The following is a 113,552-nucleotide window of genomic DNA, read 5'->3' on the forward strand; positions in this document are numbered from 1 at the left end:
ACCCGGCGACGCTCGCCAAGGAGCTCGACCCGACGTCGTCGGACGACTCCGGCCTCGGCGTCCCGCGCGACTTCGTGTCGTCGCTCAGCGGGCGCGTCGTCCTCACCCCGACCGACGGCGGCCCCGCGCTGCGCGTGCCCGTCCAGGCCTCGCCCCGGCTCGTGAGCGACCTCTCCGCCAAGCCGGTCGCGTTCCCCGGCGATGCCACGTCGGCGGAGCTCGACCACGACGGTCGCGGCGTCGACCAGGGCGGCTGGACCTCGCTCGTCGCACCGTTCGAGCTCAAGGCCACCAGCCCGCGGCTCGAGGCGGACGCCTCCGACGGCGTCTCGGCGACGGCCATCGCGTCCGCCGACGTGCGCGCCGTCGGGTTCACGTCCACGGCTCCCCAGGAGGCCGCGGCCGGCAACGACCCGGCGGACGGCGTCATCGGCGTCGGCATCGCGGTCGACGGGGAGTGGGCGAGCCTCGGCTCCGCCTCCATCCCCGCGGTCGAGGTGGACGTCGACTCCGACGGCTCGGCCGACTTCGAGGTCGCGGTGATCAAGTACAACGCCGAGACCGACCTGACGCTGGCCGCGACCTTCACCCTCAGGGACTGGACGGCACCCGACGGCACCGAGTACGAGGCCGGCGACAACGTCGACCTCCAGCCGGTGAACTCGCTCTGGGGAGACGTCGACACCTCGGTGTTCGACAACAACGTCGTCGTCGTCCCGGTGGGCATCGGGTCGCTCGGCATCGAGGAGGGCGACGTGCCGACCTTCCAGGTCCTCACCTACTCGCCGTACTCGCAGGCCGCCGACCAGCTCGTCGACGCGACCGAGGCGTTCACCGGCGACCCGTACGACCCCGCCTACTGGTTCGACGGCGGCGGCCAGCTCCTGTACGTCGGGGCGGACGACGCGCCGATCACCGTGAACCGCTCCGAGGCGGCCGTCGAGGCGGGCAGCGGCAAGCTCCTCGTGCTGCAGCTGCACGACCCGACACCCGGGAAGCGTTGGCAGACCGTGGACGTCACCACGTCCGCCGTCGTCGACGCGACGGTCACCGCCGAGGCACGCTGCCTCGGCGGCAAGGCCCACGTCGCGGTGCGCGTGCTCAACGAGTCGGGTGCGCAGGCCGACGTCGTGGTCACCACCCCGTACGGCGAGAAGACGTTCCCGAACGTCAAGGACGGCAAGAACGCCTACCAGTCGTTCTCCTCGCGCGACGCGGCGTTCGACGCCGGCTCCGTGACCGCCGAGGTCACCGCCGAGATCGACGGCGAGGAGGTCACCACGACCTACGACGCCGACTACGAGGCGCTGAGCTGCTCGTAGCCGCAACGCCCGAGAACGAGGGCCGCCACCCGACGAGGGTGGCGGCCCTCGTCGCGTCGTGCGGCCCCCGTCCGACGACTCGTGTGGAGTGGCCCCCGGCGCCGCCCGGCGCAACCATGGGAGGACGGGTCCGAGGCGCGGTGTGCAGGCGGTGTGCCGCCGGGAGCCCGATCGACGACGACGACGGGGGCACCACCATGTGTACAGGAATCAGGTTCTCGGACGCTCAGGGCAGCGTCTATCTCGCGCGGAACCTCGACTGGACGAGCGGCTACGGCCAGCGGGTGGTGCTCACACCCACGGGGTACGCACCGAGGTCGCCGTTCGGCGCCGTGCGCGACATCGGGCACGCGACCATCGGCATGGGCATCGTGGAGGAGGACACCCCGCTCTACTTCGACTGCGGCAACGACGCGGGCCTGGCCGTCGCCGGGCTCAACTTCCCCGGGTACGCGGACTACGCGCCCGGCCCGGTCGACGGCGCGGTGAACGTCGCCGCGTACGAGTTCCCCCTGTGGGTGTGCGCGCAGTTCGCGAGCGTCGACGAGGTCGAGGCGGCGCTCCAGGAGGTGGTGATCGTCGACAAGCCGATCAACGACAAGTACCCGAGCTCGCTGCTCCACTGGATCGTCGCCGACGCGACGCGCGCCGTCGTGGTGGAGCACACGAGCGACGGCATGCACGTCTTCGACGACGACGTCGACGTCCTCACCAACCAGCCGGGGTTCGCCTGGCACCACGAGAACCTGCGCAACTACCTCAACACGTCGCCCGAGTTCCCCGAGGACACCGTGCTGGGCAGGGCCCACCTCACCCCCTTCGGCTCGGGCTCGCACATGCGCGGGATCCCCGGGGACTACTACTCCCCGTCCCGGTTCGTCCGCGCCGCGTACGTCAACGCCCACTACCCGGCCAAGGAGAGCGAGGAGGAGAACGTCAGCCGCGCCTTCCACACGCTGCAGCAGGTCGCGATGGTCGACGGCTGCGCGGCGATGGGCTCGGGCGAGTTCGAGATCACGATCTACACGGGGCTCTTCTCGTCCAGGACGACGACGTACTACTGGAACACGTACGAGGACCCGACGATCCGGAGCGTCGCGATGGCCGACCTCGCCGCGGACGGCACGGAGCTCGTCCGCGCATAGTCGCAGGCCGTCTCACAGGAGGCCGGCCCCGCCGCACCTCGCCGGGGGACGTCTGCCGTTCCGTCAGACGCGGACGCCGAGGCCCTGAAGCTCGAGGACGAGGTTCTTGATCGCGGCGGCGGGCACCTGACCGCCGTCGCTCTCGACCAGCCCCGCGACCGACGCCGGCACCTCGGCGTCGGAGCACAGCACGAGCGGGGTGTCCGCGGACGAGTCCGGGAGCCGGCCGTGCGAGCCCTTCACGTACGACGCGTCGAGCGGGACGGTGCTCATCGCGTAGCGCAGGCCCACCTTCTTCTTCACGAGGTTGAGCCCCGCCTTGGCCTTGGCGAGCTTGTCCGCCGGGTCGAAGAACAGCTCGGCGGGGTCGTAGCCGGGCTTGCGGTGGATGTCGACGCCGCGCGCGTACTCGGGCGCGCGGTCGTCGTCGAGCCAGAAGTAGTACGTGAACCACGCGCCCGGTTCCGCGACGACGACGAGGTCGCCGGACCGCTCGTGGTCGAGGCCGTAGCGCGCCTGCGCCGCGCGGTCGAGCACCTCGTCGACGCCTGGCACGCTCCGCAGCAGGTCGGTGACGCGGCGCTGCAGCGCGGGGTCGTGCTGGTCCCCGAGGTAGACGTGCGCGACCTGGTGGTCGGCGACGGCGAACGCGCGCGACGTCCACGGGTCGAGCTGCTCCTTGCCGTCCTGGACGTAGACCTCCAGCAGGCCCTCGCGGCGCAGGATGCGGTTGAGGTGCACGGGCCGGTCGGCGTCGGCGATGCCGTACTCCGAGACGACGAGCACGGTCACGCCCTGGTTGGCGGCGTCGTCGAGCAGCGGCGCGAGCACCGCGTCGAGCTCCGCCGCAGCGGCGTCCGCCTGCGGCGACGTGGGCCCGAACCGCTGGAGGTCGTAGTCGAGGTGCGGGACGTACGCCATCGTCAGGTCCGGGGCGTGCGTGCGCAGCACGTGCCGGGTGGCGTCGACGATCCAGCGCGAGGAGGCGATCGACGCCGTCGGGCCCCAGTACGTGAACAGCGGGAACTCGCCGAGGCGGCCCACGAGGTCGTCGTGCAGCGCCGGCGGGCGCACGTACGCGTCCGGGGACTTGCGCCCGTCGGCGTGGTAGATCGGGCGCGGCGTGACGGTGACGTCCGTCGTCATGCCCATCGCGTACCACCAGCAGACGTTCGCCGAGGAGTACTCCTTGCGGGCGCGACGCGCGGCCTCCCACAGCTTCTCGCCCTCGACGAGCCTGTTGTGCTGGCGCCACAGGTAGACGTCGCCGAGCTCGCGGAAGTACCAGCCGTTGCCGACGATCCCGTGCTCGGCGGGGCTCAGCCCGGTGAGCATCGTCGACTGCACGCTGCACGTCACCGCGGGCAGCACGGTCGCCAGCTCCGACTGCCAGCCGCTCGCGGCGAGCTGGCGCAGCCGGGGCATGTGGGCGAGCGCGGTCGACGTGAGCCCGACGACGTCGAGCAGCAGCACGGGCTTCATGCGGTCCTCCTGATGGTGGTGAGCGTGTCGGCGCCCAGGTGGGTCGTCGCCCAGCGGAGCTCGGCGGCGATGCCGGCGACGAGCGAGTCGGTCGCGGCGCCCTCGGGCAGCACGGCCCACGTGTACGTCTCGACGTCGAGGTGGGCCTCGTCGCCGTGCGGTGCCGCGCGCACGGCCTCGACCGCGTCGCGCAGGACGTCGGTCGTCGCGGCGAGCGGCGTGGCGGGCTCGTGGTGCAGCGGCACGTGGAAGTGCACGCGCCACGGCCCCTCCCCGGGCAGGCCGTGCCCGACGACGTCGCCCGGCTCCGGGGTGGACGCCTCGCCCAAGGCGTCGGGCAGGTCGTCCGCGGCGAGCACGTCGCCCGAGGCGGTGAGCTCGCGCACCTGGTGGATGTAGCGCTTCTCGGCGAACGCACCGACGGCCGCGCGGGCCGCCGGGTCGGACGGGTCGGCCACGTGCAGCGCCGCCGACGCCTGGACCTTCACGACGCGCAGCCCCGCATCGGTGATGCGCCGCACGGTCGCGGCGGTCCCGGCTCGACGGTCCGCGAACGACACGGCGAGGTGGCACGTGTCGAGGCAGACGCCCACGTGCTCGGGGTCGATGCGGCGCTCCACGGGCACGTCGGGACCGGTGCGGGCCGCGAGCCAGCCCACGACGTCGTCCACCGTGTCCAGCACGCAGCCCGGCTCGGGCTCGACGGCGACCCGCACGACCTTCCCCGTCCGCTCGCGCAGGTCCCGCAGCCCGTCGCCCAGCGCGACGAACGCGCGCGTGGCGGCGTCGTCGTCCGCATCGGACCACGGCTCGCGCCACGCGAGCGGGAGGGTCGAGATCGAGCCCGCGACGTCGTCGGGCAGCAGCTCGGCCAGGACCTCGGCGCACTCGAGCGTGTACGCGAGCCGCTCGGGCTGCGCCCACGTCGGCGTGTAGACGTCGAGCTTGACGACGTCGGCGTGGAACCCGCCGTACGGGAACGCGTTGAGCGTGTGGACCTGGAGGCCCTGCCCGTCGAGGGCCGCGCGCAGCCAGGCCCGGTCCGCGGGGGACGCGGCGAGCCGGTGCGCGAGCGTCGCGGGCATCCAGAGCCCGACGCCGAGGACGTCGAGCCCCGCGGCCTCGCGCACGGGACCCGCGTACGTGACGAGCTGGTCGACCACCCCGTCGAGGTCCTCGGCGGGGTGGACGTTCGTGCAGTACGACAACAGCATGGTGGTGCCCTTCCGGTTCCCTGCCGCTACGGCCGCGCGCCGCGGAGCACGGAAGAGCCCTCGAACTCGACGCCCGGGGTGGGCAGCTCGCCGGCCGTGAACCCCGGGACCGGGTCGAGCACGAGGTTGCCCGACTGCCCGTAGAACGCGACGGGGTTGCGCCAGAGGACCTGGTCGACGTCGTCCGCGGTGAATCCCGCCGCGAGCATCGCCTGCCCGGTCTTGAGCGTCTTGAGCGGGTCGGACCGGCCCCAGTCCGCCGCCGAGTTGACGATCATCCGCTCGGTGCCGTGCTCCTGCAGGATCGCGACCATGCGGTCCTCGTCCATCTTGGTGTCCGGGTAGATGGAGAACCCGGCCCACGCTCCGGCGTCGAGCACGAGCGCCACGTTCGTCTCGTTGAGGTGGTCCACGAGCACGTGCTCGGACGGCACCCCGGACTCGCGCACGACGTCGAGCGTGCGACGCGTGCCGGCGAGCTTGTCGCGGTGCGGCGTGTGCACGAGGACGGGCAGGTCGACGTCGCGCGCCATCTGGAGCTGCCGCGCGAAGACCTCGTCCTCCTCGGGCGTCATCGAGTCATAGCCGACCTCGCCGACCGCCACGACGCCGTCCTTGAGGAGGTAGCGCGGGATCTCGTCGAGCACCTCGCGGCAGCGCGCGTCGTTCGCCTCCTTGGGGTTGAGGGCGATGGTCGCGTGGTGGCGGATGCCGAACTGGGCGGCCCGGAACCGCTCCCAGCCGAGCAGGGCGTCGAAGTAGTCGAGGAACGACCCCACGTTCGTGCGCGGCTGGCCGAGCCAGAACGCGGGCTCGACGAGCGCGCGCACGCCGGCGGCGTACAAGGCCTCGTAGTCGTCCGTCGTGCGGCTCGTCATGTGGATGTGGGGGTCGAAGATGCGCATCAGGCGTCCCTCTCGGTACTGGTCTGGAGAACGTCCGGCGCGAGGCGCGCGACGTCGTCGGGCACGACGCGGCCGGCCGCGCGGCGCTCGGCGGCGAAGTCGCGGGCCATGCGCGCGAGCTCGTCGTCGGCGCGCTCGTCGAGACCGGCGACGGCGTCGAGGCTCACGCCCATGAACACGAGCTTGAGCACGGCGTGACGCCACGCGTGCTGCTCGAGGTGCGCGGCCGCGAACGGCCCCACGGCAGCGGCGACGAGGCTCTGGTCGTTGGTGCGCAGCGCGTCGGCCGCGAGCTCGACGCCCACCCCGACGACCTCGGGCGCGAGGTTCACGCCCCGTCCGGCGAGCGCGTCGAGCCCCCTCAGGACCCCTCGGCGCTCTGCCGTGTCGCCGTGCTGGTAGAGGTCCGCGAGCCGCGCGGCGAACGACGCGCCGCCGTCGGGCGAGCCGTCACGCTGCGTCGCGTCCGCGAGCGCCACGACGAGCGCGGCACGCGCCGCGTCGTCGATCGTCCCGTGCACGATCCCTGCGGGGTCGACGTCCGGGCGGCGCGGCGAGCGGCCGACCTTGCGGCCCGCGAGCGCGAACGCACGCGCCACAGCGGCGGGGTCCTGCCCGACGGCGGTGCGCGCCTCGTCGAGCCAGCGCTCGCCGTCGGGCGTCGGGCCGCCGGGGGCGGGGCTGGTCGTCCCGGGGCTGATGGACTCGGTCATGGCACCTCCTGGGGGTGGTGGGGGCGGTTCTCCCAGGCCTCGCACAGCGCTGTCATGCTGCGGTGCGCGAGGCCCGGGGCGTCGTACGAGTGGCGCGGGAGCTCGACGGCGGCGACTCCGGTGTAGCCGACGTCGGCGAGCGTGCCGAGGACGAGCGGCAGGTCGATCTCGCCCTCGCCGAACGGCCGGTGCTCGTGGTGCGTGCGGGGCATGTCGTCGAGCTGGACGTTGGCGAGGTACGGCGCCGCGGCGCGCAGCGCGCCGACCACGCCGTCGGGCTCGACGACGAGGCAGTGCCCGACGTCGACCGTGATGCCGAGATCCGCCAGGTACCCGGCGTCGCCACCGACCTCGTCGCGCAGCCGCAGGGCGTCGGCGACGGTCTCGACGAGCATGCCGGGCTCGGGCTCGAGCGAGAGCCGGACGCCGAGCGCGCGGGCCTCCTCGACGAGCTCGGGGAGACGGTCGCGCAGGCGCGCCCACCCGTCGGCCGGGGACGCGCCGTCGGGCAGGACGCCCGAGAAGAACGACACGCACTCGGCGTCGAGTGCGGCGGCGATCTCGACCGCGCGGCGCAGGAAGCGCATCCGCGGCTCGGCCTCGACGTCGACGAGCGTGGGCCGGTGCTTGCGGTACGGGTCGAGCAGGAAGCGCGTGCCCGTCTCGACGACGACCCGCATCCCGGCCCCGCCGTTCAGCCGGGCGAGCCGCGCGCGCAGCGCGTCGACGTGCCCGCCCCAGCCGTCGGTGAACGGGTCGAGGTGCGGGAACCCGAGCGTGAGCGCGACGGCGCCGTAGCCCTCGTGGTCGAGCACGTCGAGCGCGACGTCGAGCGGGTGGTCCGTGAAGCCGTTCGTGCCGTAGCCGAGGGTGAAGGGCGGGGCGGTCACGTCTCGCTCATCTCGGTGCGACCCGGTCGGCGACCCGCGCGGCGCAGCAACCGGCCCGCGACCTCGACGCCCGCGAGGACCGCGACCGACGCCAGGCTCCCGTGCCGCGCCGCCCACGCGGCCTGCAGCGGGAGCATCGCGCGGATGCCGGCCTTGGTCGCGGCGAACGCGTTGCCCGCCGACGGCGTGATGGCCGTGTCGACCTGGCGGGGAAGGCACGTCGCGAGGTAGGCGGCGCTCGCCGCGACGGCGGCGACCCGGGCGGCGCGCCCCGTCCCCGGGCGCCCGTCGCGGGCAGCGCCCGCGACGACCGTCCCGGCCACGGCGAGCGTCCCGGCCGCGACGCCGGCGGCGAGCGACGACGTCGTGCCGTGGACCTCGCCGCGCGACACGAGCGTGACCCCGGCGGTGTGCACGGCGAGGCCGGCCGCGGCCGGGAGGGCGGCGCGCAGGTGCCCGACCCCGGCGCCCAGGAGGACGTCGAGCCCGCGGCACGCGGCCATCACGACCGGCCCGACGGGCCGCTCCTTGGCGACGGTGTCGTACGTCCACACGCTCGCGGCGAGCGGCAGCGCGACGGCGAGCGCCCGGCGTCCGCCACCCGCCGCCGCGAGCCCGACCCCCGCGGCGGTCAGCCCGACGGCGACCTGCAGCGCCCGCTGCTCCGTGACCCGTCCCGAGGGGATGGGTCGCTCGGGACGCTCGAGCGCGTCGAGGTGCCGGTCCGCGTAGTCGTTGAGGGCCATGCCGCCGGCGTACAGGCACGCGGAGGCGAGCGGCATCAGCGCGCGGCGCGGCGTGAACGGGTGACCGGCCGCGGCCGCCCCCGCGAGCGTGTCGCCGACGACGGACAGGACGGCGGGCGCGCGGACGAGGTCCAGGTGGTCGCGCAGCGAGCCGGTCACGGCCGGTGGTCCGCGTCGTGACCGACGCGAGCACCCGCCTCGCGGACCCAGTCCGCGAGCGCCACGGTCTGCGCGGCGAAGTCGTGCACGGCACTGCCCCACGGGTCCTTGAAGAAGAACCCGAGCTCCGGCACGGGGCCCGCGTACCCGGCGGCGTCGGCGAGCGCGAGCAGGCGCGCGAGGTCGAGGACGAGCGGGGCGGCGAGCATGGAGTCGTACGCCGACCACGTCGTCTGGAGCGTGAGGCGCGACCCGAGGAACCCCTCGACGTGCACGTGGTCCCACGCGACCTTGATGTCGCCGAGGTCGGGCACGTTGTCGATGTGCAGCGGCGTGACGTCGCTGCCGGTGAGGTCCTGCAGGCCGCGCGACTTCGACGCGAGCTTGCTCTGCACCGCCTGCGGGTCGGCGAGCGTGGCGCCGTCGCCGCCCCCGAGCAGGTTGGCACCGGCCCAGGACAGGACGCGCAGCCCGCGCGCCGCGAACGCGGGCGCGAGGATCGTGCGCAGCCACGTCTGGCCGGTCTTGCCGTCCTGCCCCGCGACGGGCACACCACGCTCGGCGGCGAGCTCGAGCAGGACGGGCAGGTACATGCTGGCCGACGGCGTGAACTCGGCGAACGGCGCACCCGCGAGCACCGCCGCGTAGGCGGTCACCGAGCTCGCCGGGAGGACCGCGCGGTCCGGGTCCTCGAGCGCGGCGCGCAGCAGGTCGCGATCGGAGAACTCGGGGACGGGCTCGGGCAGCGGCTCCGTCGAGGAGAGGTCCACCACGACGACGCGCGCCAGGCCGTGCCGCTCGCGGAAGTCGACGATGTCCGCGGCGAGACGCTCCGCGGCGGACTGCTGCGACTCGCGCTGCGCCGTCGCCCCGTGGTGGCGCGCGTCGTAGCCGCGCCGCACCTCGGCGTCGGCCCGCTCGAGCGCGGTGTGCGCGGCCACGAGCAGGCGCGGCGCGATCATCCCCGCCTCGACGAGGAGCTCCGCGCGCTTGACCATCGACACGTCGGTGACGTCGTGCCCGCCCACCACGATGTCTCCGAAGGCCGGCAGGGGTGCCGACGCGAACGGCTCCTGGACCGTGACGCAGCCGGTCGCCGCGGCGCGGCCGTCGCTGATCGCGGCGAGCCCGAGGGTCGCGGTCGTGGCGACCGACCCCCGCGCTCCCACGAGCCACAGCCCGGTACGTGCGGCCGGGTCGGGACGGTCGGTCGATCCGTCAGGCGCGAAGTGGTGCATCGTTGCTCCTGGTCATCGACGAGACGCGGACGTCTCGCGTGGTGCGACGGCGATGGCCTCCCTGCCACCGTCGAGACCGTACGCTCGGACGCAGGGCGTTGTGAACGCTCTCGCGACCCGGTGGCGCCCGGTCTGCAGCGACCCTAGTTCCACTTTTGTCGATGGTCAATCAAAAGCAGAGCGACTTCCGCGCGGTCCCCTGCGTCGCTGACGCAAAAGCGGCACGAGCCCGGGGCGACGAGGCCGGTGAGGCCGCGGGAGGGACGACGGCGCCGGGTCGTGGCGGGCCTGGCGGGAGGCGCCGAGGAACGAGGCGGCGGATGGTAGACCCGGCGCCGTCGTCCCTCCCGCCGCCGGTCTCGGAACGCGACCCCTCAGCCGGCCGGCGCGAAGTCGAGCTGGTCGTCCGCGACCGCGACGACGGACCAGACGTTGCCGTCCGCGTCGCTCAGCTCGTAGGCGGGGAGCAGCACCGCGGCGCCGTCGGGCTGGTGCTGCACGGCGAGCCCCAGGCGCGCGTCAGTGATGGTCACGTCCGTCACCGGCCAGGCGAACCGGGCGCCCGCACCGACGGTCGGCGGCACGGTCGGCGTCTCGGGCTCGACGGGAGCGACGCCGATCTCCGGCGCAGACGCGTCGAGGGTCTCCGCGCGGGCCCACAGGACCGGCCCGCCCGCCCCGAACCGCGGGTCGCCGAGGCGCTCCACGGCCTCGACCGGGCTCACGACGTCGTACGTGCCGAGCGGGACGCGCGGCGCGAGGCTCCCGTAGAGCGACGCGAGGCCAGCACCCGAGTAGGTCGCGTTCCACGACGTCCCGGTGCGCTGCCCCTCCACGACCTCGTACGCGGTCACCGTCGTCGCGCGCGGCGCCTCCTGCTCGGCGACCTGCTCGTCGGCCACGATCTCGTACCCGGCCGCGTCCAGCCCCAGCGCCGCGAGCACGCCGCCGAGCTGGTCGACGGCAGCGTCGCGGCCGGGCGGGACGCCGTGGTCGGCCTCGGCGCACGCACCCGGCTCGACCGGCATCACGTCGGGGCTCGCGGCGCCCTCCGAGCCCTCGGACCCGGAGCCGCCCTCCGCCGGCATCGGCGTGACGACGACGCAGCCCCACGGGTCCTTGGACGGGTCGTGGAAGCTCACGCTCGCGAGCCCGTCCGGCTGGAGCGAGACCGACGGGCCCGAGCCGTCGCGCGGGCCGACGACGTACGACCCCCACTCCTCGCTCACGTCCCCGGAGACCCCGAGCACGTCGGCGACGCGCCGCGCCGTCTCCCCCGAGAAGACGCCCGCGGCGTCGTACCCCCACGCGTCCGCGCTTCCGCCCTGCGTCGACAGGCCGTCCTGGTGGAACACCGTCCGCCCGCCCCACGACCCCGGGTAGGCCATGTCCGCCGCGGCGCGCGAGGTCGCGCTGAAGCCCTGGCTCTCCGCAGCCTCCTCGGCGACGGCGAGGTTCGGAGCGGACTCCTGCGCGGACCCCGCCGCGCCGAGCTGGATGGGTGCGAGCGCCGACGACTCGGCGGTGTCGCCCGCCGACCCCGTCCCGCCGCCCGCCCCGAGCGCGTACCCGCCGACCCCCACGACGAGCACGCCGGCGACGGCCGCCGCGACCTGCAGCGGCACGCGGCGCCGAGCCCGGCGCTCGCGGCGCTCGGCCAGCTCGTCCGCGACGGTGCCGCCCGGCTCGCTCGGCCCCGCCAGGGCCTCGGGGACCTGGGCGCGGACGGCCGCCTCGAGGGTGCGCGGGTCCGGCGCGACGTCGGCCGCGGGGTCGGCGGCGCGCAGTCGTGCGAGGGCCTCGTCAGGACCGTCGGGGGTGTTCGTGCTCATGTCGACTCCTGCTGCTGCGGGGCGAGGTCGCGCACGACCCCGGATCGTCCACGGACGCGGTGCCGTCCGTCTACGCGGGATGTGTCGTCAGGACCCGGTCTCTTGCGCGACGGACTGCTCCGACCACGCGGCGCGCAGTCGCGCCCGGGCCCGAGAGAGCGCGGCGTCGGCACCGCCGCGCGAGGTCCCGAGCACCGCGGCCAGGTCCTCGCCACCGAGACCTTCCCAGGCGTGCAGGAGGAGGATCCGCCGGTCGCGGACGGACAGCGCCGCCAGCGCGCGGCGCACCTCGTCGTCCTGCACCACGACGTGCTCGACGTCGGCGCCCGAGTCCGGGCGCTCCGGCACCTCGGCGACGGGGACCGCACGGGCCTTGCGCCGGTGGTTGGCGAGCACGAACCCGGCGGTGCGGTACAGCCACGGCAGCTCGGCGCCGTCGGGCACGTCCGCGCGACGGCGCCACGCGGTCGTGAGGACCTCGGCCGTGAGGTCGTCCGCGTCGGGTCCGACCCCGCCGGCGGCGCTCGGCAGCCGCCGCCGGAAGTAGCGGTAGACCGCGGTCGCGTGCGCCGCGAAGAGCGTGGCGAACCACTCGGCGTCGTGCGGCGGGTCGTGCGGCGGGTCGGCGGTCGTCTCGTCGGGCGACGCGTCGGTCGTCACGGCGGCTCCTCGGCTGCGGGCAGGGCTGTCAACCGCTCTGTGTCGCGAGACGGTGCGTCCTTGCACCGCGCCCGGTTCACCCGGATGTCACCCGCGACAGCACCGATCCTCCCACCCCGCAGCACCTACGCTGTGGGCATGTCGACGACGGCGCAGGCAGACGCGGCCCCGGGCCCGCCCCGCCACCCGCGCCGCCGTCGTCGCTGGGGCCGGTGGGCGGGGTGGGGCCTGCTCCTGGCCGTCGTGCTCGTCCTCGTGGCGGCCGGCCTGCTCGTGCGCGACGCGCTCGCGGCACGCACCGCGCTCCTGAGCGCGATGGACGAGGTCCCGGCCGCGGAGGAGGCGCTGCGCGCGGGCGACGTCGCGACGGCAGAGGCCGTCCTCGCAGACGTGCAGCCCCTCACGGCCGAGGCCCGGGCGAGCACGGACGGCCCGCTGTGGTCAGTCGCCGCGTACCTGCCGCTCGTCGGCCAGGACGTCCGCGCCTTCTCGGCGGCCGCCGCGACGGTGGACGACCTTGCCGCCACGGTGCTCCCGTCGCTGACGCAGGCGCTCGCCGCCGTCGAGGGCGACGCGCTGACCGTCACCGGCGAGGGCGTCGACCTGGCGCCCCTCGTCGAGGCCGCCCCCGGGGTCGCGGACGCGGCGCGGGCGTTCGACGACATCGACGCGCGGCTCGCCACGGTCGACGCCGACGCGCTCCACGCCGAGGTCGCCGACCCGTACGGCCAGCTCGTCGCACGCACCGACGACCTGCGGCCGGTCGTGCGCACCGCCGACCGGCTGACCGCCCTCGGCCCGGCGATGCTCGGCGCCGACGGGCCCCGCCGCTACCTGCTGCTCGCCCTCAACAACGCCGAGCTGCGCGCGGGCGGAGGCATCCCCGGCTCGCTCGCCCTCCTCACGGTCGACGGCGGCCGGGTCACGCTCGAGCGGCAGGCGTCGACGACCGACGTCCCGCCGTTCGACGCACCGGTGCTGCCGCTCGAGCCGGGTGTCGAGGAGGTGTTCACCGACCGGGTCGGCCGCTTCGTCCAGGACACACCACTCACCCCCGACTTCCCGACGACCGCCGCGCTCACGGCCGCGATGTGGGAGCAGTCCCAGGGCGAGACCCTCGACGGCGTCGTCGCGACGGACCCGGTCGTGCTGTCGTACCTGCTCGGCGCGACGGGTCCCCTCGACGTGGACTTCGCCGGGACGACGGTGCCGATCGAGGCGGGCGACGTCGTGTCGACCCTCCTGTCGGACGCGTATGCCCAGCTCGAGGCCGGGCCGCAGACCGACGCGTTCTTCGGGGCGGTCGCGGAGCGCGTCCTGTCCGCGTTCCTCGGAGGCGAGGCGGACCCGGGCCTCGCGCGCGAAGCGCTCGTGCGGGGCGCCGAGGAGCACCGCGTGCTCGTGTGGTCGGCGCACCCCGAAGAGCAGGAGCGCCTCTCCGGGACGATCGTCGCGGGCGACATCGACACGGCAGAGCGTGCCGAGAGCTCCGTGGGCGTGTTCCTCAACGACGCCACGGGCGGCAAGATGAGCTATTACCTCGACACCGGCGTCGAGCTCACCGGGAGCGCGTGCACGGCCGACGGGCGAGTCGACACCTTCCGCGCGACGTTCAGCTCGACCGCTCCTCCCGACGCCGCGACGAGCCTGCCGTGGTACGTCACGGGCGGCGGCATCTCGGGAGTCGAGCCCGGCCGCGTGCGCACGATCGTGGTGCTCTACCCACCGCGCGGCGGGCAGGTGGACGCGGTACGGGTCGGCGGCAGCCCCGCCGGCGCGCTCGTGGCGGAGATCGCCGGCAGACGCGTCTCGTCGCTGCCCGTCGAGCTCGGACCCGGCGAGAGCACGACCGTGACGTTCACCGTCCCGACGGCGGTCGACGATGCACCGTCCGCATCCGGCAGCGGCGAGACCGTGGACGTCTGGACGACGCCGACCGTCTCGGACCCTGGCCTGGGCGTTTTTCCCGTCGCGACGTGCGACTGAAAGCAGGCACCGGTGATCACGGCGGGATAACGATGGTCCCGCCCGTAAACAATTCACCCGGACGACCGTCCAACTCCGAGGTCGATCATCGCTAGCCTGGCGGCAGTCGTTCTTTCCCGTGCCACCGGCTCTTCCGCGCATCACCTGCACCGGTGCATCACGGACCGCCCCTCGGGGCTCTCTGAGTACCGGAACTCCATGATCGGCCCCCACGACCCCTGAACCAGGACGGGTGAAGAAGCCATGCGTACGTCGAAGCGACTTCGCAGCCGAGGACGGGCGGTGCTCGTCGGAGCGCTCACGGCCGCGGCCGCCCTCGTGACCGTACCGCTCGTCGCGTCGTCCGCGAGCGCCGACACGGAGCCGGAGACCTACGTCCCGGAGATCACCGTCGCGTCGCCGGTGTGCGACGGCGACGTTCCCTATCTCGAGTACGTCTTCGAGCTGCCCGAGAACTACGAGGGCGACCCGGCGGCCCCGCTGACCATCACGTGGGTGAACCCCGACGGCGACGACGTCGTCCAGGGGGACCTGCCGCTCTCGGGCCGCGTCCTGTGGCCCGGTGCCGAGGTGGACGGGTCCGGGAACCCGGTCGACTGGCCGGGCTGGAGCCTCGTGGACGGCGAGTGGGTCGTCGGCGACGAGTTCGACTGGGTCCGCGAGGGCGTGACCGTGGTCTTCGAGGTCAACCCGACCGCCGAGACGGTCGTGGCCTACCCGCCGTCGACGCCCGACTGCGCGACCAACCCGCCGGGGACCCCGACCATCGAGGTCGACGTCCTCACGCCGGTGTGCGTCGACGGCGTGTCCTACCTCGACTACGGGGTGTCCGTCACCGGCACGCCCAGCACGACGGCCACGCTCACGTGGCACAACCCCGAGGGTGACGACGAGGTCATGACCGACCTGCCGCTCACGGGACGTGTCCTGTGGCCCGGGGCGTACCCCGAACGCTTCGTCGACCTGCCCGAGGACGAGGGGTGGGAGCTCGTGAACAACATGTGGCTCAACACCGCCACGCACGGCTGGGCCGCGGGCACGGTGGACCTGACGTTCGCCGTGAACCCCGAGGTCACCGTGCCCGTGACGTACCCGCAGGACACGAGCAACTGCTTCCCGGGCACGACCACGGTCGACAACCCCGTCGCGAGCAGCCAGAACCCGACGCTCGCCGCGACCGGGGCGACCGTCGGCCTGTACGCGGCGATCGCGGCCGGGCTGGCCGTCGTCGGCGCGGCGGTGGTCCTGCTGACGCGCCGCGCCCGCAAGAGCTGACCGCCCGCCGGCCCCTGACGGCCGGAAGGACGGACGGCGAAGGCCTCGCACCCTCGGGTGCGAGGCCTTCGCGCTGTGCGGCGGAGGGCTCAGGCAGCCGCCCAGCCGCCGGCCGCGAGACGCGACTCGAGGCCCTCGAAGGCCCAGCGGTCGACGACGAGGACCGGACCGGCCGGCCCGTCGGGCACGTACCACTGGAGCTGCTCGACCGTGCGGACCTCGGTCCCGGCGCCGTCGACGCACGAGAGCGTCCAGCGGGCGAGGGAGGCCGCCGAGCCGGCGACCTCGACGTCGGCCTCGGACGCCATGGCGACCGGTCGCGCGGCGAGCGCGTCCGCCCCGGGGCAGGTCGCGCCGTCGGGCACGTGCGCCGCGGCGGGGTCGACGCCCTCGAGGGCGCCGCCCGAGAGGATCTCGAAGCTCGGGCACGCGGCGTCCTCGGGGCAGCCGCCCGCCCGGACCTGGGTGAGGCCCTCGGCCGGCTGGAGGACCGACCAGTACTCGGCGGCGGGAAGCTCGAGGGGCCCGACGGCGACCTGGCTGCCGTGGTCCGCGTGGTCACCGTGTTCCCCGTGCTCGTCGGCCGCGGCCGGGCCCGAGCCACCCTCGGCGGCGGCGTCTGCGGAGGGGTCGTCCGTCGATCCCAGGTCGGCCGTGCAGGCTGTGAGGAACCCTGTGAGGAGCCCTGTGAGGAGCCCGACGGCGACGACGGCGCTCCACGGCGGTCGCCGGGAGCGACGAGAGGGCTGCGCGGTGGTCGGGAGGCGCAGGAGGCTGCGGTGCTGGTGCACGGTGTCATGCCCTTTCAGGATCGGAGTACCCCCGTCGCCCACTGGGGAGGGCGACGGGGACACCTCGTCCGTGCTGTCACGCTAGCGAGCGCGAGGGCCGGCCGAGATGCGGGAGAACCACACGATGACGGCCCGCGGGTACGGGTTTCCCCGTACCCGCGGGCCACCGGTCGGGGCGGTGCGAGAAGCGGGGGTCAGCCCACCGTCGTCCGGACGGCCCCAGGTCGGGCGGGTGTCGAGCGGGGCCCGCCGCGACGTCGCGACGAGGAGGGTGCACGGGGCGGGTGCACAGGGCGTCGTCACGGACGAGCCCCGCTCGACGGCGCCGGCCGACGTGGCCGGCCGGCGCCGTCTTCGGGTGGGACGTCAGCAGGCGCCCAAGGACTCCCAGGGTCCGTACTGCTCCGCGCCGGGGACGTTGTTCTGCGTCCACCACTTCGCGCGGTAGCTCTCGCCCTCGTGGGAGACCGTCGCGCCGCCGGTGTAGACGGCGGTCGCCGACCAGGCGGGTGCCGTGCAGGTATCCGGGTCCGTCGGGTCCGTGGGGTCCGTCGGGTCGGTCGGGTCGGTCGGGTCGCCGCCGCAGTCGCCGACGACCTCCCACGGGCCGCCCGCCGACGGGTTCTCGCCCTGCGTCCACCACTTGGCGCGGTAGTTCTTCGCCTGGTACGACACCGTCGCACCACCGGTGTAGACGGCGCTCGCGGACCAGGCCGCGTCGCAGTCACCGGGGTCGGTGGGGTCGGTCGGGTCGGTCGGATCCGTGGGGTCCGTCGGATCCGTGGGGTCCGTCGGGCCGTCGGTCCCCTCGACCGGTCCGGCGGGCGCGGCGCGCAGCCTGTCCGTGAACCCGCCGAGGAGGGTGCCGTCGTGGTTGCCGGAGAGGTCCCACCACATGCCACCACCCAGCTTCTTGTCCGCGACGTAGTCCGCCTTCGCGGCCACCGACTGCGGGTTGTCGTAGCTCCACCACTGGTCGCCGTCGTACCGCCAGGCCGAGACCGTCTCGGGGTCGTAGTAGTCCTGGCCGCGGTTGCGGAGCTTGTCGTAGTCCTCGTTGCCGGCCTCCCACGTGCCGGGTGCTGCGCCGGTGGCGGCGGACCACGGCTCGGCCGAGCCGACGCCCTTCCAGCCGCGCCCGTACATCGCGAGGCCCACGCCGAGCTGAGACGGGTCGATTCCGGTGCGCAGGTACTCGTTCACGGCCTTCTCGACGCTGAACTGCCGGTTGGCAGCCCGCGGGTCGGCGGGGTCGTCGTACAGGTTGCCCTGGTGCCCGGCGAGCGCCGGGTCCCACGCGCCGTGCAGGTCGTAGCCCTGCACGTTCCCGTAGTCGAGGTACTCGAAGATCTCCGGGTCGTTCCACCCGCCCGCGGCGATGTCGTCCGGGTTCGCCGGGAGGAACGCGGACAGCAGGTAGTGCTTGCCGGTCTGCGCGCCGTACGCGTCGAGCTGGGTGCGGAACTCCTGGAGCAGGAGCTTGAAGTTGCGCGCGTCGTTGACGACGTCGACGTGGTTGCCCACCTCGCCGTTGAGCGATCCGGGCCACTCCCAGTCGATGTCGATGCCGTCGAACACGCCCGCCGCGGCACCTGCGCCGCCGCGGCCGTCGATCACGGGCAGGTTGCCCTTGATGTAGAGGTCGATGCACGACGACACGAGCTTCTTGCGCGAGGCGTCGGTCGCTGCGGCCTTCGAGAAGTTCTTGGACCAGGTCCAGCCGCCCAGCGAGATCATGGGGCGCAGGTGGGGATTCTTCGCCTTGAGCTGCTTGAGCTGGTTGAACGAGCCGGCGAGCGGCTGGTCCCAGGCGTCGGCGACACCCGCGACGGAGTTCGCCGCGGTGTAGCCCATGCCGAAGTCCGCCCAGGCGTCGCCCGCTCCGTCGGAGCCGTTCGGGCCGGTCCCCTGCGCCTTGTTGGCGATGAAGCACGTGAGCGTCTGGTGGTGGATGTTGCCGAACGAGTAGTTGATGTGCGTGAGGTCCTGGGCGGCGCCCGAGTCCTGGACCTTCTTGAGCTGGAAGTTACGGCCGTACACGCCCCACTGCGTGAAGTAGCCGACGTTGCGGTAGCCGTTGACGTCGCTGTCGCCGGGGTGGGCGACCGCCGCCGGGGCCGCCTCGACGGCCTGCGCCGGGGCGACGGCGGTGAGCAGCCCGCCGACGAGGGCGGTGGCGGTCGCCAGAGCGGCGAGGCGGGCACCGCGCCGTCGTCCGGGTCGGGGTGGTCTGCTGGGGAGGGACGCGTCCATGGGTCCTGCCTCGTGCTCGTGCGGTGGACGACGACGGCACCCGCCGGGGAGCGCCGTCGTCGCCCTGGGTCACCCTGAACGTAACGATCCGGACAGCGCCGCGTGATCCGCGCTTCCCACATTGTTCCCGATCTGAACTTACCCGGGCCGTAAGGGAAACCCCGTAGGACGAATCGGGGCGCAGCAGGGCGAACCGGCGGGAAGTCCCCTGGGCATCGGGTTCCGCGTCAGCGGCCGACGCGATGCGCGAGCACGGTGAGCTCCACGCGCGAGCGCACGCCGAGCTTGCGGAACACGCGGCCGAGATGCACCTCGACGGTGCGCACCGAGAGGAAGAGCTGGTCCGCCGCCTCCCGGTTCGAGGCGCCCTGCACGACGAGCAGCGCGACGTCGAGCTCGCGTTCCGTGAGCTCGTCCGACCACCGCCCGCGCAGCTCGGCGAGCGCCTCGTCCGAGACGTCGCTCTCGCGCGCCGCGAGCCGGCACGCGTCCGGCGGCGCGGGGGGCCGGTCGCGCCCTGCCGTCGCGCCGCCCGGCAGCGCCCACAGCGGCGCCCCGGACGACACCACGAGCGGCACCCCCGGCGGGACCGCCGACGACAGCACGGGCGGGACCACCGGCGTCCGCGTGCCGCCGTCGCCGTCGACGACGGCGCCCCCGAGCTGCCGCACCACCTCCGCGTGCTCGTCGCGTGCGACGGTCGTCCACGCGTCGGCCCCGGCGTCCCCGAACAGCTCGATCGCCGACAGGAACAGCCCGTGCGAGCGCTGGAGCTCGCCCGCGCGCACGAGCGCCCGCGCCGCGCACAGGTCGGTGCGGGCGTGCTCGTAGGGGGAAGCGGTCGTCCGGTTGACGCGCGTCGCACGGTCGAGCGGCGCGGCGAGGTCCTCGTGGGCGGCGAGAGCCACCTCGGCCCTCGCGATCGTCGCGGCGCGCAGCGACGGTGGCAGCTCCTTCGCCTCGACCCGGCGGCGCGAGAGGGCGCGCTGCGCCGCGTCGTGGCGACCCGCGACGACCCACGCCTCGACGTCGTCCAGGCCGGGCAGCGGGAGCATGCGTGCACTGTCGGGCCGCTCGCGCTCGGCCGCGAGCTCGAGCAGCGTCGCCGCCTGTGTCACGTGGTGGGCGAACGCCGCGCCCATCGCGCGGTCGACGAGCAGCCCGAGGCGCACGGGCCGCGAGGTCGGGCTCGCGCACGTCTCCTCGAGCGCCGTCGCCACCGGGCCGACCACGCCGCGGGTCATCATGTCGACCCTGCGCGCGGCCGCGACGCCGAGGCTGGCGAGCGGCAGCCCCATGGGGAGCCGGTACGCCGCCTCGGCGATCTCGTCGGCAGCCCGCGTGAGCGTGCCGCGCCACACGTGGACGAGTGCCTGTGCGAGGCGCACGTGCGCCTCCGCGAGCGGCGTGAGCGCGGCGTCGGGTCCGTCGAACCAGCGCCCGCCGTCGCGCACGGGCGCGAGCGAGGCGACGGCGCTCGCCAGGGTCTGCACGGCGTCCTCCGTCCGGTCGTCGGCGGCGAGCGCGAGCGCGCGGCAGACCTGGAGCGCCGCCTCGTGGTCGGGGCCGAGGTCGGCGTCGGGCACGACGTCGCGCTCGCCGACGCCGAAGACCGCCGCCCACGACCGGGCGAGCGCGAGCTCGGCCCGGGTCTCGGCGTCGTCGCACCACGAGGCCAGGTAGGCAGCGGTGTCCAGCAGCTGTGTCGCGCTCATGCCGTCCCCACGCTCGGCGTGCAGGCGCGCGGCGGCGAGCACGCCCGCCACGACGCCGGGCACCGCGTCGAGCGGGAGGTCGTCCGGTCGTCCGGCGCGCAGGTACGGGGCGAGCACGTCGTCGGGGACCTGGCCCTCGGCGAGCGTGAGCGCCTCGACGAGCGGGCCGAGCGAGCGCGCGCGCAGCGCGTCGTCGCCGCTGCGCGACGCCTTGCGGAGCCAGTCGGCCGCGTCCTGGACGTGCCCCGAGCGCAGCGCCGCGACCCCGGCGAGCGCGAACGCCTCCGCGCGGTGCTCCCCCGCGGCCTGGCTCGCGGCCTCGCGCGCGACCTCGTGCGCCCAGACGACGTCACCGCGGTCGAGGTGCCGGCGCGCGACGCGCAGGAGGCCGGGGACGAGCTCCGGGCTTCCCGCGAGGGTCGCGAGCGCCGTGTGCCACACCGCCATGTCGGGCTCGCCCGCCCGACGGTGCGCGTCGGCGAGCGCAGCGTGCGCCGCCGTGCGTCCCGCGAGCCGAGCCTCGGTGTGGACGAGGGAGCGCATGCGCGGGTCGACGAACGCGAAGCGCCCGCCGACGAGCGCGAGGTGCTCGGCGAGCGGGCCGTCGAGCACCTGCGAGATCTCGAGCCCCGCGGCCGAGAGCAGCAGCTCGGTGCGGTCGACGACCGCGACGGCCGCGCAGAGCAGCACGTGCCGCTCGTCGTCGCGGAGAGCGGTCAGGCGGTCGCCCAGCAAGGACCGCACCGCGGGCACCGCCGGCAGCGGGTCCGGGAGGATCGAGCCGCCCGAGAGCTGCTCGGGCGTGAGGAGCGCGGCGGTCTGCGTGATCGCGGCGGCGTTCCCGCCGAGGAGCCGCGCCAGGTGCGCGGCGACGTGGGGCGCGACGGCGAGGCGTCGCTCCACGAGCAGGACGTGCAGCGCGTCCGCGGGCGCGAGGGGCGGGACGCTGCGGAGCTCGAACGGACCGGACGCCCGGTCGAGGGCTCCCGCGGTCGCCGTGGCGAGGAGGACGACGGGCGCGCGCCGCTGCGCGACGAGGCTCGCGAGGACCGACCGGCTGAGGTCGTCGACGACGTGCAGGTCGTCTGCCACGACGACCGTCGTCGCGCCGTCGAACGCCGCGACGAAGAGCTCCGCGAGCGCGACGGCGGCGACCTCGGGCACCAGACCGTAGGCGGGGTCCGCGACGTCGAGCGCGCGGGCGAGGCCGCTCGGCACCGTGACGCCCGCGAGCTGCGCTGCCTGGGAGACGAGCGCGGCGAGCGTCGACCCCGGTGCCGTCGAACCGGCGGGCGGGCGGCACCGGAGCACGACCGTGGGCCGCCCGAACGGGTGCGTCGCGACGGCCTCGCACACGAGCTCCAGGGTCGCGCTCGCGCCCATGCCGGGCTCCGCCGTCCAGACGAGCGCACCCTTGCCCTCGGCGACGGCCGCCACCGCGAGATCGACCTCCTGGGCGCGCGACGACAGCCGTTCGAGTCGGCGCGCCGACCGGGCGTCGGCACGACGGACCGGGTCGGGCACCACGTAGTCCTGCTGTTCTGCCATGCGTCGGGACCCTCCGTCCGGGGGCTTCGTCGCCCGTCGACAGATGAAATGTTAACAACCCTCCGTAAACGGGGCGCTACCCCACCGTTTCCCAGGAGTGACGCACCCGCCACCAGGACGGCGCCGCCCGCGCCGTGCTTGCTCCGGTGCGGGGCGGGGTCTACCCTGGCCCGGTCCCCCTGCCGCGGCCACGGTCCCCGTGCGCCCGGCTGAGGTGCGGTGCCCCGGAGCGCCGCCGCCACGAGAGCGAGGTGAGCCCGTGCCTGACGGCAGCAGTCATAGAACCGTGCACTGTGCGCTCACCCCCCGTGGCCCCCGACCGGCCAGCTGACGACACCGGCCCGCTCCTCGAGCGGCAGCTCGTCGCCCGGCACGTCAGCCGTCGATCCGGTCGTCCCTCGCGGGGAGGTCGCCAGTGCGCTCCGCGTGCTCGCGTCTCGCCGGGCACGCCAACGCCGGACCTCCCTCGTGGGCACCCGCATGCCGTCGTACACCGTGCGACCGCCGGGCGCCTGCGCCCGCCGGAAAGGACGACCGCCATGACCCTCCGTACGACCGTGCGCCCGCAGTCGCCGCGCACGCACCCCCTGCGCACGTCGATCTCGCGCACCCCGCCCACGCGGACCACGCGCTCCCGCCGCCGTGCTCGTCCTGACCTCGAGCGTCAGTCGATCTCGTTCACGGTCGGCCTCTACCTGTTCATCTGCGTCGCGCTCCTGCTCGCGCACGTCACCGCCGGAGGTGCCTGATGACGACGACCCTGCCCGACGCCCCGACCGCCACCACCACCCACGACCCGCACGGCCGCGCGCCGGGCACCGGGACGGGGGCCTGGAAGCCGGCGCGCTTCGACACGCGCGAGCTGCGTTCGCGGTGGGTCCAGGTCGCCGCGGGCGACCCCGATGCCGCGGCGCGTGCCGCCGAGCACGGCGTCGACTTCGCCGCCGCGGGCGGGCGCGTGTGGGAGACGGACGCGCACGTCTACCTGCCGGTCGTCGCGACGCGCCGTCACGGCGAGCATGTCCTGCACGAGCGGATCGTGCTCGCACTCTCCCCCGACGTCGTCGTGACGGCGCAGCCCGAGCGGCACTACCCCGTCTTCGACAAGGCCATCGCGCGCATGCGCCGTACGCCGTGGCTGACCGGCTCGTCGTACGGCGTCGCGTACGCGCTGCTGTACGCGCTCAACGAGGCGGCGGACCGCGTCGTCGCGCACGCGAGCGACCTGCTCGAGGACATGTCCGACGAGATCGACGAGGCGACGCGCGGGGTCGACGCGCGCGGCCGCGAGATCGGCGTGAGCGACATGCAGGAGACGATCACGCGCATGAACCGCACCGAGGAGATCGTCTCGCGCGCGCAGGAGTCGCAGCTCTCTCTCGCACGCGCCGCGCGGCACCTGCGCAGCGAGATCGCCGACACCGACCCGGTGCTCGCGGGTCTCGTCGAGACGCTCGTCGCCGACATCGACGGCGTCAAGCAGCACGCCGGCTTCGAGCACGACAAGGTGCGCTACCTCCAGCAGGCGATCATGACCTCGCTCGACGTCAAGCAGGCGCAGATCGTCAAGGTGTTCACGATCATCACGGCCGTCTTCCTCCCGCCGACGCTCATCGCGTCGTTCTACGGCATGAACTTCACGCACATGCCGGAGCTCGACCGCCCGTACGGGTTCACGCTGACGATCCTGCTCACGCTGGTGGCGGCGGTCATCCCTCTCGCCTACATCAAGCGCCGGGGCTGGCTGCGCTGACGCCCCGCCCGTCGAGGTAGAACCCCGGTCCGCCGAAGTAGAACCGTGGTCGCCGAAGTAGAACCCTGGTCCGCGACGGCGGGAACCGGGTCGCGCGGCGACGCGGCACGGGGCAGGCAGCGCCCGGGCCGACCATGCGGTCCCGGCCGGTCGAGCATGCGGTTGTCGCCCGTCAGGTGCTCAGGACGAGCCGCAACGACATGTTCGGCGCAGCACCGAGCTAGGCCCGGGTGCGCACGGACCAGGGCGAGACGACGCCGGGAGGGGTGGGTGGGGGCGCCGCGTCGTGGTCGGGCCTGGCGGGAGCCGCGAGGAACGAGCGGCGGATGGTAGACGCGGCGCCCCCACCCACCCCGACACCCAGGGCAACCACGCGCCGTCGGACATGACCACGGTTCTACCTCGGCAGACCACGGTTCTACCTCGGCCGACCAGCGTTCTACCTCGCGCAGCCACGGTTCTACCTCGGCGGTCCCACTCGCACCGGCAGCGGGCGCGCTCGGGAGCCCGTCAGACGTCGATGATCAGCGTGACGGGGCCGTCGTTGACCAGCTCGACCTCCATGTGCGCGCCGAACTCGCCCGTCGCGACCTCGACGCCGCGAGCGCGCAGCGCCTCGACGACGGCGTCGACCAGCGGCCGCGCGACGTCGCCGGGCGCCGCGCCGTTCCACGACGGCCGACGGCCCTTGCGCACGTCGGCGTAGAGCGTGAACTGGCTGACGACGAGCACGGGTGCGCCCGTGTCGAGCACCGAGAGCTCGCCGTCGAGGATCCTCAGCTCCGCGATCTTGCGTGCCACGGTCTCGACCTGGGCGGGCCCGTCGTCGTGCGTGGCCCCGACGAGCGCGACGATCCCCGGGCGGTCGATCGCGCCGACGACGTCGCGCGTCCCGTCCTCGCGCACGACCGTGACGCTCGCGCGCGACGCCCGCTGGAGCACGGCTCTCACGGAACGTCCTCGAGACCGACGGTGCGGACGCGCCCGACAGGACGCCCGCCGCCGAGCACGGGGGCGTCGACGAGCGCGGCGAGCGCGGCGTCGTCAGCGCCGAGCCGGCCCAGCGCCGTGGCGAGCACGGCGGGCCGGGGACGGGAGGCGCCGTCGAGCACCTTGAACGCGAGCGCGCTCCCGTCGGGCAGTCCGGCGCCGTAGACGCCGTCGGCTCCGTCCTTCGCGACGAGCCCCGGGACGGCGCGCATCGCCGTCGTCGCGTCCCGCCCGGTCCCACCGACCATCTCCGGGAACGCCGACATCGCTCGGGCGACCTCCGCCTCCGGCGAGCGCGGGTCACGCGTCGGCGCCGCCGCGACCCGGGCGAACCCGCGTGCGAGGCCCCGCACCGTCGTCGAGAACAGCGGCGCGCCGCACCCGTCGACCGTCGCGTGCTCGACCGGCACCCCGGTGAGCTCCGCGACCGTCTCGCGGACCGCGACCTGCAGCGGGTGGTCGGGGTCGAGGTAGGTGGCGGTGTCCCAGCCCGCGGCGACGCACGTCGCGAGCATCGCCGCGTGCTTGCCCGAGCAGTTCTGGGTGATCGACGACGGCCCGTGCCCGTCGAGCTGCCACGCGAACGCCGCCGGGGCGTGCAGCGGCATGTCGGGGGTGTTCCGCAGGGCAGTCTCGTCGAGACCGGCACCGGTGAGGATCTCGCGAGCTCCCGCGAGGTGCTCCGGCTCGCCGTTGTGGCTCGCCGCGGCGAGGGCGAGCAGCCGCCGCGGGAGCACGAGCCCGTGCCTGAGCATCGCGACGGCCTGGAACGGCTTGACGCTGGACCGCGGCCAGATCACGGCGTCAGCGTCGCCACGGGCGAGCACGACGTCGCCCGCCGGGCCGAGCAGGACGAGGTGACCGAGATGGACGGACTCCACGAGGTCGCCGCGGACCACTTCGGCGAGCGGGACGGCGTCGCGCGCGATCCCCGCCGACGTGCCGACGCCCACCGGCGCGCTCACCAGCCGCCCGGGCGGCCGCCCGACCCGTTGCTCCGCCCGTTGCCGTACGGCTGGAGCCGCGGGCGCACGTCGACGAGGTAGACGATCGCCGCGACGACGGCGATGAGGCCGATGAACCCGAGGTTCGGGCCACCGATCGGCAGGGAGAGGAACCCGAGCGCCGCCGCGACGCCCAGGATCGCGAGCCAGATCGGCTTGGTGAGCTTGCCCTCCGCGGTGAAGGCGCTCGCCGGGCGGCGGATCGCATCGATCAGCGCGAAGAGCTGGACCCCGAACACGACGAGCGTGAGCGCGAGGTAGACGATCCACTGCAGCGACCCGATGATTCCCACGGGGACGAGCCTACGGTCTGGGGACCGGCCACGGGACCACCCGCAGCCCGGCGCCGCGCGCGGCCGTCGCGACGTGCGGGTCCCACGCCGCGACGAGCGTGTCGTCGTGCGCGACGGCGAGCGCGCTCGCCACGTGGACCGCCTCGTTGCTGCGCATGGCGCCGCCCGCGACGAGCGACGCCGCCCGGCGCGCGACGTCGCCGGAGACCTCGACGAGGTGCAGCGCCGGGCCGAGCACGTCCCAGGTGCCGAGCGCGGTCGCGTGCGCGGCACGGTCGATCACGCCGGAACGAACCCCCGCGCCGAGCGCGGCGCGGAGCTCGACGTCCGCGAGGCGGCTCGTCACGACGACGTCCGCACGGTTCCAGAGCCGGCTCACCAGGGCCGAGCCGGCCTCGGGCACGCAGAGCTTCACGAGCGCGCTCGTGTCGAAGTAGACCAGGGCCACCGCGCGCCCCTCAGCGCCGGATCCGCCGCACGAGGGCGGCGACGCCCGTCGCGCGCGCGGAGGAGACCCCGTCGGGTGCCGGCACCGCGTGGGCCGGACGCTCGGTCGTCGGGGGCACGAGCACGCCGTCGCGCACGAGTTCGGTGACGAGGTCCGCCGTCGCGACGCCCGTCAGCCGGGCCACGGGGACGCCGCGTTCGGTGATCACGACCTCCTCGCCCTCCCTGGCCCGCTCGATCCACGACTTGAGCTCGGCGCGCAGGGCGCTGACAGGGACCTCCATCCCCCGACCGTACCGGTCCGGAGCCCGCGGGTGCAGGGTGAAGAACGTCCGGTTTCGCACCCCGGCTGCCGGGCTGTCGGTTCAGAGCTCCGGGAGCGCGTCGCGCGCCTCCTCGGGCGTCGCGCCCGCCGCCTCGAGGACGTCGACGAGCGGCGAGCGCAGCAGCATGACGAGCGACTGCACCTGCCAGTCCCCCTCGCCCACGGCGTGCGGGTCGGCGCCGTGCGCGACCTCGGCGAGCACCTCGCGCGCGACGGCGGGGTCGCGGCCCGCGCCGACCGCCTCCGCGAGCACGCGGACGCCCGCGGCGAACCGGGCGACGAGGTCGGCCACCGGGGCGAGCTGTCGCTCGTCCGGGCCGGACGCGACGGGCAGCGCGCGGCGGGCCAGGACCCGCACGCTGCGCATCGCCCGGTCCAGGAGCACCGCCTGCCGCTCGAGCCCACCGAGCTCGTCGCGGTGCCGCAGCCCCGCGGCACTGACCCGCGCGAGCTCGCGCGCCGACGACGCAGAGGACTGCCACTCCTCGAGCGCGCCCTCCGACGCGCGCCCCTTGACCAGCGCCGCCTCGAGGTCGGAACGCTCCCGCGTCCGCAGGCCGCGCGCCAGGACCTCGAGGACGCCCGCGAGCTCGCTGGTCGCCTCCGCGCCGAGCAGCCGGGGCCGACGGCGCGGGTCGCCCGGGGTGAGCGCGGCGACGGCGAGGGCCACGGCACCGCCGACGAGCGCGTCGGTCCACCGCCCGAGCGGGCCGCCGGCCTGTGCGGCGGGCAGCCCGACGATGACGATCGCCTGCACGCCCGCCTGCGTCGTGAGCATCGCCCCGCGGTCGATGAAGCGAGCCGCGAGCGCGGAGACCGCGAGCACGACGGAGACCTGCCACCAGCCGGAGCCGATCGCGTGGACGACGAGGTCCCCCAGCCCCACCCCGATCGCCACGCCGACGGCGAGCTCGAGCACGCGGCGCAGCTGGCGGTCCTGGCTGAACCCCAGGCAGATCCACGCCGACACGGGGGCGAAGAAGGGGGCGACGTGGCCGAGGCCGTACCGCGCGATGCCGAACGCGATGCCCGCGGCGGCGGCCGCCTGGAGGATCGGCCAGAGCGAGACCCGCACGCGCGAGGCGCCCTGGCGCATCCGTGCGCGCAGCAGCAGCCGGCGCCACGCCGTCCGCGCGACGTCCGCCGCCTGTGCTGCGCGGCCGTCGCCCGCGTCCCTGCCCTCGGCGTCCCCGCCGGGCGCCGTCGTGCTCACCTCAGAGCATGCTCGTGGGAGCGCCCTCGCCCCGCGGGGTCAGGCCACGTGCGACCTCACCCCGGGGCGCCGGCCGGTCCGCGGAGACGCCCTCGCCCGGGACCACGGTCTCCTGGGCCGCGGAGATCGCGCCGCCGTCGCAGTCGACGAGGAGCTCGGCGTCCTCGGGCACGCTCCGCTTGAGCACCGCGAGCGCGATCGGGCCCAGCTCGTGGTGGCGGGCGACCGTGGTCACCGTGCCGACCGTCCGACCGTCGAGCGTGACGTCGGCCCCGAGCGCGGGCAGCAGGTGACCCGACCCGTCGAGGTGCAGCATGACGATCCGTCGCGGCGGGCGGCCGAGGTTGTGGACGCGCGCGATCGTCTCCTGGCCGCGGTAGCAGCCCTTGTGCAGGTGGACGGCGGTGCGCAGCCAGTCGGTCTCGTGCGGGATCGAGCGGTGGTCGACCTCGGTCGCGAGGCGAGGGCGCCACGCCTCGACGCGCGCCGCCTCCGTCGCCCAGGTGCCGACGAGCCGCCACCCGGCCGCCTCGCGCGCCGCGACGGCGTCCGCCAGGTCGGCGCGCGGCACCAGAACGAGGCGCCACGGACGCTCCGCGCCCGGGTGCTCGCCCTCGGGAACGCCGTAGCGCGTGCCCCCGCCCGTGACGCGCGGCCACGGGTCGCGCCAGGTGACCGGCTCGCCCTCGGCACCCTCCGCGTCGACGGGCTCCCCGAGCGCCGCCCACTCGTCCGTCGCGTCGGCGATCTCGACGCGCAGCATGAACTTCATGCGGTCGAGCCACGCGGCGAGGTCGGGCGCGTGCGAGCGCTCGGTGAGGAGCCATGTCGTCGTGCCGTCGTCCACGACGGACGCGGCGTGCTCGACGTGCCCCTGCGGGGACAGCACGAGCAGCTCGGTCGACGTGCGCGGCGCGAGGGCCGTCAGGTCCTGCGAGGTGATCGAGTGCAGCCAGCTCAGGCGGTCGGGCCCGGTCACGGTGACGACGCCGAGGTGCGACTGGTCGACGACGGCGCCGCCCGTGCGCAGCGCGCGCTGCTCACCGGTCGGGTCTCCGTAGTGCCAGGCGACGCCCTCGTCCGGGCCGGACGCGGGCACGGCACCGTGGCGGGCCAGGAGCGGGCTGGTGTAGCCGGTGGTCACAGGAGGTCCTCCTTCGTCGTCGCGCCGGGTGCTCACGGGGCCCACCGAGGGCCACGGGTCCCGCGCGCGTCAGACCGACGTGCGCCGGGTCAGCTTCGCGGACGCGTACGACTGCAACGGCTCACCGAAGGCCGCCAATTCCCACACCCACAGGAGATGGCCCTCGACCAGCCCGAACAGGCGCTTCGACGCCGCGACGTCGGACGCGGTCGACGTCCGCGCGATGAGGTCGCTCGCGAGGTCGACGCGGCCGTTGCCCACCGCACCGAGGTACACCGAGACACGGCCCGACGGGTCCGCGAGCAGCACCTCGAGCGGGTGGCGGTCGTCCTCGAGCCCCTCGGGGCGGTCGGTCGACACGCGCCAGTACCCGGTCTCGGTGGACCACACCGGGGCGTCGGTGGCCGCCGCGTCGAGGACGGCGGCGTCGCGCTCGGGCCACTCCCCCTCGTCGGGGACGGTCTCGGGGACGTCGGGCTCGAGCACGCGCAGCGTCGACTCGTAGCGCAGGTACGGGCCGCCGTCGTGGTCGAAGACGACGTCGGCGACGAAGGGCGTCTCGTCGATGCCCGGGTACTTGACGACGCCCTCGCCGCGCCAGCTCCCGACGAGCCAGGCGAGCGGGTAGACCTCGGGCGCGAGGCCCTCGGGGAACTCGAACGGCATCAGCGACCACCTCTCGGAGTCGGGTGCGGCGACGCGGACGTGCGGCGCACGCGGCGCGGCACGGCGGGATCGGTCAGCGCTGGCCCCGGTAGAGCTTGTAGACGACGTACCCCGCGAACCACGTGATGGTCACCGTCGCCGCGATGAGCAGGCCGAGGAAGATCAGCTCGAGAGTGTGCGGACTCATGCGGCCGATCCTACCGGCCGCGCGACGGGCCCACGCCGTGGCCTGGAGCGGGGCACGTGGAGGGGCACGGGGAGCGCACGGCGACGGGTCTACGCTCGGCCGGGTGACCGATCTCGCGAACCCCGGAGCGACCCGCCGCTCGCTCGTCGTCAAGACCACGTCCGGCCTCGACCGTCCCGAGGCGGCGAACCAGGCCTTCACCGTCGCCGCCGCCGCGGTCGCCGCCGGGGTGGAGGTCAGCGTGTGGCTCACGGGCGAGGCCGCGTGGTTCGCGCTGCCGGGCCGCGCGGCGGAGCTCGAGCTCGAGCACGCGGCGCCCCTGCCCGACCTCCTCGACGCGGTCCTCGCCGCGGGCACGCTCACCCTCTGCACGCAGTGCGCCGCGCGGCGCGGCATCACCGGCGACGACGTGCTCCCCGGCGTGCGGATCGCCGGCGCGGCGGTCTTCGTCGAGGAGGCGCTGCGCGACGGCGCGCAGGCCCTCGTGTACTGACGCGGACGGGCACTGCCTCAGCGGGCCGGCACGACCCGCCGGAGCAGCAGGTACAGCTCGCAGCCCAGGCACAGCCCGAACGCGGCGTTGAGGAGCGCGGCGACGAGCGCCAGCGCCGCGGCGACGGGAACCGCCGCCATGACTCCCAGGAGCCCAAGCACGACCCCGGCGCCCGTGATCACGAGCCCGACCGCCTGCGCGAACCGCGGCGGCCTCGGGTCCTCGCGCTCCGCCGTCGGGCCGATGGCGGGCAGGATCAGCACCCGGTAGACCCACGCCTGCCACGTGCCCTGCGCGCCGCGCACGGCACCCAGCAGGAAGCTCGCAGCCACCACCGCGAGCAGGACCAGGGCCGCCGTCGACGTCCACAGCAGGATCGTCACGGCGAGGAGCAGCGCCGTCATGCCGGCCCCCGCGCGCGGGCCGCGCGGGTCGATGCCGGCAGGCTGCGACTCGGCGGCACCTCGCCCTGGCTGGTCGCTCATGCGGGGTCTCCTCGGTCGGGCGGTCGGTCTCGGGCGTCGGTCTCGGGCGGTCGGTGTCGGGCGGGTGGCGGTCAGGCGGGCCGCGCCCGCGGTGCGACGGCGCCGGTGTCGTCGTTCCCGGCGACCAGGGCCGCGAGCGCCTGCGTCCTCGTCATCCCTCCGCTCGCGCGCGCGACCTCGCGGCCCCGGGCGTCGAGCACGAGGACGGTCGGCGTGCGCAGCACGGCGAATGCTCGCACCAGGTCGAGGTGGTCGTCGACGTCCATCTCACGATGTGTCACGTCGTCGTGCTCGGCCGCGACCTCGGCGAGGACGCGCGCGGTCGAGCGGCACGCCGCGCAGAGCTCCGCGGAGAGCTGGACGAACGTGCGCCGGCTGCCCAGCGCGACGCCGTGGGCGGCCCAGTCGACCACGACCTCCTCGGTGGTCGCCCGGCTCGCGCCCTCCGTGCTGCGAGCGGGGCGTGCGCGCCCGCGCGTCCGCACGACGCCCTGCCGTCGTCGCCACCACATGCCGAGCACGACGGTCACGAGGAGCGTGCCCACGAGCACGAGCGCGGCGGTCCCGAGCGGGAGCGTCATCCCACGATCACGCGGCCCACGACGAAGATCAGCGTCCCGCCAACGGCGACCGGGAGCGCCGTCGCCGAGAAGGCTCCCAGCCGCCCGCGCAGCTCGGGCAGCTGGTCGAACAGCGCGTGCAGCGACGCGACGAGCAGTCCCGCGACGACCCCCGACCACACGCCGCTGAGCAGGTCGAGGTCGGGCATGACGTACCCCACCGCACCGCCCGCGACGACCGCGAGGGCGACCGTCAGCAGCGCGTTGGTCCACCCGCCGAACGGCAGCGCCGAGACCGCCGACGCGACCGCGAGCGCGACCGCGCACGTCACCACGAGCGACTCGCCCGCGTCCGTGCGACCCGTGGCGATCCAGCCCGCGCACGACGTCGCCACGACGATCCCGCTCACCGTGCCGATGAGCGACTCCACGAGGCGCGGACGCCCGTCCCGGCGCAGGAGCTCCGCGACGAACGCCAGCACGACGGCGAGCGCGAGGACCACCGGCAGGTGCCGCAGGGCGGGCTCGCCGCGCGTCGCGGCCGTGGCGGCGACGGCGCCCAGGCCGGCGATCGCGATGACCACGCGCGTGCCCCCGTGGACCGGTGCGTCGAGCAGGCGCGGCCAGCCGATCGCGACGATCAGGGCCAGCGCGCCCGCAGCACCGGCGAGCGGGAGGGGGCCGAAGAAGGCGGCGACGGCGACGCCCGCCGCGAGGCACGCCGTGACGACGGCGCGGGTCGAGAGGTCCACGAGCGGTCAGCGCCCCGCTCGGGGGCCGGAGAAGGGCGTCGAGTCGTGCAGCACGCCTCAGAGTGTCGCAGAGTCTCGCGGAGCGTCGCTCCCGGAGGCTGCGGCCGGCGCGACCCGGCGCCGGACGTGAGACACCGCCGTGGTACCGCTCCCCACGCGATACGGTAACCATCCACGGACCGAGAACGTGGCGCCGCACCCTGCGAGACGTCAGGTCCGGTCGCCACGCGACGACGCCCGGGGCGCCGCCCGCGCCCTGCGACCCGGAAGGAGGTGCCGGATGGCAGACCTGCTCATCCTCACCCCCGCGACAGGCGGGTCCGTCGAGGTCCTGCCCGCGCTCGGCCTGCTGTCCCACCGGATCCGGGTCCTGCCCATGGAGCCGTCGGCGCTCGTGGACGCCCCGGACTCCGACGTCGTGCTGCTCGACGCGCGGCGCGACCTCGTCGCGGCCCGCACGACGTGCCGGCTCCTGCACGCGACCGGCCTCACCGTGCCGCTCGTCCTCGTGCTCACCGAGGGCGGTCTCACGGTCGTCACCGCCGAGTGGGGTGCCGACGACCTCCTCCTCGAGGCCGCCGGGCCGGCGGAGGTCGAGGCGAGGCTCCGCCTCGTCATCGAGCGCTCGGCGCGCGGGCCCGTCGAGGACGGGCCGCAGGAGATCTCCGCGGGCGAGCTCGCCATCGACGCGAGCGGCTACACCGCCCGCCTGCGCGGACGCCCCATCGACCTCACGTACAAGGAGTTCGAGCTGCTCAAGTACCTCGTGCAGCACCCGGGCCGTGTCTTCACGCGCGCCCAGCTGCTGCAGGAGGTCTGGGGCTACGACTACTACGGCGGCACCCGCACGGTCGACGTGCACGTGCGCCGGCTCCGCGCGAAGCTCGGGCCCGAGCACGAACAGCTCATCGGCACGGTCCGCAACGTCGGCTACCGGTTCGACCCGCCGAAGGACCGCCGCCCGGCCGCCGAGGCGTCGTCGGCGGACGTGCCGACAGAGACGGGAGCAGGCGCGACCGGCTCGTCGGCCGAGAGCGGACCGGGGAGCCCGGTAAGTTCGTCCGGGTGACGGCCGACCCCTCCGACTTCACCTCCGCCCTGCCCGACGGACCGTGGCGCCACGAGTTCGTCCCCGCCAACGGCGCGCGCTTCCACGTCGCGCTCGCCGGTCCCGAGGACCGCGGCGTGCGCGACCCCGGCCCACCGCTCGTCGTCCTGCTCCACTCGTTCCCCCAGTTCTGGTGGGCGTGGCGACACCAGATGGAGCCGCTCGCCGCGGCTGGCTACCGCGTCGCGGCGATGGACGTGCGTGGCGTCGGCGCGTCCGACAAGCCACCGATCGGCTACGACGCGCCGACCCGCACCCGCGACGTCGCCGGGGTGATCCGCTCGCTCGGGGCGGGGAACGCCGTCGTCGTGGGGCACGGCACGGGAGGCAGCCTGGCGTGGGCGATGGCGGCGCTGCAGCCCGCGGTGACCGCCGGGGTCGCCGCCTTCTCCGCACCGCACCCGGCACGGCTGCACACCTCGGCGCACCGCCTGCTCACCGCCGCCGCGGTGCGCCAGCTCGCCTTCTACCAGGTCCCGACCCTGCCGGAACGCGCCCTCGTCCGTGGCACCCTCGTCGACGAGGTGCTCGCCACCGGCGCGGCACGGCCCTTCCCGGCCGACGTCGTCGAGACCTACCGGACCGTCATGCGCATCCCCTTCGCCGCGCACACCGCGATGGAGTCGCTGCGGTGGGCGGTGCGCTCCACACCACGCCCGGACGGACGGCGCTACCTCGCGGCCCTGCGTCGCCCCGTCGGCGTCCCCGCGCTCCAGGTCCACGCCGAGGAGGACGGGCTGCTGCGCCGCGAGCTCGCCGACGCGGACGGCGCCGCGCTCGCACGCGACTACCGGTTCGAGGTCGTCCCCGACGCAGGGCACTTCCTGCCGGAGGAGGCGCCCGACGCCGTCACCGATCTTCTGCTCGACTGGCTGCCGCGCACCTCCGGGGTCAGCTCGTCTTGACGAGCTTCGCCGCCTTCACCGGGTCGGTCTCCCCCACGCCGAACGACGGGCACCACTGCGCGATGCTGCACGCCCCGCACGCGGGCTTGCGGGCGAAGCACACGCGCCGGCCGTGGAAGATCAGCCGGTGCGACAGCATCGTCCACTCCGACTTCTCGACCAGCCCGCCGACCACCTGCTCGACCTTGACCGGGTCCTCCTCGGTGGTCCATCCCAGGCGGCGCACGAGCCGCCCGAAGTGCGTGTCGACCGTCAGCCCCGGGACCCCGAACGCATTGCCGAGCACGACGTTCGCCGTCTTGCGCCCGACCCCCGGCAGGGTCACGAGGTCCGCCAGCCGGGCCGGCACCTCGCCGTCGAACCGCTCCACGAGAGCCTGGCCGATGCCGATCACCGACTGCGCTTTCGCCCGGAAGAACCCGGTGGGCCGCAGGATCTCCTCCAGCTCGCCGCGGTCCGCCCCCGCGTACGCCGCGGCATCGGGATACTTCGCGAACAGCGCCGGCGTGGTGAGGTTCACGCGCTTGTCCGTCGTCTGCGCCGACAGCACCGTCGCGACCAGCAGCTCGAGCGGCGTCGTGAAGTCCAGCTCGCAGTGCGCGTCCGGGTACGTGACGGCGAGCTCCCGGTTGATGCGCCGCGCCCGCCGGACCAGCGCGAGGTGCGACTCGGGCCTCGTCGGGCCCCTGCGAGCAGTCTCCGTGGTGGTCACGAGCCCACCGTAACGGCCACGTCCGACACCCGAGTTGCAGCGGTAGGGCAGAATTGCCCTGGAACATCACGAGGACGAGACGATAGGACACCCCGCGTGGACGACGACGTTGTGCTCTCCGCCCCCCTGTTCGCGACCATGGACGCGGACGAGACGCGCACCCTCTTCGAGTCGATGCAGCAGATCGAGCTCTCGCGCGGCGACGTGCTCTTTCGCGAAGGTGAGCCGGGCGACCGCCTGTACGTGATCGCCGTCGGGAAGATCAAGCTCGGCCGGCGCTCCAACGACGGCCGCGAGAACCTCCTGTCGATCCTCGGCCCCGGCGAGATGTTCGGCGAGCTCTCCCTCTTCGACCCCGGCCCCCGCACCGCCACTGCCAGCTCCGTCGCCGACTCCGTCATCTACGAGCTCGGCCACGACCAGCTCGTCGAGTGGATCGAGAAGCACCCGAGCGTCGCCAAGCACCTGCTCAACGCCCTGGCCCGTCGCCTGCGCCGCACCAACGAGACGCTCGCCGACCTCGTCTTCTCCGACGTCCCCGGCCGCGTCGCCAAGGCTCTCCTCGACCTGTCCACGCGCTTCGGCGAGGAGACCGACGAGGGCGTCCGCGTCGCGCACGACCTCACGCAGGAAGAGCTCGCCCAGCTCGTCGGAGCGTCGCGCGAGACCGTCAACAAGGCGCTCGCCGACTTCGCGACGCGCGGCTGGGTCCGCCGCGAGGGCCGCGCCGTCGTCCTGCTCGACCTCGACCGCCTGGAGCGCCGCGCCCGCTGAGGTGTCGCCCCCACGGTGTCGTGATCACCTGGGTGAGGTTGCGGGTGGGGGCGTCGCGAGCCTGTCGGGGGCCTCGCGTCGGCCTGCCCGACGGCCGATGGGCGGGCCGACAGCCCTCCGATGCCGACGCCCGCGGTCGTGCGTCGAACTCGGGGTTTCGCGCTACTCACGCACAGCCATGCCTCACAACCCCGGGCTCGGCGTCGAACCCCGGCTCACGCGCCACCCGAGCACCGCTTGCCTCACTAGCCAGGGCTCGGCGTCGAACCCGGGGTCGCGCGTCACCGACGCGTCACCTTGGCATCCAACCCCGGGCTCGACGCGAGGGTCCGGCCGCGAGGTTAGGCGACCGCCGAGCGGGGTGGACGGGTGGCGGCGGCGGGTCGTGGTGGGTCTGGCGGGAGCGGCGCGAGGACCGAGCGTCGCGGATGGTAGACCCGCCGCCGCCACCCCCGGGAACCCCGTGGTGGTGACCGGCCCGGGAGCGGCCTGAACTACTCCGCGAGCTCGACGACGATCTCGACCTCGACCGGGGCGTCGAGCGGGAGGACCGCGACACCGACGGCGCTGCGCGCGTGGATGCCTGCGTCGCCGAAGATCTCGCCGAGGACGTTGCTCGCGCCGTTGACCACGCCGGGTTGGCCGGTGAACGACGGGTCGCTCGCGACGAAGCCGACGACCTTGACGACGCGGGCGACCCGGTCGAGGCTCCCGACGACGTCGTGCACGGCGGCGAGGGCGTTGAGCGCGCAGACGCGGGCAAGGGCCGCGGCGTCGGCGGGCGGGACGAGGCCTTCGCCGTCACCCACCTTGCCGGTCGCGGCCAGCGCGCCGTCGACGAACGGGAGCTGGCCGGAGGTGTGGACGTAGCTGCCGGAGCGGACCGCCGGCACGTACGCCGCGACGGGCGCGGCGACCTCGGGGAGCGTGATGCCGAGCTCGGTGAGGCGCGCGGCGATCGTGCCGGCGGGGAAGCCGCTCACTACTTCTCGCCGGTCGGGCGCTTGAGGTAGGCGACGAGGCCGTTGCCGTCAGGGCCGGTGACGACCTGCACGAGCTCCCAGCCGTCGGCGCCCCACTGGTCGAGGACCGCCTTGGTGTTGTGGATGATCAGGGGGATGGTCGCGTACTCCCAGGTGGTTGCCATGGGGCGAGCGTAGTCGGACGCTCCGTGGCGCGCTGCCGGCTCGGCCGTGAGTCTCGCCGCGCGGGATGCTCACACAACCCGCACACCCGGGAGCCCTGGCTTTCCAGGGCTCGCGCAGGGTCGCTCCCGTAGGGTTGTCACCATGGCTTCCCCTGTGCGTCCTCGCGGTCGGCAGATCAACGCGTACCAGCTGATCGCCCTTCTTCTGGCGTTCGTCCTGGTCTCCGGCGTCGGTGGCGTGCTCGCCGCCGGACTGCTGGTCCCGCTCGCCGCGGGCGCGAACACCGCGACCGACACGGCGGTGGAGGTCTTCGACGAGCTGCCCGAGGACCTCGAGCCGGGCCCGCTCGCCGAGCAGTCGCGCATCTACGCCAACGACGGCACGACGAAGCTCGCGACGTTCTACACCGAGAACCGCATCGTGGTCCCGCTCGACCAGGTGTCGGACTACATGAAGAACGCGGTCATCGCGATCGAGGACAAGCGCTTCTGGGAGCACGGCGGGGTCGACGTCGAGGGCATCCCGCGCGCCGTCGTGAACAACGTGACGGGCGGGTCGACGCAGGGCGCCTCGACGCTCACGCAGCAGTACGTGAAGAACGTGCTCATCGAGAAGGCGGTCCGCGAGGACGACACCATGGCGCTCTACGAGGCCAAGGAGGACTCGCTCGGCCGCAAGGCGCGCGAGGCCAAGCTGGCCATCTCGCTCGAGAAGCGGATGACCAAGGAGGAGATCCTCCAGGGCTACCTCAACATCGCGCAGTTCGGGCGGTCGGTGTACGGCGTCGAGACCGCCGCGCAGCACTACTTCGGCGTGAGCGCCAAGGACCTGACGGCCGTCCAGGCGGCGACGATCGCGGGCATCACCAAGGCGCCGTCGACGTACGACCCGACGACCAACGCGGAGGAGTCGCAGAAGCGCCGCAACATCGTGCTCAACCAGATGTACCAGCAGGGGTTCATCACCAAGGACGAGTACGAGACGGGTTGGAAGACGCCGCTCGCCGACACGCTCAACATCCAGCCCGTCTCCGTGGGGTGCCAGGGAGCGGGCGGGTCGGCCTTCTTCTGCGACTACGTGACCAAGATCATCACCTCGGACCCTGCCTTCGGGGAGACCGAGGCGGACCGGCAGGCGCTGCTCTACCGCGGCGGTCTCGACATCTTCACGACGCTCAACCCGGCGATGCAGGCGGCCGCCGAGCAGCACGCGGCGGCGGCAGTGCCTGCCGAGGACCCGAGCCAGCTCGAGGACTCGATCGTCAGCATCGAGCCGGGCACAGGCAAGATTCTCGCCATGGCGCAGAACCGCGCGTACGACGTCACGCAGGAGCCCGCGCCCAACACGACCGCGGTGAACTACAGCGTCGACCAGGCGCACGGATCGTCGAACGGCTTCTCCCCCGGCTCGACGTGGAAGCCGTTCGTCCTCGCGCAATGGCTCAAGGAGGGTCACTCGCTCTACGAGACGGTGAGCGCGAACAAGCGCACGTGGACCCTCAACCGCGACTTCCACGCGAGCTGCGCGCGGTTCGGGACCGAGAAGTGGACGCCGGCCAACTCGGACGGTCCCGGGAGCGGGTCGATGTCGGTGCTCAAGGCGACGTACAACTCCGTGAACACCGCTTACACGACGATGGCGAGCCAGCTCGACCTGTGCGGCGTCGCGGACACGGCCAAGGCGGCAGGCTTCCAGCCCTCCATGCTGGACGACGAGGGTGAGGTCAAGGTCCGCCCGTCGATGATCCTCGGCACCCAGAACTCGTCGCCGCTGCAGATGGCTGCGGCGTACGCGACGTTCGCCGCCGGCGGCACCTACTGCTCGCCGATCGCGATCACCCGGGTGGTCGGCACCAACGGCGAGGAGCTCCCGGTCCCGTCGGCGAACTGCCAGCCGAACGCGATCGACCCCGCCATCGCCAACACCGTCACCTACGCCCTGCAGCAGGTGCTGACGCAAGGCTCGGGCCGCGGGAACGCGCTCGCCGACGGCCGTCCCGCCGCGGGCAAGACCGGTACGGCGAACAACAACACGCACACCTGGTTCATCGGCTACACGCCGCAGGTCACGACCGCCGTCTGGATCGGCAACGCGGAGAGCGACGTCCAGATGAACGGCCGCTTCACCATCAACGGCCGGACGCTCTCGTACTGGTACGGATCGAGCCTGGCCGCGCCGACGTGGCGCGACTACATGAACCAGGTCCTCGCCGGCCAGCCGGCACCCGGCTTCGCCAGCCCGGACTGGGGAAGGGTCAACGCGCCGGCCCCGCCGCCGACCGCCCCGCCCACCGCTCCCGAGGGCGGGACTCCTCCGCCCGCTGCGGGCACGCCTGCTCCGCCGGCCGACGCCGACGGTGGCGACCGCGGCGACCGGGGTGACCGCGGGAACGGCGGCGGCCGGGACGAGAACGCGATCGGCGACTGGCTCGAGAACCTCGGCGACGGCGGAGGGAACGGCTGAGCGCCGTCGGACGGCGTCGTGCGCTGCGCGGGGTCGGCGCACTCGCAGCGGTGGGCGCGGCAGGGGTCGCGTACGCGCACGTCGAGACGAAGCTCTTCACGCTCCGTGAGGTGACGGTCCCGGTCCTGCCCCCGGGTGCGCGCGACCTGCGCGTGCTGCACGTCTCGGACCTGCACCTGACCCCGACGCAGCAGCGCAAGATCGAGTGGGTCCGGTCGCTCGCCGCGCTGGAGCCGGACCTCGTCGTCGACACCGGCGACAACCTCGCGCACGTCGACGCGCTCGAGCCGCTGCTGCACGCGCTGGAACCGCTCCTCTCCTCGACCCCGGGCGCGTTCGTCATGGGGTCGAACGACTACTACGCACCGGTCCCCAAGAACCCGGCGCGCTACCTCCTGCCCGATGCCCGCCTGCCGTTCGCCGGCGAGGCGCGCCTGCTGCCCGCGGGGGAGCTCGCGGCGGCCTTCCGCGGCGCCGGCTGGACGGACCTCACGAACAGGCGCGACGTCGTCGAGGTGGGCGACCTGCGCATCGATCTTGCCGGGGTCGACGACCCGCACCTCGACCGTGACGCGTTCCCTGCACGCACCGACGCCGACGCCTCGGCAGCCCGGGACGGTGCCGGCCTGCGGCTCGGCGTCACGCACGCGCCGTACCGTCGCGTCCTCGACGACATGCACGACGACGGCGCGGACCTGATCCTCGCGGGGCACACGCATGGGGGTCAGCTGTGCGTGCCCGGGTTCGGCGCGCTCGTGACGAACTGCGACATCGACCGCAAGCGCGCCAAGGGGCTGCACGGCTGGCCGGGGCAGCGCCCCGACGAGGCGGGTGGCGACGGGTCGACGTGGCTGCACGTCTCCGCCGGTGCGGGGACGTCTCCGTACGCGCAGGTGCGGTTCGCGTGCCGGCCCGAGGCGACGCTGCTCACGCTCACGTCACGCTGACGGCGGAGCCGGTCGTCGGGTGCTGACGGCGTCCGGCCGGCCTGCCGTCGTCGCCCCGGGGCGGGTGTCGCCGGGGTCACGGGAATCGCGTTTCGTCGCACGGCACTTCGTCGGCTATTCTGGGCAGGCTTCCCGCGCGGAAGGGTGGATCTTCCGCCGACGCCGCGTGGACGAGCAAACCGGGGTGTGGCGCAGCTTGGTAGCGCGCTTCGTTCGGGACGAAGAGGTCGCAGGTTCAAATCCTGTCACCCCGACCGGTTGAGAGAGGCCCTCTGGCCAGCGGAAACGCTGGCCAGAGGGCCTTTCGCATGGGGGCCGTCGCCCCGCTTCCCTCCGTGCCGCGCGACAGACCGCCGCCGCCGTACCGGACGTCGCAGGGCTCAGGACCGGTCGGTGACGGTCTCGGCCGCCGTGCCCGAGGCGTCGCACGGGATCTCGACCTCGAGGCCCGCTGCTCTCGCCTCCTCGTCGAGGAGGACGAGGGTGCGTTCCATCGCCGTCGGGCGCAGCTTGCCGACCTCGTGCCCGTGCGGCTGGTCGAAGAACGCGAGGAGGCAGAGCAGCAGCGTGATGACGAGCGCCACGCTGCCCATGAGGAGGCCTTGCGTCGGCGCGCTCTCCCCCGGGTCCGCGAAGAAGAGCAGGAAGACGAAGACCGTCGCGGAGACGACGAAGAGGACAAGCCACAGCGGGAGCGGGATGAGGCCCTCCGCACCGTGCACGCGGGACTGGCGGGCGTCCTCGCGCGCGGCCGTCTGGTCCATCCACCGGTCGTAGGCGGACTGCTGGGTGTCCGTCGCCGGCACGACGTCGCGGACGGTCCGGTAGAGCTCGACGCCCCACGGGTTGACCGCGTCCCCGAGGTCGCCGTCCGCCATCTGCTCCCACTCGCTCGAGACGACGGACCTCGCGTAGCAGACGAGCTGCCCCGAGAGCCGTGCGGCGTCGGCGGGCGCGAAGAACTGCGCGGTCTCGAGCTGTTGCACGACGACCCGTGCCTCCTCCTCGGCGCCGCTCCTCGCCTCGTCGTACGCCTCGAACGCGAGGAAGACGATGAACCCCAGGAGCACCGAGAAGCCGGTCGCGACCACGCCGAAGACGCCGGACGCACGGTCGCCGTCGCTGAACCGGCTCCCGACGGGTGAGCGACGGCGGACGAGCAGCATCGCCGTGACGGACAGAGCGACCACGACGGCCGTCACGAGCGCACCGACGACGATGCTCACGTCGCGTACCCGCCGCTGTCGTCGCCCGGTCGGCCAACGCTCTGCGTCATGCCGCCCCCTCCTTCTCCCGCGGTCGCGAGCCGAGAGCGGCTCCGAGGCCAGCCTGGACCAGGACGCGCGCCGGGTCGTCACGTAGAACGTGTGACGCCGCCACGACGGGTGTCGACGCGGCCGGCGTCGGGCAGGCCGACCGCGCGGAGGGTCGGCGTACGACCCGGCACCGCGCACCTCGCACCTGATCGCGCGAGACTGGGGCCGTCCGTCCGAGTCCCGGGCATCGAGTCACCGTGGAGGTAGTCATGAGCGCTGGACGTCATGTCGTCGTCGGAGGAGGGCTCGCGGCGGCGAAGGCGGTCGAGACGCTGCGCGGCGAGGGCTACGACGGCGGCCTGACCGTCGTCGCACGCGAGCCGCACCGGCCGTACGAGCGCCCGCCGCTGTCCAAGGACTACCTGCGCGGCGAGGCGGAGCGCGACGCAGTGTTCCCGCTCGCGGCCGACTGGTACACCGAGCACGACGTCGAGCTCCTCACCGAGACCGAGGCGACCGCCGTCGACCTCGCCGGGCGGAGCGTGTCCCTCGCCGACGGCCGGACGCTGCCGTACGAGAAGCTGCTCCTCGCGACCGGCTCGGACCCGCGCCGCATCCCGCTGCCCGGCCTCGACCTGGACGGCGTCCACGAGCTGCGCACGCTCGACGACAGCGACTCTCTCGCCGCCGCGCTACGTGCCGCCCACGACGGCGGCGCGCGGCGGCTCGCGATCGTCGGCGACGGCTGGATCGGGCTCGAGGTCGCGGCCTCCGCCCGCTCGCTCGGCCTCGACGTCACGGTGATCGGGCTCGGCACGCACCCCCTCGAGCGCGTCCTCGGCCCGGAGATGGGCGAGCTGTACGGGCAGGTCCACACCGACCACGGCGTCCACCTCCACCGCCGCGCCCAGGTCACGGGTATCTCGGGCGAGGGCGGCCGCGTGTCGGGCGTCGACATCGCCGACGGGACCCACGTCGAGGCCGACCTCGTGCTCGTCGCAGTGGGCGCGGTCCCGAACGTCGCGCTCGCCCGGGACGCGGGCCTCGCGCTCGACTCCGCGACCGGCGGCGTCGTCGCCTCCGCGACGCTCCAGACCACGGATCCCGACGTCTTCGTCGCCGGCGACATCGCGAGCGTGCCGACCGCGCGCTACGGGCGGTCGGTCCGCGTCGAGCACTGGGCGACCGCGCTCAACCAGGGCCCGCACGCCGCACGGGCGATGCTCGGCGCCACCGACCCCTACCCCGAGCTCCCCTACTTCTTCTCCGACCAGTACGACGTCGGCATGGAGTACCTCGGCTTCGTCGCCGGCCCCGACGCGTACGACGAGGTCGTCGTCTCCGGCTCCCTCCCCGACCGCGAGCTCGTCGCGTTCTGGGTCAAGGACGGCCGCGTCGAGGCCGGCATGGCTGTCAACGTCTGGGAGCAGATGGACCGGATCAAGGAGCTGATACACCGCGAAGGCCCCGTCGACCGTGCCGAGCTGGAGGGCTTCGTCTCGTGACGGTGCCCTAGTTGCTCGGGCGGTTCATGGTCGGGTCCGCGTGCGGGACGGCGTCGGTGCTCGGGCTGTCCGCGCCGTCACCCTGGTCTGTCGGGCGTGGGTCTGAGGAGCGCGGCCTTGACGCCCTTCGCGTCCGACGCCGCCCCACCCGCTCAGCCACCACCTCACCACCGGCAGTTTCCCGGTCCCGGCGAGGTAGAACCGTGGTCGCGCGAGGTAGAACCGTGGTCCGGGTCGAGCCGACGGTCGGTCGGACCGTCGTCACGTGCCGAGACCGGCCATCCGGGTCGTGGGCCCGGGCGAGCGCGGACCAGGTGGGTCGGAGCCGGGAGGGGTGGGTGGGGGCGCCGCGTCGTGGTCGGGCCTGGCGGGAGCCGCGAGGAACGAGCGGCGGATGGAAGACGCGGCGCCCCCACCCACCCCGACACCCAAGCCGCACGCGCCGTCGGACACGACCACGGTTCTACCTCGCGCGACCACCGTTCTACCTCGACCGACCGGGTTCTCCCTCGGCGTCAGGGGAGCTCGCGTTGGTCCGCGCCGACGTACTGGCTGAGCGGGCGGATCAGGGCGTTGGCGGCGCGCTGCTCCATGACGTGCGCGGTCCACCCGACGACGCGCGACGCGACGAAGAGCGGCGTGAACATCGGGGTGTCGAAACCCATGAGGTGGTAGGCGGGGCCGGCCGGGTAGTCGAGGTTGGGGAGGATGTTCTTGCGCTCGGTCATCGCGGTCTCGAGCGCGGTGTACAGGTCGAGGAGGTCCTGGCGGCCGTAGTGGGCGACGAGGTCGTCGAGCGTCGCGCGCATGGTGGGGACGCGGGAGTCGCCGTGCTTGTAGACGCGGTGCCCGAAGCCCATGATCTTGCGCTTCTGGGCGAGCGCGTCGTCGAGCCAGGCCTCGGCGCGGTCGGCGGTCCCGATCTCGGCGAAGGTCGCCATGACGGCCTCGTTCGCGCCGCCGTGCAACGGGCCCTTGAGCGCCCCGACGGCGCCGGTCACGGCGGAGTGCAGGTCGGAGAGCGTCGACGTGATGACGCGCGCGGTGAAGGTGGACGCGTTGAAGGAGTGCTCCGCGTACAGCACCATCGACACCTCGAACGCGCGGACGACGGCGGGCTCGGGCTCCTCGCCGAACGTCATCCACAGGAAGTTCTCCGCGTAGGTGAGGTCGTCGCGCGGCTCGACGATCTGCTGACCCCGGCGTCGTCGCTGGTCGAGCGCGACGGCGGCGGGCAGCACGGCCCACAGGCGCAGCGCCTTGGCCTGCTCGGCCTCGGGCGAGGAGTCCTCGGCCTCGGGGTCGTGCGCGCCGAGCTGGGAGATCGCGGTGCGGCACACGTCCATGGGGTGGCACGTCGTCGGGAGCTCGAGGATCGCGTTCCGCACGTTCCCGGGCAGGGCGCGGTGCGCGCGCTCGACGGCGGTCTGCTCGGCGAGCTGCTCGGGCGTCGGCAGCTCGCCGTGCCACAAGAGGTACGCGACCTCCTCGAAGCTGCGGCGGGCGGCGAGGTCCTGCACCGGGTAGCCCCGGTAGAGGAGCGAGTTGGTGTCGGGGTTGACCTTGGAGATCGCCGTGACGTCGACGACGACGCCCGCGAGGCCCTTGCGGATCTCGGGGTCCTCGGTGGTCGGTGCGGTGGGGATGGTCATGCGGTCACTCCTTCGTGCAGCACGGGTCGCGCGGGTCGTCAGGGCCGGTAGGTGAAGATGCCCTCGTCGAACGTGTTGTAGGCGGCGTAGTCGAGGAGCTCGTAGAGCCGGGCGCGCGTCTGCATGCCCGCCACCTGTCCCTCCTGCGTTCCGGTCTCGGCGATCTCGTCGAGCGCGCGTTCGGCCGCGCCCATCGCGACCCGCAGGAGCGTCACGGGGTAGATGATCAACCGCACGCCGGCGTCGCCGAGCTGGCGGCGAGTGAAGAGCTCGGACTTGCCGAACTCGGTCATGTTGGCGAGCACGGGCACGTCGACGGCGGACGCGACGGCGTCGAACTCCGACAGGTCCTTCATGGCCTCGGGGAAGATCGCGTCCGCACCGGCGTCGACGAGCGCCTTGGCGCGGTCGATCGCGGCCCGCAGACCGGCGTCGCCCGGGATCGTGCCGCGCACGTCGGTGCGCGCCATGATGAGGAAGCCCGGGTCGCGCCGCGCGTCGGCGGCCGCGCGGATCCGCTTCGCCGCCTCGTCGAGCCCGACGACCTCCTTGCCGTCGAGGTGGCCGCACCGCTTGGGGTTGACCTGGTCCTCGACGTGCGCGCCCGCGACTCCCGCGTCCTCGAGCGCCTGGACGGTGCGCGCGACGTTCATCGGCTCGCCGAACCCCGTGTCGGCGTCGACGAGCGCCGGGAGGTCCGTGACGCGCGCGATCTGCTGCGAGCGCGCCGCGACCTCGGTGAGCGTCGTGAGGCCGATGTCGGGCAGCCCGAGGTCCGCCGACAGCACCGCCCCCGACACGTACACGCCCTCGAAGCCCTTGTCCTGGACGAGTCGCGCGGACAGCGGGTTGAACGCACCGGGGAGCCGCAGCGGCTCCCCCGTCGTCGCCGCGGCGTCGAGCGCCGCGCGGAACGCGCGACGCTTGTCCGACGGCGTCACCTGGCTGTACAGCATCACTCGCCTCCCGCGTCCGTCGTGGTGCCCGACGACGTCGCGTCGCCCGGTCCGGCCGTCTCGCCCGCGGCGTCGGGCGCCTCGTGCATGGTGAAGCCCTCGCCCTCGAACTCGGTCTGCGCCGCCCCGGCGGCCTCGTCGCGGCCGAGCTCGAAGAGCCCGGTCGGCGTGGGCACGGAATCCAGGAGCCCGGGACGCCCGACGATCGTCAGCTCGCGCAACTCGTCGGCGGTGAGCGACGGGAGCCGCTGCGCGAGGTCGAGGAAGCGCTCGATCTCGGCGTCCTCCAGGACGCCCGCCGCGAGCGTGCGGAACTTCTTGACGTACTGCTCGCGGCCGAACGGCCGCGCGCCGAGCGGGTGCGCGTCGGCGACGGCGATCTCCCGGACGAGCCGGCCGCCGTCGGACAGCTCGATCTCCACGCGCCCGCCGAACGCCTTCTCGGCCGGGTCGGTCGAGTGGTAGCGGCGCGTCCACTCGGAGTCCTCGGCCGTGGTGACCTTGGCCCACAGCGCGACGGTGTCCGGGCGCCCCGCACGCTCGGGGGCGTACGAGTCGACGTGGTGCCAGCCGCCGTCCTGGAGCGCCACGGCGAAGATGTACGGGATCGAGTGGTCGAGCGTCTCGCGCGACGCGGTCGGGTCGTACTTCTGCGGGTCGTTCGCGCCCGAGCCGATGACGTAGTGCGTGTGGTGGCTCGTGTGGATGACGATGCTCGCGACGTTGTCCGGGTCCGCGAGCCACGGGTGCTCGTCGTGCAGCGCGCGGGCGAGGTCGATGAGCGCCTGCGACTGGTACTCCGCGGAGTGCTCCTTGGTGTACGTGTCCAGGATCGCGGTCTTGGGCTCGCCGGGGGCCGGCAGCACGACGTCGTACGCGGCGTCCGGGCCGTCGAGCAGCCACGCGACGACGCCGTCCTCGCCCTCGTAGATCGGCTCGGGCGACGTCTGGCCGCGCATGGCCCGGTCGACGGCCTCGACCGCGACCTTGCCCGCGAACGCCGGGGCGTGCGCCTTCCACGTGGAGATCTGGCCCTTGCGGGACTGGCGCGTGGCGGTCGTCGTGTGCAGGGCCTGGCCGATCGCCTGGAACACCGTCTCGGTGTCGAGGCCGAGCAGCGTCCCGATGCCCGCGGCGGCCGACGGGCCGAGGTGCGCGACGTGGTCGATCTTGTGCTGGTGGAGGCTGATCGCGCGCACGAGGTCCACCTGGATCTCGTAGCCCGTCGCGATCGCCCGCACGACTGCGGCACCGTCGGAGCCGGCGTGCTGCGCGACGGCGAGGATCGGCGGGATGTTGTCGCCCGGGTGGGAGTACTCGGCAGCGAGGAACGTGTCGTGGAAGTCGAGCTCGCGCACCGCGACGCCGTTCGCCCACGCGGCCCACTCGGGACTCGTGCGCGTCGCGAGGTCGCAGCCGAACACCGTCGCGCCTGGGGTGTAGGGGTGCGCGAGCGCCTGGCCGCGCGCCGCCACCGCCGGGCCGCGCGTGAGGCTCGCGGCCGCGACGGCCGCGTTGTCGATGACGCGGTTGATCACCATGTCGACGACCTCGGGCGTGACCTCGACGGGGTCGGTCGCGAGCTCGGCGAGCTTCCACGCCAGCTGGTCGGCGCGGTCGAGCGGCTCGGCGCTCGGGTAGACGCGCAGGTGGTGGGTGTACGGCATCGGGACTGCTCCGCTCGTGGTCTTCCGGTGGTGGCCTGGGCTCGGTGGGTCGGTCAGTTCGGTTCGTCGGCGCGCAGCGACTGCTCGGCGAGAGCGGCGCTGCGCTCGATGTGGGCGCGCATCGCCGCCTCGGCGGCGTCGGGGTCGCGGCTCGCGACGGCGTCCGCGACGGCGCGGTGCTCGTCGACGTGGTCGGTGGTGCCGACACGGCGGCGGGCGGCGAGCGCGCGGTAGCGGTCGACGTGGCCGCGGATCTGGCGCAGGAGCGCCGACGCCCAGCGGTTGTCGGCGAGCGCCTCGATCTCGCCGTGGAACTGGGCTCCGACGCGCAGCACCTCGTCCTCGTGGTCCCGCACGGCGTCCATGACGGCGACGAGACGGGAGAGGCGCTCGACGTCGTCGGGCCGGGCGCGCTCGCACGCGTCCCGCGCGAGCAGCCCTTCGAGGCGCGCGCGGACGTCGTACACGCGGCGTGCGTCGGCGACGTCGAGCGGCGCGACGCGCACTCCCCCGGTCGGCAGCTCGACGACGAGCGCCTCGGCCTGGAGCAGGCGCAACGCCTCGCGCACGGGGGTCCGGGAGACGGCGAGCTCGGCGGACAGCACCGGCTCGGTGAGCCGCGCGTCGGGCGCGAGCGTGCCGTCGATGATGCGGCCGCGCAGGAGGTCGTAGACCGCGCGCGCACCGGACTGGCGGCGCGCGAGCCCGGCGTCGCCGGGAGCGGTCGTGGCCTGCCCGACGGCGGCGCGCAGGTCCGGCGTCGTCGTCACCCGGCCATCGTGGCACAGCATTGCGCACTTGTATACAGGTGCAGGTGCGCGACAAGCGACGAGAACGAGCCGATCCAGGTTCCTGTGCGACCGGGGCCGGCGAGGCCCTCAGGGGTCGAGCTACGGGAGCGTGCTGCCCGTCGGCCAGTCGCCGTAGCCGTCGAGGTGCTCGTCGCTGTCGCGGACGTAGTCGTCGACGGGCGTCATGCGCTCGGCCATCTCGAAGTGCCAGTTCACGAGCTCGGCGAGCGGGACGGTGGTGCGCGACGACCGGGCCACGTCGCTCCCCTCCTCGGACCACAGGGGCGGGTAGATGCTCAGCCCCGCGTCGAGGGGCACGGCGAGGGTCTCGTCGTACCAGCCGGGCCAGCGCACGGGTGCGTAGAACTCGGCGGTACCTCCGCTCACGGCCCACTCGAGGAAGGCGGCCTGGCCGAAGCCGAGGTCGATCCACGCGAGCGAGTCGGGCGCGAAGTAGTGCACGTTGCCCAGAGGCCCGTCGAGGCCCCCGCCGTTGATCGCGAACGTGCCGCCGAGGACGTCGTACGCGACGACGAGCACCGACGGTGCGACGCTGTCGTCGCCCGGCTCCCCGAGCCCGTTGACCGTCGCGAGGTCCGGCAGCCCCGCACCACCGCCGCCGATGAGGCGCAACCAGCCGCCGTCGACGAGGACGCCGCCCGTGTGCAGCGCGAGGGCACCCAGCGTCGACCGCACGGTGACCTGCAGCCGGAAGAGGACCTCGAGGGACCACTCGGGGGCCGGCACGACCTCCACGCCGGCGCGCCCGAGCATGCGGGCCAGCGTCGGCCACGCGGGATCCTCGACCGCCGCGAGCTCGGCGGCCGTCCTCACTGTCATGGCCGGATCATGCCAGATGTTGCCGGGTGCGGGGAATCCTGGTATGAAGCGCGGCGGCAGGTTGCCCGGGAGGTCCCCCGGTGGCCGGAAAGACCGCTTTGGCAGCGCTCCCAACCCACGCCACGACGAGGTCGTGAAGAGTCGGCGCGCACGGTGCGCAGACCCCTCGCCAGCCGCACCGGACCACCCGGCCCCGCGATAGCGTCACCGCCGTGGACGACGAGCGCGAAGCGGCACCCCCACCCACCCCGACGCCCGAGCCGGCCACGCCACGCGCCGCGGTACTGGTCCCGGTGCTCGCCGCGGTCGTCGGCGTCGCCCTGGCGACCACCGCGGCGCTCGTCGCACCCGCGCTCCTCCGCGACGCAGGGGCAGCGGACGCCTCCCGCTCCTCGTCCCCCACCGCGAGCCCCGACGACGCTGTCACCTCCCACGCCGGTCCGGGCTCGTCACCCGTCGGTCACCAGGAGATCGCGGCACGGTTGCGCGCGCTGCCCGGCGTCGCCGACGCGGAGGCACTGGGCACGTCCGGCGAGGCAGGGCGCCTCACGCTCGTCACGCCGCTCCCCTCGCCGGAGGAGGCTCAGCGCACCGCGGACGAGGCGCGCGCGATCCTCCAGGGCGCTCCCGACGGGGCGACGTGGTCCCTGCGGGTCGAGGGAACCACCGCGGCCGGGGCGACGCTCGCGGTCGACGACGGGTTCCACGCGCGTGCGAACCGAGGCGTCGACCCGTCGACCGGGCAGCCGCGCCCAGATCTTCTCGGCACGGACGCCGTCGCAGACGCGGTGCGCCTCGTCGGCCACGACCCGGTGCGGACCGTGTCCCTCGCGCCGGACTCCGCCTCGGTCGGCGTGCGTGCGGCGACGGATCTCGTCCCGGTCGCCGGGCTCGTGCGCGCGGAAGGTCGCGGGCTGACGAGCCTGGGCCTCGAGGGCTACGGCGTCGGCACCTACGACGGCGACGGACTGACCGTCCCGGACGACGCCCTGCTCACCCTCGTCGCCGACGCCGCCGCGCAGCCGTCCGTCACGCAGGTCGCCTACGAGGCCGTCCGCGACACGATCCCGGACGACCCCCTGCTGACCGTCATCACCTCGGGGGACGCGACCCCCGTCGTCCGCTGGCTCGACGGCGTCGCGTGGGACGGGCCGGCGCTCGCGTACCAGGTGCACGGCTCGACGGACCGCGGAGACGCCCCGACCCGGTCGGGTCACGTGGGCGGCGCCGTGCCCGGCCACGCTGACGCGCCACCCGCCGGCGCGTGCTCCCCCGGTGACCTCGCGCTCGGCGCGACCGGGTTCGACGCCGCGGCGGGTCGCCGCTTCCTCACCCTCACTGCCCGCAACGACGGCGCGGCCGCGTGTGTGCTGGCCGGCGCCCCGGCGGTGCGGTTCCTCGCGGACGACGGCACCGAGACGGACGTGCTCCTGGAACCGGAGACCGATGCTCTCTCACCGCTCACGCTCGACCCGGGCGCGACGGCGTGGGCGCAGCTGTCCTGGCGCGGCGGCTCGACCGCCGACGACCCGCCGCGCGTCACGACCCTGCTCGTCGCCCCGCACCCCAGCGGCCCGGACGGGGTCGTCCCGCTCGCGGGCATCGACGGCGTGGCGGACGGCCTCGACCTGCTCGACGGCGGCACCGCGACGATCGGCCCGTGGGTCGCCGCGGGCTGACGCCCCCGCGCGACCGGACGGGTCGCGCGGCGGCGCCGCGGTCAGAGCCCGCGGCGGGCGCGGACCGCTCCGGCGAGCTCGCGCAGCAGGTCCGCCGTCGTGTCCCAGTCGATGCACGCGTCGGTGACCGACTGCCCGTACACGAGCCCGCTCGGCGCGGGCTTCTGCGCACCGGCGACGAGGAAGCTCTCCATCATGAGCCCGGTGATGCCCTGCTCGCCGTCCGCGAGGCGCGCGGAGACCTCGCGGACGACCTCCGCCTGGCGCACGTGGCTCTTGCCGGAGTTGCCGTGCGACGCGTCGACGACGAGCCCGTGCTCCGTGACCCCGCCGAGGCCCGAGGTGCGCGCGACCGCGAGCGCCGCGGCGACGTCGTCGGCCCCGTAGTTGGGGCCCGAGCGCCCGCCACGCAGGATGACGTGGCAGTCGGGGTTGCCCGCGGTCTCGACCGCGGCGGCACGCCCGAGCGAGTCCATGCCGAAGAACGTGTGCTCGCTCGCCGCGGTGATGCAGCCGTCGACGGCGATCCGCACGTCGCCGTCGGTCGCGTTCTTGAACCCGATCGGCATCGACAGGCCGGACGCGAGCTGGCGGTGCACCTGCGACTCGGCGTTGCGCGCGCCGATCGCACCCCACGACACGGCGTCGGCGATGTACTGCGGGCTCGTCGGCTCGAGGAACTCGCACGCCGCGGGCACGCCCGCGTCGAGGACGCCGAGCAGCACCTCGCGCGCGAGGCGCAGGCCGTGGTGCACGTCGTGCGACCCGTCGAGGTGCGGGTCGTTGATGAGGCCCTTCCACCCCACCGTCGTGCGGGGCTTCTCGAAGTACACGCGCATGACGATCATCAGGTCGTCGGCGAGCTCGCGCGCGACGGCGGCGAGGCGGCCCGCGTAGTCGAGGGCGGCCTCGGGGTCGTGCACCGAGCAGGGGCCGACGATGACGAGAAGGCGGTCGTCGTCGCCCGCGAGGACGTCGCGGACCTCGCGGCGCGATGTCGTGACGAGGTCGCTGCGCGTCGCGCCGAGCGGCAGGTCGGCGAGCATCGCGCGCGGGGCGGGCAGCGCGTCGAGCGCGCGCACCCGCAGGTCGCTCGTGCGCGCCTGCAGCTCGGGGCTGTCCACGGGGTCGACGGTACTCGTCACCTGGTCGGACGTCGCGGGTTCGGGCGGGGTGGTCGTGCTGGTCACGGGAGGCTCCTGGTTCGTGCGGCGGGGTTCTCGGGCCGTCGTCCGACGGAAGCCCTCACCGGCCTGCTGCCGCCCGTGGTCCCCGGAGCGGCCCGTCTCACGACGAAGGGCCCGGACGCGGTCGCGTCCAAGGCCCTGTGCTGGCTCCGGGTGGAAGTGGTCAGGCGAGCGCCCGCACGGCTCCACCGGGAGCCTGCGTAAAGCGCCAATACCACTGAGAAGTCACGAGGGGACCGTAGCACAGGCGCCCGCCGCGCAGGCGGTACGTCTCGCGCGCCGGTCGCCCTAGGCTCGACCCATGCCGATCCCCGAGTTCGTCGCCGCCCTCCGGTCCCGGGTCGGGACCGACCTGCTGTGGATGCCGGGGGTCTCGGCCGTCGTGGTGGACGACGACGGGCGGCTGCTGCTCGGGCAGCGCGCCGACACCGGGCAGTGGGCCGTGATCAGCGGGATCCTCGAGCCGGGCGAGGACCCGGCGGTCGGGCTCGCGCGGGAGGTGCTCGAGGAGACGGGCGTCGAGGTGGTCGTGGACACGCTCGTCGCGGTCACCGTCACGGAGCCGGTGGAGTACCCCAACGGCGACCGCTCGCAGTACCTCGACCTCGCGTTCCTGTGCCGTCCGGTCTCCGCGCAGGCGGCCGCGCAGGCACGCGTCGCCGACGACGAGTCGCTCGCCGTCGCGTGGTTCACCGCGGACGCGCTCCCCGACGACCTCGCACGCTCGACCGTCGAGCGGCTCGGGCACGCGCGCGCCTGGCTCGCCGAACCCTCAGCCGGACCGTTCTTCGTCCGCTGACCCCGGGCCGAGCCACCGCACCGCGAGGACGCACGCGTCGTCGTGCGACACCGCCCGGTCGACGAGCGCGCCCAGGACCTCGTCGACGGGTACACGCGCCGCGAACGCGTTCGCGACGACCTCCGCGAGCTCGTCGAGGCCCGCCGTGAGGGACCGGTCGCGGCGCTCGACGATCCCGTCGGTGTACAGGAGGAGCGTGTCGCCCGGGGCGAGCACGACGTCGTCCGCGGCCCGCGCGGCCGCCCCCCGAACCCCGAGCGGGGTGGAGCGCGCGTGCCAGAGGAAGGCCGCGTCGCCGGCGGCGCGGACCAGCAGCGGCGGGAGGTGGCCCGCGCACGAGTACCGCAGCGCCCCCTCCACGAGGTCGAGCTCCCCGTACACGAGGCTCGCCATGAAGCCCGTCCCGGTGCGCTCGACGAACCGGTCGAGCCGGTCGACGACGCGCTCGGGGCCGAGCCCGGCGTCGGCGCCGGCACGTGCGGCGGTGCGGAGCTGTCCCATCGCGGTCGCCGCACCGAGTCCGCGCCCGACGACGTCCCCCACCGACACCGCGAGGGTGTCGGGCGCGACGAGGAAGGTGTCGTACCAGTCCCCGCCCACGTGGAGGTCGTGCACGCCGGGGCGGTAACGCGCCGCGACGCGCACGCGCGGGTCGTTGACGATCCCGTCGGCGAGCATCGCGTGCTGCAGCTCGGAGGCGACCGACATGCTCTGCTCGTGGGTCTGCGCGCGCGCGAGCGCGAGCGCCGCGAGCTGCCCGGCGGCAGTGACGGTACCCAGGTCGAGCGCGTCCGCTCCCGGCGCCCGGCGCGGTCGGAGGACGAGCACGCCGAGCAACGTGCCGCCCGTCCGCAACGGCACGACGACGTCGCCGCCCGCGCGCGCCGCCGTCGCCGCGAGCTCGTCGGTCGTCGGCGGGTCGACGACCCACTCCTCGGCCGCCGGAGCGCTGCGCGCTACCCCGCCGACGACCCCGACCCAACGACGCAGCCGGTGCCCGTCCTGCGTCACCCACAGCGCCGCCTCCTGCGCGCCGAGGACCGTCACGGCGGCCCGCAGGAGCACGCTCGCCACACCGTCGAGCCCCGCCGCGCTCGCCAGGTCGGCAGCCGTCCCGTGGAGCGTCCGCACGCGCCGCTCCGCCGCCTCGGCCGCGCGACGAGCGGCGACGAGCTCGTGCTCGAAGCGCGCGCGCTCGCGGGAACCGAGCATCGCCACCTCGACGAGCCGCTCCCCGCGCACGTCCCGCTCGATCGCCGTGAGCAGCATCGGCTCGCGCCCCCCGGGCGTGCGCAGCTCGACGGCGACCTCGTCGACGCGGCCCGCCTCGTGCAGGCGGGGACCGAGGTGGGTCTCCCAGTAGATCCGGCCACCCACCGTCAGCAGGTCGGCGAGCCGCCGTCCCGCGATCGCCTCCACGTCCGGGACGTCGAGCAGGCGCAGGAACTCGTCGTTCGCGTCCAGGACACGCGCCTCCGCGTCGAGGAGCAGGAGGGCGACCGGGGCGAGCCGCCAGCGCTCCGCGCGCGACGTCGGCATCAGCCCGTCCGGAGCCAGTCGCGCATCGCACCGATCAGCAGATCGGGGTGCGAGAGGTTCGGGCAGTGACCGACGGAGTCGATGACGACGAGGTCGCTGCCGGGGACGTGCTCGTGGACGTAGCGCCCGACCTCGGGCGGAGCGATCACGTCCTCGCGACTCTGCACGACGAGGCTCGGGGTGCGCACCCGGGCGAGGTCGGCCCGGTTGTCCCCGAGGAACGTCACGCGCGCGAACTGGCGGGCGATCTCCGGGTCGTTGCGGCGGAAGACCTCGACGAGCTCGTCGCCCAGCGCGGGGCGGTCCGGGTTGCCGACGATCACCGGCGCCATCGCCTGGGTCCAGTCGAGGTAGTTCACGTCCATCGTCTCGAGCAGCTCGTCGATCTCGACCGCGCTGAACCCGCCGCGGTAGCCGTCGTCGTCGATGTACCGCGGGCTCGGGCAGACCAGCACGAGCCGGTCGACGAGGTCGGGCCGTTCGACCGCCACGAGCATCGAGATGATCGCGCTCACCGAGTGGCCGACGAGGACCACCGGCTCGTCCGCCACCTCCTCGACGACCTCGATCACGTCCGCGACGTAACCCGTCAGGTCGGCGTGGCGGGCGGGCTCCCACGACGTGGGGTGGGACGCGCCGCACCCCGAGTGGTCGAAGAGGACGACGCGGTGGTCGACCGCGAACGCCGGCGTGACGAAGCGCCACATCGACTGGTCGCAGCCGAACCCGTGCGCGAGCACCATCGTCGGTCGGCCAGCCGCCCCGACGACCCGCACGTTGTTGCGTTCGCGCACGTCCACGCGTCACAGCGTAGGGCTTGGGAGCAGGACCTGAGCATGCGCTGCCGGGTGAGAACGCGCGCGCGTTCCACGGCACAATGTCCTCATGCGTGTCTCGGCGAAGGCTGACTATGCCGTGCGGGCGTGCGCCGAGCTCGCGGCGTCCCCCCACGGCGACCCGGTGCGCGCCGAGGACCTCGCCGCCGGCCAAGGTCTGCCGGTGAGCTTCCTCGAGCGGATCCTCGGCGACCTGCGGCGCGCGGGCATCGTCGCGAGCGTCCGGGGCCGTTCCGGAGGGCACCGCCTCGCCCGACCGGCCTCCGAGGTCACCCTCGCCGACGTCTTCCGCGCCGTCGACGGCCCGCTCGTCACCGTGCGCGACGAGCGCCCGCCGAGCCTCGAGTACGACGGCTCCGCCGCAGGACTGCTGGACGTCTGGGTCGCGCTCCGGGCGAGCGTCCGCGACGTCCTCGACCGCGTGAGCATCGCCGACGTCGTCGCCCGCGACCTGCCTCCCGAGGTCCAGGCCCTCGCCGCACGAGCCGACGCCTGGGAGAACCCCTGACCCGTGGGCTCGGGTCGAGCGGGGTCGGGTCGAGCGGGGCGGCGTGGTTGCGTCCGCGCCGGGGTGGGGCCGTGTGCTCGGACTGCCCGTCACCGCCGAACCAGACCGACCAACGTGCGCTGACAGCACCACGCCGACGCCGTTAACACTCGCCCACCATGTGGTCGGCGCTTCACATACTGGACTCGTTCGGTCAACCTTGTCGGGACACGCCGGGACCCCCGGCGACCCGAGCTCGGAGGACTGCGGTGCGGACGCTCATCCTGCTGGCCCTCGTGGGCCTCGGCGCGCAGCTCGTCGACGGCAGCCTCGGCATGGCGTACGGCGTCACGTCGACGACGCTGCTGCTGGCGATCGGGACGAATCCCGCCGCGGCGTCGGCGACGATCCACCTCGCGGAGATCGGCACGACCCTCGCGTCGGGTGCGGCGCACTGGCGGTTCGGGAACGTCGACTGGAAGGTCGTGCTGCGCATCGGCGTGCCGGGCGCGGTCGGGGCGTTCGCGGGCGCGACGTTCCTGTCGAGCCTGTCGACCGAGCTCGCCGCGCCGGTCATGTCGCTCCTGCTGCTCGCGCTCGGTGTCTACGTGCTGTCGCGCTTCACGTTCGTCGGGCTGCCGAAGGGCCGCCTCGGCCTGCCGCTGCGCAAGCGGTTCCTCACCCCGCTCGGCCTGGTCGCCGGCTTCGTGGACGCGACCGGAGGCGGCGGCTGGGGCCCGGTGGGGACTCCCGCGCTGCTCGCGTCGGGCCGCATCGAGCCGCGCAAGGTGATCGGGTCGATCGACACGAGCGAGTTCCTCGTCGCGATCGCGGCGTCGCTCGGGTTCCTCGTCTCGCTCGGGTCGCAGGGCATCGAGCCGCTCTGGGTCGTGGCGCTCCTCCTCGGCGGCCTGGTCGCCGCGCCGATCGCGGCGTGGCTCGTGCGGCTCCTGCCGCCGCGCATCCTCGGGTCCGCCGTCGGTGGCGTCATCGTCCTGACCAACGTCCGCACGCTCCTGCGCTCGGACTGGGTCGACGCCAGCGGGACCGTCCAGGGGGTCGTGCTCGGGTTCGTCGCGGTGGTCTGGGCTGCGGCCGTCGCGTGGTCCGTCCGGGCCCACCGCCGCGCCGTCGCGCTCGACGCCGCCGCAGCCGAGGTGCCGCAGACGGCCGAGGTCGAGACGCCGTCGGGCGCGACCCCGGAGCCCGCCACCCGCTGACGACTCGTCGAGCGCCTGCTCGGCAGGGTGCGCGTCGTCAGTCGCGCGCGTAGCGGCGGACGAACGCCGCGAGGATCCGGTGCGGTGCCCACACGGAGCCGCGCCGCACGACCTCCTCGACCTCGCTCGCCGCCTCGGGCGGGAAGTACCCGTAGCCCCGGTAGACGCCGATCCGGGTGAGGATCCCGTCGAGGTCGAGCTCGGGGTGGAACTGCGTCGCGTAGAGGTTCTCCTTGACCCGGAACATCTGGACCGGGCACGTGTCCGACGACGCGAGCAGCACCGCGTGCGGCGGCAGCTCGCGCACGGCCTCCTTGTGACCCACGTACGCCTCGAACTCGTCGGGCACGTCGACGAGCAACGGGTCGGCCCGGCCCTCGGTGGTGAGCCGGATCGTGACCGGCGAGATCGGCTCGGCGAAGGTGTGGTCGAGCACGGCGCCCTGGTGCAGGCCGAGCGTCCCGACGCCGTAGCACGCCCCGAGGAACGGGAAGTCCCGCTCGACCATCTCGTCGAGCAGCGGCGCGAGCTCGCGCTCGACGCGGCGCTGGGTCGAGGACTTGCGCGCCTCCGGGAGCGTCGAGTCGAACGGGCTGCCGCCGACGATGACCCCCGAGTAGTCGTCGAGGTCGATCGTCGGCAGCGGCCCGGCCTCCATCCGCACCCGGTGCAGCTCGTGCGGCCGGAGGCCCGCGTGACGGCACATCGCGTCGTGCTCGCCGTCGGCCGCCGGGTCCTCCGCGCGCGACGCGAGCAGCAGGAACGGCCTCATGCCGGTCAGGCTAGGTGCGTGTCCCGCCCCTCGCCCGTCGGCGCTCCGCCCGGCGGCTCCTCCGCCTCGCCGCCCGACGACGCTCCGACGTCGCGCCAGGGCAGCGCGCGTCGCCGGACGCGCACGCGCAGGAGCCGGACGGTCACCACTCCGCGCGCGGCGAAGAGCGTCGTCCGGCGGGTGAGCGCACGCACGGCAGGGTGGTCACCCACGGTCGTAGGTGAGGACGGCGTTCCCGCCGTCGAACGTCGTGACGTCCGTCAGGTCGAACGTCGTGGGGCGGAACCCGAGCGACCCGAACGCGGTCCGGCCGGCGCCTGCGACCACGGGGTACAGCTTGACGACCAGCCGGTCGATCTCGCCGAGGAGCGATCCGGCGAGGACGCCGCCGCCCGCGAGGTAGATGTCGAGCGGCGAGTCCTCGGCCTTGAGCGCCCGCACGAGCCCGATCGGGTCGTCGCGCACGACGGTCACGCTCGGGTCGAGCTCGGGCTGCGTCGTCGACACGACGTACTGGCGCAGGTGCGCGTACGGGCTCGTGATCCCGAGGTCGAGCGCCGGCTGGTACGTCCGGCGGCCCATGACGACCGTGTCGAACGTCCGGAGGGGCTCGTCGTCGATGCCGAGCTGGCGACGCCCGTGCGTGGGCAGGACGTCGGGGTGGTTCTCTATCATGCGGGCGCTGTACGCGTCGGAGGACGGGTAGAAGTCGACCTCGTCGTCCGGACCGGAGATGTGGCCGTCGATCGAGAGGGCCACGAAGTAGGTGAGTCGTCTCATGGCTCGAGCCTCGACGACCCCCGGGACGGGATCAATGAGACTTCCTGGGACAATCGATCACGCCAGGTGAACGATGGCCCCGGGACGACGACCCCGGGAAGAGGGACGAGAGGTGACGGGTGGACCTGCGGGACATCGAGATCTTCCTGACGCTGGCCGACGAGCTGCACTTCGGGCGGACGGCCGAACGGCTCCACGTCTCCACCGCGCGCGTGAGCCAGGCCATCAGCCGCCAGGAGCGCCGCATGGGCACGGTGCTGTTCGAGCGCACGAGCCGGCGCGTCGAGCTGACGCCCGTGGGCGCGCGGCTGCGCGACGACCTGCGCCAGGGCTACGAGCTCATCCAGTCGGGACTCGCCGCCGCGAGCCGCACGGGCGAGCGCCCGACCGGGACGCTGCGGCTCGCGGCCATGGGGATCGTCGGCCACGAGATGCTTCCGGTGGTGAGGGCCTTCAGGGAGCGCCACCCAGGGTGCTCGGTCGAGCAGCGCGAGTTCCACTTCTCCGACCCGTTCGGCGCGCTCCGCGGCGACGAGGCCGACGTGCAGGTGACGTGGGCACCCGTCCGCGAGCCGGACGTCGTGGTCGGGCCTCGCGTGCTCACGGAGGGCCGCGTGCTGGCCGTCGCCGCGGGGCACGCGCTCGCGGGCGAGGACGCGGTGTCGATCGAGGTCCTCGGAGACCACACCGTGGTGGACGTGGGTACCGCCGTCCCCGGGTACTGGGAGGAGGCGATGATCCCCCGCCGGACGCCGTCGGGCCGCGCCGTGCTGCGGGGGCCCGTGGCCCGGTCGTTCCACGAGGTGCTGACGGCGGTCGCCTCCGGCGAGGCCGTCACGCCGCTCAACGCCCACGTGCTGCGCTACTACTCGCACCCGGGCGTGGTCTACGTGCCGATCGCCGACGTCCCCGACACCGAGTGGATCCTGGCGTGGCTGCGGGAGCGCGAGACCCCCGAGGTGCGCGCGTTCGCCCAGATCGCCCGCGAGACGGGCTCGCGGGCGATCTGAGCGTCGGCCTCCGGTCGTCAGCTCCAGCGGAACAGCCTCACGGCGAGCGGGAGGAGGACGGCGGTCCAGACCGCCATCACGACGAGCTGCAGCGTCGGGAGCTCCGTCCCGAACCAGCCCTCGGACATCGCCTGTGCGGCGGCTCCGAGCGGCGAGAACTGCCCGATGTCCCGCACGATGTCGGGCATGATCGGACCCGGGGTCCACATGCCCGAGAGGAAGAGCATCGGGAAGTACACGAGGTTCCCGATCGCCGACGCGGTGCTCCCCTTGGCCGCGACCGCCGCGACGACCATGCCGAGCGAGAGCATGGACAGGACCGTGAGCGCGAAGGCCAGCACGACCGTCAGCGGGCTCTCGGGTGCGGCGAGTCCGAAGACGACCTGGCCGACGACGAGTGCGAGGACGGCGGACACCGCGATCGCGCCGAGGTTGATGAGCAGGTGGGCGACGACGATGCCCTGCGGCCGCATCGGGGTCGTCGACAGCCGGCGGAGCAGCCCCTTCTCCCGTGCCGTGGCGAAGGTCACCGGCATCGTGGTGAGCGCGGGCGTCGCGACCGCGGCGGCGAGGACGATCGGCAGGTAGGTCGCGATCGCCGTCAGCCCGTCCCACGGCTCCCCCATCCCCGTGATCGGCTCCCGCATCCCCGGGATCGCGAACCCGACGCCCACGAGCAGGACCGTGGGGAAGACGAGCGCGAAGAAGACGGCCGTGCGGTCGCGCAGGAACAGTCGGGCCTCGGTCTGCAGGAGGGTCCCGAACCCCCGCCATCCGGAGCGGGCGGGCGCGGTGCGGGTCAGGGTCGTCGTCGCGGCGGTCATCGGGAGGCTCCCTCGGGTGCGGCCGCGGTGCCCGCGGCGTGGTCGTACGTCCGGCCGGTGACGGCCACGAACACGTCCTCCAGCGACCGGGAGACGGTCCGGACGTCGTCGGGCACGATCTCGTGCTCCGCGAGCGCGAGCACGACGGCGAGCAGCACCCGTCGCGAGCCCGTCACCTCGATCTCGTCGCCGGTCACCTCGACCCGCTCGACGTCCGCCAGACCGGCGAGCGTGTGGAGGGCGAGGTCGTGGTCCGCCGCGGGGACGCGGAGCCGGACGACACGCGAGGTGTCGACGGTGTCGATGAGCTCCGCGGGCGTGCCGTGCGCGACCACGCGGCCGTGGTCGATGATGACGAGCCGGTCGCACAGCCGTTCCGCCTCGTCCATGAAGTGCGTGACGAGCAGGATGGTCACCCCACGGTCGCGCACGCGCTCCACGAGCTCCCACGTCGCGCGGCGCGCGGCGGGGTCGAGACCCGTCGTCAGCTCGTCGAGGATCGCGACGCGCGGGTTCCCGACGAGCGCGAGCGCGATCGACAGGCGCTGCTTCTGACCTCCCGAGAGCTTCGCGAACGCGACGCCGCGGTGCTCGGCGAGGTCGAGCAGGTCGAGCAGCTCCTCGATGTCGGCCGGCGACTCGTAGAACGAGGCGAAGAGCCGCAGCGCCTCGTCGACCGTGATCTTCTCGTTGAGCGCGGCCTCCTGGAGCTGGACCCCGACCGCGCCGCGCACGGCCGCCGGGTCCGCCTGCGGGTCGACGCCGAGCACGCGGACCGTGCCGCCGTCGGCCTCGCGCAGCCCGGCGAGGCACTCGACGGTCGTCGTCTTCCCGGCGCCGTTGGGACCGAGGATGCCGAAGATCTCGCCGGGCGCGATCGAGAAGCTCACGTCCTCGACGGCGACCTTGCGCTCGGTGGCGCCCTTCGGGCCCGGGTAGGTCTTGCGGAGGTTCCGGACCTCGACGACGGGCGCCCCGCCGTCGGGCAGGACGCGCGACGGCGTGGCCGCGGTGTCGGTCGAGGTGGTGGTCGTCCCCCCGGCGGGGGATGGTGCGGTGCTCATCGTGGTCTCCTTGAGGGTGTGCGGCACCCACGGGCGGCGCGGCGCGCCGTCCGGTCGGACGGTGACGGTCGGTGTGTGGTGGTGCGGGGTCAGCCGCTCGCGCTCGCGGCCCAGCCGACCGGTCGGATCGGGGCGGCCCGGAAGACGGCGCGGAGAAGCAGTGCGGCGAGCACGATCCCGACGAGCCCGCCGAGCGCGGCGAGCCAGACGGGGGTGTCGTCGAGGCCGACGAGGCCCGCGAGGGCGTCGCCGAAGTAGCCGGAACGGAGGAAGACCTCCGCGAGGACGACCGGGACCAGCGCGGCGAGGACGAGCAGCACCCCGCGGACGAAGCCGTACCCGTAGAACCCGGCGGCGATGACCATGCCCGCCAGGTAGTAGACGGCGCACGCGAGGCCCTCCACGAGCATCACGAGCGGCACCTGCGAACCGTCGGTGAAGAGCTGGGACGTGGCGGGCTCGACCGGCCACCCGTTGCTCCGGAAGAGCCACCACGAGCCCCAGTGGATGAGCCCGGAGGCGACCCCGAAGGTCACTCCGGAGACGACCGCGCCGATCCACAGGCCCTGGGTGTACGACCGCCGCGTGCCACCGGCGGCGACGTGCACCCCGATGGTCATCAGCGGCAGGAGGATGCCCATCACGAAGAGGAAGAACCTCGCAGATCCCGCGACCCCGCCGACCGCCGTGACGTCGATGTCGTCGTTGATCCGCATGATCCACAGCACGAGCGCGCCTACGGCGATCGCGATGGCCCAGAACCACACGCCGACGTACCACGTGCCGCCGATGTAGTACCACGCGACCGCGCGCACGCCCCGTCGGTGGGCCGCGGACTCCACCGCGCGACGCTCCGCGGTGCGCTGGGTCGTGGCGGTCATCGTGCCTCCTCCGTGTCGGCTCCGGTGCCGGGGCGGTCCTTGCGTGTGAGGTGGACGAAGAGGTCCTGCACGGGCACCGCGCCGACCTCGAGCCCCGCCTCGACGGCCGCCGCACGCTCGCCGTCGACGAAGGTGCCGAAGAGCGTCACCTGGGACGTGCCGCCGAGCTGCTGGCGCGCGAGCACCTCGCGACCGGCGGCGTGCCGCTCGACGACGTCGGTGGGCCCGGTGAGGCTGACGCCGCGCGAGCGGACGTCGTCGGCGTTCTCGGCGAGGAGCACGCGGCCCCGGTCGATGATCACGACGTCCTCGAAGAGGCGCTCGACCTCGCTGATGAGGTGGCTCGACAGCACGATCGTGCGGGGGTGCTCGGTGTAGTCGGACACGACGGCGTCGTAGAACGCGTACCGGCTCGGTGCGTCCATGCCGAGGTAGACCTCGTCGAAGATCGTCAGCGGTGCCCGGGACGCGAGACCGATGACCGCGCCGAGCGCCGAGCGCCTGCCCCGCGACATCTCGGCCGGCTTCTTCCGGACGTCGACCTCGAAGACGTCGAGGAGTCGCTCCGCGAGCCCGGCGTCCCAGTGCGGGCGCAGGTCCGCGTAGTACGCGAGCGTGTCCTTCGCCTTGTCCGTCTCCCACACGTCGCCGCTCTCCCGGACGAGCTGGGTGTGCATGGTCGCCCAGACGTTCTCGAACGGGTCCTCGAGGGCGCCCTCAGGACCGACGAGGACCTCCCCTGCCGTGGGCCGACGGAGCGCCGCGAGCAGGGCGGCGAGCGTCGTCTTGCCCGCGCCGTTGCGGCCGAGCAGACCGGTGATGACGCCGGGTCGCACGGTCAGGGTGACGCCGTCGAGCGCGGGGTCGTCGTCACGGGAGTACCGCACGACGACGTCGCGGAGCTCGGCGCCGAACGGCTCGGGGGCGGTGGCGGCGGCCGTCGTGGGGCGGCCGGCGGGACGGCGGGTGGGCTGGCTGGTGGGCCGGGCGGTCACGGGTCTCACCTCGGGGTGGGGTCGGTGGTCGGGCCGGTGCCGGGGTCGGACCCGGTCGGGCTGCCCGGTCCGGCGTCGGGACGCGGTCGACCGAGGACGTAGTCCACGATCTCGGCCGTCGGGATGTCGAGGAGGTCCGCCTGCGCGAGCGCGGGAGCGAGCACCTCGTCGAAGAACCGGGCGCGGTGGTCGGCGAGGAGCTTCTCGCGGGCACCGGGCGCGACGAACATGCCGAGGCCCCGCCGCTTGTAGAGCACTCCCTCGTCGACGAGGCCGGCGAACGCCTTGGCGGCGGTCGCCGGGTTGATGCGGAACGTCGTCGCGAACTGCGTGGTCGACATGACCTGCTCCTCCTCCGCGAGCTCGCCCGCGAGCACCTGCGCCCGGATCATCTGCGCGATCTGGAGATAGATGGGCTCAGGTCCGTCGAACATGGGCCACATCCTCTCGCGGTTGACGCGTTCGGTGGTTCATTACTCCACTAATGAACCACAGATGCTGATCGTCGCGCAAGACCTTTGCCGAGGGAGAACTCTGGTAGGTGACGGTCCTACCTCGCGGGAGGCGGCGTGGACGGAGCATGCGAGCTCGCAGGCGGGACGCCGTGGGCCGAGCCACTGAGCACATGGACGAGCCTCGCGTTCGTCGTCGCGGGCGTCGCGATCGTGGTGGCGGCGCTCCGCGCCCGCCCGGGGACGCCGTCGGGCACCTCGCCCGCCCCGCCCGACGGCGCAGCGGCCACCGGCGTCCGGCTCACGTTCGGCGTGCTGGTCGTCCTGATCGGCGTGGGATCCGTCGTCCAGCACGGACCGTCACCTGCGTGGAACCCGGTCGTCCACGACCCGCCGCTGCTGGGCGCGCTCGCGCTGGTCGCCGCCGACGCCGTCGCGGACCTCACCGGACGACGGCTGCGGACCTGGTGGTGGCTCGCCCCCACCCTGCTGGGCGCGGCCCTCGCCGCACTCTCGGTCCCGGTGTCGACCGCGGCCCAGGTCGCCGCGGCCGTCACCGCCGTCGGGACGAGCGCCCTCCGCGGCTGGCGACGGCCCGCTGTCCGGCGGCCTACGGTCGTCGCGCTCGTGCTGCTCGCCGTCGGCGGGACGATCGGCACGCTCACCCGGCCGGGCTGGCCGCTGTGCGACGTGGACGGCACGATCGGTGCGACGCTCCAGGGCCACGCGGCGTGGCACCTCCTCGCTGCGGCCGCCCTGTGGATCCTCGCTCCGACGCTCGGGACGCGCAGCGCTCCCTGAGTTCATCCACGCCAGGGGTGTCCACCGCCGCCCCACGGTGGGAGCCTGGAGGGATCCGGCGCCCACGGCGGGTCACGCCGTACGGTCGCCGGCGTCACGAAGGAGTGAGGCAGCGATGGTCACCATTCGGCGCGGGTTCTCCAGCTTCTCGGCAGACGACCTGGACGCGGCGCGCGCGTTCTACGCGAACACCCTCGGGCTCCGGGTCACGGCACTCGACGACGGGAACGGGCTCGTGCTGCACCTCGGCGGCGGATCGGACGTGTTCGTCTACCCGAAGGAGGACCACCGGCCGGCCGCCTTCACGGTCATGCACCTCACGGTCGACGACGTCGACGACGTCGTCGACGAGCTCGCCGCGAAGGGCGTGACGTTCGAGCGGTACGACGGGTTCGACCAGGACGAGAAGGGGATCGTCCGCGGGTTCATGGAAGGCGGCGACGGAGCCTGGTTCACCGACCCGGCCGGCAACATCGTCGGCCTCGCGGACGGCGAGAACATGGCACGCCTGGTCGAGGACCAGCGCTGAGACGCCACCTGCTCGCGATGCCGCACGTGCCGGGGCTTCCCTGGACGAGCGAGGGCCCCGGTCGGTGACCAGGGCCCTCGCTCGCGCTCTCGGGGTGCGTCGCGCCCGCGTTCAGGCGGACGCGGGCTCCACGGCCCCGACGAACGCGGCGCGGACGCCGTCGAGGTCGGCCGCGACGAGCTCGGCGAGCTGGACCGCGTTGAGCGCGGCGCCCTTGCGCAGGTTGTCGTTCGAGACGAACAGCACGAGCCCCCGGCCGCCGGGGACGGACTGGTCGGTGCGGATGCGGCCCACGAACGACGGGTCCTGGCCGGCCGCCTCGAGGGGGTTCGGCACGTCCGAGAGCGCGACGCCGGGCGCGGAGGCCAGGATCTCGCGCGCCCGGTCGGGCGTGATCGCCGCGCCGAACTCGGCATGGATCGACAGCGAGTGGCCGGTGAAGACGGGGACACGCACGCACGTGCCGGCGACGGCCAGCTCCGGCAGGCCGAGGATCTTGCGCGACTCGTTGCGGAGCTTCTTCTCCTCGTCGGTCTCCTCGAGCCCGTCGTCGACGATCGACCCCGCGAGCGGGACGACGTTGAACGCGACGGTGCGCGGGAAGACGGACGCCGCCGGGAAGGCGACCGCTCCGCCGTCGTGCACGAGCCCGACGAGCCCGGCGCCGTCACCCTCCGCCGCGGCTCCCGCGACCGCCTGGGCGCGCAGCTCCTCGGCCCCGGCGAGCCCGGCACCGGACACGGCCTGGTACGTCGCGACGATCAGTCGCTCGAGCCCGGCCTCGTCCGCGAGCGGCTTGAGCACCGGCATCGCGGCCATGGTCGTGCAGTTCGGGTTCGCGATGATGCCCTTGCGGGCCTCGCGCAGCGCACCGGGGTTGACCTCCGACACGACGAGCGGCACGTCGGGGTCCATGCGCCACGCGGACGAGTTGTCGATGACGACGGCGCCGGCCGCGGCGAAGCGCTCGGCCTGCGCCTTCGACGTGGCGCCGCCCGCGGAGAACAGCGCGACGTCGATCCCGCGCAGGTCGTCCGTGGACGTCGCGGCGACGTCCTCCACGACGACGTCGGTCCCGCGCCACGGGAGCGTCGACCCGGCGGACCGGGCGGACGCGAAGTAGCGGATGCTCGCGACCGGGAGGTCACGCTCGTCGAGCAGGCGGCGCATGACCGCGCCGACCTGGCCGGTCGCGCCGACGACGGCGACGTTCAGGCCCTGGGCGTACTCGGTGCTCATGGGGTCAGTCCTCTCAGCGGCCGGTGCCGGCGTAGACGACGGCCTCGCCGTCGGCGGTGTCGAGCTCGAACGCGGTGTGCACGGCGCGCACGGCGTCGTCGAGCGAGTCCTCACGGGTCACGACGGAGATGCGGATCTCCGACGTCGAGATCATCTCGATGTTGATGCCCGCGTCGCGCAGGGCGCCGAACAGCTTTGCGGAGACGCCGGGGTGCGACTTCATGCCCGCGCCGACGAGCGAGAGCTTGCCGATCTGGTCGTCGAACTGCAGGGAGCCGAACCCGATCTCACCCTGCAGCGCGGTGAGCGCGGACATCGCGGCGGGGCCGTCACCCTCGGGGAGGGAGAACGAGATGTCCGTCAGCCCGGTCCGGGCGACCGACACGTTCTGCACGATCATGTCGATGTTCACGCCCGAGCCCGCGACGACCTCGAAGATGCGCGCTGCGGTGCCCGGCACGTCGGGCACGCCGACGACCGTGATCTTGGCCTCGCTGCGGTCGTGCGCGACGCCGGAGATGATCGGGGCTTCCATGACGGTCTCCTCGGGGAGGTCTGCGGAGGTGCTTCCGGGGGTGGGGGTCGGGTGCGCGGAGGTGTACGCGTCCGCGCTGACGAACGTGCCCTCCTTGCCGGAGAACGACGAGCGCACGTGGATCGGCACGCCGTACCGGCGGCCGTACTCGACGCAGCGCAGCGCGAGGACCTTCGCGCCGCTGGCCGCCATCTCGAGCATCTCCTCGTACGTGATGCGGTCGATCTTGCGCGCGCTCGGCACGATCCGCGGGTCGGCGGTGAACACGCCGTCGACGTCGGTGTAGATCTCGCACACGTCCGCGTCGAGGCCGGCCGCGAGCGCCACGGCGGTCGTGTCTGACCCTCCGCGGCCGAGCGTCGTCACGTCGTTGGTCGACTCGGTGACACCCTGGAACCCGGCGACGATCGCGACCTGCCCGCGCTCGACCGTCTCCCGGATGCGGTGCGGGACGACGTCGACGATGCGCGCCTTGCCGTGCACGGCGTCGGTGATGACGCCGGCCTGCTGGCCGGTGAACGACTTCGCCTTGACGCCCAGGCTGTTGATCGCCATCGCGAGCAGCGACATCGAGATGCGCTCGCCGGCGGTGAGAAGGATGTCCATCTCACGCTGGGGCGGGAGGGGGGTGACCTGCTGCGCGAGGTCGATGAGCTCGTCCGTCGTGTCGCCCATCGCGGAGACGACGACCACGACGTCGTTCCCTGCCCGCTTCGCCTCGGCGATGCGCTTGGCCACCCGCTTGATGCTCTCGGCGTCCGATACCGACGAACCGCCGTACTTCTGCACGACAAGTGCCACGTGCTTGCTCCATCTGTCGCCGGCCTCCGTCTGTCTCAACGGCCCGCCGGGTGCTTGTGGGTCGATCGATGATACGCACGGGCCCCGCGGTGCGGCCAAGCCCGTCCCGGCATCCGGGCGGACGACCGGCGTCAGGTCGGGTGGTGGCTGCGGTCGGGGTCCGCGGGTCTACCATCCGCCCGCTCGTCCCTCGCGGGCTCCCGCCACGCCCACCACGACCCGCGCACCCCGACCTCCGCCACCGCCCTCGTCGTCGGTCCGGCGACGACGACGTACCCCAGCCCGACCACGACGGCGCCGCCGACGAGGTTGCCGAGCCCGACCCAGGTGACGTTGCGCGCGAACTCGGCCCACGTCGTCGGGCCGAGGCCGCCGAAGAGGCCGAGCGAGAACGTGGTCATGTTCGCCACGACGTGCTCGAAGCCCGACGCGATGAACGCGAGGACCGCCCAGAACACGACGATCGCGCGGCCCGCCTCGGAGCGCAGGCGTCCGCACGCCCAGATCGCGGCGCACACGAGCACGTTGCACAGCACGCCCCGGAAGAAGAGCTCGCCGCCCGTCTCGTGCGCCTTCGCCCGCAGCATGGTGGCGACCATCTCGCCCGCCGCGGCGTTGGACCGCAGCACGCCGGCCTGCACGACCGCCCACGCGAACACCATCGAGCCGGCGAGGTTGCCGGCGAGGCACAGCGCGAGCGTCGCGACGGCGTCGCGCAGGCGGGTCGCCCGGGTCGCCACGCCCTGCGCGAGGATCATCATCGCGGAGGTCGCGAGCTCGGCCCCGGCGAAGACGACGAGCGTGAGCGCCGCGGCGAACACGCCTCCGGCGACCAGCCGCTCGGCCGGGGAGCCGGTGGCGAGGAACGGCCCGGCCGTCGCCACCATGAGCACGACGCCGACGCCGACGTACGCCCCCGCGAGCATCGCGGAGACCACGTACCGCGCGGGCCTGCGTGTCGCCACGACCTTCGCCCGGGCCGCGTCCGAGTGGGTGGCCACGGCCTGCGCGAGGGTCTGCACCCCTCGATCCTGGCCGCCCCGCGTGGTCGGCGACAGGGCCGACGGTCGAGTCAGGTGGGGACCGAGGTCCGCTCCTCCGCCACGTCGGCCAGCGGTGACGCCTGCGGCACGAGGACGGCCGCGACGATCGCCTCGATCGCGAACTCGCTCGCCTCGCCGAGGTCGACCTGGGTCGGGTCGAGCAACCACTGGACCTGCAGTCCGTCCATCACGGCGAGGATCGCCGCCGCCGCGTGGCGCACGGTGGCGGGGACCTCGACGCCGCGCTCGGCGCACAGGCCCTCGAACGCGTCGACGGCCTCGCTGCGCAGGGTCCGGTACCGACCCTCGAAGAAGGCGCGCGCGGGGTGGTCGTCGGTCACGGACTCGGCGGAGAGCACGGCGTACGCCTGCACGATGCCGGCGCGCTGGGCGTTGAGGAACGCCGTGCGGACGAGGTGGCGGAACATGTCGATGCCGCCGGGGATGTGCTGCCCGTCGAGGCCGGCGACGTCGCTCTCGTCGCGGTAGCGCAGCACCTCGAGCAGCAGATGGTCCTTGGACCCGAAGTGGTGGAGGATCCCGGCGTGGGTCATGTCGACCTGCTCGGCGATCTCGGTGAGCGGCCCGTTGTGGTAGCCCTTGCTCCCGAAGGTCGCCATGGCCGCCTTGAGGATCTCCTCGCGACGGCGCAGCGTCGCCTGGCGCACCGCCGGGCGTCGCCTGCTCGTGCTCATGGGCCTGGTCACTTCCCTCGTCGTGGTCCGCGGCACCGGTGCCGTCAGGGGGCGATCCTACGCACGCTCCGACGCCCACCGGCGCTCTCGCACGCCCAGATCACGGTCCGGTCTCGATCTGACCTGCGGAAACGCAGATTCTTGCCAACTTACTGACTGCACGGTAAGTTCTCGCCCGACAGCCGCTCGATGACGAGGAGCACGTTCGTGACATCGCAGTCCCCCCTGGGAGAGCCCGCCACCGCGGAGCTCGACTCCCTCCGCGCCCGTGCGCAGGGACTGGCGCTCCGCGAGAAGGTCCGGCTCCTCACCGGCAGCTCCATGTGGCGCCTGCACGCCCTGGACGAGGTCGGGCTGCGACCTGTCGTCATGTCCGACGGGCCCGTCGGTGTCCGCGGCACGAGCGAGGTGGAGGGCGAGACCTCGATCCTCTTCCCCTCGCCCAGCGCAATCGGTGCGACGTGGGACCGCGACGTCGCGCACGAGACGGGCCGGGCGTTCGCCCGCGAGGCCCGCGACCACGGCGTCGACGTCGTCCTCGCCCCGCAGGTCAACATCCAGCGCACGCCCGTCGGAGGCCGCCACTTCGAGTGCTACTCGGAGGACCCGTACCTCACCGCCGAGATCGGCACGGGCGTCGTCCGCGGGCTGCAGGACCAGGGCGTCGCGGCGTGCGTCAAGCACTACGTCGCCAACGACTCCGAGACCGACCGCACCTCCTACGTCTCGCACGTCGATCCGCGCGTGCTGCGCGAGGTCTACCTCGCGCCGTTCGAGGACGCTGTCGCCGCGGGCGCCTGGTCCGTCATGGCGGCGTACAACCAGGTGGACGACGGCGTCGAGACCGGTCCCATGACCGGTCACCGGCACCTTCTCACCGACGTCCTCAAGGGCGAGCTCGGGTTCGACGGCGCCGTGGTGTCCGACTGGGTCGCGGCGCGCACGACCGAGCTCTCCGCGAACGGCGGCCTCGACCTCGTCATGCCGGGCCCGGGCGGGCCGTGGGAGGACGCGCTCGTGCGTGCCGTCGAGGAGGGCCGCGTCCCCGAGCGCGAGGTCGACGACAAGGTCGCGCGCCTGCTCCTGCTCGCGCGCCGCGTCGGCGCGCTCGACGAGCCCGCGCGCCCGGTCACCTATGACGGCGACCTCCCTGAGCTCGTCCGCCGGACGGCGGCACGCGCCACGGTCGCGCTGCGCACCGACACTGAGAACCCGGTCTGGGACCGACCCGCGCCGCGCTCGATCGCGCTCGTCGGCCCGAACGCCGTGCGCCCCCACGTCCTCGGCGGCGGCAGCTCGACGGTCAACCCGTCGCACGTCGTCACGCCCGCCGAGGGCCTCGCGGCCCGCTGGCCCGACGCCGCGCTCACGGTGGTCCGTGGCGGCGACGCGCGGCGGTTCGCCCCGCGGCTCGACGTCGTGGGCCGCGCCGCGCCGGGCGGCGAGGGCGCCGCCGTGAGCGTCACCTGGCTCGACGCCGAGGGCGCGACGCTGCGCAAGAGCGTCCTGCCCGGCTGGGACGGGTTCCTGCGCGACCTCCCCGCCGAGGTCGACACGGTGGTGCTCGACGTCGACGTCCGGCTCGACGAGCCGGGCGACCACACGCTCGAGGTCGGGACCGTCCCCGGCCACACGATCGAGATCGACGGCGTCGTCGTCGCCCAGGACGACCGCCGCTCCGGCGTCGAGGTCATCCTCGACTCCTCGATCAACAACCCCGCGGGCGTCCCCGCCGTCGTGCACATCGAGGAGCCGCGTCTGGTGCGGATCAGCGCGTCGCTCCTCGTCACGCGCGCCCAGGGCTACGGCAACCTCGTGCGGGCCGAGCTGCGCCACCGGGTTCCCGCGCCGAGCGCGGAGCAGGAGATCGCCGACGCCGTCGCTGCCGCGGGCGCGGCCGACCTCACCGTGGTCGTCGTCGGGACCAACGAGGAGGTCGAGTCCGAGGGCTGGGACCGCACCTCTCTCGCGCTGCCGGGCCGCCAGGACGAGCTGGTCGAGCGCGTCCTCGACGCCGACCCGGACGCCGTCGTCGTGGTCAACGCGGGCGCGCCCGTCCTGCTCCCCTGGCTCGACCGCGCACGCACCGTGCTCTGGGCCTGGTTCCCCGGCCAGGAGGCCGGCCATTCCATCGCCGACGTCCTCGCGGGCGCCGTCGAGCCGGCCGGTCGGCTGCCCTGGACGCTCCCGGCGTCCGAGGACGACGTCCCGGTCCCGCACGCCGTCCCTGCCGACGGGCTCGTCGAGTACTCCGACGGCGTGCACGTCGGCTACCGCGCGTGGGAGCGCTCGGGCGCGGTCCCCGCCGCGCCCTTCGGGCACGGCCTCGGCTGGACCACGTGGTCCTACGACGCCGTCGCCGGACCCACGTGGACGCCCGACGGCGACCTCGACCTCCACGTCCGCGTCACCAACACCGGTGGCCGCGACGGGCGCGAGGTCGTGCAGGTCTACCTCGAGCCCCCCACCACCACCGCGACGGCACCGCTCGCCGAGCGCGACCGTCCGGTCCGCTGGCTCGGCGGCTTCGCCGTCGTCAACGTCGTCGCGGGTGGCTCCGCCGACGTCACCGTGACCGTCCCACGCCGCCGGCTCGAGGTGTGGGACACGAGCGGCGCACGCTGGCTCCTGCCCACCGGTGAGTACCGGGTCCGGGTGGGACGTTCCGTCCACGACCTCCGCCTGGACACCGCGGTCCAGGTGCGAGCACGCCCGACCGAGCAGGAGTAGCCCGGCCGCGGTCCCCTCCGGCGCGCCCCCGGCGCTCCGCACCCGCAGCACCTTCCGCAGCACCCGTACCGCTCCACCGCCCCGGCACCGCGCCGGGTCGACGTTCTCGAAGGAGAGACTCATGAGGTTGAAGGCCTCCGCGATCGCCCTCGGCATCGCGACAGCACTCGTGCTGACCGGCTGCTCGTCGTCGGGCGGCAACGACGACGACTCGGGCAGCACCCCCAGCGAGGGTGCAGCCCTCACCATCGCCAAGCCCGACGGCGCGATCGCGACCGAGTCGAACAACCCGTGGATCGGCGACTCGTCCGCGCTCAAGCTCGGGTACGTCAACGCGATCTACGAGCCCGTCGGCATCGTCAACGTCGTCAACCCGTCGGACGAGGTCCGCCCGTGGCTCGCGTCCGAGATCACGTGGTCCGAGGACTACACGTCGGTCCAGCTCACGGCGCGCGAGGGCGTGACGTGGAACGACGGTCAGGAGCTCACGGCCGACGACATCGCCTACTCGTACCAGATCCTCATCGACACCCCGGCGCTCGACACCGCGGCCCTCGGGCTCAAGAGCGTCGCGACCGAGGGCGACGTCGTCACCCTGACGTTCAGCACCCCGATGTTCGCGAAGCAGGACAAGGTCCTGCACCGCTTCGTCGTCCCGAAGCACGTCTGGGAGAACGTCGCGGACCCGACGACGGAGACCAACCCCGAGCCCGTCGGCACCGGCCCGTACACGCTGACCAGCTTCAGCACCGAGAGCGTCCAGCTCGACGCGCGCGACGACTACTGGGGCGGCGAGCTCGCGGTCCCGACGCTGTACTACGTGTCGTACAACGACAACAGCGCGCTCACCACGGCGCTCGCCAACGGCGACGCGGACTGGGCACAGGCGTTCCTGCCGAACGTCCAGTCGGCCTACGTCGACAAGGACCCGGAGCACAACGTCTACTGGGCGCCCGCCGGCCTCGGGATCGACGCGATGTTCGTCAACACCACGAAGAAGCCGTTCGACGACGTGAGCTTCCGCAAGGCCGTCAACATGGTCATCGACCGAGAGCAGCACCAGCAGATCGCCCGCGAGGGCGGCGTCCCGCTGCTCACGTCCGTCACCGGCCTGCCCACCCCCGCGGGCGACCCGTTCATCTCGGACGAGTACGCGGGCGAGGAGTACGAGGTCGACGTCGACGGCGCCAAGAAGGTCCTCACGGACGCCGGCTACACGTTCGACGGCGACACGCTCGTCGACCCCGACGGCGAGCCCGTCACCTTCACGCTCAGCGTCCCGCAGGGCTGGAACGACTACGTGACCGGCATCAGCCTCATCGCCGAGTCCGTCAAGGCCATCGGCGTCGAGGCGACCGTCGACACGCCCGACCAGGACACCTGGTGGGCGGCCAAGGGCACCGGTGACTTCGACGCGATCCTGCACTGGACCGAGACCGGCGCGACGCCGTACGACATCTACAGCGACACGATGGACGCCCGCTGGCTCAAGCCGGCCGGCGAGGCCGTCGACTACAACTTCGGCCGCTTCGACAGCCCGGAGGCCACGGCGGCGCTCGACGCCTACCTCGCCGCGACGACGGACGAGGACCGTGCTGCCGCAGTCGCCGCGGCCCAGAAGATCTTCGTCGACGAGGTCCCGGTGATGCCGATCGGCACACGGCCCTTCATCACCGAGTTCAACACGCGCAACTACGTGGGCTGGCCGAGCGACGAGGACCCGTACATCAACGCGGACCCGACGCAGCCGACCGCGGTGCTCATCCTCACGCAGCTCGAGCCGGCCGAGTGAGGCCCGCGCCGCTCGTGTGACACCGCACGCGCCGGGCGGGCGTGCCGAGACCTGCGGTTCTCGGCGCGCCTGCCCGGCGCACCACGACGAGAGCTTCACAGCACAGAACAGGTAGGACGCGTGAACACCGAACCCCTGCTGACCGTCTCGAACTTCAGCGTGGTCTACGACGTCGACCCGCCGGTCGAGGCCGTCAGCAACGTCTCCCTCACGCTGAACCGCGGGGAGATCCTGGGCCTCGCCGGGGAGTCCGGGTGCGGCAAGACGTCGCTCGCGTACGGCATCCAGCGTCTGCTCAAGCCGCCGGCGGTCATCCCCTCCGGATCGGCGATCTTCCACGACGAGTCGGGCGAGGACATCGACCTCAACACGCTGGACGACGCCCAGATGCGGCGCTTCCGGTGGGACAAGGCGTCGATGGTGTTCCAGGGCGCGATGAACGCCCTCAACCCGGTGGCGAACGTCGGACGCCAGCTCGGCGACGTGTTCGAGACCCACCGGCCGCGGATGAGCAAGGCCGAGAGGACCGAGGAGAGCGCCCAGCTCCTCGACCTGGTCGGCGTCGGCCGCGACCGCCTGCGCTCCTACCCGCACGAGCTCTCCGGCGGCATGCGCCAGCGCGTCATGATCGCCATGGCGCTCGCGCTCAAGCCGCAGCTCATGATCATGGACGAGCCGACGACGGCGCTCGACGTCCTCGTGCAGCGCGAGATCCTTCAGCAGATCTCGGACCTGCGCCGGCAGTTCGGCTTCTCGGTCATCTTCATCACGCACGACCTGCCGCTGCTCCTCGAGATCTCCGACCGCATCGCCGTCATGCGCCAGGGCCGGATCGTCGAGCTCGACACGGCGGCGAACATCTACCACCACGCCCAGCACGAGTACACGCGCACGCTGCTCGGCTCGTTCCCGAGCCTCACCGGGGAACGGGGCGGCTTCGTGCGCGGACGGGCGGACGACGGCGTCCCGGCGGGTGCCGCCGGCGCAGCAGGAGGAGCCCTCCGATGACCACCCTCGAGTTCTCCCACGTCAGCAAGAAGTATCGGGTCCGCGGGTCGGGCGAGCTCCTCGCGCTCGACGACGTGAGCTTCACCCTCACGTCGGGACGCACCGTCGCGCTCGTCGGCCAGAGCGGCAGCGGCAAGTCGACGATCGCGAAGATCCTCACGCAGCTCGAGCGCGCGACGTCCGGCGAGATCCTCCTCGACGGCGCGCCGGTCCCCCGCCGCGGGCGCGCGCTGCGCCGCTACCGCCAGCAGGTCCGCATGGTCTTCCAGGACCCGTTCGCGTCCCTCAACCCGTACCACACCATCCGCCACCACATCGAGCGCCCCCTGCGCCTCGACCACGTGGTCCCCAAGGACGAGGTCGACGCCGAGGTGCACCGGCTCCTCGATCGTGTGCACCTCGACGGTGCGGTGGTCGACCGGCGCCCGCACGAGCTGTCCGGCGGGCAGCGCCAGCGCGTCGCCATCGCGCGCGCCCTCGCGTCCCGCCCGTCGCTGCTCATCGCCGACGAGCCGGTCTCGATGCTCGACGTCTCGATCCGCCTCGGCGTGCTCAACCTGCTCGCGGAGCTCCAGCGCGAGGCGAACCTCGGCGTCCTCTACATCACGCACGACCTGGCCACGGCCCGGCACTTCAGCGACGAGATCATGGTCCTCCACCACGGCGAGGTCGTGGAGCACGGCCCCGCCGACGACGTGATCCTCGACCCCCAGCACCCCTACACCCGCGCGCTACGCGACGCGTCCCCCAACCCGGAGGCCCACTTCTCCGGCACCGGCCCGGCCGCGTCGTCGAGGAGCTGACCCGTGAGATTCATGGCCCGACGCACCGCCTTCTACCTGTTCACGGCCTGGGCGGCGATCACGATCAACTTCTTCCTGCCCCGCATGATGACGGGCGACCCGGTCTCGGCCTACCTGGCGAAGAACCAGGGGAAGATCAGCCCCGAGGCGGCGGAGTCGCTGCGGACGCTCTTCGGCCTCGACGACGGCCGGTCGCTGTGGCAGCAGTACGTCGACTATTGGGGCCTCATCCTCAGCGGCGACCTCGGACGTTCGTTCTCCAAGGGCCTCGCTCCCGTCGGTGACGTCATCGCGTCGGCGCTGCCGTGGACGCTCGGGCTCGTCGGGATCGCGACGAGCCTCAGCTTCTTCCTCGGCAGCGGGCTCGGTGCGGTCATCGGCTGGCGCCGCGGCAGCAAGGCCGACGTGATCGTCCCGATCTCGACGTTCTTCTCGACCGTCCCGTACTTCTGGATGGGCCTCATCGCGATCGCCCTCTTCTCGAGCACGCTCGGCTGGTTCCCGGCGTCGCACGCGTACAGCAAGGGCGCGACCCCGGAGTGGTCGCTGGAGTTCGCGTGGGACGTGGTCCAGCACGGCACGCTCCCCGCGCTGACGATCGTCGTCGCGTCGCTCGGCGGCTGGATCCTCGGGATGCGCAACATGATGATCACGGTGCTCGACGAGGACTACGTGACCGTCGCGCAGGCCAAGGGCCTCCCGCCGCGCCGGGTGCTGACCCGCTACGCGTCGCGCAACGCCGTCCTGCCGCAGCTCTCGAGCTTCGCGCTGTCCCTCGGGTTCATCGTCGGCGGCACGCTCGTCATGGAGCTCGTCTTCTCCTACCCCGGGGTGGGCAAGCTGCTGCTCGACGCCACCAACGCGAAGGACTACCCGCTGATGCAGGGCCTCTTCCTCGTCATCACGCTCTCGGTCCTCGTCGCGAACATCCTGGCGGACGTGGCCTACGCCGCCCTCGACCCGCGCACGCGTCAGACGGAGGCCTGAGCCATGACGTCCACGACCACGACAGCAACGCACGACGCCGCAGCGTCCGGCAGGCCAGGCAGCGCGCCGTCGACCGCGTCGTCCACCGGGCCGGGAGCGGGCCGCACGGCCGGCGGTCGGCTCGGCCGCTCCTTCGCGATGTTCCGCAACGGCAAGTCGCTCACCGGGCTCGTCATCCTCGGCGTCTTCACCCTGGTCGCGATCTTCAGCGACCTCATCGCGCCCTACGGACCGCTCGACAAGGACTTCACTGCGCTCAAGCAGCCGCCGTCGGCCCAGCACCTGCTCGGCACGACCCACATGGGCGAGGACGTCCTCAGCCAGATCGTCTACGGCACGCGCGGCGTGCTCGTCGTGGGGTTCGTGTCGGGGATCATCGCGACGCTCGTCGCCGTGGTCGTCGGCGTCACGGCCGGCTACGTCGCGGGCTGGCGCAGCGAGAGCCTCTCCGCGCTGACGAACGTGTTCCTCGTGCTGCCGGGCCTGCCGCTGATGATCATCGTGGCGTCGCAGCAGGAGAACCCGAGCCTCCTGCTCGTCTCCACGGTGCTGGCGATCACGGGCTGGGCCTGGGGGGCGCGCGTGCTGCGCGCCCAGACGATGTCGCTGCGCAACCGCGACTTCGTCCAGGCGGCACGGGCCAACGGCGAGCCGATCCACCGGATCATCGCGGTGGAGATGCTGCCCAACCTCGCGGCGATCATCGCGTCGAGCTTCGTCGGCACCGTGACCGCGGCGGTGCTCGGCCTGACGACGCTCGCGTTCATCGGTGTCATCCCCATCACCAACCTCAACTGGGGGACGATCCTCTTCTGGGCCCAGCAGAATGGCGCGTTCCCGGACTTCTGGTGGTGGTACGTCCCCGCCGGGCTCTGCATCGCGCTGCTCGGCGTGGCGCTCTCGCTCATCAACTTCGGCATCGACGAGTACGTCAACCCGCGCCTCCGGTCCGCGGGCGAGCGTGCCCGGGCCATGCACAGGAAGGGCTACAAGGTCTCGAGCGGCATCACGACCGTGACCGACCGGCCCGACCTCCTCGAAGGAGCCGTGACACCGCCTCCTCCGGACTCGCCGCACGCGACGATCCCCGGCTCCCCGGTCCACGGGGACGACATTGGAGCCGTCGAGGAGGCCGACCAGGCCACCGGCGGCGACGACGTGATCCCGGCCGGGCGGCCGGAGCGCTTCGCGTAGGCGCGTCCGGCCACCGGACCGGTGAGGGATCGCTCAGCGCCCTCACCGCACGACGGTCCCGGTACGGGGTCCCCTGCGAGCCGCGCCCCTGGCTCGCTGCGAGGCTCCCGTACCGGGACCGTTCGTCGTCCGGGCTCAGCTGACCTTGCGCTTGTAGGCGGAGATCGCGAGGGCGTAGGCGAGGGCGAGGATGCCGAGGAGCCAGGCGAGGGCGGTCCAGATGTCGGTGCCGGCGGGTTGGCTGGAGAACAGGGCGCGCAGGGTGTCGACGATGGCGGTGACGGGTTGGTTCTCGGCGAACCAGGCGACGGGTGCGGGCATGGTGTCGGTGGGGACGAATGCTGAGGAGATGAAGGGTAGGAAGATCAGGGGGTAGGAGAAGGCGGAGGCGCCGTCGACGGTCTTGGCCGAGAGTCCGGCGATGACGGCGAGCCAGGTCAGGGCGAGGGTGAACAGGGCGAGGATGCCCAGCACGGCGGCCCAGGCGCCGAGGGAGGCGTTGGTGCGAAAGCCCATGAGGAGGGCGACGGCGATGACGATCGTCACGGAGATCATGTTGGAGACCAGTGAGGTCAGGACGTGGGCCCACAGGACGGCGGAGCGGGCGATGGGCATGGACTGGAAGCGTTCGAAGATGCCGCCCTGCAGGTCGAGGAAGAGGCGGTAGGCGGTGTAGGCGATGCCGGAGGCGATGGTGATGAGCAGGATGCCGGGCAGCATGTAGTCGATGTAGGACTCGCTGGTGCCGGTGTCGATCGCGCCACCGAGGACGTAGACGAACAGGAGCATGAGCGCGATCGGGGTGACGGCGGTCGTGATGATCGTGTCCGGGCTGCGCAGGATGTGGGTCAGGGAGCGGCCGGTCAGGACGCGGGTGTCGGTCAGGACGTGGGTGGTCATCGAGATTCCTTTCCGGTGCTACCGACGAGGGTGAGGAAGACGTCTTCGAGGGAGGGCTGCTTGGCGACGTACTCGACCTTCGCGGGGGGCAGCAGGGCCTTGAGCTCGGTCAGGGTGCCGTGGGTGATGATCGTGCCCTGGTGCAGGATCGCGATCCGGTCGGCGAGCTGTTCGGCCTCGTCGAGGTACTGGGTGGTCAGCAGCACGGTCGTGCCGCGCCGGGCGAGGCCCTTGACGGTGTCCCAGACCTCGATCCGGGCCTGGGGGTCCAGGCCGGTGGTGGGCTCGTCGAGGAAGATGATCGGCGGGTCGCCGATCAGGCTCATCGCGATGTCCAGCCGGCGGCGCATCCCGCCGGAGTAGGTCCCGGCGCGGCGTGCGCCGGCGTCGGTCAGGGAGAACCGGGCCAGCAGGTCGTCGGCGACCTGGCCGGGGTTCTTCAGGTGGCGCAGCCGGGCGACCAGGACCAGGTTCTCGCGGCCGGTCAGGACCTCGTCGACCGCGGCGAACTGTCCCGTCAGGCTGATCGACTCCCGGACCTGCCCGGCCTGGGTCGCGACGTCGAACCCGTGGACCGTGGCCGTGCCCGCATCGGCCTGGAGCAGCGTGGACAAGATCCGCACCAGCGTGGTCTTGCCCGCCCCGTTCGACCCCAGCAGCGCGAAGATGCTCCCGGCGGTCACGTCCAGGTCCACCCCGCGCAGCACGCGCAGCTCCCCGAACGACTTCTCGATACCCCGCACCCGGACCGCCGGGCCGAGGGACTGTTCCGTGCTCATGCGAGTCTCCTTCTCGTGACTAGGCCGTGCCGTCGCGGCGGCGGCCGGATGCTGATCGGTCAGGGGCGACGGACGACGACGCTGCCGTAGCCCGTGCTGGCGTGGATCTCTGCCGTGGCCTCGTCGTCGACCGGTGCGTCGGTGGGGGTGAGCTGGTTGCGGACGCTGCCGTGCTGCGAGGCGACGTCGAGCCAGGCGGCGGTGCCCTCGGGCACGCCGACCTCGATCGAGCCGTAGGACGTGGTGAGCGTGACGGAGCCGGACTCGACCCGGTCCACCCGGATGCCCCCCGAGGCCGCCTTGGCGGTGACGGTCCCCCGGACCTGGCCCACGACGATGTCGCCGTGGGCGCCGGCCACCTCCAAGGACCCGATGACGGACCCGACGGTGGTCGTGGCGTTGGTGCACCGCACGGTCGCGTCCCCCGCGACCTCGTCGATGCGCACCGCCCCGGCGGTCGCCTTGACGCTCGTCGGGCCCGTGGCACGGCCGACGACGACGGACCCCGCCGAGACCTTGAGGTCGACGCGGCCGACCTCCTCGACCCGGGCCTCGCCACCGTTGAGGGTGAGGTCGACGGCGCCGAGCGTGCCCTCCGCGTACAACGAACCGGCCTTGCCGCTCAACGACGACCCGGCGGGCAGCTCGACGGTGACCTTGGCGCCGCCGGCGGCGAAGGGGAGGACGTACTGCTTCCAGGACGCCGGGTAGATGATCGTGACCGCGTCACCGTCACGATCGACGCGGGTCTCCGCGGCGGCGCGGACCGAGCCGGACTTGGACGGGTCGGCGGGAAGGACGGTGACGACGACGTCGTCCCGCTCTCCGGCGACGACGTGCAGCTCGCCGAAGGGCACGTCCACGACGACCGGGACGGGGCCAGGTGCAGGGAAGGTAGGCATGAGGGCTCCAGGTGATGTCGGAGTGGTGTCAGTGGTGTCAGTGGTGTCGAGCGGGGAGGGGCGAGCGCTCAGCGCACCCAGCCGGTGAGGCGCATCTGGCCGCCGCGCTGCTGCGGGCGAGCCTGTGCAGCGGGTCGCCCCGTCGTCTGCTCGAGCGCTGCAGCCACCGCGCGCACGAGCCACGTGTTGACCGAGACGCCGTCGCGCGCGGCCGCGACCTCGACCTGCGACTTGAGGTGGTCGGGCAGGCGCAAGGTGGTGCGGGTGGTGGTGCCCTCCTCGGCGTCGACGCTCGGCAGAGGTGTCGGCGCCGGGGATGCGGGCGCCGGCACCGGGGCGGAAGCGGCTGCGGGTTCGGCGACAGGACCGGGCGCGGCGACCACGAACTCCGGGTCCCCGCCGCGCAGGCGGACGTCGACCGAGCCGGGCGCGAGGTCGGCGGAGATCTCGCCGGCCGCCGCGGAGAGGGCGTCCAGCAGGACGAGGCGCACGGCGGCGTCGAGCGGGGCGGTCAGGCGCTCGGCGAGCTGCCGCGCGTCCGATCCGGCGGCGTCGGCTGCGGTGCCCAGCCGGTGCTGGAGGTCGTTGACGTAGGGCGTGAGGTCCATGACGCCATCATGACACCATACGTGGTGTCACTGCAACCCCTAGTGATGTCACTGCGACACCGCGTGGCACCAGCGGTGCCTGCGCCCACCCACGCCGAGCCCTGTCGGCCACGCCGGCACCTGCGGCACGCGAGGGCTCGAACCCGGGGTTGCGGGTCACGGAGGGCGGGCGGTGACGTGGAACCCCGGGTTCGGCCACCGTCGGGCGACGACGTCAGGTCGTCAGGTCGGTGACGACGTCGTACCCGAGCTTGAGGATCAGCGCCCCGACGACCACGACGAAGACGACGCGCACGAAAGAGCTCCCCTTGGCGACGGCCATGCGCGCGCCGATGTAGGCGCCGAGCAGGTTGGCCGCGCCCATCACGAGCCCGAGACCCCACAGGACCGCGCCGTACGGGACGAAGAAGATGAGCGCGCCAGCGTTCGTCGCGAAGTTCGCGATCTTCGCGAGCGCCGACGCGGGCAGGAACGCGTACCCGAGGATGCTCACGAGGGAGATGACGAAGAACGTCCCCGTGCCAGGGCCCAGCAGGCCGTCGTAGGTGCCGATGACCAGACCGATCCCCGCCGCGGCCCAGCGGTGACCGTTGCCCTCCCAGCGCAGGTTCGTCGCATGCCCGAGCCGCGGCTTCGCGATCGTGTACGCCGCGACCCCGACGAGGACGACGAGGATGATCGGCTCGAACAGCTCCGCCGGGATGCGCGATGCGAGCGCCGCTCCCCCGATCGCGCCGACGAGCGCAGCCAGGGCCATCGGCCCGGCCGTCCGCAGGTCGGGGCCGACGCGTCGGTAGTAGGTCGCGGCGCTCACCGAGGTCCCCATGATGCTCGCGAGCTTGTTCGTCGCGAGCGCCTGGACCGGGCTGATACCCGGCACGAGCAGGAGCGCCGGGAGCTGGACAAGCCCGCCGCCCCCGACGACGGCGTCGATCCAGCCCGCCGTGAGCGCGGCGAGGATCAGCAGGGCGACGGTCAGGCCGTCGATCTCGAGCCCACCGGAGGCGGGGAGGACGAAGGTCGGCAGCACCCCCCAGTGGTACCACGGACCGCCACGGCTCCCCACGGCCCGTCTTCACCGCCGGACAATGCGTAACCGATCGGTTACGCTTTTCAGGTGGACGCTTTCGAGGCCCTGTCCGACCCGGTCCGCCGGACCCTGCTCCTCTCGCTGCGCCGTGTGAACCTCACCGCGGGCGAGCTCGCCGACACGCAGGACGACGTGTCCCGGCCAGGAGTGAGCCGGCACCTGCGAGTGCTGCGCGAGGCAGGGCTCGTGACCGCCGTCCGGGACGGGAGACGCCGGGTCTACTCGCTGCGACCTGACGGCCTCGACGCGGTCCGCGATCTCGTCACGGCCCTGGACCGCCCCGCCCCGCCCGTACCTGCCCGGGCCCTCGACGCCCTCGACCTCGAGGTGCGTCGCACGACACGAGAGCGCCGCGCCCAGACCGGCGCGGACCGACACGAGGAGAGCGCATGAGCGACCCGACGCACACGAGAGACACCACCGGCACCGCCACCGGTGCCGTCCCGGACCGAGCGACCTCGACCCGTCCCCTGCCGCGCGGGACCGTCGAGCACGGGCCGCGCGGCACGGAGCTCGTCGTGACGCGCACGTTCCGCGCGCCCGCCCGCGACGTCTGGGCGAGCCTCACGGAGCCGGACCGGCTGGCGCGGTGGATCGGCCGGTGGGAGGGCGACCCGTCGACCGGGCGGGTGACCTTCTTCATGACCGCCGAGGGGGACGACGTCGAACCGGAGGAGTGCACGATCACGCGGTGCGAAGCCCCGCACCGGTTCGCCGCGGACACTTCGGTCGGCGACGACACCTGGCACCTCGCGTTCGACCTCGTCGAGGCCGGCGGTGTCACGACCCTCACGTTCCGCCAGCTGCTCGGTCCCGCCGACGACGCGAGCTCCGTCGGGCCAGGTTGGGAGTACTACCTGGACCGCCTCGTCGCGGCGCGTGAGGGCAGGGACCCGGACGCGCTCGACTGGGAGCACTACCTCTCGAGCCTCGTCGACCACTACCGGCAGGCGGCGACGAGGTCCTGACGGTCAGGACTGCAGCGCGTCGTACTCCGCCTCGGCGGCGACGTCGTCGTCCACGTCGAGCCGCAGGTGCGCGAGCGCCCCCTGCAGGACGCGCAGCGCGCTCGCGGCGCGCTCGCCCCAGAGCGAGACGTAGGAGAACTGCCACCACCACAGGCCCTCGAGCTCACGGCCGGCCTCGTAGTGCTGCAGACCCTTCGCGAGGCACTCGGCGACGCACGCGAGGTCGCCCGACAGCGACGCCGCACCTACCTCGGCGCCCACGAGGGGGTCCGTGATCTCCACGTAGTCGTCGAAACCGTCGAAGAGCCGCGAGAGCGCCGTGCGCAGCGGGTCCACGTCGGTGTCCGGCCCGGCGTCGGGCTCGAACCGCTCCACCGGGACGACGTCGCCCATCGCCCCCAGGCGGGCGCCCGCGGCCAGGACGTCGGAGAGCGCGAGGAGCAGCAGCGGGAGCACGGCCCCGGGTGCGGCACCGCTCGCGACCTGCGCCGTCGTCGTGAGGTAGGCACGCGCCTGCGTGGCCATGCCCTCCGCGATCTCGCGCAGGTCGGGGTCGTTCTCGATCTCCCCCATCGCCGCTCCCCTTCCGTCAGCCGCCGACCAGTCGTCGGCCCTCGAACGCCCGGCCGAGGGTCACCTCGTCCGCGTACTCCAAGTCTCCCCCGACCGGCAGCCCGGACGCGAGGCGGGTCACGCGCAGGCCCATCGGGCCGAGCATGCGCGCGAGGTACGTCGCGGTGGCCTCGCCCTCGACGTTGGGGTCGGTCGCGAGGATCACCTCCGTGACCTGGCCGTCGGCGAGCCGAGTCATGAGCTCCGCGATGCGCAGGTCCCCCGGCCCGACGTTCTCGATCGGGTTGATCGCCCCGCCGAGCACGTGGTACCGACCACGGAACTCGCGCGTGCGCTCGATCGCGACCACGTCCTTGGGCTCCTCGACGACGCAGATCACCTCGACCGAGCGCCGCGGGTCGGAGCAGATGCGGCACTGCTCGGACTCCGCGACGTTCCCGCACGTGTCGCAGAAGCGCACCCGCGCCTTCACCTCGGTGAGCGCGTCGGCCAGCCGACGCACGTCCGCGGCGTCCGCGGCCAGCAGGTGGAACGCGATGCGCTGCGCGCTCTTGGGCCCGACGCCGGGAAGGCGGCCGAGCTCGTCGATCAGGTCCTGGACCGCGCCTTCGTACACGCCCCCAGCCTACGGGTCGCGGCCCACACGCCTGTGCGGCGCGTCAGGCAGACCGCGGTCGTCGGCAGGATCAGAGGCCCTGGTCCTGGATCTCCTCGATGACCTTGCCGCCGAGCAGGCTCACGACGAGTGCCGTGCCCACGAGCCCGGTCGACGTGATGTCGGCGTCGTCGTCGGACGAGACGTCGTCCATCGGGTCGATCGCCGCGGGCGCGGCGAGCCGGGCCGGCTCCGCCACGGGTCGCGCGGCGCCTCGCGCCGAGGTCGCCGCCGCGATGGCCGCCCGCGCTGCCGAGGCACCGCTCAGTGCCGGTGAGCCGGCGTGGCGAGGCGGAGCGGCCGGAGGCGCGACCGCCGCGCGGGGCGCCGTCGGCGCGGTCGTCGGTGCCGGAACCGGCTCGAGCACGGGCTCCGGCTCGGGACCGTCGTCGAGGTCGGCCGGGGGCTCGGGCGCCTGCGCACCGGCGAGCCAGGCATCGTCCGCGGCTCCCGCCCTCGGAGCCGTGGACGGCGCAGGGGCGCCGGCGAGCCACGCCTCGTCGGCGGCGTCGACGACGGCGACGGGTGGGGCCTCGACGCCGACCGGGCGCTCCTGCAGCGCGACGGCGCCCCGCACCGGAGCACCGACCCCGGCGTGCGCCCGTCCCGCGGCCGCAGGCGGACCGGCCGGAGCGTCGGCTCCCGCAGGCCTCACGACGGCTACCGGTGAGGGCGACGCCAGGGCAGACACGCCGCCCTCGCCCGGGCCGGTCTCGCCCGTGGGCGCGTCGCTGCCGGCGGGGCGGTCGGCAGCCGCTCCCGGGCCACCTGCGCCGGGACCAGCGGCCGGTCGGGGCGGGCCGGCGGGACCGGCCGACCCGCCGACACCCGGAGGTCCGTCCTCGGCGAGACGCGGCTCGATCCGCACCTGCAGTCCGAGCGTCTGGTAGACGACGTCCTGTACCGCGCCGGTGTGCCGCGACGAGGAGAAGGTGCGAGCGAGCCCGGGTGACGGGAACGCGAGGTAGAGCACGTCGGGGCCCAGCTCCACGACCTGGGCGTTGGCACTGACGAGCGACCATGTCACCGGGCTCGTCCGCAGGTTCTCGAGCACCTCGGGCCAGCGGCGTCGCAGCTCCTCGGTCGTCAGTGCGGGGGTCGCTCCCGAGGACGCGGCGGACGAGGCGGGCCGTGCCTGAGCCGCGCTCTCACCGCTCGACGTCTCGTCTCGCCCGGCGTCCGCCTCGCCGGTCCCCTGCACGGCGGGCTCCGGCTCGGTCGCGCCGCTCTCGCCGGACACCGCGGGCTCGGTGGAGGCTGAGCGCTCTGCAGCGGCCCCCGGCTCGGGCTCGGGCGCTGCCTGAGCTGCCGCGGGCTCCGGCTCCCGCACGACGGGTGCCGGGGCAGCGGGCACCGGCTGCGCCGGACGCGGTGCGACCTCCTGCGCGGCGGGGACCGGAGCCGAGTCCTGCGCCGCGGGCTGCGGCGTGCGTGGCGGGCGCAGCGCCGCGCGCACGGCAGCGGGTCCGGTGAGCCCGGACGAGGCCGACGGCGCACCCGACGACGCGGCGGGAGCGCCGCCGTCGGACACGGCTGGCGCGGGCCGGCCGGGGGCGGCGGGCGCCACGGAGACGGTGCCGAGGCCGCCGCGCTCCAGCCGGTCGAGACGCGCCGCGAAGCCCGCGGCGCCGTCGTCCGACCCGGGCAGGAGCAGGCGCGCCATGAGCAGCTCGAGGTGCAGGCGCGGCGAGGTCGCGCCCGTCATCTCCGTGAGCGCGGCGTTGACGAGGTCGGCCGCGCGCGAGAGCTCCGCGACGCCGAGGTTCTGGGCCTGCGTGCGCATGCGCTCGAGCTGGTCGGCCGGCTGGTCGCGCAGCACCGCCTGCGCCTCGTCGCCGGACACCGCGATGACGATGAGGTCGCGCAGGCGCTCGAGCACGTCCTCGACGAACCGCCGCGGCTCGTGACCCGTCGCGATGACGTGGTCGACGACGCGGAAGATGCTCGCGCCGTCGCGTGCCGCGAGCGCGTCCACCACGTCGTCGAGCAGCGTCGCGTGCGTGAAGCCGAGCAGCGCCACGGCACGCTCGTACTCCAGCGCCCCGCCCTCGGCGCCTGCGATGAGCTGGTCGAGGACGGACAGCGAGTCGCGCACCGAGCCGCCGCCGGCACGGGTGACGAGGGGGACGACGCCGCTGCCGACCGACACGCCCTCCGCGGCGCACAGCTCCTCGAGGTACGGGCCGAGCACGTCGGGCGGGACGAGGCGGAACGGGTAGTGGTGCGTGCGCGAGCGGATGGTGCCGATGACCTTGTCGGGCTCCGTCGTCGCGAAGACGAACTTGATGTGCTCAGGTGGCTCCTCGACGATCTTGAGGAGCGCGTTGAACCCGGCGGGCGAGACCATGTGGGCCTCGTCGATGACGAAGATCTTGTACCGGTCGCGCGTCGGGGCGAACGTCGCACGCTCGCGCAGGTCGCGCGCGTCGTCCACGCCACCGTGGGACGCGGCGTCGATCTCGACGACGTCGAGGCTGCCCGGGCCGCCGCGCGCGAGGTCGACGCACGACGGGCAGACACCGCACGGGGTGTCGATCGGGTTCTCCGGCGTGTTCTGCGCGCAGTTGAGCGTGCGCGCGAGGATGCGCGCGCTCGTCGTCTTGCCGCACCCGCGAGGGCCGGAGAACAGGTAGGCGTGGTTCACCCGACCGGTGCGCAGCGCCTGCATGAGCGGCGCGGTCACGTGGTCCTGACCGATCACCTCGGCGAAGGTCTCGGGCCGGTAGCGGCGGTACAGGGCGGTGCTCACCCCGGTCACTCTAGACGTCGCGACCGACACGCACGAGGTCGCTTCCCCAGCGCTGGACGAGCCCCGAGGTCAGCGGTGCAGGGCCTTGCGCGCGAGCCAGTTGCCGAGGAGCTGGGCGACCTGGACGATCGCGATGATGACGAGCACCGTCACGACCACAACCGCCCAGTTGTAACGCTGGTAGCCGTAGACGATCGCGAAGTTGCCGAGCCCGCCGCCGCCGATGATCCCGGCGATCGCGGACATGTCGAGCACGGCGATGAACAGGAACGTGTACCCGAGGATGAGCGGCGCGAGCGCCTCGGGGACGAGCACCGTGGTGATGATGCGCCACGACGACGCCCCCATCGCGCGCGCCGCCTCGACCACCCCGGGGTCGATGCCGACCAGGTTCTGCTCGACGATGCGCGAGGTCCCGAACGCCGTCATGACCGACAGCGGGAAGATGAACGCCTCGGTGCCGAGCGTCGTCCCGACGACCTGGAGCGTCACGGGCCCGAGCAGCGTGACGAAGATGATGAACGGGATCGGCCGCACGATGTTCACGAGCACGTTGAGCACGCCGAACACCCAGCGGTTCTCCAGCAGGTTTCCGCGCCGCGTCACGTAGAGCGCGATGCCGAGCGCGAGCCCCGCGAGCCCGCCGGTGAGCAGCGCGACGGACACCATCTGCAGCGTCTGCCCGAACGACTCGACGAGGATCGGCCACAGCTGCGACCAGTCGCGGTTCATCAGCGGCCTCCGAGGTTGCCGTGGCGGAAGAGGGTCTCGCGGCCGGTGCCGTACGTGTCGCCGACGTCGTCGCTGGCGCCCGGGGCGTCGTCGTCCCCGCCCGGGTCCGCGTCGAGGCGCGCGACGCGCGGGTCCTCCAGCGGGTGCTCGACCGTGCCGAGGTCGACGACGTCGGCACGCTCGGCGAGCGCCGTCAGGAACGGCGCGACGCGGTCCTCCGGGGCGTCGAGCTCGACGGTGAGCGACCCGAACGGCCGCTCCCCCACCTCGGAGATGCCGCCGTAGACGACCGAGCCGTCGACGTCGTGCTCGCGCAGCAGGCGGAACAGGTCCGTCCCGGTGCTCGCGCCCTCGCGCACGCCGACCGTGACGAGGCGGCCCGGGTGCCGCTCGCGCAGGCGGGCGAGCGTCTCGCGCGACGGCCGGTCGTGCAGCGCGGTGCCGACGAACCGCTGGGCAGCGTCGGCGCTCGGTGCGGAGAAGACGTCGTACACGTCGCCCGTCTCGACGACCCGCCCGTGCTCCATCACCGCGACGCGGTGGCACGTCGAGCGGACGACCTCCATCTCGTGCGTGATGACGACGATCGTCAGGCCGAGCTCGGCGTTGACGCGTCGCAGTAGCGCGAGCACCTCGCGCGTCGTCTCGGGGTCGAGCGCCGACGTCGCCTCGTCGGCGAGCAGGATCGTCGGCTGCGCGGCGAGCGCGCGGGCGATGCCCACACGCTGCTTCTGGCCGCCCGAGAGCTGGCGCGGGTACGCCTTCGCCTTGTCGGAGAGACCGACGAAGTCCAGCAGCTCGGCGACGCGTGCCGCGCGCTTCTCGCGCGACCAGCCGGCGACCTTGAGCGGGTAGGCGACGTTCCCGGCGACCGTGCGCGACGACAGCAGGTTGAACTGCTGGAACACCATGCCGATGCGCGATCGCACCTCGCGCACGCGCCGCTCCGGCAGGCCGGTGATCACCTCGCCGTCGACGACGACCTCGCCGCTCGTCACCGTCTCGAGCGCGTTGACGAGCCGTACGAGCGTCGACTTGCCGGCGCCCGAGTAGCCGATGACACCGAAGATCTCGCCACGGCGGATGCTCAGCGAGACGTCGTCGACCGCGTGCACGGCGCCCTCGCCCTCGCCGAACGTCTTGCTCACGTGGCGCAGCTCGATCGCGGGCTGCGCGTCACCGCCCGGGGTACGGGGGCCGTCGGTCACGGTCGGTTCCTCTCGTCGGAGGCAGTGCCCTCCGTGGTGCGGGTCGTGGTCCTGCTCGCCGGGTCGTGGTCGTGCCCTCGCTCATCGTCCTCTGCGTGGCACTGCTGCGCCCGTCACGGACGCGGGGGCGGGCGCGACCGGCGCGCCCACCCCCGCTGTCCGGGTCAGGAACCCGAGCGGATGTCGTCCTCGATGCCCGCGAGGATCTCCTGGAGCTCGGCCGGCGAGTTCTCCTTGATGACGGCGGTGCCGCCCGACGCCTTCTGCTCGGCCTCGACGACCTCGGGCGTGTGCGACAGCTCCGCGAGCTTGAGCAGCGTCTCGTCGTCCTTGTCCTCAGCGCGTGCGACCCACACGTTGATGTAGGGCTTCGCGGCGTCGGAGTCGGGGTCGTCCTGGAACAGGGCGTCCTCGGCGCTGAGGCCGGCGTCCTCGAGGAAGTCGTTGTTGATGATCGACGCGTCGACCGACTGGAGCTGGATCGGGGTCTGTGCCGCGTCGACGGGGGTGACCGTCACCTTGGAGCTCGGCAGCACGTCGGCCTCGGTGGAGATCGAGCTGCCGCCGCCCTCGAGCTCGACGAGACCCGCCTCCTGCAGCACGAGGAGTGCGCGGGCGAGGTTCGTCGGGTCGTTGGGGACCGCGACCTGACCACCGTCGGGGATCTCCTCGAGCGACGTGTGCTTGCTCGAGTAGAGACCCAGCGGGTAGACGGCGGTCGCGCCGATGGGCTGCAGGTCGTCGCCGGCGTCGACGTTGTAGCCCGCGAGGAACTGCAGGTGCTGGAACTGGTTCACGTCGAGTTCGCCCTGGGACAGAGCCGGGTTCGCCTGCGTGTAGTCCTGGAGGTCCACGAGCTCGATCTCGATGCCCTCGGCCTCGGCCTGCTCCTGGAAGACGGCCCACTTGTCGTCCGAGGCGCCGACGACGCCGACGCGGATCGGGTCCGCGGCGTCGCCGCCCGCGGCGCCGCCCGACGTGTCGTCGCCGCCACCGCACGCGGTGAGGGTGAGGGCGGCGGTCGCGGCGATCGCGGTCCAGGTGAGTCGCTGGCGGGTGGTGAACGACATGGGGGTTCCTTCCGGTGGCGGCGGTCGCCGGGCCACGGGTGGCGCGAGCGGCGAGGCCGGGTGCAGTCAGGTGTCCTGCGAGGGCGGTGTGAGGGGGGTGCTTCCGGCGGGCCATCAGCCACGCGGCGAGCGGGGGCCGGTCGTCAGGACGACGCGGCGGGTGCGGCGCAGGTCTCCCTGCGGGTCACGACGGCGTCAGCAGCCGCACATTCGACCGGTGCGCACGCCGCGACAGCACGGCATGCCGGCGCAGGACGCTGCGCGGGAGGCCGTGGTGGCGACGGGGAACCAGGTCATGGCGACATCATGAGCACGCCGAGCACCGTCGCGCCAATTTCGACGGCAATTCGTCCACCATGCGGACGCTAAAACGGTCACATACCGAGAATCTTCGAGGGCAAGTCGCCACATATCGGTCAGCGCTCGCTGTCCCGCGTCGGTGCGACGTGAGATCGTCCGGAGATCTGCGCCACAGAGGATCGCTAGCGGCCGGTCGGAGCGGCGCCGTCCGTGCGCTCGGTGCGCGGTCGGAGCGCGGCGAACTCGGCCGCACCCACGGCTGGTGGGTCGACACGCATCGGAGGCATCGTCCGCACGACCAGCCACAGAGGGACGATCGCGAGGCACAGGACCGGGATCATGTGCACGTCGCCCACCGTGATGGCGGCCGCGAACAGCGCGAGCCAGCCGTCCCTGCTCACGACGATCACTGCGCCGAGGACCCCCGCCGACACGGCGACGGCAGCGGGAACGGCCGGGACGAGAGAGGACGCCGCGAACCCCACCGCTACCCCGACGAAGATCGTCGGGAAGATACGCCCGCCTCGGAACCCCGCCCCCGCCGCCACGACGAGGGCCACGACCTTGACCACGGCCATGAGGACGATCGCCGACCACGTCAGGTCGTCGGCCTCGGCCGAGAGCTCCTTCATCTCCTCGAGGCCCTTGAACAGCGTGAGGGGGCCACCGACGACGCCCAGCAGGCCGAGCACGAGGCCGGCCGCGCCGAGGGCGAGCACCGGGTGGCGCAGCGCGTGGAAGGCGCGGTGGACGACGGGGAACGCGAGGACGGCGAGGAGCATGAGCAGGGCCGCGACGACGGCGACGACCGCAGCGCTCAGCACGTCGCCCAGCTGCGGGCCGGGATAGTCGGGCAGGTCGATGGCGAAGGTCGGGGCGTCGAAGGCGAACATCGTGACCGCCCCCGCGCCGGCCGCCGCGAGAGGCGCGAAGAGCCGGTCGAACAGCGGTCCCGTGCGGTCGCCGCGCTCGGCGAACGTCTCGGTGAGGACCAGCGCGGCGGCGACCGGCGTCGCGAACATCGCGCCGACCGTGGCGGCGAGCGCGAGCCCCACGGCACCGTTGACGGGCACGCCGATGCGGGGCCGGCACAGGATCCACGCCGTCAGCGCCACGTTGATGGCGATGATCGGGTTCTCGGGCCCGAGGCTCACCCCGCCCGCGAGACCGAGGACGAGCGCGACGGCCAGGCCGGGGAGCGCCCGCAGGGGCAGCGGAGCCGTGACGAGGTCGGTCGTCGCAGGGTCGACGCCCGCGTGCCCCGGAGCCCACCGCACCGTCGCCCCGACGAGGACGCCGGTGAGGGTCAGCACGAGGACCGTCCACCACGTCTCGGTCGTGGCGACGCCCCACGCCGCCGGGAGCCGGACCCACACGAGGTCCTGGATCCACGACGCGAAGGACGAGAGCGCGATCAGGGTGAGCGCGCACAGCACGCCGACGAGGAGCGCCGGGACGACCTGGCGCACGAGGTGCCCCGTCGACTGCGGGCGCTGCAGGTCCCCGGTCACACGGGAAGAGAACCACGCCGCACCAGGCGCGGCATCTCGAGGACGCGAAGGACCCCTCGCGCACCCACCAGAGCTCACCTACCCTTGCTGCCTTCCGGCCCTGGGGGAGTTCGGCGAGATGATGCCGCACGAGGGGTCTGGTCCAACCCTAGCCCAGGACCGGGCCGTCCCCGAAACCCGGGCGGGGCGGGCGCCGTCGGGGCGCGATTCGGTCAGGGCACCGCTGTCCGGTATCCTCGTTGCGCTACCCCGGTCCGCGATCGAGACCGGAGTGCACCAGGAGGATTCGCCTAGTGGCCTATGGCGCACGCTTGGAAAGCGTGTTGGGTTAAAAGCCCTCGGGGGTTCGAATCCCCCATCCTCCGCAGGACCGAAGGGCCCGCCGCGCACGCGGCGGGCCCTTCGTCGTCCCGGCGACCACCGCGTGCCAGAGCGCCGAAAAGGCCCGTCGCACGAGTGCGACGGGCCTCTCGGACGTCCCGACGGTCCGACGCGCCGGGACGTGGCGCCGGCGGTGCCGCCGACGGCTCCCCCCAGCCTACGGGTCCGAGAGCCGCAGCGGCAGGGGTCCAGCACCGCGAGACGGCCCGCCCGGCGCGATCCGGGTCACACCGGCCGTCCCGCGAGACCTCATCCGACCCGGCACGGAGCGCCGTCGAGGGTCACGAGCTGCGGTGCGCTCCCCGGCGCACCCGAGCCCACGAAACCGAAGGTCACCGCGCCCCCGGCGGGTACGCGGGCGTTCCACGACAGGTTGTCCGCGGTGACGGTCGACCCGTCGAGGCTCGCCTCGGCGCCCCACACGTCCACCATGCGCTGGTCGCCGTCGAACGTCCAGCGCAGCGACCAGCCGTCGATCGGCTCCGGACCGTCGTTGCGCAGCCACACCTGGGTGATGAAGCCGCTGCCCTTCTTGCCCTGCCAGGTCCCGTGGACCGTGTAGTCGACCTCGCACGTCGGGCGGACGACGGGCGGGTCCGCGAGCGCGATCAGCTCGGCCGCCTGCTCGACGAACCACTGGCCTGCCGCCGGGTCCTCGATGCCGCGCGCGGGGTCGAGCGGGCCGCCGGTCCCGCGGTAGCACTTGCCGTCGGACTCGCCGGGGACCTTGATCCACAGGTAGGCGTCGACGAACGGGTCACCGGTGTGGGTCGTGGGCCGCTCCCCCAGGCCGCGGTCGGGCGGGTTGCACCACACCTCCGGGTCGGGGAAGGCGCCGGGCGGCGCGGTCCACGGGCCCTGACCGTTGCGGCTCGTGTCGATCACGACGTGCTTCTGCGCCGCAGGGTCGCGCACGACGCCCGTGTCGGCGTACGCCTGCTCGTACGCGGCATCGGTGAGGCCCCACGTGGAGAAGTCGTCGGGGTTCGCCGGGTAGTACTGGCTCGCGCACCACGCCGGCTCCCACCAGCTGTTCACCGAGAGGTTGAGGCAGTCGCTGATCCACGTGCCGTACTTCACGAGGCGCTCGGTCTCGACGTAGTTCGACGCGTTGACGAACACCCCGTCCGCGCGCTCGACGCCCGCCTTGATCAGGCGGTCCGTGATGTCGCCGACGCCGAGCCATCCGCTGTGCGTCCCGTCGAGGTAGACGGACGTGCCGGGCAGCGCGGTGAGCGCGTCGACGGCATGGTTGAGCTGCTCGAACCGGTCCGCAGCGGCGGTGGCCGGGTCCAGCTCGGCCGGCTGGCACCACTCCGCGTTGCCGTTGATGTCGGTGTACCAGGGGATGATCCCGAGCCCGTCCGGCTCGAGGATCACGATCGCCGGGTCGTCACCGATGCCCTCAGCGACGGCGTCCACCCACGCGGTGTACGCGGCGGTGTCGGCCGCGCCGCCCGCGGAGTACTGCGCGCAGTCGCGGAACGGCAGGTTGTACACGACGACGGTCGGCACCGACCCGTCGTCGGCCGCGGCCTGCACGACGCGCGCGACGTCGTCGCGGACCTCCTCGGGAGTGCCGCCGGTGAACCACGACGCCGACGGGAACGACCCGAGGAGCTGTGCGTCCGCACGCGCCTCGCCGGTGAGCGAGGCGGCGGCCTCGAGCGTCGTGGAGAACGGGTCGACGAACAGTCGTGTCTCGGGCCCGACGACGTCGCTCGCCGCCTCCGGCGGAAGGGCGGTCGGGGAGGTGGCCACCCCGGCGAGGGCCGGGGAGGCAAGGAGGGCGGGGGCCAGCAGGGCGAGCCCGGCTGCGGCGGACAGAGCGGTACGACTTCTCACGCTGATCTCCTTCGATCGGCACGGCGAGCGGCGATGTGGGAGCGCTTCCACATCGCGCGTCCTCCTACTCAACCGCTCGCGGCGTCGCCGGTCAAGGTCGGGACGGGCGGAGAGCGCTCACCGCGGCACGGCACATGTGACGGCGTCGGGTAGACAGCGATTGAACACGTGTTTAGCATGTTGAACATGCGTTCAGACCGGTCCGCGCCCGACCGCCCGACGCGCCCCGCGCCGTCGGGCAGCGACGACCTCACGACCCGCGCCCGCATCCGCGACGCGGCGATCGACCGCTTCGCGCGCGACGGCTTCGGGGCGTCGCTGCGCACGATCGCGGGGGACGCCGGGGTGAGCGCGGGGCTCGTCCTGCACCACTTCGGCTCCAAGGACGGGCTGCGCGAGGCGTGCGACGAGCACGTGCTCGAGACCGTCCGCGCGACGAAGCGCGAGGCCATGACCGACGTCGAGGGCGCCGTGCCGATGGCCGCGTGGTTCGCCCGGATCGACGACTACGCGCCCACCGTCGGCTACGCGCTGCGCAGCCTGCAGGCCGGGGGGCCGCTCGCGCGCGCGTTCGTGGACCATCTGACCGACGACGCCGCGGCCTATCTCCGCGAGGCGGTCGCCGCCGGGACGGTACGGCCGAGCCGGGACGAGGAGGCGCGCGCCCGCTATCTCGTGCGCGCCTCGATGGGTGCGCTGCTGCTCTCGCTCACGCTCGACCCGCCGCGCGGCCCCGACGACCTGGCGGCAGCCACGCGGCGCTACGTGGACTCGGTCGCGCTCCCGTCCCTCGAGATGTACACCGAAGGCTTCCTGACCACCCGCCGCATGCTCGACGAGTACCTCCTCTACGTGGGCGACCCGCCCGGAGAGGCCGGCTCGGCAGCGTCCTGACGCCGCCGAGCCCCTCCCCCGCCCCACGACCAGAGAAGAGAGCACGATGACCACCAGCTCCACCCGGACCGACGCACCCGCCGTCGAGATCCGCGACCTCCACAAGTCCTTCGGCGCCGTCCACGCGCTCGACGGCCTCGACCTCACCGTCCGCACCGGCGAGGTCGCGGGCTTCCTCGGGCCCAACGGCGCGGGCAAGTCCACGACCATCCGCGTCCTGCTCGGGCTGCTGCGCGCCGACTCGGGCACGGTCCGCCTCCTCGGCGGCGACCCGTGGCACGACGCGGTCGACCTGCACCGCCGTCTCGCCTACGTGCCTGGCGACGTGAACCTCTGGCCGAACCTCACCGGCGGCGAGGCGATCGACCTGCTCACGCGCCTGCGCGGCAGCGTCGACCCCGCGCGCAAGAAGGTGCTGCTCGAGCGGTTCGAGCTCGACCCGTCCAAGAAGGCCCGCACGTACTCCAAGGGGAACCGGCAGAAGGTCGCGCTGGTCGCGGCGCTCGCGTCCGACGTCGAGCTCCTCGTCCTCGACGAGCCGACCTCCGGGCTCGACCCGCTCATGGAGTCGGTGTTCACGCAGTGCGTGCGCGAGGTCACCGCGGAGGGCCGGTCCGTCCTCCTCTCGAGCCACATCCTCGCCGAGGTGGAGAAGCTCTGCGACACCGTGACGATCATCCGCGCGGGGCGCACGGTGCAGTCCGGGACGCTCTCCGAGCTGCGGCACCTCACGCGCTCGTCGGTCACCGCGGCGACCGACCGCGACCCGTCCGCGCTCGACCGCCTCGAGGGCGTGCACGACCTCGTCGTCGAGCCCGGCAGCGACGGGACGCGCGCCCGGTTCGACGTCGACAACGACCACGTCGAGGGCGTCCTGCGCGCGCTCACCGATCTCGGGCTGCGCTCCGTCGCGATCAACCCGCCCTCGCTCGAGGAGCTGTTCCTGCGCCACTACGGCGACGAGCTCGCCGTCCTCGACGGGGCAGGTGCGCTGTGAGCACGACGACGGGCACCCGCCCGGGCAGGCACGCCGACCCGGGTGTCCCGGAACCGGGGCGACGCGGCCGCGCTGCGACCGGCTGGCCCACCCTGCTGCGGTTCGTCCTGCGCCGCGACCGCGTGCGCATCCCCGTCTGGACGGCGTCGGTCGCCCTCCTCTTCGGGTACGCGGCCGTGGCGCTCGACGCCCTCTACCCCACCGCGGCCGACCGGCAGGCGCGAGCGGCGCTCGTCTCCAGCCCCGCCGGGATCATGCTTTCGGGGCCCCAGTACGGGATCGAGGACTACACGCTCGGCGCGATGATCGCGAACGAGATGGCGCTCACCGTGATGATCGCCGTCGCGATCATGAGCATCTACCTCGTCGTGCGGCACACGCGCGCCGAGGAGGAGACCGGTCGCGCCGAGCTCGTGCGGGCGGGGGTCGTCGGACGGCACGCCCCCGCCACCGCGGCGTTCGTCGCGGCGCTGGTCGCGAATGCGGCGATCATGCTGGCCACGGGGCTCGTCCTCGTCGCGACCGGCCTCGACGCCGTCGACTCGTTCGCCCTCGGTGCGGCCGTGGGCGTGACGGGGCTCGTGTTCGCGGCGGTCGCCGTGGTGACGAGCCAGGTCACCGAGCACGCACGCGCCGCGAGCGGTCTCGCGCTGGCGTTCCTCGGCATCGCCTTCCTGCTCCGCGCGATCGGCGACGTGCAGACCGAGCACGGCAGCTGGGTCTCGTGGCTCTCCCCCATCGGCTGGGCGCAGCAGATCCGGGCGTTCGTCGACCTGCGCTGGTGGCCGCTCGGCCTCTCCCTCGCGCTCGTCGTGCTGCTCCTCGTCCTCGGTGCCGCCCTCGCGGCGAAGCGCGACCTCGGCGCCGGGCTCGTCCCGCCGCGGGCCGGCCGCCCGGACGCCGCGGCCTGGCTCGCCGGCCCGCTCGCCCTCGCGTGGCGTCAGCAGCGAGCGTCGGTGCTCGCGTGGGGCGTCGGCGTGGGCGTCACCGCGCTCGCGTGCGGGACGTTCGTCGACTCCGTGGGCGACATGGTCGCCGAGAACCCCGACGTCGCCGCGATGCTCGGCGACCCGACCGACCTGACGAGCGGTTTCGTCGCCATCATGGCCCTGTTCCTCGGGCTGGGGGCGTGCGGGTTCGCTGTCGCGTCGGCCCAGCGGGCGCGCGGCGAGGAGACCGCGGGGCGGCTGGAGCCCGTCCTCGCGACCGGCCTGGGACGGCTCCGGTGGTACGGCGGACAGCTCGTCGTGACGCTGCTCGGGACAGCCGTGCTCCTCGCGGCGAGCGCGCTCGGGCTGTGGCTCGGAGCCCTGAGCGTCGGCGAGGACACGTTCGGCCTCGTCGACTACCTCAGCGCCTCGTTCGCGTACCTTCCCGCGATCGCCGTCGTCACGGGTGTCGCGGTCGCCGCGTTCGGGTGGCGGCCAGGGCTCGCCGGGCTCGCGTGGGCGCTGCTCGCGTACTCGTTCGTCGTGACGATGTTCGGTGCCCTGCTCGACCTGCCCGACACCGCGCGCGCGGTCTCCCCGTTCTGGCACGTGCCCCAGCTCCCGGGGACGGAGGTCGAGCCCTGGCCGTTCGTCTGGCTCACCGTGATCGCCGTGGCGCTCGTCACCGCAGGTCTCGCCGGCTTCCGGAGGCGCGACGTCCCCCGCCCGTGAAGCCCGGCCCGAGTCCGGCGGTCCGTGGTCGGTTCCGGGGCGGCGCTCGGGCCGGGTCGCGCGGTCCGTGGTCGCGTGCGGGGCGGCGCCGGTGCTCGCGCTGGTTGGGCTGGTTGTGGTCGGGTCCGCGGGCGGCGCGACGTCGGTGCTCGGGCTGTCCGCGCCGTCACCCTGGTCCGTCGGGCGTGGGTCTTGGGAGCGCGGCCTTGACGCCCTTCGCATCCGACGCCGCCCCACCCGCTCAGCCACCACCTCACCTCGGGCAGGCACGCAGCGAGGCCCGCCGACGTAGAACCGTGGTTACGCGAGGTAGAACCCCGGTCCGCCGAGGTACAACCCTGGTCGCACGAAGTCGAACTCCGGTCGGCCGAAGTAGAACCGTGGTCCGGCGACGGCGACGGCGACGGCGACGGATCGCGCATGCTGGGGCGAGGTGGTGCGCGCCTGGGCTCGTGGCGACCATGCGGTCCCGACCGGTCGAGCATGCGGTTGTTGCCCGTCAGGCGCCCAGGACGAGCCGCAACGACATGCTCGGCACGACACCGGGGTCGTGCCCGGGTGAGCACCGACCTGGGTGGGACGACGCCGGAGGGGTGGGTGGGGGCGCCGCGTCGTGGTCGGGCCTGGCGGGAGCCGCGAGGAACGAGCGGCGGATGGAAGACGCGGCGCCCCCACCCACCCCGACACCCAAGCCGACCACGCGCCGTCGGACACGACCATGGTTCTACCTCGCGCGACCACGGTTCTACTTCGGCGGACCAGGGTTCTACCTCGGCAGACCAGCGTTCTACCTCGCGGTGGCCGCGGTCTCGCCCGCGGGTTCGACGTGGTGCGCGGTTAGGCTCGGGACTCGGTCCCGAACACGGAGGTGAGGTCATGTCCACGCCCGACCGGAGCGACGCGACGCGCGCGGCCAGGGTCACGTTGCGCGAGTGGGTCGGGGCGATCCCGACGAGCGCCACGGACGTCGCCGACCCGCGCACGTGGGTCGCGGCGCTCGTGCTGGAGGGAGTGTGGCTCGGTCTCTACCAGGATGCCTACCACTTGGGCGAGGACGAGTGGGACGCGCTGCTCGGCGACCTGACGCGGTATGCGGACGTGCGTCCGGCCGCGAACGCCGTCGTCTTCCGTGACGTCGAGCTCGACGAGGACCCGTTCCGTGACGACGAGCGCCCTCTCGTGGACGCGGTCCTGCGGGTCTCGCTCGAGGAGGGTGTCGAGAACGTCACGCTGGCAGCGGTGGCGCGGTGCTGCGACCGCAGCGAGTCCACGTTGCTGTCGATGTTCGGCGATGCGGAGACGCTCGTGGACGACGTCGCGCGCGAGGTCCTGCAGTCGGGGTTCGACGACCTGTCCCCGCTCCGGCTCGATCCTTCGCGGGCTGCGGTCGCGGCGTCGGTCGCGGCGCTCGACGACTCGCGCAAGGCCGCGACGCTGCTGCGCCTGTACGCGCTGGCCGGGGTGGCGCGCGAGGACGTCCCGGCGGGGCAGCACGGCACCCACGACCTGGTGGTGCGGGCCTACCGCGAGGAGGAGGCGCCGTCGTCGCTCGTCCTCGCGGCGCTCGCGTGCGACGGGTGGCGTGCGGGCGAGCGGCAGCGAGCGCTCCTGTTCCCACGGGCGCTGCCGCGCGACGTCGTGCGCGAGCTCGAGCGCCTCGTCGACGCCGTGGACGTTCAGGTCTCGAAGCGGTAGCCCATGCCCGGGGTCGTGAGGAGGTGGCGCGGCGTCGCCGGGTCGTCCTCGAGCTTGCGCCGCAGCTGCGCGACGTACACGCGCAGGTAGTGGGTGTCCCGCGTCGCCGTCGGGCCCCACACCTCGCGCAGCATCTGCTCGCGGCTGACGACCCGGCCGCGGTACCGGACGAGCAGCTCGAGCAGCGCCCACTCCGTCGGGGTGAGGCGCACGACGTCGCCGTGCCGGCTCACCTCGCGGCGCGCGAGGTCGACACGCAGGTCCCCGGCCTCGACGACGGGCTCGTCCGCGCCGGGCTCGTGCGCGGCGCGGCGCACGGCGGCGCGGAGGCGGGCCATGAGCTCGGGCATCGCGAACGGCTTCGTCACGTAGTCGTCGGCGCCAGCGTCGAGGGCGTCGACCTTGTCGTCGCCGAGCTGGCGCGCCGACAGGACGATCACCGGGACGCGGCTCCACCCACGGATCGCGGTGAGCACCTCCAGCCCGCCGACGTCGGGCAGCCCGAGGTCGAGCAGCACGACGTCCGGGTGCGCGGACGCGGCGGCGTCGATCCCCTCGCGCCCGGTCGCGGCCGTCGTGACGTCCCACCCGTGCACGCGCAGCGTGATCGCCATGGCGCGCAGGAGCCCCGGGTCGTCGTCGACGACGAGCACGCGGTTGCCCTCCGTCCCGTGGTCCGGGCTCATCGCGTCTCCTCCTCCGCCGGTGCGCGCCCGGCCTCCTCGTCGTCCGGCGTCGTGCTCGCTGCCGGGACCGTCACGACCATCGTCAGGCCACCACCCGGCGTGTCCTCGGGGACGAGGGTCGCGCCGACCGCTCGCGCGAACCCCTGCGCGACCGCGAGCCCCAGCCCGACGCCGCCGCCGCTCACGTCACCGAGGCGCTGGAACGGCTCGAACATCAGCGCCTTCGCGTCGTCGTCGAGACCGGGCCCGCGGTCGACGACGCGGAGCTCGACCCCGTCGCGCGTCGCAGCGGCCGCGATCCGCACGTCGTGCGGCGAGAAGCGCGCGGCGTTCGCGACGACGTTCGCCACGACGCGTTCCAGCAGACCCGGGTCCGTCCGCACGAGCGGGAGGTCGTCGGGCACCGCCAGGTCCACGTGGTCCGCCACGGGCTCGACCGCGAAGGGCACGACCTCGTCGAGGGAGACCGCGCGCAGGACCGGAACCACCGCGCCGGTCTGGAGGCGCGACAGGTCGAGCAGGTTGTCGATGAGCTGCTCGAGCCGGCCGGTCGACGCCGCGACCGTCTCGACGAGCGCCGCCTCGTCCTCGGGGTCGAGCTCGACGTCCGGCGACCGCAGCCCGTCGACCGCCGTCCGGATGGCGGCGAGCGGCGTCCGCAGGTCGTGCGAGACCGCCGCGAGGAGCGCCGTCCGGGTCGCGTCCGCCTCGGCGAGCACGGCGGCACGTGCCGCCTGCTCGCGCAGGCGCCGGTACTCGAGCACGATCCCCGCCTGCGCCCCGAACGCGTCGAGCACCTGGCGGTCTCCTGCCGCGAGCGGGCGCCCGACGAGCACGAGCCGGCGGTCGTCGTCGACCCGGACGAGGGTGCGCGCCTCCGGGGGCTCGTCGCTCTCGCCCGGTCGCCCGGTCTCGGCGACGACCGACCAGCCGCCGACCGCCGCGCCGCTCCCCGCACCGCTCCCCGTGCGGCGGCGCTCCTCGAGCGTGACGTGGCGCAGCGAGAACGTCTCGGCCAGGCGCGACACGACCGCGGCCGCGGTGTCCTCGCCCGAGAGCACCGAGCGCGACAGGGCGGCGAGCGTCGACGCCTCGGCGCGTGCCCGTGCCGCCTGGACGGAACGCCGCGCGGAGAGGTCCACGACCGACGCGACGGCCGCGGCGACCAGGACGAACAGCAGCAGCGCGAGCAGGTTCTCCGGGTCGGCCACGGTGAGCATGCCGGTGGGCGGGGTGAAGAACCAGTTGATGCAGACGAACGACACCACGGCGCACGCGAGCGCGGGCCACATCCCGCCCACGAGGGCGACGCCCACGGTCAGCGCGAGGAACAGGAGCATCTGCGTCGGCAGCCCGACGAGCTCGCCCGAGACGGCGAACAACGCGGTGAGCAGCGCCGGCACGACGACCGCGACCGCCCAGCCCGCGATGCGCCGTCGGGCCGACAGCGGGCTGATCGCGCGGCGCGAGACGCGCCCGGCCCGCGCCCGCTCGTGCGTCACGAGGTGGACGTCGAGCGTCCCGGCGAGGCGCGCGATCTCGGCGCTCGTGGACCCGAGCAGCGCCTCGCGCCAGCGCGAGTGCCGGGACACGCCGACGACGACCATCGTCGCGTTGACGCCGTGCGCGAAGTCGACGACGGCGGTCGGGACGTCCTCGCCGACCACCGTGTGGAACGTCCCGCCGAGGGACTCGGCGAGCTCGCGGTCGGCCGCGAGCGCCGCCGGCGAGGCCGTGGGCAGGCCGTCCGTCGCGAGGACGTGGACCGCGAGGAGCTCCGACCCGGCGGCCCGCTCGGCGATGCGCGCGCCCCGTCGCAGCAGGGTCGCCGCCTCCGGCCCGCCGGTGACCGCGACGACGACGCGCTCGCGCACCGGCCACGTGCCGGAGATCGCGTGCTCCGAGCGGTAGCGCGTGAGGGCGTCGTCGACGCGGTCGGCGAGCCACAGGAGCGCGAACTCGCGCAGCGCCGTGAGGTTGCCTTCGCGGAAGTACGACGACAGGGACGCGTCGACCTGCTCGGCGCGGTACACGTTCCCGTGCGCGAGGCGGCGCCGCAGCGCCTGGGGCGACAGGTCGACGAGCTGGATCTGGTCGGCCTCGCGCACCACGTGGTCGGGCACGGTCTCGCGCTGCCGCACGCCCGTGACCGCCTCGACGTCCTCCGTGAGCGACTCGAGGTGCTGGACGTTGACGGTCGTGACGACGTCGACCCCGGCGTCGAGCAGGTCGTGGACGTCCTGCCAGCGCTTGGGGTGGCGCGAGCCGGGCGCGTTCGTGTGCGCGAGCTCGTCGACGAGCGCGACGTCGGGGCGTCGTGCGAGGACCGCGTCGACGTCCACCTCGGTGAGCTCGACCCCGCGGTGCCCGACGACGCGGCGCGGGACGACCTCGAGGTCGCCGATCTTGGCGGCGGTCGCGGCCCGGCCGTGCGTCTCGACGAGGCCGACGACGACGTCCGTCCCGCGCGACCGGCGCCGGTGGGCCTCGTCGAGCATCGCGAACGTCTTGCCGACCCCCGGTGCGGCGCCGAGGTAGACCGTGAGCCTCCCCCGGCGCCGCGCCTCGTCCGCACTCATGTGCGCAGTCCATCACGCCGCGCGTCGGGACGCGTCCGAGGTGTCGGGCAGGTCGTCGGGCCGGTCACCGCGCGCCGCCCGACGGCGCCAGCCGCTCGAGCGCGAGGTTGAGCGCGAGGACGTTCACGCGCTCGTCGCCGAGCACGCCGAGCACCGGTCCGGCGGCGTGCTCGGTGACGAGGGCGCGCACCGCCTCCGGGTCGAGACCGCGCGCGGCCGCGACCCGCTCGACCTGCTGGGCGGCGTAGGCGGGCGAGACGTGCGGGTCGAGACCGGAGGCCGAGGCCGTGAGCGCGTCGGCCGGGACGTCGGCCGGGTACACGCCGTCCTCGGCGGCCACCGCTGCGCGACGCTCCTCGATCGCGGCGACGAGGTCAGGGTTGTTCGGGCCGAGGTTCGACCCGGCCGACGCGAGGGTGTCGTAGCCGTCCCCCGCGGCCGACGGGCGTCCGTGGAACCACTCGGGCGCCGTTCCCGGCTCGCCGAACGCCTGTCCGACGATCGCGGAGCCGGCGACCCGCGCGCCGTCGGCCCCCGTGTCCGTGATGGACCGGGCGTGCGTCCCGTCGGCGCGGACGAGCGAGCCGTTCGCCTGCCACGCGAAGACCGCCTGCCCCACGCCCATGACGGCGAGCGGGTACAGGGCGCCGAGCAGGACGGTCATCAGGAGCAGGACGCGCAGGCCCGCCCACGACTGCCGCACGAAGGAGACTGTGCCGCCGGCGGCCGACGGCCGGGGCCCGCGGGTGCCGCGGGCCGGGGAGGTGGAGTCGTGCACTGGAGTTCCTTTCGGCACCCGGGTCACAGGCCCGGGACGAGCGAGACGACGAGGTCGATGAGCTTGATGCCGACGAACGGCGCGACCAGCCCACCGATCCCGTAGATCAGGAGGTTGCGCTGCAGGAGCGCGGAGGCGGACGACGGGCGGTACCGCACGCCACGCAGCGCGAGCGGGACGAGCGCGACGATGACCAGCGCGTTGAAGATGACCGCGGAGAGGATCGCCGACTCGGGGCTCGACAGCCGCATGACGTTGAGCACGTCCAGGGCCGGGAAGACCCCGACGAACATGGCGGGCAGGATCGCGAAGTACTTCGCGACGTCGTTCGCCACCGAGAACGTCGTGAGGGCGCCGCGCGTGATGAGGAGCTGCTTGCCGATCTCGACGATCTCGAGGAGCTTGGTGGGGTTCGAGTCGAGGTCGACCATGTTCCCCGCCTCCTTCGCGGCGGTCGTCCCGGTGTTCATCGCGACCCCGACGTCGGCCTGCGCGAGCGCGGGCGCGTCGTTCGTGCCGTCGCCGGCCATCGCGACGAGGCGGCCCCCCTCCTGCTCGCGCCGGATGAGCGCGAGCTTGTCCTCGGGCGTCGCCTCCGCGAGGACGTCGTCGACGCCCGCCTCCGCGGCGATCGCGCGCGCGGTGATCGCGTTGTCGCCCGTCACCATGACGCTGCGGATGCCCATCGCGCGGAGCTGGTCGAACCGCTCGCGCAGGCCCTCCTTGACGACGTCCTTGAGCCGGACGACGCCCAGCACCCGGGCCGGACCGTCGCCCACCTGCTCGGCGACGACGAGCGGCGTCCCGCCCTGCCCGCTCACGGTCTCCACGTGCGCCGCGAGCTCGTCCGCCTCGGGGCCGGTCGTGGTCCCGCCCGACGAGTGCACCCAGCGCTGCACGGCCGAGCCGGCACCCTTGCGCAGGCGCCGCGTGCCGCCGCCCGCGAGCGGGAGGTCGACCCCCGACATGCGCGTCTGCGCGGTGAACGGGATGGCCTGCGCGCCCGACGGCTCCCGGTCGAGCGCGAGGTCGTCGCCGGTGCGCATCGAGTCGACGAGGTCGACGATGCTGCGCCCCTCCGGGGTCTCGTCCGCGAGCGAGGCGAGGCGTGCGGCGTCGACGAGCTCGGCACCGCTCACGTGGCCGACCGGCAGCAGCTCGGTCGCGAACCGGTTGCCGTGCGTGATCGTGCCCGTCTTGTCGAGCAGCAGCACGTCGACGTCGCCCGCCGCCTCGACGGCCCGGCCCGACATCGCGAGCACGTTGCGCCGCACGAGCCGGTCCATGCCGGCGATGCCGATCGCGGACAGGAGCGCCCCGATCGTCGTCGGGATGAGGCACACCAGCAGCGCGACGAGCACGACGAGGGACTGCTTCGCGCCCGAGTACGCGGCGAACGGCTGGAGCGTCGCGACGGCCAGGACGAACACGATCGTCAGCGACGTGAGGAGGATGTTCAGCGCGATCTCGTTCGGCGTGCGCTGGCGCTCGCTGCCCTCGACGAGCGCGATCATCCGGTCGACGAACGTGTGCCCCGCAGGCGCCGTGATGCGCACGACGATCCGGTCGGACAGCACGGTCGTCCCGCCCGTCACGGCGGAGCGGTCGCCGCCGGACTCGCGGATCACCGGGGCGGACTCGCCCGTGATCGCGGACTCGTCGACCGATGCGACGCCCTCGATGACGTCGCCGTCGCCGGGGATCGTCTCCCCGGCCTCGACCACGACGACGTCCCCGACCGCGAGCCGCGACGACGGCACGTCGACCGTGGGCAGCAGGTGCAGGCCGGTGCCGCTCGCGAGCGTGGCGACGGGCGCGTCGACCTTGCGCGCGGTCGTGCTCTTCTGCGTCGCGCGCAGGCTCGACGCCTGCGCCTTGCCGCGGGCCTCCGCGACCGACTCGGCGAGCGTCGCGAACAGCACCGTCGCCCACAGCCAGGCCGTGATCCACCACGCGAACGCGGACGGCTCGGCGATCGCGAGCGCCGTCGTCGCGACGGCACCGAGCTCGACGACGAACAGCACCGGCGACCGGTACAGCTCGCGCGGGTCGAGCTTGCGCAGCGCGGACGGCAGAGCCGCACGCACCTGCGCCCCGGTGAGCGCCCGCGCGGGCCGCCCACCGCCGTCGGGCGCGGCACCGCCCGGCCGCCCACCGCCGTCGGGCACGGCACCCGCACCGGCGACGGTGACGGACGAGCCGCCGCCGGACCGGGAGGGGCGCCGGGTACGTGGCTGGGCCTGGTCGAGGGAGCCGCCGGAGTGAGCTTGCGAACGTAAGGGGGTTCCGACCGAAGGCGCGGATGGTAGACCCGGCGCCCCTCCCGGGGAGGCGGCCGCGGAGGTGAGCGCCTCTCCGGGCGCGACCAGCGGCTCAGGCGACGAGGGACCGGACTCGGGACGGGAACTGCTCATGACAAGGACTCCACGACGGGACCGAGCGACAGGACGGGGATGAAGGTGAGGCCGACGACGACCAGGGCGACCGTTCCCAGCAGGCCGACGAACAGCGGCTGGTGGGTCGGGAGCGTGCCGGCGGAGGCCGGGACGGCCTTCTGCGACGCGAGCCGGCCCGCGAGAGCGAGCACGAGCGCGATCGGCACGAACCGGCCGACGAGCATCGCGAGGCCGAGCAGCGTGTCGTAGTACGGCGTACCGGTGGTGAGGCCGCCGAACGCGGAGCCGTTGTTGTTCCCGGCGGACGCGAAGGCGTAGAGCACCTCGGACAGGCCGTGGGGTCCGCCCTCCTGCTGGCCGGCGAGACCGGCGGGCAGCACGACGGAGAGCGCGGTGCCGACGAGGACGACGGTCGGCGTCGTGAGGATGTAGAGCGCGACGAGCGTGATCTCCTGCCGCCCGATCTTCTTGCCGAGGTACTCGGGGGTGCGCCCGACCATGAGGCCCGCGACGAACACGGCGACGATCGCGAGCACGAGCATGCCGTAGAGCCCGGCGCCGACGCCGCCCGGCGCGATCTCGCCGAGGAGCATGTTGAACAGGACGACTCCCCCGCCCGGCGCGGTGAGCGAGTCGTGCATGGAGTTCACCGCCCCGGTCGAGGTGCCGGTCGTGGCGGTCGCGAAGAGCGCGCTGGCCGCGAGGCCGAACCGTGTCTCCTTGCCCTCCATGGCCGCTCCCGCGGCCTGGGGTGCAGCGCCGGGACCGGCGAGCTCTGCCCACGTCACGAGCGTGAGCGCGATCGCGAACAGGCCGCTCATCGCGCCGAGGATCGCCCAACCCTGGCGGCGGTCGCCGACCATGAGGCCGAACGTGCGCGGCAGCGTGAACGGGATGACGAGCAGCAGGAAGATCTCGAACAGGTTGGTGAACGGGTTCGGGTTCTCGAACGGGTGCGCCGAGTTCGCGTTGAAGAACCCGCCGCCGTTGGTGCCGAGCTCCTTGATCGCCTCCTGGGACGCGACCGGCCCGCCTAGGACGTGCTGCGTGCCGCCCGCGAGCGTCTCGACGGCGGTGTGCGGGTCGAGGTTCTGGATCACGCCGTTCGCCACGAGGACCACGGCGGCGACGAACGCCATCGGCAGGAGGATGCGGACGACGGACCGCGTGAGGTCGGACCAGAAGTTGCCGATCCGCGCGTCGGTGCCCGAGCGGGAGAACCCACGCACGAGCGCGATCGCGACGGACATGCCGACGGCCGCGGAGACGAAGTTCTGGACGGCGAAGCCCGCCATCTGGAGCAGGTGGCCGGCCGCGGCCTCGCCCGAGTACCACTGCCAGTTCGTGTTCGTCACGAACGAGACGGCGGAGTTCCATGCCCCCGCGGGGTCGATGCCGGTGAACCCGAGGTCGAGGGGCAGGTGCTCCTGCAGGCGGCCGAGGCCGTACAGCAGCAGGAGGGACGCGAGCGAGAAGCCGAGGAGCGAGAGCAGGTAGGTGCTCCAGGTCTGCTCGGCGTCGGGGTCGACGCGTGCGACCCGGTACCCGGCACGCTCGACCCGCAGGTGCTTCGGCGACGTGTAGACGCGGGCCATGTACGCGCCGAGGGGCAGGTGGACGGCCACGAGGACGGCCACGAGCAGCACGATCTGCCCGACGGCGGTCCACACCACGACGGGATCTGTTCCGTTCACGAGGCGGTCACCGGATCCGGTCGCCGCGCAGCAGCGCGACGAACAGGTAGCCGAGCACGCCGACGATCGCGACGAGCGCGACCCAGTCCAGGGCCGTCATCGGGTGCCTCCCGACGAGCCGTGACGACGCGCGACGAGCGCGACCGTGGCGAAGAACGCCACGGTGAGGAAGAGGTAGGCCAGGTCGGCCATGGTGAGGACGCCTTCTCGACGACGGGCGGCCACGGGGTCCGGTCTCCCGGGCCGTCGGCCGACGTGCGGGCTCTGCACGTACTGCCGTTCTACGTCTGTCGCGAGCCGGCGCGGGCGCGTCCTGACGGAACCCTGACGTCCTCCCGGCCGGCGTTGACGGGATCCTGACGGCGGCCACCGTCGCGGAGGGGCGGAGGAGCGCTCGTGGGGAAGGCGTGACGACCTCGTGACCACCACCCGTGCTCGGGCGGCGAGGCGCGCCGTCGGGCACCTAGGATGTGCCGCATGATCTTCAAGGCCGTCGGTGACGGGCGCCCCTACCCGGACCACGGCAAGGTGAGCGCCAAGGACTGGGCCGAGGTGCCCCCGCGGCAGGTGCGCCTCGACGAGCTCGTGACGACGAAGCGCACGCTCAGCCTCGACGCCCTCCTCGCGGAGGACTCGACGTTCTACGGCGACCTGTTCGCCCACGTCGTCGAGTTCGAGGGCGTCCTCTACCTCGAGGACGGCCTGCACCGCGCGGTCCGCGCCGCGCTGCAGCAGAGAGCCATCCTGCACGCCCGCGTCCTGACCGTGCGATGAGCACCGGGTCGGGTAGGTTTCTGGCGTGACCACCCGACCGGACGCCGCGCGCTCCGTGCGCCGCCGGCGCATGCATGAGCGCCAGGCCGTCGTGTTCGGGCTGCTCATCGCCGCGTTGGCCGTCGTCGGGCTGGGCGCGCTGGCCATCTTCACGGGCGCCGTCGACGCCCCCTTCAACCGGCCGCTCTCGTCGCCCGAGGTCACGGACGACCTCGCGGACGTCCAGGTCCCCTGCCTGCCCGAGGGGACGCTCCCGATCCCGGCCGTGGACGTCCAGGTCAACGTCTTCAACGCGTCCGGCACGGGCGAACCGCTGGGCCGGCTCAACCAGGACGTCCTCGAGTCGCGGGGTTTCACCGTCCTCTCGACCGGCAACGCCCCCGACGGGGACGGCGACGGCGAGCCCGACTCCGTGTCCTCGACCCAGATCCACTTCGGGGCGGCCGGGCTAGCGCACGCCTACACCCTCGCGGCGCACTACCCGGACCCCGGGCTCGTGCTGGACGCGCGCCAGGACGCGACCGTCGACCTCTACGTGGGCGCGGACTTCGAGGACGTCGTCGACCCGGAGCTCGTCGGCCTCTCGGGCGAGGTTCCCCTCGAGAGCCGCCCGGGGTGCGTGCCGGTCGAGCAGATCACCCCCCGCGCCCTGCCCGTACCGCCCGCAGAGGGCTGACGGCGCTCGAGCTCGGCGCCGCCGAGCCGCCCTGCGACACCTGAACGGTAGCCATGACTTCCCTGCCCATCCGGCCTGCGCGGACCACCGACCCCACCGAGGTCGACCGTCTCTACGAGATCTGCCTGCGGACCGGCGCCTCCGGGTCCGACGCGACCTCCCTCTACACCGACCCGCGCCTCCTGGGGGAGGTCTATCTCGGGGCCTATCTCGCCCTGGAGCCGGACCTGGCATTCGTCGTCGAGGACGGGGTCACCCGGGGTGCGATCGGTACCGACAGCACGACGGGCACGGCGGTGGGCTATGTCCTGGGCGCCCGGGACACGGCGTCGTTCGAGGCGCGCTGCGAGCGCGAGTGGTGGCCGACGCTGCGCGCCCGGTACCCGCTCGGCAGCTTCGCCGAGGGCTCGCGGGACGAGGCGCTCGTGCGGCAGATCCACGAGCCGCACCTCACGGACCCGTCCGTGCTCGGCGCCTACCCCGCGCACCTGCACGTCGATCTGCTGCCCGACGCACAGGGCGGGGGGAACGGACGGCGCCTGCTGGGCACGCTATTCGACGCGCTGCGCGCCGACGGCGTCCCGGGCGTCCACCTCGGCGTCGCCGAGGACAACGTCTCCGCGATCGGCTTCTACGAGCACCTCGGGTTCCGGCCGCTCGACGTGGTCGAGGGCCTGGTGCTGGGCCTGCGCTTCTAGGTCGTCGCACACCGCCCGGTGCGGCGCCGAACCCGGGGTTGCGCGTCACGACGCCTCCGAGGTGACGCAGAATCCAGGGTTCGACGACGCGGCCCGAGCCGATCCTGACCGTCCACAGGCCAGCCGTCGGCGAGGCTCGTCCACAGAGGCGCCACCGCGCCGTGCGGGTACGGCGGCGTGGCCGGTGGGATGCCCCCATGCCGCCCAGACTTCCCGTGCCCGAGGACCTGCTGCTGATCGCCGATCGTCAGGAGGGTCTCGTCAGCACCGACCAGTGCCGCGCTGCTGGCCTTCGGTCCCGAGGCGATCGCCGTCGGACCGTGCGCGCTCGCGCTCCTGGGGATCGCCGGGCTGCCCGCGCGGGTGGTCCCTCAGGCGACGCTCCCCGGCGGCCGTGCTCTCGAGTCTCGCGACGGTCTCCGCCTGCGCATGTTCGACGACGGCATGACGGTCGTGCGCGTGGGCGACCGGTACGTCGCGAGCCCGGAGTGGGCGTTGGCGCAGGCCGTCCCCGAGCTCGACCGACCCCACGCGGTGTCGGTGATGGACTCGGCACTCCACCTGGGGCTGCTCACCACCGACGGGCTCGCGCTCGCCCACGACCACGCCCGAGGTCGCCGAGGCGCCGCGCAGACGCACGAGTGGTGGGAGCTTGCCGACGGTCGCGCCGAGTCACCCCTCGAGACGTGGGTCAGGCTCGACTGCGCGGACGGCGGCGTCCCGCCCGACGGCCTGCAGGTCCCGGTGGTCGGGGCGAGCGGCCGGCACCGACGCGGGGACCTCGGCTGGCGGCTCGACGGCGGACGTCGCCGCCGTGCTCCGGTTCACGTCCGTCGACGTGCGGGTGCCGGGCAGGTCGGCGACGACGGTGCGCCGCGCGCTCGGTGCCACCGGGCGCCGTCGGGCCGCGTGACCGGACGCGCCGAACCCGGGGTCCGGGGGCAGTGGGGTGGGTGTTCTACCGCCCAATCCCGGGTTCGGCGCGCGGTACGAGGCGTTCCGCACCCAAGGGTCGTCAGTGCGCGTCCTGGACCGCGTGCTCGTCGCCGCCCGGGGCCGACGCCGGGCTGGCCGGCTCCTGGCTCGTGCCGCGCCACCGCGCGATGTTGCGCATGAGGTGGTAGATCACGAGCGCCGCGGCGGTCCCGAGCGCGATGCCCTCGAACGTCAGGTCGCCCATCACCCAGGTGAAGTTCGCGATGCCGATGACGAGCGGCACGGCGGCGGTCGTGAGGTTCACGGGGTCGGAGAAGTCGACCTTGTTCTGCACCCAGATGCGCACACCGAGGACGCCGATCATGCCGTAGAGCATGGTCGTCGCGCCGCCGAGCACGCCCGCCGGGATGGTCGCGATGAGCTCGCCGAACTTGGGCGAGAGGGACAGGATCAGCGCGGTCGCGGCGGCGACCCAGTACGCCGCCGTGGAGTACACACGAGTCGCGGCCATGACGCCGATGTTCTCGGCGTACGTCGTGGTGCCGGAACCGCCGCCGACGCCCGCGAGCGTCGTCGCGACGCCGTCCGCGAAGAGCGCGCGGCCGGTGAGGTCGTCGAGGTTCTTGCCCGTCATCGCGGCGACCGACTTCACGTGCCCGACGTTCTCCGCGATGAGCACGAGGACCACGGGAACGAACAGGCCGAGCACGGCGACGTCGAACGTCGGCGTGACGAACTCGGGGAACCCGAGCCAGTCGGCGTCGCGCACCTCGTCGAACGAGACCTCGCCCCGGATCGCCGCGACCACGTAGCCGATGACCACGCCGACGAGGATCGACAGGCGCCCGAGGATGCCCTTGAAGAGGACCGTCACGAGGATGATCGACGCGAGGGTGATCGTCGCCGTGACAGGGAACTCCTTGTAGTTGTTCCACGCCGCGGGCGCGAGGTTGAAGCCGATGAGGGCGACGATCGTCCCCGTGACGATCGGCGGCATGACGACGTCGATCCACCGGGGGCCGGCGAAGTGCACGACCGCACCGACGGCGGCGAGCACGAGACCGGTCACGAGGATCCCGCCGACCGCCACGGACTGGCCCTGCGACGCCGTCGCGGCGCCGATCGGTGCGATGAACGCGAAGCTCGACCCGAGGTAGCTGGGGAGCCGGTTGCGCGTGATGAGCAGGAACCCGACCGTGCCGATCGCGGAGAAGAACAGCGTCGTCGCGGGCGAGAACCCGGTGATGAGCGGCACGAGGAACGTCGCGCCGAACATCGCGACGACGTGCTGCATGCCGATACCGATCGTCCGCGGCCAGCTGAGCCGCTCGTCGGGATCGACGACGTCCCCCGGCGCGACCGTCTTGCCGTTCCCGTGCACCCGCCAGCCGATGGCGCTCATGACACTCCTGTCCGTGAAGTTCGTGTGAAGACCCCCGGAGCAGGGTAGTGCCCCGCCGAACCCGGGGTTGTGCACCAGCGGAGAGCTCGGCTGGCACACAACCCCGGGTTCGGCAGGAGAGTCAGCCCGTCGCGTGCGTCAGGAGCCACGCGAGGAGGTAGCTGCGCGTGCTGCCGTCGTCGATCCGTTCGTCGGGCAGGGTACGCGCGACCTCCAGGGCCGACGACGCGTCGTCCGGTCCCGCGAGCGCCGCGTACATGAGCAGGTAGTCGCCGAACATCACGTCCCACGAGGCCGCGTCCTCGCGCGGCCCCGCGAGCGCCTCGGCGAGGTTGGCGCGGATGCGCTCCGGGTCGCCCGCGAGGTAGTCGGCAACGGGGTGCATGGGCAGCACGAGGATCCCGAGCATCGCGCTCGGCTCCGGGCTGAACCACGTCGCCCAGTCACGCTTGCCGCCCCAGACGAGCGACGTCACGGTGTGGTCGAACCCCTCGAGCGCGGGGTCGTCGCGGTCGAAGTCGGTCCAGTAGGCCCTCGCCGACGCGGCCTCGGCGGACAGCAGCCACCGCGCCTGGCCCTCCAGGTCCGCGTTCCCGGACGCCGTCGCCCACAGCGCGAGCCCGTTCCATGCGGACACCGCCTCGGACGCCGACTCCTGGTTGTTCCCGTCCGCGAACGGCGAGTACCCCGATGCCCACGAGTGCCCGGCGTACGCGTCGAACGCACGCAGCTCCGGGAAGTCGTCGCTGCCCGCTCCGGCCGCGACGTCCGCCGCGAGCAGGTCGAGGACGGGCGCGAGGTCGTCGGCCAGCGCCGGGTCGTCCGCCGCGAGCACGCCCGCGGCGTAGAGGAAGTAGCCGTAGTGGAAGTGGTGGTCGTTGAACTCGTCCGACCCGAACGACGGCGTCCTCCCGACGACGCCGCGCACCGCCGGGTCGTAGACGAAGCACCGCGCGTCGCGCGCCTCGCAGCCGTCGGGCTCGGCCCACTCGCGCAGCGCGGCGGCGAGGTCCTCGCGGAGCGGGGCTGCGACGTCGTCGAGCCCGAGCTGCTCGGCGAGCGTGAGCAGGTTGGCGTCCCGGGCGAGGGCCTTGCCGCCGAAGTAGGTGTCGGACGGGCGCGGCTCGAGGGCCGCGACGTCGGCCCGCACCTGCTCCAGGAGCTCGGCCTTCGCCTCCTCCCCCAGGCCGGTGACGTCCAGCGTCCCGGCCGGCTCGACGGCGGGGCTCGCCCACGCGAGCGTGCTCGCCGTGCACACGTCGACGGTCCCGCGCACGGTCGCGTAGGTGCCGAGGTCGCACGTCGCGCCGTCGCTCTCCTGCTGGTGCGGCAGGCGCACGACGACGGTCCCCGCCGCCGCGGCCACATCGCCAGTCTCGTAGGTGATCGCCGTGGTCACGGCGTCGTCCGCCACGCCGTAGGCGAGCGACGTGCCCGTGACCGGGGTGGCCGCTGCCTCGGCGAGCGTCGCGACGGCACCGTCCGGGGCGTCGTCGGGCACGGGGAACCACGCGACGGACTCGTCCGCCGCGAGCGTGACCCCCCGACCGCTGTCAGCGAGGGCGGGCTCCGCACCACCCGGCCCGACGAGCACGTACTCGCGACCGCCCGCCTCCGCGACGGCGAGGCCGTCGTCGGCGGTGAACGCCTGCGTGAGCGCGGCCGTCTGGTCGGTGGCGGCCGTGTAGCGCAGCACCGGCGATCCCTCGACGAGGGTGACGCGTCCCACGACCTCGCCCCCGCCGTCGAGCAGGTCGAGCGTCACCGACGCCGTATCGTACGCCGACACGACGGACGACGCCGCCCCCACGTCCACGCCGACC

Annotated in this window: 102 protein-coding genes, 2 tRNA genes, 1 other RNA gene and 1 pseudogene (2 of these 106 cut by a window edge); 37 read left to right on the forward strand and 69 right to left on the reverse strand. The window is 73.7% G+C overall.

The features are described from left to right. Together ACMXGY_RS17240 and bsh are read left to right on the forward strand one after the other, a co-directional pair. Window positions 1-1,322 carry the final stretch of a S8 family peptidase gene (locus ACMXGY_RS17240; RefSeq protein ID WP_483774198.1) on the forward strand. It extends 2,302 nt beyond the left edge of the window, so 1,322 of the gene's 3,624 nt are visible here — the last part of the coding sequence; the start codon falls outside the window, past its left edge; its stop codon occupies window positions 1,320-1,322. Between the two features lie 197 nt (window positions 1,323-1,519). Further along, on the forward strand, window positions 1,520-2,467 hold the full coding sequence (gene bsh / locus ACMXGY_RS17245; protein WP_483774199.1) for a choloylglycine hydrolase: 948 nt from the start codon (window positions 1,520-1,522) through the stop codon (window positions 2,465-2,467). A gap of 63 nt (window positions 2,468-2,530) precedes the next feature. Here bsh and ACMXGY_RS17250 read toward each other — a convergent pair whose 3' ends face one another. From ACMXGY_RS17250 to ACMXGY_RS17290, 9 genes are all read right to left on the reverse strand, one after another. Continuing rightward, window positions 2,531-3,949, reverse strand: coding sequence for an alkaline phosphatase family protein (locus ACMXGY_RS17250; RefSeq protein ID WP_483774200.1), 1,419 nt, complete (start codon window positions 3,947-3,949; stop codon window positions 2,531-2,533). Then, window positions 3,946-5,163, reverse strand: coding sequence for a metabolite traffic protein EboE (eboE, locus tag ACMXGY_RS17255; protein ID WP_483774201.1), 1,218 nt, complete (start codon window positions 5,161-5,163; stop codon window positions 3,946-3,948). The genes ACMXGY_RS17250 and eboE overlap by 4 nt, the downstream gene beginning before the upstream one ends. 26 nt (window positions 5,164-5,189) lie before the next feature. Beyond that, complete coding sequence (locus ACMXGY_RS17260) at window positions 5,190-6,068, reverse strand: TatD family hydrolase (RefSeq protein ID WP_483774202.1); 879 nt, start codon at window positions 6,066-6,068, stop codon at window positions 5,190-5,192. Continuing rightward, window positions 6,068-6,781, reverse strand: a complete 714-nt coding sequence (locus ACMXGY_RS17265; RefSeq protein WP_483774203.1) for an EboA domain-containing protein — start codon at window positions 6,779-6,781, stop codon at window positions 6,068-6,070. Before ACMXGY_RS17265 ends, ACMXGY_RS17260 begins: the two co-directional genes overlap by 1 nt. Then, window positions 6,778-7,671: a sugar phosphate isomerase/epimerase family protein gene (locus ACMXGY_RS17270; RefSeq protein ID WP_483774204.1), complete on the reverse strand. Its 894-nt coding sequence runs from the start codon at window positions 7,669-7,671 to the stop codon at window positions 6,778-6,780. The genes ACMXGY_RS17265 and ACMXGY_RS17270 overlap by 4 nt, the downstream gene beginning before the upstream one ends. After that, on the reverse strand, window positions 7,668-8,576 hold the full coding sequence (locus tag ACMXGY_RS17275) for an SCO3242 family prenyltransferase (protein ID WP_483774205.1): 909 nt from the start codon (window positions 8,574-8,576) through the stop codon (window positions 7,668-7,670). Before ACMXGY_RS17275 ends, ACMXGY_RS17270 begins: the two co-directional genes overlap by 4 nt. After that, window positions 8,573-9,814 (reverse strand): inositol-3-phosphate synthase, encoded by a 1,242-nt coding sequence (locus tag ACMXGY_RS17280; RefSeq protein ID WP_483774206.1) that lies wholly within the window; start codon window positions 9,812-9,814, stop codon window positions 8,573-8,575. The genes ACMXGY_RS17275 and ACMXGY_RS17280 overlap by 4 nt, the downstream gene beginning before the upstream one ends. A 374-nt stretch (window positions 9,815-10,188) precedes the next feature. Continuing rightward, on the reverse strand, window positions 10,189-11,646 hold the full coding sequence (locus tag ACMXGY_RS17285; protein WP_483774207.1) for a hypothetical protein: 1,458 nt from the start codon (window positions 11,644-11,646) through the stop codon (window positions 10,189-10,191). A gap of 87 nt (window positions 11,647-11,733) precedes the next feature. Then, the gene (locus tag ACMXGY_RS17290) at window positions 11,734-12,306 is read right to left on the reverse strand and encodes an RNA polymerase sigma factor (protein ID WP_483774208.1); all 573 of its coding nucleotides are present in this window, start codon (window positions 12,304-12,306) and stop codon (window positions 11,734-11,736) included. A 138-nt stretch (window positions 12,307-12,444) separates the two neighbouring features. On the opposite strand from ACMXGY_RS17290, the gene ACMXGY_RS17295 reads away from it, so the two are divergent. Continuing rightward, a complete protein-coding gene (locus ACMXGY_RS17295) occupies window positions 12,445-14,292 on the forward strand; it encodes a DUF4012 domain-containing protein (RefSeq protein WP_483774209.1) in 1,848 nt (615 codons plus the stop codon). Window positions 14,293-14,574: 282 nt separating this feature from the next. After that, on the forward strand, window positions 14,575-15,567 hold the full coding sequence (locus ACMXGY_RS17300; RefSeq protein WP_483774210.1) for a hypothetical protein: 993 nt from the start codon (window positions 14,575-14,577) through the stop codon (window positions 15,565-15,567). An 89-nt stretch (window positions 15,568-15,656) separates the two neighbouring features. Here ACMXGY_RS17300 and ACMXGY_RS17305 read toward each other — a convergent pair whose 3' ends face one another. The 3 genes from ACMXGY_RS17305 to ACMXGY_RS17315 form a co-directional block, all read right to left on the reverse strand. Beyond that, window positions 15,657-16,358: a hypothetical protein gene (locus ACMXGY_RS17305; protein ID WP_483774211.1), complete on the reverse strand. Its 702-nt coding sequence runs from the start codon at window positions 16,356-16,358 to the stop codon at window positions 15,657-15,659. A gap of 366 nt (window positions 16,359-16,724) precedes the next feature. Then, window positions 16,725-18,611, reverse strand: coding sequence for a glycosyl hydrolase family 18 protein (locus ACMXGY_RS17310; RefSeq protein WP_483774212.1), 1,887 nt, complete (start codon window positions 18,609-18,611; stop codon window positions 16,725-16,727). A 227-nt stretch (window positions 18,612-18,838) separates the two neighbouring features. Beyond that, entirely contained in the window at window positions 18,839-21,874 is a 3,036-nt protein-coding gene (locus ACMXGY_RS17315) for a LuxR C-terminal-related transcriptional regulator (protein WP_483774213.1), read from the reverse strand. 539 nt (window positions 21,875-22,413) lie between these two features. Here ACMXGY_RS17315 and ACMXGY_RS17320 point away from each other — a divergent pair. Both ACMXGY_RS17320 and ACMXGY_RS17325 read left to right on the forward strand, forming a co-directional pair. After that, a complete protein-coding gene (locus ACMXGY_RS17320; protein ID WP_483774214.1) occupies window positions 22,414-22,623 on the forward strand; it encodes a hypothetical protein in 210 nt (69 codons plus the stop codon). Then, window positions 22,623-23,627 carry a CorA family divalent cation transporter gene (locus ACMXGY_RS17325; protein WP_483774215.1) on the forward strand — a complete coding sequence of 335 codons (1,005 nt, stop codon included), beginning with the start codon at window positions 22,623-22,625 and terminating at the stop codon, window positions 23,625-23,627. The genes ACMXGY_RS17320 and ACMXGY_RS17325 overlap by 1 nt, the downstream gene beginning before the upstream one ends. 510 nt (window positions 23,628-24,137) lie before the next feature. On the opposite strand, the gene dtd is transcribed toward ACMXGY_RS17325, so the two are convergent. From dtd to ACMXGY_RS17365, 8 genes are all read right to left on the reverse strand, one after another. After that, window positions 24,138-24,578, reverse strand: a complete 441-nt coding sequence (gene dtd / locus ACMXGY_RS17330) for a D-aminoacyl-tRNA deacylase (RefSeq protein ID WP_483774216.1) — start codon at window positions 24,576-24,578, stop codon at window positions 24,138-24,140. Further along, window positions 24,575-25,585: an asparaginase gene (locus ACMXGY_RS17335; protein WP_483776892.1), complete on the reverse strand. Its 1,011-nt coding sequence runs from the start codon at window positions 25,583-25,585 to the stop codon at window positions 24,575-24,577. Before ACMXGY_RS17335 ends, dtd begins: the two co-directional genes overlap by 4 nt. Next, the gene (locus ACMXGY_RS17340; RefSeq protein WP_483774217.1) at window positions 25,579-25,914 is read right to left on the reverse strand and encodes a DUF2516 family protein; all 336 of its coding nucleotides are present in this window, start codon (window positions 25,912-25,914) and stop codon (window positions 25,579-25,581) included. Before ACMXGY_RS17340 ends, ACMXGY_RS17335 begins: the two co-directional genes overlap by 7 nt. Window positions 25,915-25,924: 10 nt before the next feature. Further along, window positions 25,925-26,362: a type II toxin-antitoxin system VapC family toxin gene (locus ACMXGY_RS17345; RefSeq protein WP_483774218.1), complete on the reverse strand. Its 438-nt coding sequence runs from the start codon at window positions 26,360-26,362 to the stop codon at window positions 25,925-25,927. A 10-nt stretch (window positions 26,363-26,372) separates the two neighbouring features. Continuing rightward, window positions 26,373-26,645, reverse strand: coding sequence for a type II toxin-antitoxin system Phd/YefM family antitoxin (locus ACMXGY_RS17350; protein WP_483774219.1), 273 nt, complete (start codon window positions 26,643-26,645; stop codon window positions 26,373-26,375). Between the two features lie 81 nt (window positions 26,646-26,726). Next, window positions 26,727-27,899 carry an FUSC family protein gene (locus ACMXGY_RS17355; protein ID WP_483774220.1) on the reverse strand — a complete coding sequence of 391 codons (1,173 nt, stop codon included), beginning with the start codon at window positions 27,897-27,899 and terminating at the stop codon, window positions 26,727-26,729. A gap of 1 nt (window position 27,900) precedes the next feature. Continuing rightward, window positions 27,901-29,043, reverse strand: coding sequence for a CAF17-like 4Fe-4S cluster assembly/insertion protein YgfZ (gene ygfZ, locus ACMXGY_RS17360; RefSeq protein WP_483774221.1), 1,143 nt, complete (start codon window positions 29,041-29,043; stop codon window positions 27,901-27,903). A gap of 69 nt (window positions 29,044-29,112) precedes the next feature. Then, a complete protein-coding gene (locus ACMXGY_RS17365; protein WP_483774222.1) occupies window positions 29,113-29,709 on the reverse strand; it encodes a heme-binding beta-barrel domain-containing protein in 597 nt (198 codons plus the stop codon). Window positions 29,710-29,999: 290 nt separating this feature from the next. Between ACMXGY_RS17365 and ACMXGY_RS17370 the strand changes: the two genes are divergently transcribed. After that, a complete protein-coding gene (locus ACMXGY_RS17370) occupies window positions 30,000-30,389 on the forward strand; it encodes a DsrE family protein (protein ID WP_483774223.1) in 390 nt (129 codons plus the stop codon). Window positions 30,390-30,406: 17 nt separating this feature from the next. On the opposite strand, the gene ACMXGY_RS17375 is transcribed toward ACMXGY_RS17370, so the two are convergent. The 3 genes from ACMXGY_RS17375 to ACMXGY_RS17385 all read right to left on the reverse strand — a co-directional run bounded on the left by ACMXGY_RS17375 (window position 30,407) and on the right by ACMXGY_RS17385 (window position 32,186). After that, window positions 30,407-30,874: a DUF4395 domain-containing protein gene (locus tag ACMXGY_RS17375; protein ID WP_483774224.1), complete on the reverse strand. Its 468-nt coding sequence runs from the start codon at window positions 30,872-30,874 to the stop codon at window positions 30,407-30,409. Between the two features lie 71 nt (window positions 30,875-30,945). Beyond that, window positions 30,946-31,455: a thioredoxin family protein gene (locus ACMXGY_RS17380; RefSeq protein WP_483774225.1), complete on the reverse strand. Its 510-nt coding sequence runs from the start codon at window positions 31,453-31,455 to the stop codon at window positions 30,946-30,948. Next, window positions 31,452-32,186, reverse strand: a complete 735-nt coding sequence (locus tag ACMXGY_RS17385) for a hypothetical protein (protein ID WP_483774226.1) — start codon at window positions 32,184-32,186, stop codon at window positions 31,452-31,454. The genes ACMXGY_RS17380 and ACMXGY_RS17385 overlap by 4 nt, the downstream gene beginning before the upstream one ends. A 280-nt stretch (window positions 32,187-32,466) precedes the next feature. Here ACMXGY_RS17385 and ACMXGY_RS17390 point away from each other — a divergent pair, with 280 nt between their 5' ends. Together ACMXGY_RS17390 and ACMXGY_RS17395 are read left to right on the forward strand one after the other, a co-directional pair. Further along, entirely contained in the window at window positions 32,467-33,255 is a 789-nt protein-coding gene (locus ACMXGY_RS17390) for a winged helix-turn-helix transcriptional regulator (protein WP_483774227.1), read from the forward strand. Further along, window positions 33,252-34,199 carry an alpha/beta fold hydrolase gene (locus ACMXGY_RS17395; protein ID WP_483774228.1) on the forward strand — a complete coding sequence of 316 codons (948 nt, stop codon included), beginning with the start codon at window positions 33,252-33,254 and terminating at the stop codon, window positions 34,197-34,199. The genes ACMXGY_RS17390 and ACMXGY_RS17395 overlap by 4 nt, the downstream gene beginning before the upstream one ends. On the opposite strand, the gene nth is transcribed toward ACMXGY_RS17395, so the two are convergent. Beyond that, window positions 34,186-34,911 (reverse strand): endonuclease III, encoded by a 726-nt coding sequence (nth, locus tag ACMXGY_RS17400; protein WP_483774229.1) that lies wholly within the window; start codon window positions 34,909-34,911, stop codon window positions 34,186-34,188. The two genes, ACMXGY_RS17395 and nth, sit on opposite strands and share 14 nt — an antisense overlap. A 96-nt stretch (window positions 34,912-35,007) precedes the next feature. On the opposite strand from nth, the gene ACMXGY_RS17405 reads away from it, so the two are divergent. Next, complete coding sequence (locus tag ACMXGY_RS17405) at window positions 35,008-35,685, forward strand: Crp/Fnr family transcriptional regulator (RefSeq protein WP_483774230.1); 678 nt, start codon at window positions 35,008-35,010, stop codon at window positions 35,683-35,685. 494 nt (window positions 35,686-36,179) lie between these two features. On the opposite strand, the gene ACMXGY_RS17410 is transcribed toward ACMXGY_RS17405, so the two are convergent. Both ACMXGY_RS17410 and sp36 read right to left on the reverse strand, forming a co-directional pair. Next, window positions 36,180-36,668: a RidA family protein gene (locus ACMXGY_RS17410; protein ID WP_483774231.1), complete on the reverse strand. Its 489-nt coding sequence runs from the start codon at window positions 36,666-36,668 to the stop codon at window positions 36,180-36,182. Beyond that, window positions 36,668-36,832, reverse strand: a complete 165-nt coding sequence (gene sp36 / locus ACMXGY_RS17415; protein WP_115943240.1) for a Sp36 family protein — start codon at window positions 36,830-36,832, stop codon at window positions 36,668-36,670. Before sp36 ends, ACMXGY_RS17410 begins: the two co-directional genes overlap by 1 nt. 142 nt (window positions 36,833-36,974) lie before the next feature. Between sp36 and ACMXGY_RS17420 the strand changes: the two genes are divergently transcribed. From ACMXGY_RS17420 to ACMXGY_RS17430, 3 genes are all read left to right on the forward strand, one after another. After that, a complete protein-coding gene (locus ACMXGY_RS17420) occupies window positions 36,975-39,296 on the forward strand; it encodes a transglycosylase domain-containing protein (protein WP_483774232.1) in 2,322 nt (773 codons plus the stop codon). A gap of 50 nt (window positions 39,297-39,346) precedes the next feature. Next, window positions 39,347-40,243 carry a metallophosphoesterase gene (locus ACMXGY_RS17425; RefSeq protein WP_483774233.1) on the forward strand — a complete coding sequence of 299 codons (897 nt, stop codon included), beginning with the start codon at window positions 39,347-39,349 and terminating at the stop codon, window positions 40,241-40,243. A gap of 180 nt (window positions 40,244-40,423) precedes the next feature. Then, window positions 40,424-40,497 (forward strand) — tRNA-Pro (locus ACMXGY_RS17430). A 126-nt stretch (window positions 40,498-40,623) separates the two neighbouring features. Here the strand turns inward: ACMXGY_RS17430 and ACMXGY_RS17435 are convergent. Then, window positions 40,624-41,469 carry a bestrophin-like domain gene (locus ACMXGY_RS17435; RefSeq protein ID WP_483774234.1) on the reverse strand — a complete coding sequence of 282 codons (846 nt, stop codon included), beginning with the start codon at window positions 41,467-41,469 and terminating at the stop codon, window positions 40,624-40,626. Between the two features lie 299 nt (window positions 41,470-41,768). Between ACMXGY_RS17435 and ACMXGY_RS17440 the strand changes: the two genes are divergently transcribed. Then, on the forward strand, window positions 41,769-43,004 hold the full coding sequence (locus ACMXGY_RS17440; RefSeq protein WP_483774235.1) for an NAD(P)/FAD-dependent oxidoreductase: 1,236 nt from the start codon (window positions 41,769-41,771) through the stop codon (window positions 43,002-43,004). A 515-nt stretch (window positions 43,005-43,519) separates the two neighbouring features. Here the strand turns inward: ACMXGY_RS17440 and ACMXGY_RS17445 are convergent. The 5 genes and pseudogenes from ACMXGY_RS17445 to ACMXGY_RS17465 all read right to left on the reverse strand — a co-directional run bounded on the left by ACMXGY_RS17445 (window position 43,520) and on the right by ACMXGY_RS17465 (window position 48,910). Next, entirely contained in the window at window positions 43,520-44,656 is a 1,137-nt protein-coding gene (locus ACMXGY_RS17445; protein WP_483774236.1) for a bifunctional 2-methylcitrate synthase/citrate synthase, read from the reverse strand. Between the two features lie 38 nt (window positions 44,657-44,694). Next, on the reverse strand, window positions 44,695-45,612 hold the full coding sequence (gene prpB / locus ACMXGY_RS17450; protein WP_483774237.1) for a methylisocitrate lyase: 918 nt from the start codon (window positions 45,610-45,612) through the stop codon (window positions 44,695-44,697). A gap of 152 nt (window positions 45,613-45,764) precedes the next feature. Then, a pseudogene (locus ACMXGY_RS17455) lies at window positions 45,765-47,279 on the reverse strand (MmgE/PrpD family protein); the annotation flags it as partial. A gap of 53 nt (window positions 47,280-47,332) precedes the next feature. Beyond that, complete coding sequence (locus tag ACMXGY_RS17460; protein ID WP_483774238.1) at window positions 47,333-48,049, reverse strand: GntR family transcriptional regulator; 717 nt, start codon at window positions 48,047-48,049, stop codon at window positions 47,333-47,335. Between the two features lie 120 nt (window positions 48,050-48,169). Then, window positions 48,170-48,910 (reverse strand): DUF2625 family protein, encoded by a 741-nt coding sequence (locus tag ACMXGY_RS17465; protein ID WP_483774239.1) that lies wholly within the window; start codon window positions 48,908-48,910, stop codon window positions 48,170-48,172. 212 nt (window positions 48,911-49,122) lie between these two features. Between ACMXGY_RS17465 and ACMXGY_RS17470 the strand changes: the two genes are divergently transcribed. After that, window positions 49,123-50,589: a DUF4232 domain-containing protein gene (locus tag ACMXGY_RS17470; protein WP_483774240.1), complete on the forward strand. Its 1,467-nt coding sequence runs from the start codon at window positions 49,123-49,125 to the stop codon at window positions 50,587-50,589. A 41-nt stretch (window positions 50,590-50,630) separates the two neighbouring features. Here ACMXGY_RS17470 and ACMXGY_RS17475 read toward each other — a convergent pair whose 3' ends face one another. Then, complete coding sequence (locus tag ACMXGY_RS17475; protein ID WP_483776893.1) at window positions 50,631-51,734, reverse strand: 3-deoxy-7-phosphoheptulonate synthase; 1,104 nt, start codon at window positions 51,732-51,734, stop codon at window positions 50,631-50,633. A 343-nt stretch (window positions 51,735-52,077) separates the two neighbouring features. On the opposite strand from ACMXGY_RS17475, the gene ACMXGY_RS17480 reads away from it, so the two are divergent. Next, window positions 52,078-52,575, forward strand: a complete 498-nt coding sequence (locus ACMXGY_RS17480; protein WP_483774241.1) for an NUDIX hydrolase — start codon at window positions 52,078-52,080, stop codon at window positions 52,573-52,575. Here the strand turns inward: ACMXGY_RS17480 and ACMXGY_RS17485 are convergent. After that, window positions 52,549-54,114, reverse strand: coding sequence for a PP2C family protein-serine/threonine phosphatase (locus ACMXGY_RS17485; RefSeq protein WP_483774242.1), 1,566 nt, complete (start codon window positions 54,112-54,114; stop codon window positions 52,549-52,551). The two genes, ACMXGY_RS17480 and ACMXGY_RS17485, sit on opposite strands and share 27 nt — an antisense overlap. Beyond that, window positions 54,114-54,914, reverse strand: coding sequence for an alpha/beta fold hydrolase (locus tag ACMXGY_RS17490; protein WP_483774243.1), 801 nt, complete (start codon window positions 54,912-54,914; stop codon window positions 54,114-54,116). Before ACMXGY_RS17490 ends, ACMXGY_RS17485 begins: the two co-directional genes overlap by 1 nt. Before the next feature lie 85 nt (window positions 54,915-54,999). Between ACMXGY_RS17490 and ACMXGY_RS17495 the strand changes: the two genes are divergently transcribed. Together ACMXGY_RS17495 and ACMXGY_RS17500 are read left to right on the forward strand one after the other, a co-directional pair. Further along, window positions 55,000-55,458 carry an RrF2 family transcriptional regulator gene (locus ACMXGY_RS17495; protein ID WP_483774244.1) on the forward strand — a complete coding sequence of 153 codons (459 nt, stop codon included), beginning with the start codon at window positions 55,000-55,002 and terminating at the stop codon, window positions 55,456-55,458. A 248-nt stretch (window positions 55,459-55,706) separates the two neighbouring features. Continuing rightward, complete coding sequence (locus ACMXGY_RS17500) at window positions 55,707-56,657, forward strand: sulfite exporter TauE/SafE family protein (RefSeq protein WP_483774245.1); 951 nt, start codon at window positions 55,707-55,709, stop codon at window positions 56,655-56,657. 37 nt (window positions 56,658-56,694) lie between these two features. Here ACMXGY_RS17500 and ACMXGY_RS17505 read toward each other — a convergent pair whose 3' ends face one another. Genes ACMXGY_RS17505 through ACMXGY_RS17515 form a run of 3 tightly spaced genes read right to left on the reverse strand, consistent with a single transcriptional unit; the run spans window position 56,695 to window position 58,209 of the window. Continuing rightward, window positions 56,695-57,429: a glutamine amidotransferase gene (locus tag ACMXGY_RS17505; RefSeq protein ID WP_483774246.1), complete on the reverse strand. Its 735-nt coding sequence runs from the start codon at window positions 57,427-57,429 to the stop codon at window positions 56,695-56,697. A gap of 5 nt (window positions 57,430-57,434) precedes the next feature. Then, window positions 57,435-57,641 (reverse strand): hypothetical protein, encoded by a 207-nt coding sequence (locus ACMXGY_RS17510; RefSeq protein WP_483774247.1) that lies wholly within the window; start codon window positions 57,639-57,641, stop codon window positions 57,435-57,437. Beyond that, complete coding sequence (locus ACMXGY_RS17515) at window positions 57,634-58,209, reverse strand: dihydrofolate reductase family protein (RefSeq protein WP_483774248.1); 576 nt, start codon at window positions 58,207-58,209, stop codon at window positions 57,634-57,636. Before ACMXGY_RS17515 ends, ACMXGY_RS17510 begins: the two co-directional genes overlap by 8 nt. A 119-nt stretch (window positions 58,210-58,328) precedes the next feature. On the opposite strand from ACMXGY_RS17515, the gene ACMXGY_RS17520 reads away from it, so the two are divergent. After that, on the forward strand, window positions 58,329-59,219 hold the full coding sequence (locus ACMXGY_RS17520; RefSeq protein WP_483774249.1) for a LysR family transcriptional regulator: 891 nt from the start codon (window positions 58,329-58,331) through the stop codon (window positions 59,217-59,219). A 17-nt stretch (window positions 59,220-59,236) separates the two neighbouring features. On the opposite strand, the gene ACMXGY_RS17525 is transcribed toward ACMXGY_RS17520, so the two are convergent. From ACMXGY_RS17525 to ACMXGY_RS17545, 5 genes are all read right to left on the reverse strand, one after another. Further along, a complete protein-coding gene (locus ACMXGY_RS17525; protein WP_483774250.1) occupies window positions 59,237-60,043 on the reverse strand; it encodes an ABC transporter permease in 807 nt (268 codons plus the stop codon). Beyond that, window positions 60,040-61,107: an ABC transporter ATP-binding protein gene (locus ACMXGY_RS17530; protein ID WP_483774251.1), complete on the reverse strand. Its 1,068-nt coding sequence runs from the start codon at window positions 61,105-61,107 to the stop codon at window positions 60,040-60,042. The genes ACMXGY_RS17525 and ACMXGY_RS17530 overlap by 4 nt, the downstream gene beginning before the upstream one ends. An 89-nt stretch (window positions 61,108-61,196) precedes the next feature. Then, window positions 61,197-61,988, reverse strand: coding sequence for a hypothetical protein (locus ACMXGY_RS17535; protein WP_483774252.1), 792 nt, complete (start codon window positions 61,986-61,988; stop codon window positions 61,197-61,199). Then, entirely contained in the window at window positions 61,985-62,983 is a 999-nt protein-coding gene (locus ACMXGY_RS17540) for an ATP-binding cassette domain-containing protein (protein WP_483774253.1), read from the reverse strand. Before ACMXGY_RS17540 ends, ACMXGY_RS17535 begins: the two co-directional genes overlap by 4 nt. 5 nt (window positions 62,984-62,988) lie before the next feature. Continuing rightward, window positions 62,989-63,417 carry a GntR family transcriptional regulator gene (locus ACMXGY_RS17545; RefSeq protein ID WP_483774254.1) on the reverse strand — a complete coding sequence of 143 codons (429 nt, stop codon included), beginning with the start codon at window positions 63,415-63,417 and terminating at the stop codon, window positions 62,989-62,991. 135 nt (window positions 63,418-63,552) lie between these two features. On the opposite strand from ACMXGY_RS17545, the gene ACMXGY_RS17550 reads away from it, so the two are divergent. Together ACMXGY_RS17550 and ACMXGY_RS17555 are read left to right on the forward strand one after the other, a co-directional pair. Continuing rightward, a complete protein-coding gene (locus ACMXGY_RS17550) occupies window positions 63,553-64,236 on the forward strand; it encodes a hypothetical protein (protein ID WP_483774255.1) in 684 nt (227 codons plus the stop codon). 115 nt (window positions 64,237-64,351) lie between these two features. Continuing rightward, window positions 64,352-64,765 carry a VOC family protein gene (locus tag ACMXGY_RS17555; RefSeq protein ID WP_483774256.1) on the forward strand — a complete coding sequence of 138 codons (414 nt, stop codon included), beginning with the start codon at window positions 64,352-64,354 and terminating at the stop codon, window positions 64,763-64,765. A 111-nt stretch (window positions 64,766-64,876) separates the two neighbouring features. Here ACMXGY_RS17555 and ACMXGY_RS17560 read toward each other — a convergent pair whose 3' ends face one another. The 4 genes from ACMXGY_RS17560 to ACMXGY_RS17575 form a co-directional block, all read right to left on the reverse strand. Next, window positions 64,877-66,004 carry an aspartate-semialdehyde dehydrogenase gene (locus tag ACMXGY_RS17560; RefSeq protein ID WP_483774257.1) on the reverse strand — a complete coding sequence of 376 codons (1,128 nt, stop codon included), beginning with the start codon at window positions 66,002-66,004 and terminating at the stop codon, window positions 64,877-64,879. A 13-nt stretch (window positions 66,005-66,017) separates the two neighbouring features. Next, window positions 66,018-67,340: an aspartate kinase gene (locus tag ACMXGY_RS17565; RefSeq protein ID WP_483774258.1), complete on the reverse strand. Its 1,323-nt coding sequence runs from the start codon at window positions 67,338-67,340 to the stop codon at window positions 66,018-66,020. Between the two features lie 131 nt (window positions 67,341-67,471). After that, window positions 67,472-68,362, reverse strand: coding sequence for a formate/nitrite transporter family protein (locus tag ACMXGY_RS17570; RefSeq protein ID WP_483774259.1), 891 nt, complete (start codon window positions 68,360-68,362; stop codon window positions 67,472-67,474). 50 nt (window positions 68,363-68,412) lie between these two features. Then, a complete protein-coding gene (locus tag ACMXGY_RS17575) occupies window positions 68,413-69,078 on the reverse strand; it encodes a TetR/AcrR family transcriptional regulator (protein WP_483774260.1) in 666 nt (221 codons plus the stop codon). A gap of 207 nt (window positions 69,079-69,285) precedes the next feature. On the opposite strand from ACMXGY_RS17575, the gene ACMXGY_RS17580 reads away from it, so the two are divergent. The 6 genes from ACMXGY_RS17580 (at window position 69,286) to ACMXGY_RS17605 (ending at window position 77,592) form a co-directional block, all read left to right on the forward strand. After that, window positions 69,286-71,808 carry a beta-glucosidase gene (locus ACMXGY_RS17580; RefSeq protein ID WP_483774261.1) on the forward strand — a complete coding sequence of 841 codons (2,523 nt, stop codon included), beginning with the start codon at window positions 69,286-69,288 and terminating at the stop codon, window positions 71,806-71,808. 121 nt (window positions 71,809-71,929) lie between these two features. Then, complete coding sequence (locus ACMXGY_RS17585) at window positions 71,930-73,600, forward strand: ABC transporter substrate-binding protein (RefSeq protein WP_483774262.1); 1,671 nt, start codon at window positions 71,930-71,932, stop codon at window positions 73,598-73,600. 120 nt (window positions 73,601-73,720) lie between these two features. Then, the gene (locus ACMXGY_RS17590) at window positions 73,721-74,608 is read left to right on the forward strand and encodes an ABC transporter ATP-binding protein (protein ID WP_483774263.1); all 888 of its coding nucleotides are present in this window, start codon (window positions 73,721-73,723) and stop codon (window positions 74,606-74,608) included. Next, window positions 74,605-75,411: an ABC transporter ATP-binding protein gene (locus ACMXGY_RS17595; RefSeq protein ID WP_483774264.1), complete on the forward strand. Its 807-nt coding sequence runs from the start codon at window positions 74,605-74,607 to the stop codon at window positions 75,409-75,411. The genes ACMXGY_RS17590 and ACMXGY_RS17595 overlap by 4 nt, the downstream gene beginning before the upstream one ends. A 12-nt stretch (window positions 75,412-75,423) precedes the next feature. After that, window positions 75,424-76,398 carry an ABC transporter permease gene (locus ACMXGY_RS17600; RefSeq protein WP_483776894.1) on the forward strand — a complete coding sequence of 325 codons (975 nt, stop codon included), beginning with the start codon at window positions 75,424-75,426 and terminating at the stop codon, window positions 76,396-76,398. Window positions 76,399-76,401: 3 nt separating this feature from the next. Next, window positions 76,402-77,592 (forward strand): ABC transporter permease, encoded by a 1,191-nt coding sequence (locus tag ACMXGY_RS17605; protein WP_483774265.1) that lies wholly within the window; start codon window positions 76,402-76,404, stop codon window positions 77,590-77,592. A 135-nt stretch (window positions 77,593-77,727) separates the two neighbouring features. Here ACMXGY_RS17605 and ACMXGY_RS17610 read toward each other — a convergent pair whose 3' ends face one another. From ACMXGY_RS17610 to ACMXGY_RS17630, 5 genes are all read right to left on the reverse strand, one after another. Then, the gene (locus ACMXGY_RS17610) at window positions 77,728-78,492 is read right to left on the reverse strand and encodes an ABC transporter permease (protein WP_483774266.1); all 765 of its coding nucleotides are present in this window, start codon (window positions 78,490-78,492) and stop codon (window positions 77,728-77,730) included. Further along, window positions 78,489-79,271, reverse strand: a complete 783-nt coding sequence (locus tag ACMXGY_RS17615) for an ABC transporter ATP-binding protein (RefSeq protein ID WP_483774267.1) — start codon at window positions 79,269-79,271, stop codon at window positions 78,489-78,491. The genes ACMXGY_RS17610 and ACMXGY_RS17615 overlap by 4 nt, the downstream gene beginning before the upstream one ends. 59 nt (window positions 79,272-79,330) lie before the next feature. Next, a complete protein-coding gene (locus ACMXGY_RS17620) occupies window positions 79,331-80,173 on the reverse strand; it encodes a DUF4097 family beta strand repeat-containing protein (RefSeq protein WP_483774268.1) in 843 nt (280 codons plus the stop codon). 68 nt (window positions 80,174-80,241) lie between these two features. Beyond that, window positions 80,242-80,781, reverse strand: a complete 540-nt coding sequence (locus ACMXGY_RS17625; RefSeq protein WP_483774269.1) for a histidine kinase — start codon at window positions 80,779-80,781, stop codon at window positions 80,242-80,244. Between the two features lie 214 nt (window positions 80,782-80,995). Beyond that, window positions 80,996-81,769 (reverse strand): TSUP family transporter, encoded by a 774-nt coding sequence (locus ACMXGY_RS17630; protein ID WP_483776895.1) that lies wholly within the window; start codon window positions 81,767-81,769, stop codon window positions 80,996-80,998. A gap of 129 nt (window positions 81,770-81,898) precedes the next feature. On the opposite strand from ACMXGY_RS17630, the gene ACMXGY_RS17635 reads away from it, so the two are divergent. After that, the gene (locus ACMXGY_RS17635; RefSeq protein ID WP_483774270.1) at window positions 81,899-82,264 is read left to right on the forward strand and encodes an ArsR/SmtB family transcription factor; all 366 of its coding nucleotides are present in this window, start codon (window positions 81,899-81,901) and stop codon (window positions 82,262-82,264) included. Next, on the forward strand, window positions 82,261-82,839 hold the full coding sequence (locus ACMXGY_RS17640; protein WP_483774271.1) for an SRPBCC family protein: 579 nt from the start codon (window positions 82,261-82,263) through the stop codon (window positions 82,837-82,839). The genes ACMXGY_RS17635 and ACMXGY_RS17640 overlap by 4 nt, the downstream gene beginning before the upstream one ends. Window positions 82,840-82,842: 3 nt before the next feature. Here the strand turns inward: ACMXGY_RS17640 and ACMXGY_RS17645 are convergent, their stop codons facing one another. The 8 genes from ACMXGY_RS17645 to ffs form a co-directional block, all read right to left on the reverse strand. After that, window positions 82,843-83,412 carry a DUF5063 domain-containing protein gene (locus ACMXGY_RS17645; protein ID WP_483774272.1) on the reverse strand — a complete coding sequence of 190 codons (570 nt, stop codon included), beginning with the start codon at window positions 83,410-83,412 and terminating at the stop codon, window positions 82,843-82,845. 16 nt (window positions 83,413-83,428) lie between these two features. Next, a complete protein-coding gene (gene recR / locus ACMXGY_RS17650) occupies window positions 83,429-84,028 on the reverse strand; it encodes a recombination mediator RecR (RefSeq protein ID WP_483774273.1) in 600 nt (199 codons plus the stop codon). A 70-nt stretch (window positions 84,029-84,098) separates the two neighbouring features. Next, entirely contained in the window at window positions 84,099-86,816 is a 2,718-nt protein-coding gene (locus tag ACMXGY_RS17655; protein WP_483774274.1) for a DNA polymerase III subunit gamma and tau, read from the reverse strand. Window positions 86,817-86,885: 69 nt separating this feature from the next. Next, window positions 86,886-87,548 carry a methionine ABC transporter permease gene (locus ACMXGY_RS17660; protein WP_483774275.1) on the reverse strand — a complete coding sequence of 221 codons (663 nt, stop codon included), beginning with the start codon at window positions 87,546-87,548 and terminating at the stop codon, window positions 86,886-86,888. Beyond that, entirely contained in the window at window positions 87,548-88,756 is a 1,209-nt protein-coding gene (locus ACMXGY_RS17665; protein WP_483774276.1) for a methionine ABC transporter ATP-binding protein, read from the reverse strand. Before ACMXGY_RS17665 ends, ACMXGY_RS17660 begins: the two co-directional genes overlap by 1 nt. A 164-nt stretch (window positions 88,757-88,920) precedes the next feature. Further along, the gene (locus ACMXGY_RS17670) at window positions 88,921-89,826 is read right to left on the reverse strand and encodes a MetQ/NlpA family ABC transporter substrate-binding protein (RefSeq protein ID WP_483774277.1); all 906 of its coding nucleotides are present in this window, start codon (window positions 89,824-89,826) and stop codon (window positions 88,921-88,923) included. A gap of 482 nt (window positions 89,827-90,308) precedes the next feature. Next, window positions 90,309-91,637: an ion channel protein gene (locus ACMXGY_RS17675; protein WP_483774278.1), complete on the reverse strand. Its 1,329-nt coding sequence runs from the start codon at window positions 91,635-91,637 to the stop codon at window positions 90,309-90,311. Between the two features lie 44 nt (window positions 91,638-91,681). Continuing rightward, window positions 91,682-91,778: signal recognition particle sRNA small type (gene ffs / locus ACMXGY_RS17680), an RNA gene on the reverse strand. A gap of 138 nt (window positions 91,779-91,916) precedes the next feature. On the opposite strand from ffs, the gene ACMXGY_RS17685 reads away from it, so the two are divergent. After that, a tRNA-Ser gene (locus tag ACMXGY_RS17685) sits at window positions 91,917-92,002 on the forward strand. A 265-nt stretch (window positions 92,003-92,267) separates the two neighbouring features. Here ACMXGY_RS17685 and ACMXGY_RS17690 read toward each other — a convergent pair. Further along, entirely contained in the window at window positions 92,268-93,863 is a 1,596-nt protein-coding gene (locus tag ACMXGY_RS17690; protein WP_483774279.1) for a glycoside hydrolase family 6 protein, read from the reverse strand. 186 nt (window positions 93,864-94,049) lie between these two features. Between ACMXGY_RS17690 and ACMXGY_RS17695 the strand changes: the two genes are divergently transcribed. From ACMXGY_RS17695 to ACMXGY_RS17710, 4 genes are all read left to right on the forward strand, one after another. Further along, window positions 94,050-94,757 carry a TetR/AcrR family transcriptional regulator gene (locus tag ACMXGY_RS17695; protein WP_483774280.1) on the forward strand — a complete coding sequence of 236 codons (708 nt, stop codon included), beginning with the start codon at window positions 94,050-94,052 and terminating at the stop codon, window positions 94,755-94,757. A gap of 46 nt (window positions 94,758-94,803) precedes the next feature. Then, the gene (locus ACMXGY_RS17700; protein WP_483774281.1) at window positions 94,804-95,754 is read left to right on the forward strand and encodes an ABC transporter ATP-binding protein; all 951 of its coding nucleotides are present in this window, start codon (window positions 94,804-94,806) and stop codon (window positions 95,752-95,754) included. After that, complete coding sequence (locus tag ACMXGY_RS17705; RefSeq protein WP_483774282.1) at window positions 95,751-97,415, forward strand: ABC transporter permease; 1,665 nt, start codon at window positions 95,751-95,753, stop codon at window positions 97,413-97,415. Before ACMXGY_RS17700 ends, ACMXGY_RS17705 begins: the two co-directional genes overlap by 4 nt. A gap of 876 nt (window positions 97,416-98,291) precedes the next feature. Then, the gene (locus tag ACMXGY_RS17710) at window positions 98,292-99,110 is read left to right on the forward strand and encodes a hypothetical protein (RefSeq protein WP_483774283.1); all 819 of its coding nucleotides are present in this window, start codon (window positions 98,292-98,294) and stop codon (window positions 99,108-99,110) included. Here ACMXGY_RS17710 and ACMXGY_RS17715 read toward each other — a convergent pair. The 6 genes from ACMXGY_RS17715 to ACMXGY_RS17740 form a co-directional block, all read right to left on the reverse strand. After that, the gene (locus ACMXGY_RS17715; RefSeq protein ID WP_483774284.1) at window positions 99,092-99,796 is read right to left on the reverse strand and encodes a response regulator; all 705 of its coding nucleotides are present in this window, start codon (window positions 99,794-99,796) and stop codon (window positions 99,092-99,094) included. The two genes, ACMXGY_RS17710 and ACMXGY_RS17715, sit on opposite strands and share 19 nt — an antisense overlap. Further along, complete coding sequence (locus ACMXGY_RS17720; RefSeq protein ID WP_483774285.1) at window positions 99,793-102,375, reverse strand: DUF4118 domain-containing protein; 2,583 nt, start codon at window positions 102,373-102,375, stop codon at window positions 99,793-99,795. Before ACMXGY_RS17720 ends, ACMXGY_RS17715 begins: the two co-directional genes overlap by 4 nt. A 64-nt stretch (window positions 102,376-102,439) precedes the next feature. Continuing rightward, window positions 102,440-103,078 (reverse strand): K(+)-transporting ATPase subunit C, encoded by a 639-nt coding sequence (gene kdpC, locus ACMXGY_RS17725; protein ID WP_483774286.1) that lies wholly within the window; start codon window positions 103,076-103,078, stop codon window positions 102,440-102,442. A gap of 98 nt (window positions 103,079-103,176) precedes the next feature. Further along, window positions 103,177-105,321 carry a potassium-transporting ATPase subunit KdpB gene (gene kdpB, locus ACMXGY_RS17730; protein ID WP_483774287.1) on the reverse strand — a complete coding sequence of 715 codons (2,145 nt, stop codon included), beginning with the start codon at window positions 105,319-105,321 and terminating at the stop codon, window positions 103,177-103,179. A gap of 242 nt (window positions 105,322-105,563) precedes the next feature. Further along, window positions 105,564-107,222 (reverse strand): potassium-transporting ATPase subunit KdpA, encoded by a 1,659-nt coding sequence (gene kdpA / locus ACMXGY_RS17735; RefSeq protein ID WP_483776896.1) that lies wholly within the window; start codon window positions 107,220-107,222, stop codon window positions 105,564-105,566. 28 nt (window positions 107,223-107,250) lie between these two features. Continuing rightward, window positions 107,251-107,343, reverse strand: coding sequence for a potassium-transporting ATPase subunit F (locus ACMXGY_RS17740; protein ID WP_483774288.1), 93 nt, complete (start codon window positions 107,341-107,343; stop codon window positions 107,251-107,253). A 377-nt stretch (window positions 107,344-107,720) separates the two neighbouring features. On the opposite strand from ACMXGY_RS17740, the gene ACMXGY_RS17745 reads away from it, so the two are divergent. Genes ACMXGY_RS17745 through ACMXGY_RS17755 form a run of 3 tightly spaced genes read left to right on the forward strand, consistent with a single transcriptional unit; the run spans window position 107,721 to window position 109,391 of the window. After that, window positions 107,721-108,017 (forward strand): type II toxin-antitoxin system VapB family antitoxin, encoded by a 297-nt coding sequence (locus ACMXGY_RS17745; protein WP_483774289.1) that lies wholly within the window; start codon window positions 107,721-107,723, stop codon window positions 108,015-108,017. Between the two features lie 25 nt (window positions 108,018-108,042). Next, complete coding sequence (locus ACMXGY_RS17750) at window positions 108,043-108,693, forward strand: LytR C-terminal domain-containing protein (protein ID WP_483774290.1); 651 nt, start codon at window positions 108,043-108,045, stop codon at window positions 108,691-108,693. A gap of 53 nt (window positions 108,694-108,746) precedes the next feature. Next, window positions 108,747-109,391, forward strand: coding sequence for a GNAT family N-acetyltransferase (locus tag ACMXGY_RS17755; RefSeq protein WP_483774291.1), 645 nt, complete (start codon window positions 108,747-108,749; stop codon window positions 109,389-109,391). A gap of 1,015 nt (window positions 109,392-110,406) precedes the next feature. Here the strand turns inward: ACMXGY_RS17755 and ACMXGY_RS17760 are convergent. Together ACMXGY_RS17760 and ACMXGY_RS17765 are read right to left on the reverse strand one after the other, a co-directional pair. Continuing rightward, complete coding sequence (locus tag ACMXGY_RS17760; RefSeq protein ID WP_483774292.1) at window positions 110,407-111,729, reverse strand: uracil-xanthine permease family protein; 1,323 nt, start codon at window positions 111,727-111,729, stop codon at window positions 110,407-110,409. A gap of 121 nt (window positions 111,730-111,850) precedes the next feature. Then, window positions 111,851-113,552: the 3' portion of a glycosyl hydrolase gene (locus tag ACMXGY_RS17765; RefSeq protein WP_483774293.1), read on the reverse strand. The gene runs 392 nt beyond the window's last position; 1,702 of the gene's 2,094 nt are visible here — the last part of the coding sequence; its start codon lies off the right edge, out of view; it ends in the stop codon at window positions 111,851-111,853.

It is taken from the genome of Cellulosimicrobium sp. G4 BAM 1002, from assembly GCF_057126935.1.

Bases quoted from the DNA above. Each gene is read 5' to 3' on its own strand.
- bsh (WP_483774199.1), top strand. From the start codon at position 1,520: ATGTGTACAGGAATCAGGTTCTCGGACGCTCAGGGCAGCGTCTATCTC.
- ACMXGY_RS17250 (WP_483774200.1), bottom strand. From the start codon at position 3,949: ATGAAGCCCGTGCTGCTGCTCGACGTCGTCGGGCTCACGTCGACCGCG.
- eboE (WP_483774201.1), bottom strand. From the start codon at position 5,163: ATGCTGTTGTCGTACTGCACGAACGTCCACCCCGCCGAGGACCTCGAC.
- ACMXGY_RS17260 (WP_483774202.1), bottom strand. From the start codon at position 6,068: ATGCGCATCTTCGACCCCCACATCCACATGACGAGCCGCACGACGGAC.
- ACMXGY_RS17265 (WP_483774203.1), bottom strand. From the start codon at position 6,781: ATGACCGAGTCCATCAGCCCCGGGACGACCAGCCCCGCCCCCGGCGGC.
- ACMXGY_RS17280 (WP_483774206.1), bottom strand. From the start codon at position 9,814: ATGCACCACTTCGCGCCTGACGGATCGACCGACCGTCCCGACCCGGCC.
- ACMXGY_RS17285 (WP_483774207.1), bottom strand. From the start codon at position 11,646: ATGAGCACGAACACCCCCGACGGTCCTGACGAGGCCCTCGCACGACTG.
- ACMXGY_RS17295 (WP_483774209.1), top strand. From the start codon at position 12,445: ATGTCGACGACGGCGCAGGCAGACGCGGCCCCGGGCCCGCCCCGCCAC.
- ACMXGY_RS17310 (WP_483774212.1), bottom strand. From the start codon at position 18,611: ATGGACGCGTCCCTCCCCAGCAGACCACCCCGACCCGGACGACGGCGC.
- ACMXGY_RS17315 (WP_483774213.1), bottom strand. From the start codon at position 21,874: ATGGCAGAACAGCAGGACTACGTGGTGCCCGACCCGGTCCGTCGTGCC.
- ACMXGY_RS17320 (WP_483774214.1), top strand. From the start codon at position 22,414: ATGACCCTCCGTACGACCGTGCGCCCGCAGTCGCCGCGCACGCACCCC.
- ACMXGY_RS17325 (WP_483774215.1), top strand. From the start codon at position 22,623: ATGACGACGACCCTGCCCGACGCCCCGACCGCCACCACCACCCACGAC.
- ACMXGY_RS17350 (WP_483774219.1), bottom strand. From the start codon at position 26,645: ATGGAGGTCCCTGTCAGCGCCCTGCGCGCCGAGCTCAAGTCGTGGATC.
- ACMXGY_RS17365 (WP_483774222.1), bottom strand. From the start codon at position 29,709: ATGCCGTTCGAGTTCCCCGAGGGCCTCGCGCCCGAGGTCTACCCGCTC.
- ACMXGY_RS17375 (WP_483774224.1), bottom strand. From the start codon at position 30,874: ATGAGCGACCAGCCAGGGCGAGGTGCCGCCGAGTCGCAGCCTGCCGGC.
- ACMXGY_RS17380 (WP_483774225.1), bottom strand. From the start codon at position 31,455: ATGACGCTCCCGCTCGGGACCGCCGCGCTCGTGCTCGTGGGCACGCTC.
- ACMXGY_RS17390 (WP_483774227.1), top strand. From the start codon at position 32,467: ATGGCAGACCTGCTCATCCTCACCCCCGCGACAGGCGGGTCCGTCGAG.
- sp36 (WP_115943240.1), bottom strand. From the start codon at position 36,832: ATGGCAACCACCTGGGAGTACGCGACCATCCCCCTGATCATCCACAAC.
- ACMXGY_RS17420 (WP_483774232.1), top strand. From the start codon at position 36,975: ATGGCTTCCCCTGTGCGTCCTCGCGGTCGGCAGATCAACGCGTACCAG.
- ACMXGY_RS17440 (WP_483774235.1), top strand. From the start codon at position 41,769: ATGAGCGCTGGACGTCATGTCGTCGTCGGAGGAGGGCTCGCGGCGGCG.
- ACMXGY_RS17445 (WP_483774236.1), bottom strand. From the start codon at position 44,656: ATGACCATCCCCACCGCACCGACCACCGAGGACCCCGAGATCCGCAAG.
- prpB (WP_483774237.1), bottom strand. From the start codon at position 45,612: ATGCTGTACAGCCAGGTGACGCCGTCGGACAAGCGTCGCGCGTTCCGC.
- ACMXGY_RS17465 (WP_483774239.1), bottom strand. From the start codon at position 48,910: ATGACAGTGAGGACGGCCGCCGAGCTCGCGGCGGTCGAGGATCCCGCG.
- ACMXGY_RS17480 (WP_483774241.1), top strand. From the start codon at position 52,078: ATGCCGATCCCCGAGTTCGTCGCCGCCCTCCGGTCCCGGGTCGGGACC.
- ACMXGY_RS17485 (WP_483774242.1), bottom strand. From the start codon at position 54,114: ATGCCGACGTCGCGCGCGGAGCGCTGGCGGCTCGCCCCGGTCGCCCTC.
- ACMXGY_RS17495 (WP_483774244.1), top strand. From the start codon at position 55,000: ATGCGTGTCTCGGCGAAGGCTGACTATGCCGTGCGGGCGTGCGCCGAG.
- ACMXGY_RS17505 (WP_483774246.1), bottom strand. From the start codon at position 57,429: ATGAGGCCGTTCCTGCTGCTCGCGTCGCGCGCGGAGGACCCGGCGGCC.
- ACMXGY_RS17515 (WP_483774248.1), bottom strand. From the start codon at position 58,209: ATGAGACGACTCACCTACTTCGTGGCCCTCTCGATCGACGGCCACATC.
- ACMXGY_RS17525 (WP_483774250.1), bottom strand. From the start codon at position 60,043: ATGACCGCCGCGACGACGACCCTGACCCGCACCGCGCCCGCCCGCTCC.
- ACMXGY_RS17530 (WP_483774251.1), bottom strand. From the start codon at position 61,107: ATGAGCACCGCACCATCCCCCGCCGGGGGGACGACCACCACCTCGACC.
- ACMXGY_RS17535 (WP_483774252.1), bottom strand. From the start codon at position 61,988: ATGACCGCCACGACCCAGCGCACCGCGGAGCGTCGCGCGGTGGAGTCC.
- ACMXGY_RS17545 (WP_483774254.1), bottom strand. From the start codon at position 63,417: ATGTTCGACGGACCTGAGCCCATCTATCTCCAGATCGCGCAGATGATC.
- ACMXGY_RS17555 (WP_483774256.1), top strand. From the start codon at position 64,352: ATGGTCACCATTCGGCGCGGGTTCTCCAGCTTCTCGGCAGACGACCTG.
- ACMXGY_RS17560 (WP_483774257.1), bottom strand. From the start codon at position 66,004: ATGAGCACCGAGTACGCCCAGGGCCTGAACGTCGCCGTCGTCGGCGCG.
- ACMXGY_RS17575 (WP_483774260.1), bottom strand. From the start codon at position 69,078: ATGAGCACGAGCAGGCGACGCCCGGCGGTGCGCCAGGCGACGCTGCGC.
- ACMXGY_RS17585 (WP_483774262.1), top strand. From the start codon at position 71,930: ATGAGGTTGAAGGCCTCCGCGATCGCCCTCGGCATCGCGACAGCACTC.
- ACMXGY_RS17595 (WP_483774264.1), top strand. From the start codon at position 74,605: ATGACCACCCTCGAGTTCTCCCACGTCAGCAAGAAGTATCGGGTCCGC.
- ACMXGY_RS17600 (WP_483776894.1), top strand. From the start codon at position 75,424: ATGGCCCGACGCACCGCCTTCTACCTGTTCACGGCCTGGGCGGCGATC.
- ACMXGY_RS17605 (WP_483774265.1), top strand. From the start codon at position 76,402: ATGACGTCCACGACCACGACAGCAACGCACGACGCCGCAGCGTCCGGC.
- ACMXGY_RS17610 (WP_483774266.1), bottom strand. From the start codon at position 78,492: ATGACCACCCACGTCCTGACCGACACCCGCGTCCTGACCGGCCGCTCC.
- ACMXGY_RS17615 (WP_483774267.1), bottom strand. From the start codon at position 79,271: ATGAGCACGGAACAGTCCCTCGGCCCGGCGGTCCGGGTGCGGGGTATC.
- ACMXGY_RS17620 (WP_483774268.1), bottom strand. From the start codon at position 80,173: ATGCCTACCTTCCCTGCACCTGGCCCCGTCCCGGTCGTCGTGGACGTG.
- ACMXGY_RS17625 (WP_483774269.1), bottom strand. From the start codon at position 80,781: ATGGACCTCACGCCCTACGTCAACGACCTCCAGCACCGGCTGGGCACC.
- ACMXGY_RS17640 (WP_483774271.1), top strand. From the start codon at position 82,261: ATGAGCGACCCGACGCACACGAGAGACACCACCGGCACCGCCACCGGT.
- ACMXGY_RS17645 (WP_483774272.1), bottom strand. From the start codon at position 83,412: ATGGGGGAGATCGAGAACGACCCCGACCTGCGCGAGATCGCGGAGGGC.
- ACMXGY_RS17660 (WP_483774275.1), bottom strand. From the start codon at position 87,548: ATGAACCGCGACTGGTCGCAGCTGTGGCCGATCCTCGTCGAGTCGTTC.
- ACMXGY_RS17670 (WP_483774277.1), bottom strand. From the start codon at position 89,826: ATGTCGTTCACCACCCGCCAGCGACTCACCTGGACCGCGATCGCCGCG.
- ACMXGY_RS17695 (WP_483774280.1), top strand. From the start codon at position 94,050: ATGCGTTCAGACCGGTCCGCGCCCGACCGCCCGACGCGCCCCGCGCCG.
- ACMXGY_RS17700 (WP_483774281.1), top strand. From the start codon at position 94,804: ATGACCACCAGCTCCACCCGGACCGACGCACCCGCCGTCGAGATCCGC.
- ACMXGY_RS17710 (WP_483774283.1), top strand. From the start codon at position 98,292: ATGTCCACGCCCGACCGGAGCGACGCGACGCGCGCGGCCAGGGTCACG.
- ACMXGY_RS17715 (WP_483774284.1), bottom strand. From the start codon at position 99,796: ATGAGCCCGGACCACGGGACGGAGGGCAACCGCGTGCTCGTCGTCGAC.
- ACMXGY_RS17720 (WP_483774285.1), bottom strand. From the start codon at position 102,375: ATGAGTGCGGACGAGGCGCGGCGCCGGGGGAGGCTCACGGTCTACCTC.
- ACMXGY_RS17740 (WP_483774288.1), bottom strand. From the start codon at position 107,343: ATGACGGCCCTGGACTGGGTCGCGCTCGTCGCGATCGTCGGCGTGCTC.
- ACMXGY_RS17745 (WP_483774289.1), top strand. From the start codon at position 107,721: ATGATCTTCAAGGCCGTCGGTGACGGGCGCCCCTACCCGGACCACGGC.
- ACMXGY_RS17755 (WP_483774291.1), top strand. From the start codon at position 108,747: ATGACTTCCCTGCCCATCCGGCCTGCGCGGACCACCGACCCCACCGAG.
- ACMXGY_RS17760 (WP_483774292.1), bottom strand. From the start codon at position 111,729: ATGAGCGCCATCGGCTGGCGGGTGCACGGGAACGGCAAGACGGTCGCG.